This is a genomic window from Pseudomonas sp. RIT-PI-AD, from assembly GCF_025642785.1.
In the GTDB taxonomy this organism is placed as follows: Bacteria; Pseudomonadota; Gammaproteobacteria; order Pseudomonadales; family Pseudomonadaceae; genus Pseudomonas_T.
Genome location: NZ_JANZKU010000018.1, coordinates 1 through 107216, shown reverse-complemented (window position 1 = coordinate 107216; position 107216 = coordinate 1). Strand labels below are relative to the sequence as shown.

General features: G+C 67.5%; 99 protein-coding genes, 2 tRNA genes and 4 pseudogenes. 46 read left to right on the top strand and 59 right to left on the bottom strand.

Going from position 1 to position 107216, the window contains the following annotated elements; translation table 11 throughout:
• The first annotated feature begins 462 nt into the window (after positions 1-462).
• Positions 463-2013 carry a malate dehydrogenase (quinone) gene (gene mqo, locus OGL92_RS16015; RefSeq protein ID WP_263145272.1) on the top strand — a complete coding sequence of 517 codons (1551 nt, stop codon included), beginning with the start codon at positions 463-465 and terminating at the stop codon, positions 2011-2013.
• Between the two features lie 63 nt (positions 2014-2076).
• Here the strand turns inward: mqo and OGL92_RS16010 are convergent, their stop codons facing one another.
• On the bottom strand, positions 2077-2364 hold the full coding sequence (locus OGL92_RS16010) for a PA4642 family protein (protein ID WP_263145263.1): 288 nt from the start codon (positions 2362-2364) through the stop codon (positions 2077-2079).
• 59 nt (positions 2365-2423) lie between these two features.
• Positions 2424-2909, bottom strand: coding sequence for a hypothetical protein (locus OGL92_RS16005; RefSeq protein ID WP_263145261.1), 486 nt, complete (start codon positions 2907-2909; stop codon positions 2424-2426).
• Between the two features lie 116 nt (positions 2910-3025).
• Here OGL92_RS16005 and dauA point away from each other — a divergent pair, with 116 nt between their 5' ends.
• Positions 3026-4756, top strand: a complete 1731-nt coding sequence (dauA, locus tag OGL92_RS16000; protein WP_263145258.1) for a C4-dicarboxylic acid transporter DauA — start codon at positions 3026-3028, stop codon at positions 4754-4756.
• Positions 4757-4984: 228 nt separating this feature from the next.
• Here dauA and OGL92_RS15995 read toward each other — a convergent pair whose 3' ends face one another.
• Complete coding sequence (locus tag OGL92_RS15995; RefSeq protein WP_263145255.1) at positions 4985-5542, bottom strand: hypoxanthine-guanine phosphoribosyltransferase; 558 nt, start codon at positions 5540-5542, stop codon at positions 4985-4987.
• A 269-nt stretch (positions 5543-5811) separates the two neighbouring features.
• On the opposite strand from OGL92_RS15995, the gene upp reads away from it, so the two are divergent.
• Both upp and OGL92_RS15985 read left to right on the top strand, forming a co-directional pair.
• Positions 5812-6450 (top strand): uracil phosphoribosyltransferase, encoded by a 639-nt coding sequence (gene upp / locus OGL92_RS15990; RefSeq protein ID WP_263145253.1) that lies wholly within the window; start codon positions 5812-5814, stop codon positions 6448-6450.
• 140 nt (positions 6451-6590) lie between these two features.
• Positions 6591-7862, top strand: a complete 1272-nt coding sequence (locus OGL92_RS15985) for a uracil-xanthine permease family protein (RefSeq protein WP_263145250.1) — start codon at positions 6591-6593, stop codon at positions 7860-7862.
• A gap of 1 nt (position 7863) precedes the next feature.
• On the opposite strand, the gene OGL92_RS15980 is transcribed toward OGL92_RS15985, so the two are convergent.
• On the bottom strand, positions 7864-8802 hold the full coding sequence (locus tag OGL92_RS15980) for a MerR family transcriptional regulator (RefSeq protein WP_263145248.1): 939 nt from the start codon (positions 8800-8802) through the stop codon (positions 7864-7866).
• Positions 8803-9044: 242 nt separating this feature from the next.
• Here OGL92_RS15980 and folM point away from each other — a divergent pair, with 242 nt between their 5' ends.
• The 5 genes from folM to OGL92_RS15955 all read left to right on the top strand — a co-directional run bounded on the left by folM (position 9045) and on the right by OGL92_RS15955 (position 11412).
• Positions 9045-9755, top strand: a complete 711-nt coding sequence (gene folM / locus OGL92_RS15975; protein ID WP_263145243.1) for a dihydromonapterin reductase — start codon at positions 9045-9047, stop codon at positions 9753-9755.
• Positions 9756-9777: 22 nt separating this feature from the next.
• Entirely contained in the window at positions 9778-10338 is a 561-nt protein-coding gene (gene folE / locus OGL92_RS15970; protein ID WP_263145241.1) for a GTP cyclohydrolase I FolE, read from the top strand.
• Complete coding sequence (folX, locus tag OGL92_RS15965) at positions 10338-10709, top strand: dihydroneopterin triphosphate 2'-epimerase (RefSeq protein WP_263145239.1); 372 nt, start codon at positions 10338-10340, stop codon at positions 10707-10709. Before folE ends, folX begins: the two co-directional genes overlap by 1 nt.
• A gap of 74 nt (positions 10710-10783) precedes the next feature.
• Complete coding sequence (locus tag OGL92_RS15960) at positions 10784-11077, top strand: DUF1244 domain-containing protein (RefSeq protein WP_263145236.1); 294 nt, start codon at positions 10784-10786, stop codon at positions 11075-11077.
• Positions 11074-11412 carry a HopJ type III effector protein gene (locus tag OGL92_RS15955; RefSeq protein WP_263145234.1) on the top strand — a complete coding sequence of 113 codons (339 nt, stop codon included), beginning with the start codon at positions 11074-11076 and terminating at the stop codon, positions 11410-11412. The genes OGL92_RS15960 and OGL92_RS15955 overlap by 4 nt, the downstream gene beginning before the upstream one ends.
• 1 nt (position 11413) lies before the next feature.
• Here the strand turns inward: OGL92_RS15955 and OGL92_RS15950 are convergent, their stop codons facing one another.
• Complete coding sequence (locus OGL92_RS15950) at positions 11414-11629, bottom strand: hypothetical protein (protein WP_263145232.1); 216 nt, start codon at positions 11627-11629, stop codon at positions 11414-11416.
• An 81-nt stretch (positions 11630-11710) separates the two neighbouring features.
• Positions 11711-12562 (bottom strand): formyltetrahydrofolate deformylase, encoded by an 852-nt coding sequence (gene purU, locus OGL92_RS15945; protein WP_263145229.1) that lies wholly within the window; start codon positions 12560-12562, stop codon positions 11711-11713.
• A 298-nt stretch (positions 12563-12860) separates the two neighbouring features.
• On the opposite strand from purU, the gene mvaT reads away from it, so the two are divergent.
• Complete coding sequence (mvaT, locus tag OGL92_RS15940) at positions 12861-13241, top strand: histone-like nucleoid-structuring protein MvaT (RefSeq protein WP_263145226.1); 381 nt, start codon at positions 12861-12863, stop codon at positions 13239-13241.
• A 150-nt stretch (positions 13242-13391) separates the two neighbouring features.
• Here mvaT and sbcB read toward each other — a convergent pair whose 3' ends face one another.
• Positions 13392-14822 carry an exodeoxyribonuclease I gene (sbcB, locus tag OGL92_RS15935; RefSeq protein WP_263145225.1) on the bottom strand — a complete coding sequence of 477 codons (1431 nt, stop codon included), beginning with the start codon at positions 14820-14822 and terminating at the stop codon, positions 13392-13394.
• A 156-nt stretch (positions 14823-14978) separates the two neighbouring features.
• On the opposite strand from sbcB, the gene OGL92_RS15930 reads away from it, so the two are divergent.
• The 7 genes from OGL92_RS15930 (at position 14979) to OGL92_RS15900 (ending at position 22799) form a co-directional block, all read left to right on the top strand.
• A complete protein-coding gene (locus OGL92_RS15930) occupies positions 14979-15782 on the top strand; it encodes a hypothetical protein (protein WP_263145224.1) in 804 nt (267 codons plus the stop codon).
• 81 nt (positions 15783-15863) lie between these two features.
• On the top strand, positions 15864-16601 hold the full coding sequence (locus OGL92_RS15925) for an RDD family protein (protein WP_263145222.1): 738 nt from the start codon (positions 15864-15866) through the stop codon (positions 16599-16601).
• The gene (locus OGL92_RS15920) at positions 16598-17578 is read left to right on the top strand and encodes a stage II sporulation protein M (protein WP_263145220.1); all 981 of its coding nucleotides are present in this window, start codon (positions 16598-16600) and stop codon (positions 17576-17578) included. The genes OGL92_RS15925 and OGL92_RS15920 overlap by 4 nt, the downstream gene beginning before the upstream one ends.
• Positions 17565-19142 (top strand): DUF4129 domain-containing protein, encoded by a 1578-nt coding sequence (locus tag OGL92_RS15915; protein WP_263145218.1) that lies wholly within the window; start codon positions 17565-17567, stop codon positions 19140-19142. The genes OGL92_RS15920 and OGL92_RS15915 overlap by 14 nt, the downstream gene beginning before the upstream one ends.
• Positions 19139-20419, top strand: coding sequence for a DUF4350 domain-containing protein (locus OGL92_RS15910; protein ID WP_263145217.1), 1281 nt, complete (start codon positions 19139-19141; stop codon positions 20417-20419). The genes OGL92_RS15915 and OGL92_RS15910 overlap by 4 nt, the downstream gene beginning before the upstream one ends.
• A 65-nt stretch (positions 20420-20484) precedes the next feature.
• The gene (locus OGL92_RS15905) at positions 20485-21474 is read left to right on the top strand and encodes a MoxR family ATPase (RefSeq protein ID WP_263145271.1); all 990 of its coding nucleotides are present in this window, start codon (positions 20485-20487) and stop codon (positions 21472-21474) included.
• On the top strand, positions 21471-22799 hold the full coding sequence (locus OGL92_RS15900; RefSeq protein WP_263145214.1) for a DUF58 domain-containing protein: 1329 nt from the start codon (positions 21471-21473) through the stop codon (positions 22797-22799). The genes OGL92_RS15905 and OGL92_RS15900 overlap by 4 nt, the downstream gene beginning before the upstream one ends.
• A 125-nt stretch (positions 22800-22924) precedes the next feature.
• On the opposite strand, the gene OGL92_RS15895 is transcribed toward OGL92_RS15900, so the two are convergent.
• Genes OGL92_RS15895 through OGL92_RS15885 form a run of 3 tightly spaced genes read right to left on the bottom strand, consistent with a single transcriptional unit; the run spans position 22925 to position 24182 of the window.
• Positions 22925-23284 (bottom strand): PilZ domain-containing protein, encoded by a 360-nt coding sequence (locus tag OGL92_RS15895; RefSeq protein WP_263145211.1) that lies wholly within the window; start codon positions 23282-23284, stop codon positions 22925-22927.
• 60 nt (positions 23285-23344) lie between these two features.
• On the bottom strand, positions 23345-23767 hold the full coding sequence (locus OGL92_RS15890) for a DUF4124 domain-containing protein (RefSeq protein ID WP_263145210.1): 423 nt from the start codon (positions 23765-23767) through the stop codon (positions 23345-23347).
• A gap of 40 nt (positions 23768-23807) precedes the next feature.
• Positions 23808-24182, bottom strand: coding sequence for a tetratricopeptide repeat protein (locus OGL92_RS15885; RefSeq protein WP_263145208.1), 375 nt, complete (start codon positions 24180-24182; stop codon positions 23808-23810).
• A gap of 192 nt (positions 24183-24374) precedes the next feature.
• Between OGL92_RS15885 and pyk the strand changes: the two genes are divergently transcribed.
• Positions 24375-25826, top strand: coding sequence for a pyruvate kinase (pyk, locus tag OGL92_RS15880; RefSeq protein ID WP_263145204.1), 1452 nt, complete (start codon positions 24375-24377; stop codon positions 25824-25826).
• A gap of 68 nt (positions 25827-25894) precedes the next feature.
• On the opposite strand, the gene OGL92_RS15875 is transcribed toward pyk, so the two are convergent.
• The gene (locus tag OGL92_RS15875) at positions 25895-26836 is read right to left on the bottom strand and encodes an iron-sulfur-binding ferredoxin reductase (RefSeq protein ID WP_263145201.1); all 942 of its coding nucleotides are present in this window, start codon (positions 26834-26836) and stop codon (positions 25895-25897) included.
• Between the two features lie 131 nt (positions 26837-26967).
• Positions 26968-28086, bottom strand: a complete 1119-nt coding sequence (locus OGL92_RS15870; RefSeq protein ID WP_263145200.1) for a GGDEF domain-containing protein — start codon at positions 28084-28086, stop codon at positions 26968-26970.
• A gap of 241 nt (positions 28087-28327) precedes the next feature.
• Here OGL92_RS15870 and OGL92_RS15865 point away from each other — a divergent pair, with 241 nt between their 5' ends.
• Entirely contained in the window at positions 28328-29851 is a 1524-nt protein-coding gene (locus OGL92_RS15865; protein ID WP_263145199.1) for a fumarate hydratase, read from the top strand.
• Between the two features lie 58 nt (positions 29852-29909).
• Here the strand turns inward: OGL92_RS15865 and OGL92_RS15860 are convergent, their stop codons facing one another.
• The 3 genes from OGL92_RS15860 to OGL92_RS15850 all read right to left on the bottom strand — a co-directional run bounded on the left by OGL92_RS15860 (position 29910) and on the right by OGL92_RS15850 (position 33662).
• Entirely contained in the window at positions 29910-30809 is a 900-nt protein-coding gene (locus OGL92_RS15860; protein ID WP_263145196.1) for an NAD(P)-dependent oxidoreductase, read from the bottom strand.
• A gap of 32 nt (positions 30810-30841) precedes the next feature.
• A complete protein-coding gene (locus OGL92_RS15855) occupies positions 30842-32146 on the bottom strand; it encodes an MFS transporter (RefSeq protein WP_263145194.1) in 1305 nt (434 codons plus the stop codon).
• Positions 32147-32225: 79 nt separating this feature from the next.
• Positions 32226-33662, bottom strand: a complete 1437-nt coding sequence (locus OGL92_RS15850) for an aldehyde dehydrogenase (protein WP_263145192.1) — start codon at positions 33660-33662, stop codon at positions 32226-32228.
• Positions 33663-33833: 171 nt separating this feature from the next.
• Between OGL92_RS15850 and OGL92_RS15845 the strand changes: the two genes are divergently transcribed.
• Positions 33834-34508, top strand: coding sequence for a GntR family transcriptional regulator (locus OGL92_RS15845; RefSeq protein WP_263145189.1), 675 nt, complete (start codon positions 33834-33836; stop codon positions 34506-34508).
• Between the two features lie 14 nt (positions 34509-34522).
• Here OGL92_RS15845 and OGL92_RS15840 read toward each other — a convergent pair whose 3' ends face one another.
• The 9 genes from OGL92_RS15840 to OGL92_RS15800 all read right to left on the bottom strand — a co-directional run bounded on the left by OGL92_RS15840 (position 34523) and on the right by OGL92_RS15800 (position 42214).
• Positions 34523-35836, bottom strand: coding sequence for an Nramp family divalent metal transporter (locus OGL92_RS15840; RefSeq protein WP_263145186.1), 1314 nt, complete (start codon positions 35834-35836; stop codon positions 34523-34525).
• Between the two features lie 74 nt (positions 35837-35910).
• The gene (locus OGL92_RS15835; RefSeq protein WP_263145184.1) at positions 35911-36216 is read right to left on the bottom strand and encodes a ribbon-helix-helix domain-containing protein; all 306 of its coding nucleotides are present in this window, start codon (positions 36214-36216) and stop codon (positions 35911-35913) included.
• A gap of 55 nt (positions 36217-36271) precedes the next feature.
• Complete coding sequence (locus tag OGL92_RS15830; protein ID WP_263145268.1) at positions 36272-36856, bottom strand: DJ-1/PfpI family protein; 585 nt, start codon at positions 36854-36856, stop codon at positions 36272-36274.
• An 85-nt stretch (positions 36857-36941) separates the two neighbouring features.
• Positions 36942-38096 carry a phosphatidylserine/phosphatidylglycerophosphate/cardiolipin synthase family protein gene (locus tag OGL92_RS15825; RefSeq protein ID WP_263145181.1) on the bottom strand — a complete coding sequence of 385 codons (1155 nt, stop codon included), beginning with the start codon at positions 38094-38096 and terminating at the stop codon, positions 36942-36944.
• Between the two features lie 7 nt (positions 38097-38103).
• Positions 38104-38682 (bottom strand): YceI family protein, encoded by a 579-nt coding sequence (locus OGL92_RS15820; RefSeq protein ID WP_263145179.1) that lies wholly within the window; start codon positions 38680-38682, stop codon positions 38104-38106.
• A gap of 74 nt (positions 38683-38756) precedes the next feature.
• On the bottom strand, positions 38757-39098 hold the full coding sequence (locus OGL92_RS15815) for an amidase (protein ID WP_263145177.1): 342 nt from the start codon (positions 39096-39098) through the stop codon (positions 38757-38759).
• Entirely contained in the window at positions 39095-40210 is a 1116-nt protein-coding gene (locus OGL92_RS15810) for a serine hydrolase (protein WP_263145174.1), read from the bottom strand. The genes OGL92_RS15815 and OGL92_RS15810 overlap by 4 nt, the downstream gene beginning before the upstream one ends.
• Positions 40211-40414: 204 nt before the next feature.
• The gene (locus tag OGL92_RS15805; RefSeq protein ID WP_263145173.1) at positions 40415-41200 is read right to left on the bottom strand and encodes an MBL fold metallo-hydrolase; all 786 of its coding nucleotides are present in this window, start codon (positions 41198-41200) and stop codon (positions 40415-40417) included.
• Between the two features lie 129 nt (positions 41201-41329).
• Positions 41330-42214: an acyl-CoA dehydrogenase family protein gene (locus OGL92_RS15800; protein ID WP_263145169.1), complete on the bottom strand. Its 885-nt coding sequence runs from the start codon at positions 42212-42214 to the stop codon at positions 41330-41332.
• A gap of 146 nt (positions 42215-42360) precedes the next feature.
• Here OGL92_RS15800 and olsB point away from each other — a divergent pair, with 146 nt between their 5' ends.
• Positions 42361-43131, top strand: coding sequence for an L-ornithine N(alpha)-acyltransferase (gene olsB, locus OGL92_RS15795; RefSeq protein ID WP_263145167.1), 771 nt, complete (start codon positions 42361-42363; stop codon positions 43129-43131).
• A gap of 2 nt (positions 43132-43133) precedes the next feature.
• Entirely contained in the window at positions 43134-43889 is a 756-nt protein-coding gene (locus OGL92_RS15790; protein ID WP_276584002.1) for a lysophospholipid acyltransferase family protein, read from the top strand.
• A 36-nt stretch (positions 43890-43925) separates the two neighbouring features.
• Here OGL92_RS15790 and OGL92_RS15785 read toward each other — a convergent pair whose 3' ends face one another.
• Entirely contained in the window at positions 43926-44783 is an 858-nt protein-coding gene (locus OGL92_RS15785; RefSeq protein WP_263145164.1) for a universal stress protein, read from the bottom strand.
• 175 nt (positions 44784-44958) lie between these two features.
• Between OGL92_RS15785 and OGL92_RS15780 the strand changes: the two genes are divergently transcribed.
• The 4 genes from OGL92_RS15780 (at position 44959) to rlmF (ending at position 51597) form a co-directional block, all read left to right on the top strand.
• Positions 44959-47790: a valine--tRNA ligase gene (locus tag OGL92_RS15780; RefSeq protein ID WP_263145163.1), complete on the top strand. Its 2832-nt coding sequence runs from the start codon at positions 44959-44961 to the stop codon at positions 47788-47790.
• A 538-nt stretch (positions 47791-48328) separates the two neighbouring features.
• Positions 48329-48625 (top strand): winged helix-turn-helix domain-containing protein, encoded by a 297-nt coding sequence (locus OGL92_RS15775; RefSeq protein ID WP_263145160.1) that lies wholly within the window; start codon positions 48329-48331, stop codon positions 48623-48625.
• Between the two features lie 34 nt (positions 48626-48659).
• Positions 48660-50492 (top strand): SLC13 family permease, encoded by a 1833-nt coding sequence (locus OGL92_RS15770; protein WP_263145158.1) that lies wholly within the window; start codon positions 48660-48662, stop codon positions 50490-50492.
• Positions 50493-50562: 70 nt separating this feature from the next.
• Positions 50563-51597, top strand: coding sequence for a 23S rRNA (adenine(1618)-N(6))-methyltransferase RlmF (rlmF, locus tag OGL92_RS15765; RefSeq protein WP_263145155.1), 1035 nt, complete (start codon positions 50563-50565; stop codon positions 51595-51597).
• A 144-nt stretch (positions 51598-51741) separates the two neighbouring features.
• Here the strand turns inward: rlmF and ada are convergent, their stop codons facing one another.
• Positions 51742-52827: a bifunctional DNA-binding transcriptional regulator/O6-methylguanine-DNA methyltransferase Ada gene (ada, locus tag OGL92_RS15760; RefSeq protein ID WP_263145152.1), complete on the bottom strand. Its 1086-nt coding sequence runs from the start codon at positions 52825-52827 to the stop codon at positions 51742-51744.
• Positions 52828-52865: 38 nt separating this feature from the next.
• Positions 52866-53552 (bottom strand): DNA-3-methyladenine glycosylase 2 family protein, encoded by a 687-nt coding sequence (locus OGL92_RS15755; protein ID WP_263145150.1) that lies wholly within the window; start codon positions 53550-53552, stop codon positions 52866-52868.
• A 647-nt stretch (positions 53553-54199) separates the two neighbouring features.
• On the opposite strand from OGL92_RS15755, the gene OGL92_RS15750 reads away from it, so the two are divergent.
• Positions 54200-55051 (top strand): DMT family transporter, encoded by an 852-nt coding sequence (locus OGL92_RS15750; RefSeq protein ID WP_263145147.1) that lies wholly within the window; start codon positions 54200-54202, stop codon positions 55049-55051.
• A 163-nt stretch (positions 55052-55214) separates the two neighbouring features.
• Here the strand turns inward: OGL92_RS15750 and OGL92_RS15745 are convergent, their stop codons facing one another.
• The 8 genes and pseudogenes from OGL92_RS15745 to sbcD form a co-directional block, all read right to left on the bottom strand.
• Positions 55215-55820, bottom strand: a complete 606-nt coding sequence (locus tag OGL92_RS15745) for a hypothetical protein (protein ID WP_263145144.1) — start codon at positions 55818-55820, stop codon at positions 55215-55217.
• An 8-nt stretch (positions 55821-55828) separates the two neighbouring features.
• Positions 55829-56725 carry an NAD synthetase gene (locus OGL92_RS15740; protein WP_263145142.1) on the bottom strand — a complete coding sequence of 299 codons (897 nt, stop codon included), beginning with the start codon at positions 56723-56725 and terminating at the stop codon, positions 55829-55831.
• 144 nt (positions 56726-56869) lie between these two features.
• The gene (locus tag OGL92_RS22225) at positions 56870-57070 is read right to left on the bottom strand and encodes a hypothetical protein (protein WP_346659501.1); all 201 of its coding nucleotides are present in this window, start codon (positions 57068-57070) and stop codon (positions 56870-56872) included.
• A gap of 77 nt (positions 57071-57147) precedes the next feature.
• Positions 57148-57579 (bottom strand): annotated as a pseudogene (locus OGL92_RS22220) (transposase); the annotation flags it as partial.
• A 143-nt stretch (positions 57580-57722) separates the two neighbouring features.
• A complete protein-coding gene (locus tag OGL92_RS15730) occupies positions 57723-61154 on the bottom strand; it encodes an AAA family ATPase (protein WP_263145138.1) in 3432 nt (1143 codons plus the stop codon).
• 84 nt (positions 61155-61238) lie between these two features.
• Positions 61239-62408 carry a zinc-dependent alcohol dehydrogenase gene (locus OGL92_RS15725; protein WP_263145136.1) on the bottom strand — a complete coding sequence of 390 codons (1170 nt, stop codon included), beginning with the start codon at positions 62406-62408 and terminating at the stop codon, positions 61239-61241.
• On the bottom strand, positions 62405-63229 hold the full coding sequence (locus OGL92_RS15720) for a cyclase/dehydrase (protein ID WP_263145133.1): 825 nt from the start codon (positions 63227-63229) through the stop codon (positions 62405-62407). Before OGL92_RS15720 ends, OGL92_RS15725 begins: the two co-directional genes overlap by 4 nt.
• Positions 63230-63323: 94 nt before the next feature.
• Entirely contained in the window at positions 63324-64532 is a 1209-nt protein-coding gene (gene sbcD, locus OGL92_RS15715) for an exonuclease subunit SbcD (RefSeq protein ID WP_263145131.1), read from the bottom strand.
• Between the two features lie 127 nt (positions 64533-64659).
• Here sbcD and OGL92_RS15710 point away from each other — a divergent pair, with 127 nt between their 5' ends.
• The 3 genes from OGL92_RS15710 (at position 64660) to OGL92_RS15700 (ending at position 67452) form a co-directional block, all read left to right on the top strand.
• Positions 64660-65991, top strand: a complete 1332-nt coding sequence (locus OGL92_RS15710; protein ID WP_263145129.1) for a TAXI family TRAP transporter solute-binding subunit — start codon at positions 64660-64662, stop codon at positions 65989-65991.
• A 125-nt stretch (positions 65992-66116) separates the two neighbouring features.
• On the top strand, positions 66117-67124 hold the full coding sequence (gene yejK / locus OGL92_RS15705) for a nucleoid-associated protein YejK (protein WP_263145127.1): 1008 nt from the start codon (positions 66117-66119) through the stop codon (positions 67122-67124).
• Position 67125: 1 nt separating this feature from the next.
• Positions 67126-67452 (top strand): glutaredoxin family protein, encoded by a 327-nt coding sequence (locus tag OGL92_RS15700; RefSeq protein ID WP_263145125.1) that lies wholly within the window; start codon positions 67126-67128, stop codon positions 67450-67452.
• An 18-nt stretch (positions 67453-67470) separates the two neighbouring features.
• Here OGL92_RS15700 and OGL92_RS15695 read toward each other — a convergent pair whose 3' ends face one another.
• Both OGL92_RS15695 and OGL92_RS15690 read right to left on the bottom strand, forming a co-directional pair.
• Positions 67471-68406: a glutathione S-transferase family protein gene (locus OGL92_RS15695; RefSeq protein ID WP_263145122.1), complete on the bottom strand. Its 936-nt coding sequence runs from the start codon at positions 68404-68406 to the stop codon at positions 67471-67473.
• A 64-nt stretch (positions 68407-68470) separates the two neighbouring features.
• Positions 68471-68734, bottom strand: coding sequence for a GIY-YIG nuclease family protein (locus OGL92_RS15690; RefSeq protein WP_263145266.1), 264 nt, complete (start codon positions 68732-68734; stop codon positions 68471-68473).
• Positions 68735-69101: 367 nt separating this feature from the next.
• Between OGL92_RS15690 and OGL92_RS15685 the strand changes: the two genes are divergently transcribed.
• Genes OGL92_RS15685 through phrB form a run of 3 tightly spaced genes read left to right on the top strand, consistent with a single transcriptional unit; the run spans position 69102 to position 72428 of the window.
• Entirely contained in the window at positions 69102-70067 is a 966-nt protein-coding gene (locus tag OGL92_RS15685; RefSeq protein WP_263145119.1) for a DUF523 and DUF1722 domain-containing protein, read from the top strand.
• 2 nt (positions 70068-70069) lie between these two features.
• The gene (locus OGL92_RS15680; protein WP_263145117.1) at positions 70070-71014 is read left to right on the top strand and encodes a MerR family transcriptional regulator; all 945 of its coding nucleotides are present in this window, start codon (positions 70070-70072) and stop codon (positions 71012-71014) included.
• A gap of 1 nt (position 71015) precedes the next feature.
• The gene (gene phrB, locus OGL92_RS15675; protein ID WP_263145114.1) at positions 71016-72428 is read left to right on the top strand and encodes a deoxyribodipyrimidine photo-lyase; all 1413 of its coding nucleotides are present in this window, start codon (positions 71016-71018) and stop codon (positions 72426-72428) included.
• A 56-nt stretch (positions 72429-72484) separates the two neighbouring features.
• On the opposite strand, the gene OGL92_RS15670 is transcribed toward phrB, so the two are convergent.
• The 6 genes from OGL92_RS15670 to hemA all read right to left on the bottom strand — a co-directional run bounded on the left by OGL92_RS15670 (position 72485) and on the right by hemA (position 77849).
• Positions 72485-73006: an acyloxyacyl hydrolase gene (locus OGL92_RS15670; RefSeq protein WP_263145112.1), complete on the bottom strand. Its 522-nt coding sequence runs from the start codon at positions 73004-73006 to the stop codon at positions 72485-72487.
• A gap of 87 nt (positions 73007-73093) precedes the next feature.
• Positions 73094-73897 (bottom strand): glutamate racemase, encoded by an 804-nt coding sequence (murI, locus tag OGL92_RS15665; protein ID WP_263145110.1) that lies wholly within the window; start codon positions 73895-73897, stop codon positions 73094-73096.
• Positions 73887-74642: a molybdopterin-synthase adenylyltransferase MoeB gene (locus OGL92_RS15660; RefSeq protein WP_263145108.1), complete on the bottom strand. Its 756-nt coding sequence runs from the start codon at positions 74640-74642 to the stop codon at positions 73887-73889. The genes murI and OGL92_RS15660 overlap by 11 nt, the downstream gene beginning before the upstream one ends.
• A gap of 24 nt (positions 74643-74666) precedes the next feature.
• Positions 74667-75494, bottom strand: a complete 828-nt coding sequence (prmC, locus tag OGL92_RS15655; RefSeq protein WP_263145105.1) for a peptide chain release factor N(5)-glutamine methyltransferase — start codon at positions 75492-75494, stop codon at positions 74667-74669.
• A 1-nt stretch (position 75495) separates the two neighbouring features.
• The gene (gene prfA / locus OGL92_RS15650) at positions 75496-76578 is read right to left on the bottom strand and encodes a peptide chain release factor 1 (RefSeq protein WP_263145104.1); all 1083 of its coding nucleotides are present in this window, start codon (positions 76576-76578) and stop codon (positions 75496-75498) included.
• Positions 76575-77849, bottom strand: coding sequence for a glutamyl-tRNA reductase (gene hemA / locus OGL92_RS15645; RefSeq protein ID WP_263145103.1), 1275 nt, complete (start codon positions 77847-77849; stop codon positions 76575-76577). The genes prfA and hemA overlap by 4 nt, the downstream gene beginning before the upstream one ends.
• A 225-nt stretch (positions 77850-78074) precedes the next feature.
• Here hemA and OGL92_RS15640 point away from each other — a divergent pair, with 225 nt between their 5' ends.
• The 8 genes from OGL92_RS15640 to ychF all read left to right on the top strand — a co-directional run bounded on the left by OGL92_RS15640 (position 78075) and on the right by ychF (position 84952).
• Complete coding sequence (locus tag OGL92_RS15640) at positions 78075-79805, top strand: tetratricopeptide repeat protein (protein WP_263145101.1); 1731 nt, start codon at positions 78075-78077, stop codon at positions 79803-79805.
• Positions 79806-79808: 3 nt separating this feature from the next.
• Entirely contained in the window at positions 79809-80438 is a 630-nt protein-coding gene (lolB, locus tag OGL92_RS15635) for a lipoprotein insertase outer membrane protein LolB (protein WP_263145098.1), read from the top strand.
• On the top strand, positions 80435-81307 hold the full coding sequence (gene ispE, locus OGL92_RS15630) for a 4-(cytidine 5'-diphospho)-2-C-methyl-D-erythritol kinase (RefSeq protein ID WP_263145096.1): 873 nt from the start codon (positions 80435-80437) through the stop codon (positions 81305-81307). The genes lolB and ispE overlap by 4 nt, the downstream gene beginning before the upstream one ends.
• A gap of 33 nt (positions 81308-81340) precedes the next feature.
• Positions 81341-81415 (top strand) — tRNA-Gln (locus tag OGL92_RS15625).
• A 94-nt stretch (positions 81416-81509) separates the two neighbouring features.
• On the top strand, positions 81510-82451 hold the full coding sequence (locus OGL92_RS15620; RefSeq protein ID WP_263145092.1) for a ribose-phosphate pyrophosphokinase: 942 nt from the start codon (positions 81510-81512) through the stop codon (positions 82449-82451).
• Between the two features lie 123 nt (positions 82452-82574).
• Positions 82575-83192, top strand: coding sequence for a 50S ribosomal protein L25/general stress protein Ctc (locus tag OGL92_RS15615; RefSeq protein ID WP_263145089.1), 618 nt, complete (start codon positions 82575-82577; stop codon positions 83190-83192).
• Between the two features lie 33 nt (positions 83193-83225).
• Positions 83226-83810, top strand: coding sequence for an aminoacyl-tRNA hydrolase (pth, locus tag OGL92_RS15610; protein ID WP_263145087.1), 585 nt, complete (start codon positions 83226-83228; stop codon positions 83808-83810).
• A gap of 41 nt (positions 83811-83851) precedes the next feature.
• Positions 83852-84952 (top strand): redox-regulated ATPase YchF, encoded by a 1101-nt coding sequence (gene ychF, locus OGL92_RS15605; RefSeq protein WP_263145085.1) that lies wholly within the window; start codon positions 83852-83854, stop codon positions 84950-84952.
• A 34-nt stretch (positions 84953-84986) separates the two neighbouring features.
• Here ychF and OGL92_RS15600 read toward each other — a convergent pair whose 3' ends face one another.
• The gene (locus OGL92_RS15600; RefSeq protein WP_263145082.1) at positions 84987-86111 is read right to left on the bottom strand and encodes a helix-turn-helix domain-containing protein; all 1125 of its coding nucleotides are present in this window, start codon (positions 86109-86111) and stop codon (positions 84987-84989) included.
• A 34-nt stretch (positions 86112-86145) separates the two neighbouring features.
• Between OGL92_RS15600 and OGL92_RS15595 the strand changes: the two genes are divergently transcribed.
• Complete coding sequence (locus tag OGL92_RS15595; protein ID WP_263145079.1) at positions 86146-87159, top strand: aliphatic sulfonate ABC transporter substrate-binding protein; 1014 nt, start codon at positions 86146-86148, stop codon at positions 87157-87159.
• 61 nt (positions 87160-87220) lie between these two features.
• Complete coding sequence (locus OGL92_RS15590) at positions 87221-88339, top strand: aryl-sulfate sulfotransferase (protein WP_263145077.1); 1119 nt, start codon at positions 87221-87223, stop codon at positions 88337-88339.
• A gap of 424 nt (positions 88340-88763) precedes the next feature.
• Here OGL92_RS15590 and OGL92_RS15585 read toward each other — a convergent pair whose 3' ends face one another.
• The 5 genes from OGL92_RS15585 to OGL92_RS15565 form a co-directional block, all read right to left on the bottom strand.
• On the bottom strand, positions 88764-89672 hold the full coding sequence (locus OGL92_RS15585; RefSeq protein ID WP_263145075.1) for an alpha/beta hydrolase-fold protein: 909 nt from the start codon (positions 89670-89672) through the stop codon (positions 88764-88766).
• A complete protein-coding gene (locus tag OGL92_RS15580; protein WP_263145072.1) occupies positions 89672-91903 on the bottom strand; it encodes a TonB-dependent siderophore receptor in 2232 nt (743 codons plus the stop codon). Before OGL92_RS15580 ends, OGL92_RS15585 begins: the two co-directional genes overlap by 1 nt.
• A 96-nt stretch (positions 91904-91999) precedes the next feature.
• Entirely contained in the window at positions 92000-93343 is a 1344-nt protein-coding gene (locus OGL92_RS15575) for a sensor histidine kinase (RefSeq protein ID WP_263145071.1), read from the bottom strand.
• Positions 93343-94074 carry a response regulator transcription factor gene (locus OGL92_RS15570; protein ID WP_263145070.1) on the bottom strand — a complete coding sequence of 244 codons (732 nt, stop codon included), beginning with the start codon at positions 94072-94074 and terminating at the stop codon, positions 93343-93345. Before OGL92_RS15570 ends, OGL92_RS15575 begins: the two co-directional genes overlap by 1 nt.
• A 109-nt stretch (positions 94075-94183) precedes the next feature.
• Complete coding sequence (locus OGL92_RS15565; RefSeq protein ID WP_263145069.1) at positions 94184-95245, bottom strand: hypothetical protein; 1062 nt, start codon at positions 95243-95245, stop codon at positions 94184-94186.
• Positions 95246-95411: 166 nt separating this feature from the next.
• Between OGL92_RS15565 and OGL92_RS15560 the strand changes: the two genes are divergently transcribed.
• A tRNA-Met gene (locus OGL92_RS15560) sits at positions 95412-95488 on the top strand.
• 83 nt (positions 95489-95571) lie between these two features.
• Here the strand turns inward: OGL92_RS15560 and OGL92_RS15555 are convergent.
• The 3 genes and pseudogenes from OGL92_RS15555 to OGL92_RS15545 all read right to left on the bottom strand — a co-directional run.
• Complete coding sequence (locus OGL92_RS15555; protein ID WP_263145068.1) at positions 95572-96168, bottom strand: Fic family protein; 597 nt, start codon at positions 96166-96168, stop codon at positions 95572-95574.
• Positions 96168-96338, bottom strand: coding sequence for a YhfG family protein (locus tag OGL92_RS15550; protein ID WP_156152798.1), 171 nt, complete (start codon positions 96336-96338; stop codon positions 96168-96170). The genes OGL92_RS15555 and OGL92_RS15550 overlap by 1 nt, the downstream gene beginning before the upstream one ends.
• A gap of 31 nt (positions 96339-96369) precedes the next feature.
• A pseudogene (locus OGL92_RS15545) lies at positions 96370-96633 on the bottom strand (tyrosine-type recombinase/integrase); the annotation flags it as partial.
• Between the two features lie 415 nt (positions 96634-97048).
• On the opposite strand from OGL92_RS15545, the gene OGL92_RS15540 reads away from it, so the two are divergent.
• Positions 97049-97261 carry a hypothetical protein gene (locus tag OGL92_RS15540; RefSeq protein ID WP_263145063.1) on the top strand — a complete coding sequence of 71 codons (213 nt, stop codon included), beginning with the start codon at positions 97049-97051 and terminating at the stop codon, positions 97259-97261.
• Between the two features lie 52 nt (positions 97262-97313).
• The gene (locus OGL92_RS15535; protein WP_263145061.1) at positions 97314-101657 is read left to right on the top strand and encodes a DEAD/DEAH box helicase; all 4344 of its coding nucleotides are present in this window, start codon (positions 97314-97316) and stop codon (positions 101655-101657) included.
• 477 nt (positions 101658-102134) lie between these two features.
• Here the strand turns inward: OGL92_RS15535 and OGL92_RS15530 are convergent, their stop codons facing one another.
• From OGL92_RS15530 to OGL92_RS15500, 7 genes and pseudogenes are all read right to left on the bottom strand, one after another.
• Entirely contained in the window at positions 102135-102674 is a 540-nt protein-coding gene (locus OGL92_RS15530) for a hypothetical protein (RefSeq protein WP_263145058.1), read from the bottom strand.
• 5 nt (positions 102675-102679) lie between these two features.
• Positions 102680-103279: a hypothetical protein gene (locus OGL92_RS15525; RefSeq protein WP_263145056.1), complete on the bottom strand. Its 600-nt coding sequence runs from the start codon at positions 103277-103279 to the stop codon at positions 102680-102682.
• Positions 103263-104504: a pesticin C-terminus-like muramidase gene (locus OGL92_RS15520; protein ID WP_263145054.1), complete on the bottom strand. Its 1242-nt coding sequence runs from the start codon at positions 104502-104504 to the stop codon at positions 103263-103265. The genes OGL92_RS15525 and OGL92_RS15520 overlap by 17 nt, the downstream gene beginning before the upstream one ends.
• Positions 104504-104914, bottom strand: a complete 411-nt coding sequence (locus OGL92_RS15515) for a hypothetical protein (RefSeq protein WP_263145053.1) — start codon at positions 104912-104914, stop codon at positions 104504-104506. Before OGL92_RS15515 ends, OGL92_RS15520 begins: the two co-directional genes overlap by 1 nt.
• The gene (locus OGL92_RS15510; protein WP_263145051.1) at positions 104898-105497 is read right to left on the bottom strand and encodes a DUF4123 domain-containing protein; all 600 of its coding nucleotides are present in this window, start codon (positions 105495-105497) and stop codon (positions 104898-104900) included. Before OGL92_RS15510 ends, OGL92_RS15515 begins: the two co-directional genes overlap by 17 nt.
• A pseudogene (locus OGL92_RS15505) lies at positions 105494-105838 on the bottom strand (PAAR domain-containing protein); the annotation flags it as partial. The gene OGL92_RS15510 and the pseudogene OGL92_RS15505, both read right to left, overlap by 4 nt.
• A gap of 10 nt (positions 105839-105848) precedes the next feature.
• Positions 105849-107216, bottom strand: a pseudogene (locus tag OGL92_RS15500) (hypothetical protein); the annotation flags it as partial.

Below are 107216 nucleotides of genomic sequence, written 5' to 3'. Positions count from 1 at the left end.
CTGCCCCGTGCAGCGTTTTGCCGCGATCGGTGGCAGCGGCCCTTCCGGACCAGACGATTCTTTTCGAGGTTCACGTTTCCAAAAGAACGTGAGATGACGGTTTTTCACTACTTCACAAGAGTGTGGCGAGCAATGAAGAATTCTGCGTCTGCAACGAGCACCCCGACCGCTATTCCACCCAGTCGATACGCCGTGGCCGGCATATGACGGCCGATCCGCTCCGTATCTGACCGCGCAACATGGATACCCCCGGACCGGGTGAACCCGAGGCGAGCCCGCTTGCCTACGGGTTCGCCGTCCAGGTATCCGGGCGAGTGTCTCTGCCCTCGCCGGCATGCGAAGAATCAGAACGGCGGACCCGGCCTGCGTGCTTCCGGGAACCCCACCCTTTCCCGCGCCCCTCGCCGGAGCCATCGACGTGTACGCACGATCGGGTCCGCCTGCCATCCAATCTTGGTGCAGCTGTTTTTTGGAGAAGCGTTAATGGCGCAAAACGATAACGAAGCCGTGGACGTGGTGCTGGTGGGAGCCGGCATCATGAGCGCGACCCTGGCCGTCCTGCTCAAGGAGCTCGACCCGACGATCCGCCTGGAAGTGGTCGAGCTCATGGGCTCGGGTGCCGCGGAGAGCTCCAACCCCTGGAACAACGCCGGTACCGGCCATGCCGGCCTCTGCGAGCTGAACTACACACCCGCCGCGGCGGACGGTTCGATCGACATCAAGAAGGCCGTGCACATCAACAGCCAGTTCGAGGTCTCGAAGCAGTTCTGGTCCTACTTGGTGCGCAAAGGCACCTTCGGCTCGCCGAAGTCCTTCATCAGCCCGGTGCCGCACCTGAGCTTCGTGCAGGGCCGCAAAGGCGTCGACTACCTGAAGAACCGGTTTGCCGCCCTCAGCCGTCACCACGCCTTCGCGGACATGGAGTACACCGAAGACAAGGCCAGGATGACCGAATGGATGCCGCTGATGATGCCCGGCCGCCCGGCCGACGAAGTCATCGCGGCGACTCGCGTGGCCGGCGGCACCGACGTCAACTTCGGCGCCCTGACCACCCAGTTGCTCGCCCACCTGGGCAGCCAGCCGGGTGCCGAGGTGCGCTACAACCAGAAGGTGACCGGCCTGGAACGCCAGGGCCAGGGCTGGCGCGTCGAGATCAAGGACAGCCGCAGCGGCGCGGCACGGCAGGTCGATGCGCGTTTCGTCTTCCTCGGGGCCGGGGGCGGCGCGCTGCCGCTGCTGCAGATGTCCGGCATTCCCGAAGGCAAAGGCTTCGGCGGCTTCCCGGTGAGCGGCCAGTGGCTGCGCTGCGATAACCAGGACGTGGTGCGCCAACACGAGGCCAAGGTCTACAGCCAGGCCGCCGTGGGCTCGCCGCCGATGTCCGTGCCTCACCTGGACACCCGCGTGGTGGATGGCAAGAAATCGCTGCTGTTCGGGCCCTACGCCGGCTTCACCACCAAGTTCCTCAAGCACGGCTCCTTCCTCGACCTGCCGCTGTCGATCCGCGCCGGCAACATCGGCCCGATGCTGGCGGTGGCGCGCGACAACATGGACCTGACCCGCTACCTGATCAGCGAAGTCCGGCAGACCATGGAGCAGCGTCTGGATTCGCTGCGGCGCTTCTATCCCCAGGCGAAGCCCGAGGACTGGCGCCTGGAGATCGCCGGGCAACGCGTGCAGATCATCAAGAAGGACGCGAAGAAAGGCGGCGTGCTGCAATTCGGCACCGAACTGGTGGCGGCCGGCGACGGCAGCATCGCCGCCCTGCTCGGCGCTTCCCCGGGCGCCTCGGTCACGGTCTCGATCATGCTCGACCTGATCGAGCGCTGCTTCCCCGAGCAGGCGCGCTCCGCGCAATGGACCGGCAAGCTCCAGGAAATCTTCCCGGCCCGGGAAAAGGTCCTGGAAACCGACGCGGCGCTGTATCGCGACGTCAGCCAGCACTCCAACGAGTGCCTGCAACTGGTGCCGCAACCCGCACGGGCCGAACCGGGGGTTACCCCTCTCCCCTGATCGCCACGCCATGAAAAAACCGCCCTCGAGGCGGTTTTTTCATGGCTGCGATTGTCGTCCGGCTCAGCCGCGGGCGGCCTTCACCGCGTCGATGTAGGGCTGGGCGTTGCGCTGCGCCTGGATCGAGGCGATGAAGTCCTCTCCCTTGTCGTTCTTCGCATCGAGGTCGTATCCGGCCTCCCGGAAGAAACCGAGGAACCGCACGAAATCGTCGATGCGCAGGCCCCGGTAGGCCTTGGTCAGCTTGTGCAGGGACGGCGGCGTATCGTCCGCCGGCTCCACTCCGAGGAACAGCTTGACCGCCTCGTCGGACATCTCGTCGCCGATCACCTGTTGCTTGTCTTTACGCATCGTTCTTCTCTCTGCGGCGTTGCACGGACCGGCAGTCTACCCGCCGCGCGCGGCTCCGCTCAACGCACCCGCACCGCCCCGCTGTGCAGGTCGGCCCAGACATGGCCATTGGCATAGCTGAGGAACTGGCAGTAAACCGGCCCGTTGCGCAGCAGGTCCAGCAGCACGCCATACTGCGCCAGAGGGTAGGCGAGGCTCAGGGTACGGGTTTTCTCATCATAGGCCGGCCGCTTCAGGCTCTTGCCTTCGCCGTCGAAACTGATCAAGACCTCGAACTGCCCGGTACCCTTGCCCGCCGGCTTGCCCTTGAGGCGCAACAGGGTCGGGGTGGTGATGGGAATGGGTTGCTGGCTGGATTGCCGTTGATTGCCGATCACCACCGCATACTCGACGATCTGGATCAGTTGCTGCTGCTCGGGCTGGCCCTGGCGCAACCCCGCATCGTCCGGCGGCAGGAACTGTCCATGGGGAATGGGGGTTTCCGCCGCCGCCAGGGGCAGCGCGCAGGCAAGGGCGAAGAAAAAAGCGCAGGAACGGCTGGACATCGTCGACTCCGAAGCGGGCAAGGGCGCACTCTAGCACGGGGCCCGCACCGATCCGGACCGGCACGTCCGAATCCCCTGGCCCCACCTCTACTCCCGGTGTTCTTCGAGAGGTCATCATGTCATCCGCTATGCCCCCGCTGTTTTCCGCCCTGCGCCAGAGCCTGCGCGCCGGTTACTCGCTCAAGTCCCTGCGCGGCGACCTCGCCGCCGGCCTGACGGTCGGGGTGATCGCCATCCCGCTGGCGATGGCGCTAGCCATCGCGGTCGGCGTCGCGCCCCAGCACGGTCTCTACACGGTGCTGGTGGCCGCGCCGCTGATCGCCCTGTTCGGCGGCTCGCGCTTCAACGTCTCCGGCCCCACCGCCGCGTTCGTGGTGATCCTCCTGCCGATCACCCAGCAGCACGGAATCGGCGGCCTGTTGCTGTGTACCCTGCTCGCCGGCCTGATCCTGATCGGCATGGGCCTGGCGCGCATCGGCCGGCTGATCCAGTTCATTCCCTACCCGGTGATCCTCGGCTTCACCGCGGGCATCGGGATCGTCATCGCCACCCTGCAGATCAAGGACCTGCTCGGTCTGCAACCCGTGGGACAGGCGCACCATTACCTGGAGCAGCTCGGCAGCCTGATACGCGCCCTGCCCGGGGCTCACCTGGGCGACGGGCTGGTCGCCCTCGCCAGCCTGGCGGTGCTGATCCTCTGGCCGCGTTGGGTGCCGAAGGTCCCCGGCCACCTGATCGCCCTCTTGGTCGGCACCTTGCTGGGTCTGGGCCTGGAAAGCCTGGGCCTGCCGGTGGTGACCCTCGGCGAGCGTTTCAGCTACGAACTGGACGGCATCGTCCATCCAGGCATTCCGCCGTTCCTGCCGGACTTCGCCTGGCCCTGGCAACTGACCGGCGCGGACGGCCAGCCGCTGACGCTGTCCTTCGAGCTGATCCGCCAACTGATCGGCCCGGCGTTCGCGATCGCCATGCTCGGCGCCATCGAATCGCTGCTCTGCGCGGTGGTCGCCGATGGTATGACCGGCACCCGCCACGACCCGAACGCCGAGCTGCTCGGCCAGGGCATCGGCAATCTGGTGGGCCCGCTGTTCGGCGGCATCACCGCCACTGCGGCCATCGCCCGCAGCGCGGCGAACGTGCGTGCCGGGGCCTTCTCGCCCCTGGCGGCGATCGTCCACGCGGGGGTGGTGCTGCTGGCGGTCCTGCTGCTGGCGCCGATCTTCAGCTACCTGCCGATGGCCGCGATGGCCTCGCTGCTGGTGATGGTGGCGTGGAACATGAGCGAGGCCCCGCACGTACTGCACACCTTGAAGATCGCCCCGCGCAACGATGTGCTGGTGCTGCTGGTGTGCCTGGTGCTGACGGTCCTGTTCGACATGGTGCTGGCGGTGGGCGTCGGCTTGCTGCTGGCCGCCGGCCTGTTCATCAAGCGCATGAGCGACCTCACGGACACCGCGCCGCTGCCGCGGGACTTCCAGCGCCTGCTCGGCGAGCTGCCGCCCCAGGCCATGGCCTACGCCATCCGCGGCCCGCTGTTCTTCGGCGCGGCGGAGAAAGCCCTGGACGTGCTGCGCCGCTACAACCCGGAGGTGAAGGTGATGATCGTCGAGATGAGCGCGGTGCCGCTGCTCGACATGACCGCCCTGGCGGCCCTGGAAAGCCTGCTGCGCGACTACCGGCGCCAGGGTGTCGGGCTGATCCTGGTCGGTACCCACCCGCGGGTGCGCCTGAAGCTGCGCCGGGCCGGCGTGCACCTGCACGAGGGCCGCCTGGCCTACGTGCGCAACCTGGAGCAGGCCCGCGAGAAGACCCAGCGCTGGCTGGCGAGCGAAGCGGCCAGCGCCTAGGCCAGGGGGAACGTCGTCGGCGAGGCAGAAACCGCTGAGACCGTCGCCCGCCGGCGGCGAACGAGCCTGCCAAAGCCGCGTCGAGGCGCGGCCCCGTTCAGGCGAACGCCCGTGCAGGAACGACTGGGGCATTCGCACGGGATCATTGGGTGGAGCGGATCCTCTACCGAGCGTTGGCCCGGCATTAGGCGTCCGCCGGGTCAGACGCGAGAGCGCGGGGCGCCGGCCTCAGAGGCCTTTCACCGCGAAGATGCCGGCGGCGTTGCGCCAGTAGCCCTTGTAGTCCATGCCGTAGCCGAAGATATAGCGATCGATGCACGACAGGCCCACGTAATCGGCCTTGAGACCCGGACGGGCCTTGCGGTCGTGGACCTTGTCGATGAGCACGGCGATGTGCACGGCGGAAGCGCCGGCGTGTTTGCAGAAATCGCTGATGGCCCCGAGGGTATGACCCTCGTCGAGGATGTCGTCGATGATCAGCACGTCGCGGTCGATGAAGGAGATTTCCGGCTTGGCCTTCCAGAACAGCTCGCCGCCGCTGGTTTCGTTGCGGTACCGGGTGGCGTGCAGGTAGGACAGTTCGAGGGGGAAGTTGAGCTTCGGCAGCAGCTTGCCGGCGAAGATCAGGCCGCCGTTCATCACGCAGAACACCACGGGGTCGCGGTCGGCCAGCTCGCCATTGATGGCCTCGGCGACCTGGGCGATGGCCGCTTCGACCTGGGCATCGGTGTACAGGCAATCGGCTTCGGCCATGACTTGGCGGATGTGCGCGAGATCGGCGGACATGGAAATTCCTCTATCGGTGGCTGGGCCGCCGCGCGCGAAGCTGAACGGGGCGTCAAGATAAAAGTCGGCAAAGGTACTCATCCGGCCCGCCGCGGGCAAGCCCCGGGCGATCGACGTCCAGTGGCATGGCGACGCAGCCGGGGCCTGGCAGCTTTTCCTGCCGCCAGGCTGTCGAAACGCCCGCACGAATTGCAGCCGGATGCAGCATTTGGCATGGCCAATGCTTTACTCTAACGCAATTTTTTTGCCAGCCCGTCGGAGAACTTTCCATGCCCGTCCGTGAGATCCGCCACCCGCTGATCCGCCATAAAATCGGCCTGATGCGCCGCGCCGATATCAGCACGAAGAACTTTCGCGAACTGGCCCAGGAAGTCGGCGCCCTGCTCACCTACGAGGCGACCAACGACCTGCCCCTGGAAAGCTATGAGCTGCAAGGCTGGTGCGGGCCGGTGAGCGTCGAGAAGATTTCCGGCAAGAAGATCACGGTGGTGCCGATCCTGCGCGCCGGCATCGGCATGCTCGACGGCGTGCTCAGCCTGATCCCCGGCGCCAAGGTCAGCGCCGTGGGTGTCGCGCGCAACGAGGAAACCCTCAAGGCCCACACCTACCTGGAAAAGCTGGTGCCGGAAATCGACGAGCGCCTGGCGATGATCATCGACCCGATGCTGGCCACCGGCAGTTCGATGGTCGCCACCATCGACCTGTTGAAAAAGGCCGGTTGCCGAGAGATCCGCGCCATGGTGCTGGTGGCAGCGCCCGAAGGGATCAAGGCGGTGGCGGATGCCCACCCGGACGTGATCATCTATACCGCCTCCATCGACGAACGCCTCAACGAGAACGGCTACATCATCCCCGGCCTCGGCGACGCCGGGGACAAGATCTTCGGCACCAAGCAGAAGGAAAACTGAGCACTGGCGCGGCCGCGCCAGTGCCAGGCTCGCTCGCCGCATCCATACACGCGGGTCCGCAGCGCGGGCCGCGTCCGAGAGGGCTCCGCGCCGCCAGGCACCGGGGCCGCCACGGAAACACTCACTCAAGGGATCACTCGATGCAGCAGTACGACGACCCGCTCTGGCGCCAGATCATCGCTGGCGCGCAAATGCTTTTCGTGGCCTTCGGCGCGCTGGTGCTGATGCCCCTGATCACCGGCATGGACCCTAACGTGGCGCTGTTCACCGCCGGCCTGGGGACCCTGCTGTTCCAACTGGTCACCGCGCGCCAGGTACCGGTGTTCCTCGCCTCCAGCTTCGCCTTCATCGCCCCGATCATCGCCGCCAAGGGCGAGTTCGGCCTGCCGGCGACCCTCGGCGGGGTGGTCGCGGCGGGTTTCGTCTACACCTTTCTCGGCCTCGCGGTGAAGATCAAGGGCACCGGATTCATCGATCGGCTGCTGCCGCCGGTGGTGATCGCCCCGGTGATCATCTCCATCGGCCTGGGCCTCTCGCCGGTGGCGGCGAACATGGCGATGGGCAAAGCCGGCGACGGTAGCACCCAGTTGATCCCCTACGACACCGCCATGCTGATCTCGATGCCGGCGCTGCTCACCACGCTGATCGTCGCGGTGTTCGGCAAGGGCATCTTCCGCCTGGTGCCGATCCTCGCCGGGGTCGCGGTGGGCTACGGGCTGTCCTTCGCCTTCGGCATCGTCGACACCCGCGCCATCGCCGCCGCGCCCTGGCTGGCGATGCCGCATTTCGTCGCGCCGGAATTCCACTGGGGCGCCATCCTGTTCATGGTGCCGGTGGCCCTAGCCCCCGCCATCGAACACATCGGCGGGGTGATCGCCGTGGGCGGCGTCACCGGCCAGAACTACCTGAAGAATCCCGGCCTGCACCGCACCCTGCTGGGCGACGGTCTCGCCACCACCTCGGCCGGCCTGTTCGGCGGGCCGCCCAACACCACCTACGCGGAAGTCACCGGCGCGGTGATGCTGACCCGCAACTTCAACCCGAAAGTCATGACCTGGGCCGCCGGCTTCGCCATCACCCTGGCCTTCATCGGCAAGTTCGGCGCGAGCCTGCAAAGCATCCCGGTCCCGGTGATGGGCGGCATCCTCTGCCTGCTGTTCGGCTCCATCGCGGTGGTCGGGCTGAACACTCTGATCCGCCACCAGGTGGATCTGTCCCTGGCACGCAACCTGGTGATCGTCTCGGTGACCCTGGTGTTCGGCATCGGCGGCATCGTCATCGGCAACGGCGACATCGGCCTGAAGGGCATTTCCCTGTGCGGGATCATCGCCATCGCCCTCAACCTGCTGCTGCCGGGCAACGACAGCTGGCGCACCAAGGCGCTGGAGGAAGACCCGCCGCCGACGCCCTGAATCAGGTGTCCAGGTGGCCGGCGAGGAATTGCAGCAGACGGCGCTGCATCAACCCACCCTCGCTGCCCAGGACCGCGACGGCGCTGCCGTCCAGGCTGCCCGCCGCCAGGTCGGCCGCTTCGCCGGCCAGCGCCAGGGGACGGTCCAGGCTCAGCGCCAAGCGCGAAAGCTGGCGGACGAACGCCGCGGTCGGCGGATGGTTGGAGAACACCACCACGGCCTCGGGGCGCTGTTTCTCGCAGACCAGCGTCAGCTCCGCCAGGGGCTGGCCGAAGCTCGGCGGGAGGATATCCAGCGACGTCCCGGCGAGCAGCAACCCGGCGACCTGCAATTCCAGCTCCCGGCACTGACCGGGCCACCCCACCAGCAGCACCCGACGCTCCCCATGGCCGCGGCCCAGTTGCAGACGCTGCAAGGTACGCGCCCGCAGGAAACCGTCGAGGAACAGCCATTCGCTGGTGCGACCGAAACGCTCCCGGTGCGTCAGCGCCTCCTGCCAGACCGGCATGAAGATGTCCTGGAACACCACCTGCGGCGTGTAACTGGCGAATGCCTGTCCATAGAGCCGTTCCAGGCGCAGGTCGTCGAACTCCGCCAGGGCCGCGCGGATGCGGGCCTGCCATTCGCCCCGATCCTCGACCCCGGCGGGCTGCAGCGCCTCCGCCGACGGCCTGGCGCGGCGGGCCAGGAGCGTGCCGACCTTGCTCACCGCCACGCCCCGCTCGATCCAGTCCATGATGCTGCGCACCGCCTCGATATCCGCGAGGGAGTACAGGCGATGCCCGCTGTCGGTGCGGGTTGGCTGAATCAGCCCGTAGCGACGCTCCCAGGCGCGCAGGGTGACCGGGTTGACGCCGGTGAGGCGGGACACTTCACGGATGGGAAACAACTCATCCTGTTCCAGCCCCGGGGCGCGGGCTGTCGCGGCAGATTCGTTCATGGCGAGGGTCATCGGTTGGCGAGGCCGGCAGTGTAACCCAGACCCGGAATCCGGCCGCCAGGCCCGTCGCCGACGCCGACGAACCCCGGCGGGATCGCTCCGGTGGCGGGTTTCGCGAAGCCCCGGGGCCCGGGTTGCGCCCCTATCCCCACCCTAACCCCATGTTTCGCGTGGTTGTACAAAGCCCGACGCTGCGATAACGTCCCCCGGCTCACCCGTACACTCGGTTCCGACGAGACCTCATGAACGCCGCCCTGGCTCCCATCCTGATCACCGGCGCAGGCCGGCGTATCGGCCTGCATTGCGCCGAACGACTGCTGGACGACGGTCACCCGTTGATCCTCAGTTATCGCCGGGACAATCCGGAGCTGGCGCGCCTGCGCGAGCGCGGCGCCCTCACGCTGAAGGCTGAGCTGGCGGACGAACGCGGCATCCTGGCGTTCATCGAGGCCGTCAAAGCCCACACCGGACGGTTGCGCGCCATCGTGCACAACGCCTCCGAATGGCGCGCCGAGCGCAGCGGCCACGAAGCCGAGGACTTCCAGCGCATGGTCGGCGTGCACATGCTCGCGCCCTACCTGATCAACCTGCACTGCGCCGACCTGCTCCGCGCTTCGCAACCCGCGGACATCGTGCACATCGGCGACGACGTGGCGCGCAAAGGCAGCGCCCGGCATATCGCCTACTGCGCCAGCAAAGCCGGCCTGGACAGCCTGACCCTGTCTTTCGCCGCGCGTTACGCGCCGCGCATCAAAGTCAACGGCATCGCGCCGGCCCTGATCCTGTTCAACCCGGACGACGACGCCACCTACCGCGAGAAGACCCTGGCCAAATCCGCCCTGGGTTTCGAACCGGGAGCGCAGGTGATCTACCAAAGCCTGCGCTATCTGCTGGACAATCCCTACGTCACCGGCACCACTCTTACTGTGAATGGCGGTCGTCACCTCAAGTGAGGGCGGCCGCGAGGACTCTTCGATGAACCCAGAACTGCCCGAACACTATCGCGAAATCCTTCTCGGCCTCGGCGAGGACCCGCAGCGCGAAGGCCTGCTGGACACGCCCAAGCGGGCCGCCAAGGCGATGCAGTACCTGTGCAACGGCTATGGGAAAAGCCTGGAAGAGGTGGTGAACGGCGCGCTGTTCGCTTCCGACAACGACGAAATGGTGATCGTCAAGGACATCGAGCTGTACTCGCTCTGCGAACACCACTTGCTGCCCTTCATCGGCAAGGCGCATGTCGCCTACATGCCCACCGGGCGGGTGCTCGGCCTGTCGAAGGTGGCGCGGATCGTCGACATGTACGCGCGCCGCCTGCAGATCCAGGAGAACCTCACCCGGCAGATCGCCGAAGCCGTGGCCAGCGTGACCCAGGCCGCCGGCGTCGCGGTGGTGATCGAGGCGCAGCACATGTGCATGATGATGCGCGGCGTGGAGAAGCAGAACTCGCAGATGGTCACCTCGGTGATGCTCGGGGTGTTCCGCGAGTCGAGCACCACCCGCCAGGAGTTCCTGCAACTGATCAACAGGAGCAAGTGATGCCGCGACTCGAACCGGGCATGGCGCGTATCCGCGTCAAGGACCTGCGCCTGCGCACCTTCATCGGCATCAAGGAAGAGGAAATCCTCAACAAGCAGGACGTGCTGATCAACCTGACGATCCTCTACCCGGCCGAGGATGCCGTGCGCGACAACGATATCGGCCATGCCTTGAACTACCGCACCATCACCAAGGCGATCATCCGGCACGTGGAGGAAAACCGCTTCGCCTTGCTGGAGCGGCTGACCCAGGAAATCCTCGACCTGATCATGCAGAACCCCAGCGTCCGCTACGCCCAGGTGGAAGTGGACAAGCCGCACGCGCTGCGCTTCGCCGAATCCGTCTCCATCACCCTCGCCGGCCACCGCTGACTTCCCCGCTCCGGCGGCGCCTGTCGCCGCCGCGGTGGGCGCGACCATCCGTTCCTTTCTTCCGAGGACTCGCCATGACCGAACAACAACGCCTGGAGCTCGAAGCCGCGGCCTTCCGCCGTCTGGTGCAGCACCTGCGCGAACGCACCGACGTGCAGAACATCGACTTGATGAACCTCGCCGGCTTCTGCCGCAACTGCCTGTCGAAATGGTACAAGGCGGCGGCCGACGAGCAGGGCCTGGCGCTGGATATGGAGCAGGCGCGGGAGATCGTCTACGGCATGCCCTACGCGGAATGGAAGGCACGCCACCAGGCCGAGGCGACGCCCGAGCAGCAAGCCGCCTTCGAGCAGGGCAAGCATCCATGAGCGCGTTGTCGACCTTTCGCCAGTCGCTGCGCGGCGCCGAGCCGCTGTTCGCCGATACCCTGGCGTTCATCGCCGAACACTATCGGTACCGGCCCAGCGCCTTCCGCAATGGCGAGGTGGACAACCCGGCCGGCCAGAACGAAGGCTCCTGCAAGGTGCTGGGCCTGGCGTTGCTGGAAGGCTTCGAGCTGGAAGAAGCCCTGCTGGCGTTCGGCGAGCACTATCGCCAGGTGCTGAAGGATCCCCGGGGCGGCGACCACGCCAATATCCGCGCCCTGATGGCCCATGGGCTGGCCGGTCTGCGCTTCGAGCAGGCGCCGCTGAGCAGGCGCTGAATCAATCGATGGGAGCCGCCGACGGCGGGTTGGGTTTCTCCTCGGGGGCACCTTTTTTCCCGTCGTCCGCGGGATGCAGGGCATCCCACAAGCGACGGGCCTCGGGGAATTCGGTGCCGTAGCTCTCGTCCATCTCGTCCAGGTCGTACCGGCTGACGCAGCCCTCGCCGATCACTGTGGGCGGAGTGGACGTGCCGGGTTGCTGCGGGTCTTTCATGGGCCCTCCGAACGCCCGCCTGGCCATGGTGCCAGACGGCGATGGAGCGTGGAACACGCGAGGCGAAAGGGGCCGGATGCGTCAGTCGAAGACCACGGTCTTGTTGTCGTGCACCAGCACCCGGTCTTCCAAGTGATAGCGCAGGCCCCGCGCCAGCGCCATCTTTTCCACATCCTTGCCCAGGCGCACCATGTCCTCGACACTGTCGCGATGGGTCACCCGCACCACGTCCTGCTCGATGATCGGACCGGCGTCCAGTTCCTCGGTCACGTAGTGGCAGGTCGCGCCGATCAGCTTGACGCCGCGCAGCGATGCCTGGTGATAGGGCTTAGCGCCGATGAAGGACGGCAGGAAGCTATGGTGGATGTTGATCACCCGATGGGCATAGCGGCGGCATAGCTCGGGCGGCAGGATCTGCATGTAGCGCGCCAGCACCACCACGTCGGCCCGGTGCTCCTCCACCAGCCGGGAAACCTGGTCGAAGGCCGGTTGCTTGTCCCGGGGATCGACCGGCACATGGAAATAAGGAATGCCGTGCCACTCGACCATGCTGCGCAGGACGTCGTGGTTGGCGATCACGCAGGGAATCTCGCAGTCCAGTTCGTCGCTCTGCCAGCGGTGCAGCAGGTCGGCGAGGCAATGGGACTCGCGACTGGCCATCAATACCACACGCTTCTTCACCGCCGAGTCGGTGACCCGCCACTCCATGGAGAACTCGCGGGCGATGGGCGCGAACGCCTGGCGGAAGTCGTCCAGTTCGAACGGCAGGGAATCCGCGCGTATTTCATGGCGCATGAAGAACCAGCCGCTCTGGGTATCCGAATGGTGACTGGCTTCGGTGATCCAGCCGTTATAGGTGGCCAGAAAATTACTGACCTTGGCGACGATACCGACCCGGTCGGGGCAGGCGATCACCAGCCGAAAAGTACGCATGGGGAAACTCCAGAACTTCGCGAAAGGCGCCATTCTAGCGAGCACGGAAAAAAACTTCAGTAATCCGTAGGGCTCCGGGGCGGCTATCAAGTCGTTCGTTCCCCCCCTTCTTTCCGCGGTTTTCCCACGAACGCAAAGTGCGCCGGGCGAAATCGGGCGGGGAAAAGTGGGCGTCCGATGCATACATCGAATTGATTAATTCACACAAAACTTTTCCCACATATTTACTTGGTTAAAACGCCTGACTATTATTGCCGACACGAGCAACGTTCCTCCTCGAGTCATAAGGTAAGCCGTCATGTCGCTGATTAATGAATACCGCACTACCGAAGAGCAGATCAAAGAACTGCAAGAGCGTCTGAAGGCCCTGTCCCAAGACGAGAAACTCAAGAAAGAACTCGAATTCGAAGGTAAATTGCGCACCCTGATGGGCGAATATCAGAAATCCCTTCGCGATATCGTTGCCCTGCTCGATCCGGAAGCCAAGTCTTCCAAGGCGCCGCGCAATACCAAGACCACCGCCACCGTCAGCAAACGTGCGCGCAAGGTCAAGCAATACAAGAACCCGCACACCGGCGAAGTCATCGAAACCAAAGGTGGCAACCACAAGACCTTGAAAGAATGGAAGGCCAAGTGGGGCGGTGACGACGTTGAAGGCTGGGCCACGCTGCTGGGCTAAGCGTTCCGTTTCAGTAAAACGCCAGCATTAGCTGGCGTTTTTTATTGCCGTACGCATTTGTGAAAATCCGCGAAGCCCGTTTCAGAACGAATGTGGCGTTAATGGTATTCGCGCATCTGCGGGCGCGATTCCGAATCTTCCGCGCACGCCCTATAACCCATGGCGCATACGCAAATGCTCCGCGTATTCCCGCCACGCCAACAGCACCAACTTTCCGGCATCGTCCGCATCGCCCAGGCGAATCTCCAGCTCGCGGGTAAAGTCCGCCAGGGTATTCGGCGCCCCCCATTCGGTCGCACTCAAGCGATCCCGGCAGAACGACCGCCAGCGTGCCGCATCCCGTTCGCTCAAAGTTCCGGGAAAGTTTCTCGCCCGATAACGGAAAAGCAATTCGGGGAGACGGGGATCGTCGAACGGCCAGCTTTCATTGGCCAACTGCAGGGGCTCCGCCTGGCGCACTCTTTCGCATAAACGCCTATCCCGATCACCGAAAAAGCCTTCATATAGTTGCTGCTCCGGGTCCTGGTTGGCGGAAAACTCGTCCGGCCCATAGATGACCTGAAGTTTGTCGTGCCAATGGGCTCGCTCGGCACGGACCCGGGACGCACGTTCCAGAAGTAACGGCATATCCAGATTCAAGCGTTGGCGATCTTCCTCGCGGATGACCTTGAGCGGTGCCACCACCGGGCAACGATTGATGTGCAGGAGCTTCAGGGGTACCGGCAACTCCCCCTCGGCCAAATCGGCACGGCGCACGTAGAGCAATCGCCGCAGGGTCTGCGCATCGGGCTCCAGGAAAGCCTCCGGCGCCGCGGCAAGGTCCAGCACCACCAGGGCATTGCGGTTACGTGGATGCCAGGCCAGCGGCAAGGCCACGGAAAGGAACCCCCGCTCCGCCGCGAAGCGCCCGGAAACGTGTACCAGGGGCTGCAACAACTGGATCTGTTCCTGGACGCTCGACTTGAGGCGCAGGCGATAGAGAAACTCGTAGAGCTTCGGCTGGCGCTCGCGGATCAGCCGCGCCAGGGCGATGGTGGCGCGCACATCGGACAGGGCATCGTGGGCATGGGTGTGTTCGATGCCATTGGCCGCGGTCAGGCGGTCGAGCCGCAGGGTGACCCGGCCCTCCTCTTCGGGCCAGACGATCCCTTCCGGGCGCAACGCATAGGCGGTGCGCACTAGGTCGATCAGGTCCCAGCGGCTGTTGCCGCCCTGCCATTCGCGCCCATAAGGATCATGGAAGTTGCGGTAGAGCGCGTGACGCGTCACTTCGTCGTCGAAACGCAGGCTGTTGTAGCCGGCGCCGCAGGTGCCCGGAAGAGCCAGTTCGGCATGGATGCGGGCGACGAACTCCGCTTCGTCGAGGCCTTTCTCGCGCAGGGTGGCGGGTCGGATGCCGGTGATCAGGCAGGCCGCCGGGTGCGGCAGGATATCCTCGGACAGACGGCAATACAGGTTCAGCGGTTCGCCGATCGGGTTGAGCGCTTCGTCGGTGCGGATACCGGCCACCTGCAGCGGGCGGTCGCGGCGAGGGTCGATACCGGTGGTTTCGTAGTCGTACCAGAAGATGCTGGAAGTCACGCACGATCCTTAAAGAAAGTCGTCGACGGCGCAAGCGGGCGCCGAAAGTTTGATGGTCCGCACAGTGTCGGACTTCGAGGCGTGGTGGCACCTTGCCGTGCCTGCCGGGTGTCCATAGCATGGCCGCTTTTCCACTTTCCGGACAAGGAAGCGAGCATGAACGAGACCCTTGCGCAAAACCCCTACTCCGTTCCGTCCAGCGAGCTTCAGGATCTGCCGAGCCCCAGCCAGGTCCCGACCATCGAGGAGGCCCTGAGCCGCGGTTACGACTTCCGCATCGGCGCGCTGATCGGCGAATCCTGGCGACGCGTCAAGGGCACCAAGGGCATCATCTTCGGCGGTTTCATCGTCATGTACGTGGTGGCGTTCATCCTGATGAACCTGCTGTCCACCGTGCTGGTCTTCACCGGCGTGGCCGGGCTGGCGGCGATGCAGGCGCTGACCCAAGGCGCAGGCCTCGGCATGGGCGTGGTGGCGATGGGCTTCGGCTTCATGCTGATGATGACCCTGGGCATGGCGCTCTGCTACCCGTTCTTCGCCGGCATCTTCATGGTCGGCATCCGCCGCGCCGCGGACCAGCCGGTGAGCTTCAACGAAATCTTCAGCCATTTCCGCCGCAGCGTACCGGTGATCGTCACCGCCTTGCTGGTGACGCTGCTGAGCAGCATCGGCTACATGCTCTTCGTGATTCCCGGCCTTTATTTGAGCATCGCCTACATCCTGGCCATTCCGCTGGTGGTGGAACGCGGCCTGAGCCCCTGGCAAGCCATGGAAGCCTCGCGCAAAGCCATCGGCCAGCATTGGTTCAAGGTGTTTGGCCTGCTCCTGGTCCTGACGCTGCTGATGTCCCTCAGCAGCCTTCCGCTGGGGATCGGCCTAATCTGGACCCTGCCACTCACCACCATCGCCCTGGGCGTGCTCTATCGCACCGTCTTCGGCGTGCTGCCGGCGCCCCGCTGACCGCGCACCGGGCCGCCGCGGCCCGGTTGCTACTCCGCCCGGTGCTCGCTAGCATCGGGCTTTCCTTCATACAGTCCGCCGATGCCTCCTAGCCCCTCGCCCGCCCGTTCCGCGCCGTCCGTTCCGCGCGCCGGCCTCCTGGACACCCGCTACCAGGTGGAAACCCCGGAAGGCATCGACCTGCTCCTGCGCCCCGCCAGCCTGCTGCCCCGCTGCCTGGCCTATGGCGTCGACCTGGCCATCCGCGGCCTGATCATGCTGGTGATGTTCCTCCTGCTGATCTGGCTCGGCCGCTTCGGCATGGGCCTGGGGCTGATCCTGACGTTCCTGCTGACCTGGTGGTACATGGTGGCGTTCGAAGTGCTCAATCAGGGTCGCTCGCCCGGCAAGCAGTTGCTCGGCCTCAAGGTGGTGCACGACGACGGCACCCCGGTGGGCTGGTCGGCCTCGCTGGTGCGCAACCTGTTGCGCTGCATCGACATGCTGCCGTTCGGCTATACCTTCGGCATTCTCAGCAGCCTCTGGCACCCCGCCTTCAAGCGCCTCGGCGACCTGGCCGCCGGCACCCTGGTGGTGTACCGGGAAGATAAACCCGCGGTCCGTCCGCCTTTGCCGGAAGCGCAGCCGCTGCGCGCGCCCTTCGCCCTGAGCCTCGACGAGCAACGCGCGATCCTCGGTTTCGCCGAACGCCAGGGCACGTTGTCGGCGGCACGCCGCGCCGAGGTGGCCGCCATACTCGCCGAGCCCCTGGGCGTCGCGACGGAACAGGCCGAGGCGCAGCTCAACGGCATCGCCCGCGGCCTGCTGGGGCAACCATGAAGCAAAGCCTGTTCGAAGCCCGCCACCAGGCCGCCTGGAAGACCTTCGCAACCCGCCTGGAAGCCCTGGAGCGCGGCAAGGTCGAGGCGCAGGACTGCGCGCGGTTCGCCGCGGACTACCGCCAGCTCTGCCAGCAACTGGCCCTCGCCGAGGCGCGCGGCTACAGCAGCCACCTGGTCGATCACCTGCAACGCCTGGCGCTGCGCGCGCACCAGCAGTTCTACCGCCACCGCAGCCACCTGGGCGCCAGCCTGCTGGGCTTTCTCCTCGGCGGCTTTCCACGGCTGGTGCGCGCCCACTGGCGCAGCGTCGCCTGCGCGAGCCTGCTGTTCTACGGCAGCCTGGTGCTCATGGGCGGGTTGGTCTATGCCTTTCCCGACCTGGTCTACAGTGTGCTGCCGCCCGACCAGGTGGCTTCCATGGAATCGATGTACGACCCGGACGCCCGGCGCATCGGGCCGATGAGCGAACGCGACTCCGGCGACGACTGGATGATGTTCGGCCACTACATCATGAACAACATCGGTATCGCCTTTCAGACCTTCGCCGGTGGCCTGGTCTTCGGCCTCGGCAGCCTGTTCTTTCTGCTGTTCAACGGCCTCACCATCGGCGCGGTCGCCGGCCACCTGACCCAGGTCGGCTACAGCGAAACCTTCTGGTCCTTCGTCGTCGGCCACGGTGCCTTCGAACTCACCGCGATCACCTTCGCCGGCGCCGCCGGCCTGCGCCTCGGCGGCGCGTTGCTGGCGCCCGGGCGCCTGCCGCGCGGCGAGGCCCTGCGCCGGGCGGCGGCGGAAAGCGTCAAGCTGGTGTCCGGGGTGATCCTGATGCTGCTGATCGCGGCCTTCATCGAGGCCTACTGGTCGTCCATGACCTTCATCGGCCCGCACATCAAATACGCCGTGGGAGCCGCGCTCTGGCTGGCGGTGGCGGCCTATTTCCTGCTGGTCGGACGGTCTCGCCATGCGCCTGACTGACGCCAGCGTGGCCATCCGCCCGCGCAGCGCCTGGGAAGCCATGGACCTCGGCGTGCTGCTGGCGCGCCGTCACGCCGGCCTGTTGATGGGCAGTTGGGCGTTGCTGACCCTGCCGGTCTTCGTCCTCCTCAGCGCGCTGTTCTGGACCGAGCCGAGCTGGGCGATGTTCCTGTTCTGGCTGCTCAAGCCGGCCTTCGACCGGCTGCCGCTGTACATCCTCTCCCATGCCCTGTTCGACGATACGCCGAGCCTGAAAAGCGCGCTCAAGGCCCTGCCGCGCCTGCTCAAGCCGCAATTGCTGGCCAGCCTGACCTGGCGCCGGCTGAGCCTGACCCGCAGCTTCGACCTGCCGGTATTGCAGCTCGAAGGGCTCGCCGGGCAGGCGCGCGGCCGTCGCCTGGCGGTACTGGGCCTGAGCGGCACGCGGGCTGCCAGTTGGCTGACGATCATCGGCGCGCACCTGGAATGGGCGCTCTGGTTCGGCCTGATCACCCTGCTCTACCTGCTGCTGCCGCAACAGCTGAAGATCGACATGGACTGGCAGAAACTGATCGACGTCGCCCAGGGCGACTGGCTCTGGCTGGAGCATCTGTCCAACAGCCTCTACGCCCTGCTGCTGATCGTCTGGGAACCGGTCTACGTGGCCTGTGGCTTCACCCTCTACCTGAACCGCCGCACCGAACTGGAAGCCTGGGACATCGAACTGGTGTTCCGCCGCCTGCGCCAGCGCCTGACCGGCATCGCCTACGCCGTACTGCTCGGTTGCGCGGCGCTGCTGGCCATGCACCCGGGCCAGCGGGCGATGGCCGAGGAACATGCGCAGAGCTGCCCGTTGCCGAGCCTCGACGCGAGCGCCCCCCAGGCCGCCAGGCTGACCCGCCAGGCCCTGACCAGCCAGGCCGCTCAGGGCGCCATCGCGCAGATCCTCGATGCGCCGCCGTTCCAGCATCGCGAAACCGTCACCCGCTGGCATTTCGGCGACGAGCCGGCGGAAAGCGCGGACGCGCCACCCGGCATGCTGGCTCGTTTCTTCCAATGGCTGGCCGGCCTCGGCGAGCTCAGCAAAGGTCTCGCCAACCTCGCCGTGGCGCTGAAGGTGCTGCTGTGGGCCCTGCTGATCGGCGCGCTGGCGCTGCTGCTCTGGCGTTATCGGGAGTGGTGGTTCGCCTTCGCCCGCCGGGTGCGGCCGCCGCGCCGCACGCCACGGGAGGCGCCGGGCCTGCTGTTCGGCCTGGAGGTGGCGCCGGAAAGCCTGCCCGACGACGTCGCCGCCGAGGTGGAGCGCCTGTGGGGCAGCCAACCGCGGGAAGCCCTCGGCCTGTTGTACCGCGCGCTGTTGAGCCGCCTGCTGCACGAGTTCCACCTGCCCCTGAAGAGCGCCCACACCGAAGGCGAGGTGCTCGCGCTGCAACAGGGCTTGCAACGGCCCGAACTGGATGCCTTCGCCCGCCTGCTCACCCAGCACTGGCAGGCCCTCGCCTACGGTCATCGCATGCCGCCCGAGTCCCTCAGGGAGCGGCTTTGCGCCGACTGGCGCCGCCTCGACGGGCAGGCCCCGGCATGACCCGTCGATTCGCATTCGCCTCGGGCGCGCTGGTGGTCCTGCTCCTGGGGCTCCTGGCGGCCTACGTACTGGGCCAGTTGCAGCCTTACCAGAAGGTCCTCGAACACGGCCCGGCCCCCGAGGTGGCGGCCAATCCCTACCTGGCGGCCGAACATTTCCTGCGCCAGCGCAACCTGAAGGTCCGCCACGCCGACGGGCTCGACGTCCTGGACGGCCTGCCCAGCCCCGGGCAGACCCTGTTGCTGCTCGGCGATCGCAGCCGCATGACCCCGCGCCAGGCCGATCGGTTGCTGGACTGGGCGGCCAAGGGCGGGCACCTGTTGTTCGTCGCGGAACGCCTCTACGACGAGAAACGCCACGCCAGCGGCGACCTGCTGGCGGATCGCCTGGGCATCCAGCAGTACCTCAGCGAGGACCTGGACGAGGATCAGGCGTCGACGAACGCCTCCGATGACCCGGCGGACGACGAACCGGCGGAGCAGGACGCGCAGCAGGCTGACGCACCCGACGCGGATGCCGAGGCGCCCACGGCCGAAACGGCGGACGAATCGAACGAGCCGGCGGACGACTTTCCCGAGCTGACCCAGCTTTACCTGGAAAACGAGGAGCACCCGGCGTATTTCTCCTTCGATACCGACTTCCACCTCTACGACAGCGAGAACCGCGCCCACGCCTGGGCCAACAGCGCGACCGCCACCCACATGCTTCAGCTCTACCAGGGCGACGGGCTGGTCACCGTGGTGAGCGACCCCTGGCTATGGCAGAACGACGGCATCGCCGACTACGACAACGCCTGGCTGCTCTGGTACCTCACCCAGGACACCGACGTCACCCTGCTGTACCGGGCCGACCGCGACGACCTAGCCAGCCTGCTGGCGCGGTACTTCCCGCAGGGGCTGGTCGCCCTGGCGCTGTTGCTGGCCGCGGCGCTGTGGCATGTCGGCGTGCGCCAGGGCCCGTTGCAGCGGCCGCCCGCCCCGGCCCGCCGGCAACTGGAAGAACACCTGCGGGCGAGCGCCGACTTCCTGCTCCGTCGCAGCGGTCAGCACAGCCTGCTGAGCGGGCTGCAACGCGACATCCAGCGCCGCGCGCGACGTCGCCATCCCGGTTTCGAACGCCTGCCGGTCGCCGAGCAATGGCAGGTCCTCGGCCGCATGACGCGCCTGCCGACCAAGGCCATCAGCCAAGCCATGCGCCCCCTGCCGCGGCAACCCCTGTCCGCCGCCGAATTCACCCGCCAGGTCGCCCACCTGCAAAGCCTCAGGAATGCCCTATGAGCGAAGACACGCCCGATTACGCCAACAGCGCCCCCGTGACCGACGCAACGCCGAGCGCGCCACCGATGCCCGCCGCGCCACCGCCCGCCGCGGCCTCGCAACGGCAGCGCGCCAGCCAGCTGGCCCAGGCCCTGCGCCAGGAATTGCAGAAAGCCGTGATCGGCCAGGCCACGGTGATCGACGACGTGCTCACCGCGCTGATCGCCGGCGGCCACGTGCTGGTGGAAGGCGTGCCCGGCCTCGGCAAGACCCTGCTGATCCGCGCCCTGGCGCGCTGCTTCGGCGGCGATTTCGCGCGCATCCAGTTCACCCCGGACCTGATGCCCAGCGACATCACCGGCCATGCCGTCTACGACCTGCAGACCGAGCAGTTCAAGCTGCGCAAGGGCCCGGTGTTCACCCACCTGTTGCTGGCCGACGAAATCAACCGCGCGCCGGCCAAGACCCAGGCGGCGCTGCTGGAAGCGATGCAGGAGCGCCAGGTCACCCTGGAAGGCCGCGCCCTGGCGATCCCGCAACCCTTCCTGGTGCTGGCCACCCAGAATCCCATCGAGCAGGAGGGCACCTACCCCCTGCCGGAGGCGGAACTCGACCGCTTCATGCTCAAGCTGCGCATGGATTACCCGCAGGCCCAGGAAGAACTGACGCTGGTGCGCCAGGTGACCCGCTCGGCCCGGGCCGACATGCTCGAGGTGGCGCCGCTGCGCACCCTGCTGCAGGCCAAGGACGTGCTGGCCCTGCAGAAGATCGCCAGCGAACTGCCCCTCGACGATCAGGTGCTGGACTACGCCGTGCGCTTGGCGCGCGCCACCCGGACCTGGCCGGGCCTGGCACTGGGGGCGGGGCCGCGTGCCTCCATCGCGCTGGTGCGCGGCGGACGTGCCCGGGCCTTGCTGCGCGGCGGCGATTTCGTGCTGCCGGACGACGTCAAGGGCTGCGCATTGGCGGTGCTGCGCCACCGTGTGCGGCTATCGCCCGAACTGGATATCGAGGGCCTGTCGGTGGATCAGGTAGTGCAACAGTTGCTCGACCAGGTGCCGGCGCCGCGCCTATGAAGCCTTCGCGTGCGCTGCTGATCGCACTGGCCGTTCTGTTCGGGCTGGCGCTGCCCCTGGGCACGCTGGCGGCGCTCGCCCGACCGCTCCCGCTGCTGACCCAACTGTGGTGGGCGGTGCTGCTGGCCCTGGCCTTGCTCGCCCTGCTGGATGCGCTCTGGCTGCGGCGCCTGGCGACGCCCCAGGTCGAGCGCCACCTGCCGGGCAACCTGGCGCTGGGCCGCTGGACCGAAGTGCGCCTGACCCTCCAGCACGCCTACGGCAAACACCGGGATCTGCTGGTGTTCGATCAGGTTCCGGCGGACATGGAATTCGAACACCTGCCGCAGCGGCTGGCGCTTCGCCCCGGCGAAACCACCGGCTTCGGCTATCGCGTGCGGCCGCTGCGCCGCGGTCATTTCGTCTTCAGCCGTTGCGAGCTCGAACTGCCGTCCCTGCTGGGTCTGTGGCGCGCCCGGCGCTTCGTCGAGCGCAGCGATGCGACCCGGGTGTTCCCGGATTTCGCCCGTCTTTACGGCGGCCAGTTGATGGCGGTGGAGGACTGGCTGAGCCAGAACGGCATTCGCCAGCGGCCACGCCGTGGCCTGGGCCTGGAATTCCACCAGTTGCGCGACTTCCGCGACGGCGACAGCCTGCGGCAGATCGATTGGAAAGCCACCGCGCGCAAACGGACGCCGATCGCCCGCGAATACCAGGACGAACGCAATCAGCAGATCGTCTTCCTGCTGGACTGCGGCCGGCGCATGCGCAGCCACGATGGCGAGCTCGCGCATTTCGACCATGCCCTCAACGCCTGCCTGTTGCTCGGCTACGTGGCCCTGCGCCAGGGCGACGCCGTCGGCGTGTCGACCTTCGCCAGCGAGCGCGACCGCTTCCTCGCCCCGGCCAAGGGTTCGGCCCAGCTCGGCGTGTTGCTCAACGCGCTGTACGACGTGGAAAGCACCCGCTTGCCGGCGGATTTCGCCACCGCCATCCAGCAGGTGCTGGTGCGCCAGCGCCGGCGCGCCCTGGTGGTGCTGGTGACCAACCTGCGCGACGAAGACGACGACGAACTACTCGGCGCGGTGCGGCGCCTCGCCAGGCAGCATCGGGTGCTGGTCGCCAGCCTGCGCGAAGAGGTGCTCGACGAGGTGCGTCAGCAACCGGTGCAGGGGTACGAACAGGCCCTGCGGTACTGCGGTGCGGTGGACTACCTGAACGCCCGCGCCGGCCTGCAGGACCGCCTGGCCGCCCATGGCGTTCCGGTGCTGGACGCCCGTCCCCGCGAACTGGGTCCAGAGCTGGTGGGCCGTTACCTGGCCTGGAAAAAAGCCGGGGTGATCTGACCGCTCGGCCAAGCGCCGCCCCCGACGCCCACCGTGGCCGGGGGCGCCTCATCCGACAGGGAGGTTCTCGCTTCGACGCCCGGCGAAGGGAAGCCGGGCGGCCCGGGTGCTCTCAACGGCCGCCGTCAGGCGGAAGCGGCCAGGGCACGAAAGCTGAAATAGTGGCGCAACACCTCGATCATCTCGATGTATTCCGCCGGCGGCGTCACCAGCGCGAATCCGGAATCGTAATGCCCGGGTGTTACGTCTTCCTGGCACCACTGGCAATTGGCGAAGAAATCCACGTGATGCACCTGGGCGTCCTGCCCGGGAATCTTCAGGCGCATGTCGAAACGCGCCCCGACCAGCATCGGCAATTGGCTGATCAGCATCATGCCGTCCAGCGACAGGTTGCCGATGTAGCCCATGGGCTTGTCGGTGACGCGATTGAAGACTTTCAGGTAATAGGGCAACTGATGGCGATCGATTCGACGTTGCATGGGCATAATGGCAAATCGCTATGAATGGCCATTCAGTATGGCCGCACTACTGCCTCTCACCAACCGCTAACTGCAATGGCTGGCGACCTGTTCGCTGAGCGTTCGACGGGCGGCGTCGATTTCCGCACTGCTGTAGTAATGGGCTTCGCCCTTGCTGTCACGGCTGAAGTACCGCCGATCGCCCCCGATGCTCGCCAACTGATTGCGCAACTGGCGGCAACTTTGCTCGCGTTTCGCCAAGCGCTGGGCGGTGTCCGCGGAAGCCTGCGCCTGCTCCTGACGGCGCGCCTCCTGAAGCCGTTCGAGGCGTTCCTCGCGGGCGCGGGTCGCGGCGTCCCGCTCCACCACCTGGGGCTTGACCTCGACCTGGGTGGCGCCGCGTTCGGGCCGTTCGCCGAAATGCACGCCGCCCTGGGCATCGGTCCACCGGTAGATATCCGCGGCGGCCAGCGCCGGCAGCCACAACGCGCACAACAGCAGATGACGCATCTTTCTCTCCGCAAGAGAATCCGGGCCTCCGCCGCGTCCGTCAGAGCGGCGCGGGGCGGGCGATGGCGGACGATGAACCGCGCAAGTGGCCGAGTTGTTCGAGGGTGTCCAGGCGAGCCCTGGCGCGGTAAGCATACTCGCTGCCGGGATAACGGGCGATGATGAAATCATAGGTCTGGCCGGCGTCCACGTAGAGCTTCTGGCGCTCCAGGCACTGCCCGCGCAACAGCGAGATTTCCGGTTTCACCGCAGGGCGCGACCGGCTCATCCGCTCGGCCAGGGACAGATCCAGCATGGCCTGTTCGCAGTTGCCGCGGTTGTAGGCGCGATAGGCGTTGTTCAAGTGATTATCGAGGGACCAGCGGGTGCAGCCGCCGGTGGCGAGCACCAGCAGCAGGACGATCAACGGACGCATGGACGTTCCTCCATACCGGGGAAAGGAGATGCCAGTGTATCGACCGCGCGGGCGAAAGCTGCAATGCATCCGCCGCCCGGCATCGACTCGCCGGGCGCGGGCGCGCGGGGCCGCCAGGTAGTGCAAGCGAACGATGACTACAGGGACGCGGCATAGTAGCCTCCGGGTCTGCTTGGAACCTGGAGCTTTCGCATGACCTTCCGTCGCACCAAAATCGTCGCCACCCTCGGCCCGGCGAGCAACTCGCCTGAAGTCCTCGAACAACTGATCCTCGCCGGGATCGACGTCGCCCGCCTGAACTTCTCCCACGGCACGCCGGACGAGCACAAGGCCCGGGCCCAACTGGTGCGCGACCTGGCCGCGAAGCACGGGCGCTACGTCGCCCTGCTCGGCGATCTGCAAGGTCCGAAGATCCGCATCGCCAAGTTCCTCGACAAACGCATCGAACTCAAGGAAGGCGATCGCTTCCGCTTCTCCGTCACCCACCCGCGCGACGCCGGCACCCAGGAGGTGGTCGGCATCGACTATCCGGACCTGATCAAGGACTGCGGCGTCGGCGACGAACTGCTGCTGGACGACGGCCGCGTGGTGATGCGCGTGGAAGCCAGCACCGCCGACGAGCTGCACTGCGAAGTGCTGATCGGCGGGCCGCTGTCCGACAACAAGGGCATCAACCGTCGTGGCGGCGGCCTGACCGCCCCGGCGCTGACCGCCAAGGACAAGGCCGACATCAAGCTCGCCGCCGAGATGGAACTGGACTACCTCGCGGTGTCCTTCCCGCGCGACGCCGCCGACATGGACCTGGCCCGCCGCCTGCGCGACGAGGCCGGCGGCACCGCCTGGCTGGTGGCGAAGATCGAGCGCGCCGAAGCGGTGGCCGACGACGAGGCCCTGGACGGCCTGATCCGCGCCAGCGACGCGGTGATGGTGGCGCGCGGCGACCTCGGCGTGGAAATCGGCGACGCCGAGCTGGTCGGCATCCAGAAGAAAATCATTCTGCACGCGCGGCGCTACAACAAAGCGGTGATCACCGCCACGCAGATGATGGAGTCGATGATCTCCAGCCCGATGCCGACCCGCGCGGAGGTCTCCGACGTGGCCAACGCCGTGCTGGACTACACCGACGCGGTGATGCTTTCGGCGGAAAGCGCCGCCGGCGCCCACCCGGTGGAAGCGGTCAAGGCCATGGCGCGGATCTGCCTGGGCGCGGAAAAGCAGCCCACCAGCCAGAAATCCAGCCACCGCCTGGGGCACACCTTCACCCGCTGCGACGAAAGCATCGCCCTGGCGGCGATGTTCACCGCCAACCACTTCCCCGGTGTGAAGGCGATCATCGCCCTTACCGAGAGTGGCTTCACTCCGTTGATCATGTCGCGTATCCGTTCCGCGGTGCCGATCTACGCGTTCTGCCCGAGCCGCGAGACCCAGGCGCGGGTGGCGATGTTCCGTGGCGTCTACACGGTGCCTTTCGACCCGGCGGCGGCGCGCAGCGAAAGCGTCAGCCAGGCGGCGGTGGACGAACTGCTCAAGCGCGGTTACGTGCAGCAGGGCGATTGGGTGATCCTCACCAAGGGCGACAGCTACCACACCATCGGCGGCACCAACAGCATGAAGCTGCTGCACGTGGGCGAGGCCCTGGTCTGACCCCACGCCTGCCGGAAAAAAGGCCGCTCCCTCGAGCGGCTTTTTTTCGCCCGCACTTGACCGCAGCCTCAGGGGGCATGGGGAAGAAATGCCTCGGCGAGCAGGTTGGAACGCGGCAGGCCGGCCAGGTAAAGCTGCCGGGCGACACCCTCGATCCGCTCGGGATGGCCGCAAAGTAAGGCGAGGGTTCGCCGGGGAACGAGGCGGAATTCGGCCAGGACCGCCGGCAGGTCCGCCGCGCACGGCAGCTCGACGCTGAGCTGCGGATGGCGCGCGGCCAGGGCTCGCAAGGGCTCGGCGAGGTAGTGGCCGGCGGGCTCGCGGGCCAGGTGGATCAGCCGGATCGGGCCGCTGTGGGCCTGTCGCAGCGCTTCGCGCAGCAGGCTCCACAACGGCGCCAGGCCGGTGCCCGAGGCCAGCAGCAGCAAGGGCCGCTCCTGCCAGTCCGGCTCGTAGCGCAGCGCGCCGCCGCCCAGGGCGCCGAGCCGCAGCCCGTCGCCCGGCAACAGATGCCGTGCCCGCGCGCAGAAGGCCCCGGCGGCGCGGCAATCCAGGTGAAACTCCAGCCAGGGGTCTTCGCCGGGCAGGCTGGCCAGGGAATAGGGCCGCGCCACGCCCTGGTCGCTCCACAGCAGCAGGTGCTGCCCGGCGACGTAGCGCAGCGGCCGTTCCGGGCGCAAACGCAGGCGCAGGATGTCCGGGGCCAGCCAGTCGGCCGCCGCCACCTCGGCCGGCATGCCATCGCGCCGCGGGTCGAACGCCTCCACTCGCAGGTCCGCCACCACCCGGCACTGGCAGGCCAACCGCCAGCCCTGGGCGCGTCGCAGCGGGTCGAGCGCCTCGGGACGCGCGTCCGCCGGCTCGCCCTCCAGGCATCGCACCAGGCATGCCTGGCAGCTGCCGGCCCGGCAACTGAAGGGGATGCGGCAACCGGCTTGGTTCAGCGCGTCCAGCAGGTCGCTGCCCGCGGCCACCTGCCAGCAGCGATCACCGACGCGAAGTTCGGGCATGGCACGGGCGAGCGTCGGAGGGGAAAGGCGTCATCGGCGGAACTGGACCGGAAAAGGAAGAGCCGAGGGAACGGGTACACGCGGGATTCTAGGGGAAAACGCGTTCGGCGGGAGATGGCGAAGACCGCCCACTAGCCTTCCCAGGTGGCCTCGCAGCGGTTGCGCCCGCTGCGCTTGGCGCGGTACAGCGCCTGGTCGGCGCGTTGCAGGGCTTCATCGAGGTCGTCGCCCGGCTCCAGCAGGGTCATGCCGGCCGACAGGCTCAGGTTGTCCACCCGCATGCCCACCGGCTGGGACTGGGCGAAGGTGTCGCGCAGGCGTTCGCAGCAGCTGGCCAGGCGGTCGGCGTCGCACTCCGGCAGCAACAGGACGAACTCCTCACCGCCGTAGCGGGCCAACACGTCGCCGTCGCGCAGGCAGGCACGCGCCACCGCCGCGAAGGTCTGCAATACCCGATCGCCGGTGGCGTGACCGTGGACGTCGTTGATCCGCTTGAAGTGATCGAGGTCGATCAGCGCGAGCCCGTGCCGGCAGCCCGGCGCCAGGCTTTCCAGGGCGAGCCCGGCGAGGCGCAGGAAATGCCGGCGGTTGAACAACCCGGTGAGTTCGTCGGTGGCCACCAGGTCTTCCAGTTGGCGCATCATACCGCGCAGGGTGTCCTGGTGCGCCTGCAAGGCGAAGCGCCGCTGGCGCATGCGTTGGCGCATGTTCTGCAGGTATTTGGCGAACAGCCCCAGCCAGACCAACAGCGCCGCCAGCACGCAGACCTGCAGCAGCGCCAGCCCCGGATCGGCCAGGCGCATGCGATAGGCTTCCCAGAGGTTGAGCCCGGTGAAGATGAAGAAGGCATAGGTGGCGCAGCGGGCGAATCCGCGGGGCTGCAACTGGAACACCCCGAACAGCATGATCAGCGCGTAGAACACCAACAGGGTGCCGCGGGCGCTGTCCAGGTGCGACAACAGGTAAGTGAGCCAGCTGAGGGCCACCAGCATCTGCGCTTCCGCCAGGCTGGGATCGCGGAAACGCCGGTTCTGGCCACTGCAGAACAGCGCCAGGAAGCCCAACTGGCTGAGGATCACCAGGCCGGTGCCGGCCAGTGAGGTCGCCAGCGAACCCCGATAGAGTCCGCAAAAGATCGCCACCCAGGTCAGCGCCAGGACCAGGGCATAGGTGGCGCAGGCCATGGCGAAGCGCTTCAACAGCAGCTTCTTCAAGGCGCTCGACGTGATTCGCGGGCTTCCTGTGCTCATGGGGCTCCATCCCGTACTGGCACCTCGCCGCCACTCTACCTAGGTGCCGGACAAATGCCTAGGTCCTGTTCGTCCGGTTGCGCGGCGTCCGGGGCCACGGCGCGAAGCCATCGCCCATGCCGGCGCGAGTGCGTCGCGACAGCCCGGCGCGCTATACTGCCCCGCTTTTTTTTCATCGAAAGCGCGCCGGTTCGTGATCCGGCGTTTTCCAGAGGTTCCCGTTCGAAGAGGAGCGCGCCCCATGACCGTGATCAAGCAAGATGACCTGATCCAGAGCGTCGCCGACGCCCTGCAGTTCATCTCCTACTACCATCCCGTCGATTTCATCCAGGCGATGCACGCGGCCTACCTGCGCGAAGAATCGCCCGCCGCGCGCGACGCCATGGCGCAGATCCTGATCAACTCGCGCATGTGCGCCACCGGCCACCGGCCGATCTGCCAGGACACCGGTATCGTCACCGTGTTCGTCCGCGTCGGCATGGACGTGCGCTGGGACGGCGCCACCCTGAGCCTCGACGACATGATCAACGAAGGCGTGCGTCGCGCCTACAACCTGCCGGAGAACGTGCTGCGCGCCTCGATCCTGGCCGACCCCGCCGGCGCCCGCAAGAACACCAAGGACAACACCCCGGCGGTGATCCACTACTCCATCGTTCCCGGCAACACCGTGGAAGTGGACGTGGCGGCCAAGGGTGGCGGCTCCGAGAACAAATCGAAGATGGCCATGCTCAACCCGTCCGACTCGATCGTCGACTGGGTGCTGAAGACCGTGCCGACCATGGGCGCCGGCTGGTGCCCGCCGGGCATGCTCGGGATCGGCATCGGTGGCACCGCCGAGAAGGCCGCGGTGATGGCCAAGGAAGTCCTGATGGACCCCATCGACATCCACGAGCTCAAGGCCCGCGGCCCCTCGAACCGTATCGAGGAAATGCGCCTGGAGCTGTTCGACAAGGTCAACCGGTTGGGCATCGGCGCCCAGGGCCTGGGCGGCCTGACCACCGTGCTCGACGTGAAGATCATGGACTACCCGACCCACGCCGCCTCGCTGCCGGTGTGCATGATCCCCAACTGCGCCGCCACCCGCCACGCCCACTTCGTGCTCGACGGCAGCGGCCCGGCCAGCCTGGAGGCGCCGCCGCTGGACGCCTACCCGGAAATCGTCTGGGAGGCCGGTCCGTCGGCCCGCCGCGTCGACCTGAACAGCGTGACCCCGGAAGACGTGCTGAGCTGGAAGCCGGGCGAGACCCTGCTGCTCAACGGCAAGATGCTCACCGGCCGCGACGCCGCGCACAAGCGCATGGTGGACATGCTGAACAAAGGCGAGACCCTGCCGGTGGATCTCAAGGGCCGCTTCATCTATTACGTCGGCCCGGTCGACCCGGTGGGCGACGAGGTGGTCGGCCCGGCCGGCCCGACCACGGCGACGCGGATGGACAAGTTCACCCGGCAGATCCTCGAGCAGACCGGCCTGCTGGGCATGATCGGCAAGTCCGAGCGCGGCCCCGTCGCCATCGAAGCGATCAAGGACAACAAGGCCGTGTACCTGATGGCCGTCGGCGGCGCCGCCTACCTGGTGGCCCAGGCGATCAAGGGTTCCAAGGTGCTGGCCTTCCCGGAACTGGGCATGGAGGCCATCTACGAGTTCGACGTGAAGGACATGCCGGTGACGGTGGCGGTGGATGCCCAGGGCGAGTCGGTGCACATCACCGGCCCGGCGATCTGGAACCGCAAGATCGCCGAAAGCCTGGCGGTGGAAGTGCAGTAAGCCTTTCGCGCTCAAGGAAAAGCCCGGCCATGCCGGGCTTTTTCATTTCAGGGGGCGTTCAGCCGGCGGCCTGCGGCACCGTCGGCTTGCCCCAGTCCGCCCACAGCTTGGCGACGGCGGCGTAGTCGTCGCGCCCGTAACCGGCGCGGGCGGCCATCTCGTACACGCTGTGGGAGCCCTGGATGGCGAACAGCGGCACCCCGAGGGACTGCGCCAGTTCCAGCGCCAGCACCGAATCCTTGCGCGCCGCGTCCAACGGCATGCCGCCGGCATAGTTGCCCTCGAGGATGCGCTCCGCGTAGCGATGGGTCAGGGGCCGCTGGATGCCCATCTGCGCGTCGCAGAGCATGGCGATCAGTTGGTCGCAGGCGACCCCGGCGGCGGTGGCCATGGCGCCCGCCTCCGCTACCACCACCATCACCGCGTGGGCCACGGCGTTGTTGATCACCTTGGCCGCCGCACCCGCCCCCAGCTCGCCGAACCGGATCTGCCTCGGTGCGATCGCATCCAGCACCGCCTGGGCCGCGTCCAGCGCCCGCGGCGAACCGCCGACGGCCAGCGCGGCGGTGCCCGCCGCCATCTGCCCGACGCCCGCCAGCACCGACGCGTCCACCAGCTCGACGCCCTGAGGGGCGAGGAGGGCCTCCAGCGCCTGGATGTCCGAGGGGTTGACCGTGCTGGTTTCCACCAGCACCGCGCCCCTCGCCAGGTGCGGGACGATCCGCTGCACCACCGCGCGGGAAATCGCCGGGCTCGGCAGCGAAAGCACCACGACGTCCACGCCCGCCAGGTCGTCCGGCGCCTCGATGGCGACCGCGTCGAAGTGCTCGCGGGCCCGCGCCAGCGCCTGGCGGTCGAGGTCGGAAACCTTCACCGGGAAATGCCGGGCGATGCGCTCGGCGATCAGGTACCCCATGTTGCCCAGGCCATAGACGGCCACGGTTCGTTGACCGCTCATGTCGTTCTCCATTGCAAGTGAAAATATCCGGGTCACACGCCCTTGCGCACCTTCAGCGACAGCACCAGGACCAGCCCGATCAGCGAGCACGCGGTCAGGCCCAGCAGACCGCCCTGGATCGAGCCGGTCTGCTCCTTGATGACGCCGAAGGCCGCCGGCGCGGCGAAACCGCCGAGGTTGCCGAGGGAGTTGATCAGGGCGATGCCGGCCGCCAGCACCTTCGGCTCCAGGGATACCGCGGTCATCGACCAGAACACCGAGTTGCAGGACTTGTAGCCCACCGCCGCCAGGGTGAGGGCGAACAGCGCGAACCAGGGACTGCCGAGGGTGGCCAGGGCCATGCCCGCCGCCATCAGCGCCATGGAGCCGGCGACCAACGCCCTGCGATGGCCCTTGTCATCCGTCAGCTTGGCCAGGACGTACATGGCGGCCACCGCGAACAGCCAGGGCACCGCCGACAGCAGGCCGACCTGGAAATTGTCGATGCCGTCGATCTGCCGAAGGATGCCCGGCAGCCAGAACGTCACGGTGTAGCCGGTCATCACCGAGATGAAGTAGATCGCGCAGAGCTTGATCACCGTGGGTTGCAGCAGCAGTTGCAGTTGCGTCAGGTGCCGCGCCTCGGTCTGGCGGACGGCCTCGTCGCGCGCCACGGCGTCCCCCAGCGCGCGCTTCTCCTCCAGGCTGAGCCAGCGCGCGTCGTCGATTCTCGACACCAGCCAGATGATGCTCAGCAGGCCCACCAGCATGGAGACGCCGCCCTCGATCAGGAACATCCAGCGCCAGCCGGCGATGCCCAGCCAGCCGTGCATTTCCAGCAGGGCGCCGCTGATCGGTCCGGTGACGATGTAGGCCAGCGCCGAGGCGCTGAGGAAGATCGCCACCGCGCGGCCGCGGTGGGCGTCCGGCAGCCACACGCTGTAGTAGAAGATCACCCCGGGAAAGAACCCGGCCTCCATGGCACCGAGGAGAAAGCGCAGGACATAGAAACTGGTTTCCCCGCCGGTGAACGCCATGGCCAGGGTCACCGCGCCCCAGGTGATCATGATGCGGGTCAGCCAGATTCGCGCGCCGAGGCGCTTGAGGTAGAGGTTGCTGGGCACCTCGAACAGCGCGTAGCCGACGAAGAACAGCCCGGCGCCGAGGCCGAATGCCGCCGCGCCGATGCCCAGGTCGGCCTTCAGGGCGTCCTGGACGAAGCCCAGGTTGGTGCGGTCGATCTGGTTGATCAGCAGCATCAGCACGGTCAGCGGCACCATGCGCCGGTAGAACTTGCGTACCGCGGACTTGACCACCGAATCCTCTTCGGCGGTCGCGGGGATGGAAAGCGCTGTCATGGGTCGATCCTCTTCTTGTTATTGGATGTGGAACCGCGCTCATCGGAACGCTGGCGCTGGCAGGCGCGGGTGGGGTCCTCTACTTCGCGACCGACAGGGGCTGGGCGTGCAGCCCGACGTACAGGCTCTTGACCTGGGCATAGAGACGCAGGCCGTCGATGCCCTTCTCGCGGCCGATGCCGCTGCTCTTGAAGCCGCCGAACGGCGTGCTGGTGACCGATTGCTTGTAGGTGTTGATCCACACCGAGCCCGCCTCCAGGGCACGACCGATGCGCCAGGCGCGCTTGAAGTTTTCCGTCCAGATACCGCAGGCCAGGCCGAACACCGTGCCGTTCGCCTGCTCGATGAGGTCCGCCTCGTCGCGGAACGGCAACGCGACCAGCACCGGGCCGAAGGCCTCTTCCTGGCAGGACAGCGCCTGCGGGCCGAGGCCGTCGATCACCGTCGGCAGGTAGTAGGCGCCCGAGGCGTATTCGGCGCCCTCCGGTGCCTGGCCGCCGCAGCGCACGCGACCGCCCTCGGCACGGGCGCGCTCGACGAAGGCCGCCACCCGCTCGCGGTGGTGGAAGGAGGCCAGCGGGCCCATCTCCACGCCGCTGGCGTCCGGCGCCGCGACCCGCAGCGTGCGCGCCCGCGCCAGCACCTGGTCGAGCACTTCGTCGTACACGCTCTGCTCGATGAACAGCCGCGACCCGGCCACGCAGGATTGCCCGGCGGAACCGAAAATGCCGGCCACCACGGCGGCCACCGCATGCTCGCGGTCGGCGTCGGCGAACACCACGTGGGGCGATTTACCGCCCAGCTCCAGGGCCACCGGCACCAGGCGCTCGCCGGCCACCCGGCCGATCGAGCGGCCGGACTGGGTGCCGCCGGTGAACGAGATCATCCGCACCCCCGGATGCGCCACCAACGCGGCGCCGACCTGCGCGCCACGGCCCTGGACCACCTGCAGCAAGTCCTCCGGCAGGCCGGCGGCGCGGGCGATGCGCAGCAGCTCCGGGGCCAGCAGCGGGGCGTCCTCGGACGGCTTGAGGATCACCGCGTTGCCCGCGGCCAGGGCCGGCGCGACCTTGGTGGCATCGTTCATCACCGGCGAGTTCCAGGGGGTGATCGCCGCCACCACGCCGAAGGGTTCGAGCACGGTGAACGACAGGTAATCGCCGCGCGCCGGCGTCACATCGGTTTCCAGGGTCTCGCACACCGAGGCGTAGTAGAGGAAGGTGCCCACCGCCGAATCGACCATGCCGCGGCATTCGCCGAGGGGCTTGCCGTTGTCGCGCATCTGCAAGCGTGCGAGGAACTCCTTTTCCGCCGCCAGCCCGTCGGCGATGGCGCGCAGGACCGCGGCGCGCTTGTGCGGCAACAGCGCCTTCCAGCCCGAACGGTGGAACGCCTGCCAGCCACGCGCGACAATCGCGTCCAGTTCCTCGACCGCCGTCACCCGCACACGGCCCACTTCGCTGCCATTTGCCGGATCGATGCTGATGAGTTCTTCTTGCTGCATGCCGGTAGCCATCGGCGGCCTCCTTTTTGTTCTGATTGGCCGCAGTCTGGACGGGCTTTTTCCCTGTAACAACCAGCACGTTGTCGCCAAGATTGGCGATAAAACTATTGATAATCCGCCAATTGCGGCCCTCGACGACGAACCGTCGAAGGGTCCGGCGGCGACGGTGGAGCGAGGGCCCAGGTGAGCAAGAACCGTTCTGACGCGAGCGAAGTCGTCCTGCCGGAACAGGTGGTCGCGGTGATCGAGGCCATCGAGACGGACATCATCCGCAGCCGCATCCTGCCGCGGACCCGGCTGATCGAGGACCATCTGATGGAGGACTACGCCGCCAAGCGCCACGTGGTCCGCGCCGCCCTGACCGAGTTGCAGCGCCTGGGCGTGGTGGTGAAGCCGCCGCACCTCGGGGCGCAGATCCGCCGGTTCGACGCCCAGGGCGTCGAAGACCTCTACCGGATGCGCAGCGTGCTGCACCGCGCCGCCGTGGCGATGATGCCGCTGCCGGTGCCCGCGGCGCGCCTGGACGAGGTGGCGGCGGCCATGCGCGCGCATGCCGAAGCCGCGGCGTCCGGGGAACTGATCGCCATCCACCGCACCAACATGGCCTTTCACCGCGCCTTCTACGGTTTGTGCGACAACCCCTACCTGGCGGAATCGATCCGCCTGCACGACTGGCTCAGCTTCCCCGTGCGCGCCTATGGCGCCGCCGACGCGGGCGCGCTGGAGCAGGCCTGCCGGGAGCACGCCGAGATGGTGGAAGCGCTGCGCCGCGGCGAGCGCGCGCTACTGGAGCGGTTGTCCGAAGCGCACATGGACCGCGCCCGGCGGATCTACCTCGACAAGTTCCTCAGCCACTGAGGCCGGGCCGGCGCTCAGGTCATCCAGAAATACAGCAGGCCGAGGTTGGCCAGGGAGATCAGGCCGAACAGGAACCAGGCCAGCCCGCGCACCAGCGGGCCGTTGACGAAGGCGCCCATGAGCCGGCGGTCGCTGCTGAAGCGGATCAGCGGCCAGAGGGCGAACGGCAGTTGCAGGCTGAGCACCACCTGGCTGAGCACCAGCAGGCTGCCCACGGCGCCGTCGCCGAGCCAGATCACCCCGGCCAGCGCCGGGACCAACGCCAGGCCACGGGTGATCAGGCGGCGCTGCCAGCAGGGGATCTTCGCCTGGAGGAAGCCCTCCATCACCACCTGCCCGGCGAGGGTGCCGGTGAAGGTCGAGCTCTGCCCGGCGGCCAGCAGCGCGATGCCGAACAACAGGCTGGCCAGGGTGCCGCCCACCAGCGGATCGAGCAGGTGGTAGGCGTCCTGGATTTCCACCGCGCCGTCGCCTTTGCCGTGGAAGGCGGCGGCCGCCAGGATCATGATCGCCGCGTTGATCAGCAGCGCCAGGGACAGCGATGCCAGGGTATCGACCCGCGAGAAACGCACCGCGCTGCGCTTGCTGGCCAGGTCGCTGCCGGTGAGCCGCGTCTGCACCACCGAGGAATGCAGGTAGAGGTTGTGCGGCATCACCGTGGCGCCGAGGATGCCGATCGCCAGGTACAGCGGCTCCTGGCCGCCGAGGACGCTCCACGACGGCCAGAGGCCGGCGGCGACCTCCGGCCAATGGGGCTTGACCAGCACCAGCTCGACGAAGAAACACCCGCCGATGGTGGCGATCAACCCCAGCACGATGGCTTCCAGGCGTCGGAAATTGGCGCCCTGCAAGGCCAGCACGATCAGCGTGTCGAAGGCGGTGAGCACCACCCCGACGGTGATCGAGACGCCCAGCAGCAGGTGGAAGGCCAGCGCCGCGCCGAGCACTTCGGCAAGGTCGGTGGCGAGGATCGACAGTTCCGCCAGCAGCCATTGCGCGCGGGCCACGCCCGGCCGATAGCGCTCCCGGGACAGTTGCGCCAGGTCGCGCCCGCTGGCGATGCCCAGGCGCGAACAGAGGTTCTGCAACAGCATGCCGCTGAGGCTGGCGAGCACCACCATGAACAGCAGCGCGTAGCCGAAGCGCGAGCCGGCCTCGATGGCGGTGGCCCAGTTGCCCGGATCCATGTAGCCCACGGACACCAGCAGCCCCGGGCCCATGTACAGCAGCAGCTTGCGCCCCAGGGAGGCATTCGGCGGGATCGCGACGCTGTCGCTGACGGCCGAGGGGCAGAAGGGGGCGGTGGCGGTGGTCGGCAGCTTGTACATCGTGATCGCTTGGCGGGCGGCGGGACGGCCAGCTTAAACGCCGCGCGACGGGAAAGTCTCGCGCCGGGCGTCGCTCAGCCCCGGGCGCGGCCCACCAGGCTCAGTTCCGCCACACCGCCACGGCGCTGGGCCAGGTAGCGGGTGCAGCTCACCCGCAGGAAGGAGGCGAAATTCACCACCTCGCCGCGGTAGTCCATCACCTCGTCGTACAGCTTGGCGATCAACTGGTTGGTGCTCATGCCGTCCACCTCGGCGATTTCCGCGAGGATGTCCCAGAACTGGTTCTCCAGGCGCAGGGTGGTAACCTCCCCGCGAATCCGCAGGGAGCGCGAGCGGGACTCGTAGAGGATCGGGTCGGCCTTGACGTACAACTCGCACATGGCAGCGGCTCCGGCGTGGCGGGAGACGGCGCCCCGCAGGGCGCCACGGGGTGCATCAGGGTTCGATGCGGGTGCCCAGCAGGCCGAGGAAGGCCGCCAGCCAGGCGGGGTGCGCCGGCCAGGCCGGGGCGCTGACCAGGTTGCCCTGGACGTGGGCCTGGTCCACCGGGATTTCCACGTATTCGCCGCCGGCCAGGCGGACCTCCGGCGCGCAGGCCGGATAGGCGCTGCAGGCGCGTCCGCCGAGCACCCCGGCGGCGGCCAGCAGTTGCGCACCGTGGCAGACCGCGGCGATGGGCTTGCCGGCGGCGTCGAAGGCTCGCACCAGCGCCAGCACCCGTGCATCCAGGCGCAGGTACTCGGGCGCCCGCCCACCGGGGATCACCAGGGCGTCGTAGGCGTCGGCGCGCACGTCGGCGAACGCGAAGTTCAGGGCGAACAGGTGCCCTGGCTTCTCGCTGTAGGTCTGGTCGCCCTCGAAGTCATGGATCGCGGTGCGCACCTTGTCACCGGCGCCCTTGTCCGGGCAGACGGCATGGACGGTATGCCCGACCATGGTCAGCGCCTGGAACGGCACCATGGTTTCGTAATCCTCGACGTAATCGCCGACGAGCATGAGGATGTTTTTCGCAGCCATCAGGGTTCTCCTGGGAAAGTCACTCGCGGAGTATCCACCCGCGGACGCCGGCGCGGGTAACAGCCTGCTACTACAGCGCCGGCGGCGGTCAGCGACGGCGGTCCAGCAGGTTGACCGCCATGCGGTCCAGCCAGCCCCACAGGCGCTGGTAGAAGCGCTTGAGCAGCGGCCGCGCGCGCCAGTCGTCGAGGGAAATCTCCCGGCTCAGGGCGAAATCCCCGGCCAGGCTGGCGGCCACCTCCGCGGTCAGCGCGGGGTCCACCGCCTCCAGGTTGGCCTCCAGGTTGAAGCGCAGGTTCCAGTGATCGAAATTGCACGAGCCGAGGCTCACCCAGTCGTCCGCCAGCACCATCTTCAAATGCAGGAATCGCGGCTGGTATTCGAAGATTCGCACGCCGGCCTTCAGCAGCCGCGGGTAATAGCGCTGGCCGGCGAAGCGCACCGGCGGATGGTCGGTGCGCCGGCCGGTCAGCAGCAGGCGCACGTCGACGCCGCGTCGCGCGGCCTTGATCAACGCCCGGCGGACCTTCCAGCTGGGCAGGAAATAGGGCGTCGCCAGCCAGACCCGCTGGCGCGCGCGATGCAGGCTGCGCATCAGCGACTGAACGATGTCGCGGTGCTGCCGGGCATCCGCGTAGGCCACCCGCCCAAGCCCTTGCCCCGCCGGCGGACAGGGCGGCAGGTGTTCGAGCCCCGGCGCCTCCCCGGGTTTCCACGGGTGCCGGCCGAGGCTGGCCAGCCATTGCACGTTGAACAGCACCTGCCAGTGCCCGACCAGCGGCCCGCGGATCTCCACCATGACCTCGTGCCAGGGGCTGGCATCGGCGCCGGGCAGCCAGAACTCGTCGGTGGCGCCGGCGCCGCCGACGAAGGCCACCGTTTCGTCCACCACCAGCAACTTGCGGTGATCGCGGTACAGGTTGTTCAGGCCGCGCCGCCAGCGCAGCGGGTTGTAGGCCTGCAACTGCACGCCGGCGGCGGCCAGGCGCGCGCGCAGGGTCATGCCCAGGCGCAGGCTGCCGAAGCCGTCGAACAGGCAGCGCACCTTGACCCCGCGCTCGGCGGCGGCGCACAGCGCCTCGACCAGCCGCTCGCCGCATTGCCCGGCCTCCACCAGGTAGAGCTCCAGGGCGATCTGCCGCTGCGCGCGGTCGATCGCCGCGAGCATCGCCGGGAAAAAGCGCGGGCCGTCCACCAGCAGGCTGAAGCGGTTGCCGTCCCTCCACGGGAAGATGGTGCCCACGGACCGCTCAGCGCTCGCCGAAGATCAGCACGGCGCCGACCGGCACCGAGGGGCTGAGCAGGTCGAGGCCGGCGCCGGCGCGCAGCCGCTCCAACCCCGCCGCCAGGCCGAAATCCGGTGCCTGCAGCACCAGCGGCGCCAGGGTCACCACTTGGAAGCGATGGTCATCCAGGCGGGTGGCCAGCAGGTCGGCCTGGTAGTGCCGGGTCTTGCCGTGCAGGGTCAGGCTCAGCGGCAGGCGCAATTCGAGTTGCGCGCCGGGCGCCAGGTTGGTGATCGGGCCGAGATCCAGCCGCGCGGCGACCCGCGCCTCGGGGAAATGCGCCACCTCGAACAGCCACTGGCGCAGGCGCTGGTCGCGCAGCGGCACCCCGGTGCTCACCGAATCCAGCTCGATGCGCAGGAGCGCCTGCCCGGCGTCGTCGATGGTGCCGTGCAGGGTGAGGAAGCGGTGGACTTCGGACAGCGTGCCCTGCTTGCTGGAAATGAAGGAAATGCGCGAGGACTCGTTGTCCAGGTACCAGCCCGCCTGGGCTTGCCAGGCGGCGCCGAGAAGCAGGAGGAACACAGCATAGGGGCGGAACATCGGGAAGCCTTCGGACAGTCGAACAGGGCGGAACGATAACCGTCCGGACCGCCCTTGCCCACCCTTCCCGGCCGTCACTCCGGCAAGGCGTCCGCCTCCGGCAGCAGCCGGCAGCCCTGGCGCGGGCTCACCCAGGCGGCGCTCTGGGTGCTGCCCAGGCCGCGCGCGGTCACCCGCTTGCGCGCGGGATCGTCGTGGAAGCCGCTGAGGGGCACGTACTGCCTGACGTAGGCGGCGCAGTAATCGGCCGGGTTGTCCATCACGTAGCGACAGGAGCAGTACTCCTTGGCGCTGTAGGCGCCGACGATGGCGGGGAAAGCCGCCAGGTCCACGCGGTTGCGCCAGGCCAGCCCGGACAGCAGCACCAGGCCGAGCAGCACCAGGACCCCGAGGATGCGCAGCAGGCGGCGGCTCATGGGCGCACCTGCGGGGCGAAGGCGGCCAGGGCGCGCTTGAGCAGTTCGTCGTGGCGATAGGCGTCGTCGCGGTCGTCGGCATAACGCACGATCACCAGCCCGGCGCTTGGCATGACGTACAGCGCCTGGCCCCAGTGGCCGAGGGCGGCGAAGGTGTCCTCCGGCGCGTCCGGCCAGGGCTTGGCCGCCCCTTTCAGCACCGCGTTGAGCCACCAGTGCCCGCCCGGCACCGCCTCGCCCGGCCGCCCGCGGTAGCCGGCGAAAGGCTTGCGGTTGAACGCCAGCCAGTCCTTCGGCAGCAACCGGCGCTCGCCCCAGCGGCCGTCGCGCTGCATCAGCAGGCCGACCCGCGCCAGGTCGCGGGCGCTCAGGTAGGCGTAGGAGGAACCGACCAGGGTGCCGGCGGCATCGGTCTCCCAGACCGCCGACGTGATGCCGAGGGGGTCGAACAGCGCGGTCCAGGGGTAGTCCGGGTAGGCCTTGGCGCCAACCATGCCCTTCAGCGCGGCGGCCAGCACGGCGCTGTCGCCGCTGGAATAGCGGAAGCGCTTGCCCGGCACCGCGTCCAGCGGCCGCGCCGCGGCGAACCCGGCCATGTCCGCCCGGCCGCGGGTATAGAGCATCGCCACCACCGAGGATTTCAGCGGCGCGTACTCGTAGTCCTCGGACCAGGCCATGCCGGAGGCCCAGTGCAGCAGGTCTTCCAGGCGCACGTTGGGACGCTTGGCGAAGGCCGGATAGTAGCGGGCGACGGGATCGTCCAGCTTGAAGCGCTTTTCCCCGTAGGCCACCCCGAGCAGGGTGGCGAGCAGGCTCTTGCTGATCGACCAGGTGAGGTGCGGCGTGCTCGCCGTGGTCGGCGCCGCGTAACGCTCGTAGACCAGCACGCCATCGCGCACCACCAGCAACGCGTCGGTGCGCACGCCGCGGCGGGAAAGGTCGTCGCGGGCGGGAAAGGCATAGGCCTCGAAGGCTTCGAGCGCGGCGCCGGGCGGCTCGGCCGCGCGGCTCCAGTCGACGCCGGGCCAGGTTTCCGCCTGGGCCGGAAGGAAGGAAACGCCCAGGCAGAAACCGGCGAGCCGGCAGCACTGGCGCAGGAAGGAAACGGGCATCGAACGGCCTCTGCTTGTCGTGTGGGCGCAACGAAACCTGTCGGCGCGCGGCGATGCCAGGGCGAAACCGCTGCGGGCCGCGCGTTCGCCCCCGGGACGAATCGCCGCTCCGGGAGGACCCCGCCCGGGCATCGCGCGCCGACGTTTTTCGCAGAGAACCTAACACGCGGCAGGCGACAGGCAAACGCTCGGTCGCCGCGGGCCTCAGCGCGGCAACTGGTAGTCCTGCGGGCCCATCAGGTCGAGGCCGCACTCGAGGTTTTCGATCCAGTAGAGGAAGGCGCTGATCATTTCCTGGCCGACGAAGGGCCGCCCGTGCTGCGGCACGATCATCTCCACGTCCATCTGGCGCACCATCGCCGCCCACAGCCGGCAGATCTTGTTGCTCGCCATGTAGCGCTTGTGGAAGCCCTCCATGTGCGGCAGGTGGGCGGCGAAATCCGCCACCGGCGTGGCGTCTTCCACCAGGGAGGCGCCCATGTCGCCGGAGAACAGGATCTTGCTCAGCGGATCGTAGATCTGGAAATTGCCCACCGAGTGCAGGAAGTGCGCCGGCACCGCCTTGAGCTGGCACTTCCCGAGGGGAATCGACTGGCCACGGTCGGGCAACGCGATGATCCGGTCATAGGTGGAGATACCGTGGCTGATCGCCAGGTAGTTGGCCGTGAGGTGCGGCAGGAAGCGCGCCCACAGCTTGGAGCAGATCACCTTGGCGCGGGTGTGCAGCAGCCATTTGTCCAGGGAGGCGATGATGTCCGGGTCCTGGTGCGAGGCGAAGATGTAGGTCAGGTCCTGCACGCTGATGAACTTGGACAGCTCCAGCGACAGCGGGGTGTAGGTGAGGTCGCCACCCGGGTCGAGCAGCAGTTGCTCGTCGTGGTCGATGATCAGGAACTGGTTGGACTGCACCCCGTCGCCACTGACAAGGTCGTCGAACATCAGGCATTGATGGGCGCCGTTGTCGAACAGCACGATGGGCTCGCGTCGCATGGATTTCTCTCCGGAAATGCGCGAGGACCATACCGGGCGTGGCGCTATGCCGCACTGACCTGGATCAAGCCGCGGACCTCCCGCGCCGCCCGGCCGCCGCGCCCGTCGCGACGTCGCGAGACCGGCGGCTCAGCCCAGGCCCAGCGCCTCGCGGGCCTTTTCCAGGCGCCGCTCGCGGGCGGTGGCGGCGATCCCGAGCAGGCCGCGGTCGCGCTGCCACAGCGCCGGCCAGGGCGCCGGCGTGGCGGCGAAGGCGGCGTCCAGGTCGGCGTGCAGCGCCTGGAACTGCGCGAACAGACCGGCCAGCAGCATGTGGCCGCCCGCCGCCGACGGGCACTGCCGCGCCCCTTCCGCGCAGCCGCCGAGCAGCGCGATCAGGCGCAGGCGCAAGGGTTCCGGCCAGCCGGCGTCGAGGCCGACGCCGTAGAGCCAGGCGACCAGGGCGGCGAGCACGTAGAGGTCCTCCAGGGTGCGGAACGGCTTGGCGTAGTCGCTCCAGCCATCGCCCGCCAGGCGTTCGCAATGAGCCCCCTCCAGATACAGCCGGGCGTGGCCGATGTCCGGCATCAGCGGCAGCGCCGGCAGGGCTTCGAGGCGCACCCCGGGGGAGCCGTTGCGCACCACGCAGAGCGCCAGCCGCGGCGCCTCGCCGGGAGCGTCCTCCCGCGCCGCCACCAGCAGCCAGTCGGCGGCGTCGGCGGCGCTGACGAAATCCTTGCGGCCGTTCAGGCTCAAGCCCTCCAGGCGGGTCTCCAGGTCCGCCGGGCGCAGGCTGCGCCGCTCGGTCACGCAGAAGGCGCCCAGGCTCGCCGGGGCCGAAGGCCACAGGGCGCGCAACGCGGCCTGGTAGCCGGCGAGGAAGGCCAGCCCCGGGGTCGCCGCCAGGCGTCCGCCGAGCAGCGCCAGGCGCAGCGGCGTGGCGTCGCCGGCCCGCGCGCGCAGGGCCGCGTACCAGTCGTCCAGGCGGACGGGGGCGAGGCGTTGGAGCGGGCCGAGCGAAGCCTGCCAGGGCATGGTGGGGTTCCTCCTCAAGGGGCGGTCACTGTCACACAAGCATCACCGCCGCGTCACCGGGCTGACACCGGCGCGGCCTAGGCTGAGCTTGCACAACGAGCACGACTGACTGCAACCGGGAACGCGCCGGCCAACGGAGGCCCTCCATGACCCAGATCGCCCTCACTCACGACGCCGTCGTCCGCCTGGAAAAACGCCCGCGCCGCCTGCGCGCCGAACGCCTGGAGGGCGTCGCCGCCCTGCGCGAGGCCCAGGCCCTGCGCTTCCGGGTGTTTAGCCGGGAGTTCGCCGCCACCCTCAAGGGCGCCGAGTTCGGCCTCGACATGGATGACTACGACCCCCATTGCGAACACATCGGCGTGCGCGACCTGGGCAGCGGGCAACTGGTGGCCACCACGCGCCTGCTCGACCACCGCGCCGCCGCCGACCTCGGGCGCTTCTACAGCGAGGAAGAATTCAGCCTGCACGGCCTCGCCGGCCTGCAAGGCCCGGTGCTGGAGATCGGCCGCACCTGCGTCGACCTCGACTACCGCAACGGCGCCACCATCGCGGTGCTCTGGGGCGAACTGGCGGAGGTGCTCAACCAGGGCGGCTACCGCTACCTGATGGGCTGCGCGAGCATCCCCATGCAGGACGGCGGCATCCAGGCGCGGGCAGTGATGCAACGCCTGCGCGACGGCTACCTGTGCACCGAGCACCTGCGCGCCGAGCCGAAGAACCCGCTGCCGGCATTGAACCTGCCGGACAACCTCAGCGCCGAGCTGCCGCCGTTGCTCAAGGCCTACATGCGCCTGGGCGCGAAGGTCTGCGGCGAACCCTGCTGGGACCCGGACTTCCAGGTCGCCGACGTGTTCATCCTGCTCAAGCGCGACGAGCTGTGCCCGCGCTATGCCCGCCACTTCAAGGCCGCCGTGTGAAGCTGCGCCGCCCGGCACGCCTCGCCCGGCTGTGCGCCGTGCTGCTGCTGGGCATCGGCCTGGCCGCAGTGGCCGGTCTCCTGGAGCGCCTTACCCGCGACCCGCGGCTGCGCCCGCGCCTGACCCGCTGGTTCCTCGCCCGCCTCGCGCGCGCCCTGCCCATGCGGGTGCGGGTCCACGGGCAGGTGCCCCGGGAGCCGATGCTGTGGGTCGCCAACCACGTGTCCTGGACCGACATCCCGCTGCTCGGCGCCCTGGCGCCGCTGGCCTTCCTGTCCAAGGCCGAGGTGCGCGCCTGGCCGCTGGCCGGCTGGCTGGCGCAACAGGCCGGCACCCTGTTCATCCGCCGCGGCGCGGGCGAAGGCGCCCTGCTCGGCCCGCGCCTGGCCCAGCACCTGCGCCAGGACCGCGCGCTGCTGATCTTCCCGGAAGGCACCACCACCGACGGCAACGGCCTGCGCACCTTCCACGGACGCTTGCTGGCCTGCGCTCTCGAGGCGCAACGAGCGCTGCAACCGGTGGCGATCCGCTACCGCCGCGGGGACGGAGCGGACCCCCTCGCGCCCTTCGTCGGCGACGACGACCTGGTCAGCCATTTGCTGCGCCTGTTCGAAGCGGACGTCGGCGAGGTAGACATCCACCTGCTGGCGCCGATTCCCAGCCAGGGCCTGTCGCGCAACGAACTGGCGGCGCGCGCCCAGGCGGCCATCGCCGAGGCCCTCGGCCTCAGCGCGCCCGCCCTGCGCAAAGCGGCCTGACGGCCAGGGCCGACACCCGGCGGAAAAGCCGCCGCCTCAGGCCTGCGGCGGCACGCAGAGGATGTCGCCGGCGCCTTCCTTGAGCAGCGCCGTGGCCAGGCCGCCGAGCATGGCTTTCTTCAGGCTCAACTGGCCGTGGGTGCCGATCACCAGCAACTGCGGGCGCAACTCCGCCTGGGTGCGCCGCACCACCTCCAGCGGGGCGCCTTCGCTCACCCGCAGGCGCTCTTCGGGGAAGTTCGCCTCTTGCTCGGCGAGGAAGGTCCGCAGCGCCCGCGCGGCGCGCCGCTCGGTCTCGGCGACGTGTTCGCGCATCTGCGCCTGATCGATCCCGGCGTAGAGCATGAAGCCCTTGGCGAAGGGCTCGAAGGCATACAGCACCCAGCTCCGGTAGCGTTCCAGCAATCCCAGGTCGCGGCTGCGACGCAGCGCGGCGGCCGAGGTCGGCGACAGGTCGAGGGCCAGCAGCAGGCCGCGGTAGTCCTCCTCGGCCGGCCCGCTCACCCGCAGCACCGGCAGGCGCGCGCGGCGCAGCACCCGTTCGCCGGTGGTGCCGACGAACGCCTCGCGGGCGGCGCTGGGCCGATGGCGGCCGAGCAGCACCAGGTCGACGCCCAGCTCCAGGCTCATCTCGCCGATGCAGCGCTCGGCGTCGCCGGCGCATACCAGCACCCGCGGACGGCGGCCGCACAAGGTTTCGAGGCGGTCGACCCGCGCCAGCAGCAGTTCGGTGATCTGCGCCACCTGATGCTCCAGCACGCTCTCCGGATAGTCTTCGTCCACCACGTGCAGCAACGTCCAGTCGCAGCCGAAGTCGCGTACCAGGCGTACCGCACGCAGGATGGCGTGCTCCGAGCGCGCGGACAGGTCGGTGGCGACCAGCAGACTGTTCATCGGCGGCTCCTCCGCATGAAAAAACCGGCATTCCAGCGCAACGCGCCGCCTCGGCCCTTGATGCATGTCAATCCGCCGGGCCGCGCCGGCGGACGCGCCGCGATTCCCGCCCGGCGCGCCATCCCGCTATACTCGGCGGCTTTCCCGATCAGCCGCGAGTAAGGGTCCCGCCCCCATGGACAAGACCTATCAGCCCCACGCCATCGAGACGTCCTGGTATCAGAACTGGGAGTCCCGTGGTTATTTCGCCCCGCAAGGCGCCGGCGAGCCCTACACCATCATGATCCCGCCGCCGAACGTCACCGGCAGCCTGCACATGGGCCACGGCTTCAACAACGCGATCATGGATGCGCTGATCCGTTTCCGCCGCATGCAGGGCCGCAATACCCTGTGGCAGCCGGGCACCGACCACGCCGGGATCGCCACGCAGATGCTGGTGGAGCGCCAGATCGGCGCCCAGGGCCTGTCGCGCCACGACCTCGGCCGCGAGAAATTCCTCGACAAGGTGTGGCAGTGGAAGGCCGAGTCCGGCGGCAACATCAGCCGGCAGATCCGTCGCCTGGGTTCCTCGGTGGACTGGTCGCGCGAGCGCTTCACCATGGACGCCGGTCTCTCCGAGGCGGTCAAGGAAGCCTTCGTGCGCCTGCACGAGGACGGCCTGATCTATCGCGGCAAGCGCCTGGTCAACTGGGACACCAAGCTGCACACGGCGATCTCCGACCTGGAAGTGGAAAGCCACGACGACAAGGGCCACCTCTGGCACCTGCGCTATCCGCTGGCGGACGGCGCCAGGACCGCCGAGGGCGCCGACCACCTGGTGGTCGCCACCACCCGCCCGGAAACCATGCTCGGCGACGCCGCGGTGGCGGTGAACCCCCATGACGAGCGCTACCAGGCGCTGATCGGCACCTTCGTCGAACTGCCGCTGCTCGGCCGGCGCATCCCGATCGTCGCCGACGACTACTGCGACCCCGAGTTCGGCACCGGCTGCGTGAAGATCACCCCGGCCCACGACTTCAACGACTACGAAGTCGGCAAGCGCCACGGCCTGCCGCTGATCAACATCTTCGACAAGAACGCCGCGGTGCTGGCCACCGCCCAGGTGTTCCGCCTCGACGGCAGCGTCGATACCGACTTCGACGGCAGCCTGCCGGCCGAATACGCCGGCCTGGATCGCTTCGAGGCGCGCAAACGCATCGTCGCCGCCTTCGAGACCCAGGGCCTGCTGGAGAAGATCGAGGACCACGCGCTGAAGGTGCCCAAGGGCGACCGCTCCGGCACCGTCATCGAGCCCTGGTTGACCGACCAGTGGTACGTTTCCACCAAGCCCCTGGCCGAGAAGGCCATCGCCGTGGTGGAAAGCGGTGAGATCCAGTTCGTGCCCAAGCAGTACGAGAACATGTACTTCAGCTGGATGCGCGACATCCAGGACTGGTGCATCAGCCGCCAGCTCTGGTGGGGCCACCGGATTCCCGCCTGGTACGACGAGGCCGGCCAGGTCTACGTCGGCCGCGACGAGGCCGAGGTGCGCGCCAAGCACGGCCTGGGCGACGCGCGCCTGCGCCAGGACGACGACGTCCTCGACACCTGGTTCAGCTCCGGCCTGTGGACCTTCTCGACCCTCGGCTGGCCCGAGCAGACCGAGGCGCTCAAGACCTTCCACCCCACCGACGTGCTGGTCACCGGCTTCGACATCATCTTCTTCTGGGTCGCCCGGATGATCATGCTGTCGACCCACCTGACCGGGCAGATTCCGTTCAAGACCGTGTACGTCCACGGCCTGGTGCGCGACGGCCAGGGGCAGAAGATGTCCAAGTCCAAGGGCAACGTGCTCGACCCGCTGGACATCATCGACGGGATCGGGCTGGACGCGTTGTTGGAAAAACGCACCAGCGGCCTGATGCAGCCGAAGATGGCCGAGAAGATCGCCAAGCAGACCCGCGCCGAGTTCCCCGAGGGCATCGCCAGCTACGGCACCGACGCATTGCGCTTCACCTATTGCTCGCTGGCCTCCACCGGCCGCGACATCAAGTTCGACATGGGCCGCGTCGAAGGCTACCGCAACTTCTGCAACAAGCTGTGGAACGCCGCCAACTTCGTCATCGAGAACACCGATGGCCAGGACACCGGCGTGCATGACGAGACGGTGGAGCTGTCCTCCGTCGACCGCTGGATCATCTCCCACCTGCAGCGCGCCGAACGCGAAGTCACCCGCCAACTCGACGCCTTCCGCTTCGACCTGGCCGCGCAGGCGCTCTACGAATTCGTCTGGGACGAGTACTGCGCCTGGTACCTGGAACTGGTCAAGCCGGTGCTGTGGGACGAGAACGCGCCCATCGAGCGCCAGCGCGGCACCCGCCGCACGCTGATCCGCGTGCTGGAAGTGATCCTGCGCCTGGCCCACCCGTTCATGCCCTTCATCACCGAGGAAATCTGGCAGCGCATCAAGGCCCAGGCCGGCAAGCAGGGCGACACCCTGATGCTGCAACCCTGGCCGGTGGCCGATGAGGCGAGGATCGACGCCGCCGCCGAAGGCGACATCGAGTGGGTCAAGACGCTGATGCTCGGCGTGCGGCAGATCCGTGGCGAGATGAACATCTCCATGGCCAAGCGCATCGACATCATCGTCGCCAACGCCTCGGACACCGACCTGCGCCGGCTGAACGACAACGCGCCGCTGCTGAACAAGCTGGCCAAGCTGGAGTCGGTGCGCGTGCTGGGCGCCGGCGAGGAAGCGCCGATGTCCGCCACCGCCCTGGTCGGCGACATGCAGGTGCTGGTGCCGATGGCCGGGCTGATCGACAAGGCCGCCGAGCTGGCGCGCCTGGACAAGGAAATCCAGCGCCTGGACGGCGAAGTCAAGCGCGTCGGCGGCAAGCTCGGCAACCAGGGCTTCGTCGCCAAGGCGCCGCCCGAGGTGATCGACAAGGAACGCGCCAAGCTCGCCGAGGCCGAACAGGCCCTGGCGCGACTCGCCGAACAGCGCGGCAAGATCGCCAACCTGTAACGCCAAAAGCCCGGGCCCGCCCGGGCTTTTTCATGGCGCCCCCACGCCGGCGGCGTGGTGGATGAAAAAAGCGTCATCCACCCTACGGGACGAACAGTCCGCGGTCGCGGTTCTCGCCCCCCGTAGGGTGGATCACGCTCCACCGATCCACCGGATGGCCCCCCGCGGCATTTCTCGCCAGGTCGTGCTTTTCCGAATGACGCTCCCGCGATCACCTTCGGCGTCGGCGGGTGGTGGATGAAAAAAGCGTCATCCACCCTACGGGACGAGCAACCCTCGATCGCGGTTCTCGCCCCCCGTAGGGTGGATCACGCTTCACCGATCCACCGCTCCCTTCACCTACACCTCCTTGCACGCCATCCTCCTCCGGCAGGCTGGCACAGGGGGCACTACACCCGGTCGCCCGGGGCTGGCAGGATAGGCGCGCGTCGCCGCCCCGCTGGGGCGCGGCGTGATCCACCCGTTCTTCGCCAGCCGCCATTGCACCCTGCGCCGCCGGGCGGCACGTCTCTACCCTTGAGCGCCACGGATACCCGCCATGCAGACCAGCAAGACCCGCACCAGCTTCTACCGCCGCCTCTACGTCGCCTGGCTGATCGACAGCGGCGCGGCCACCAGCGTGCCGGCGCTGATGAGCGCCACCGGCATGCCCCGACGCACCGCCCAGGACACCCTCGCCGCCCTCGCCGAGCTGGACATCGACTGCGTCTTCGAACAGGACGCCGGCGAGCGCAACAACGCCGGCCACTACCGCATCCGCGACTGGGGGCCGATCGATCGCCAGTGGATCGCCACGCATTTGCCGCACATCAAGCACACCCTCGGCTATCCGTGACAGGCTGCGAGCGACGCCTTACCGAGGGGACGGGATGAATCCGCAATTGATCTGGGTGCTGACCCTGCTGGCCGTCGCCGTGGCGCTGTTCGTCGCCAACCGGCCGCGGATGGACGTGGTGGCGCTGCTGGTGATGGTGATCCTGCCGCTGTCGGGAGTGATCGACGTGCAGGACGCCCTGGCCGGCTTCAGCGATCCCAGCGTGGTGCTGATCGCCGCGCTCTTCGTTATCGGCGAGGGCCTGGTGCGCACCGGCGTGGCCCTGCGCCTCGGCGAATGGCTGGCACGCCGCGCCGGCAGCAGCGAGACGCGCTTGCTGGTACTGCTGATGCTGGCCGCCGCCGGGCTCGGCTCGGTGATGAGCTCCACCGGGGTGGTGGCGATCTTCATTCCGGTGGTGCTCAGCGTCGCCTCGCGCCTGCGCATTTCGCCGCGCCGGCTGATGATGCCGCTGTCGGTCGCCGGGCTGATCAGCGGCATGCTCACCCTGGTGGCCACGGCGCCGAACCTGGTGGTGCACAGCGAGCTGCGCCGCGCCGGCTACGAAGGCCTGGGGTTCTTCGCCGTCACCCCGTTCGGCCTGGCGGTGCTGGCCCTGGGCGTTGGCTACATGCTGCTCACCCGCCGCTGGCTCGGCGGCACCAGCCCCAAGGACGACGCGCGCCAGGCGCGGCGCACCTTGCTCGACCTGGTCCGCGACTATCACCTGGCCGGCCGCGAACGGCGCCTGCGGGTGAGCGCCGACTCGCCGCTGCTCGGCCGGCCGTTGCAGGAGCTGCACCTGCGTACCCTGCATGGCGCCAACGTGGTGGGCATCGAGCGGCAATACCGCTTCGGCCGCGAAGTGCTCAGCCCCAGCGCCAGCACCGAGATCAAGGCAGGCGACGTGCTGCTGCTCGACCTCTTCGCGCCCCTCGAAGACCTCCACGCCCTGTGCCGGCAGCTCGGCCTGGAGCCGCTGCGCCTGCGCGGCAGCTACTTCACCGACCAGTCGCGGGAGGTGGGCATGGCCGAAGTGACCCTGCCGCCGGAGTCCACGCTGATCGGCAAGACCCTGCTGGAGCTGGCCTTCCGCAGCCAGTACGGGCTCAACGTGATCGGCCTGCGCCGGGAGCGCGAGCCCCTCACCGGGGCGCTGGTGGAGGAACGCCTGCGCTTCGCCGACACCCTGCTGGTGATAGGCCCGTGGAAGGCGATTCGCCAGTTGCAGACCCAGCAACGGGATTTCCTCGTGCTGAGCCTGCCGGCCGAAGTGGACGAGGTGGCGCCGGCCGCCAGCCGCGCGCCCTTCGCCCTGCTGGCCCTGGCGCTGATGGTGCTGCTGATGATCGGCGGCTGGGTGCCCAACGTGCTCGCCGCGCTGATCGGCTGCCTGGTGATGGGCGCCTTCCGCTGCATCGACATGGACAGCGCCTACCGCTCGATCCACTGGCAGAGCCTGATCCTGATCGTCGGCATGCTGCCGTTCGCCCTGGCCCTGGAGAAGACCGGCGGCATCGAGCTGGCGGTGGCCGGGCTGGTCGGCCTGCTCGGCGACGCCGGCCCCTATGCGATCCTCGCCAGCCTGTTCGCCCTCACCGCGCTGATCGGCCTGTTCATCTCCAACACCGCCACCGCGGTGTTGATGGCGCCGGTGGCCATCGCCACCGCGCAGCAGCTCGGCGCCTCGCCCTACCCCTTCGCGATCACCGTGGCCCTGGCCGCCTCGGCAGCTTTCATGACGCCGATTTCCTCGCCGGTGAACACTCTGGTGCTGGGCCCGGGCCAGTACCGCTTCGGCGACTTCGTGAAGATCGGCGTGCCCTTCACCCTGCTGGTGATGCTGATCAGCGTGCTGATGGTGCCCTGGCTGTTCCCGCTGTACTGAGGCGCGGCCGCTGCCGCCGGGCGCGCGGCTGTGGGAGAATGCCGGCCCGCCCCACTCGACCGATCCCGCTATGTCCAGACCCCGCGGCGGCGCCCCGCGCCCCACGCCTCCCGCCGAACGCCCGGCCACGCTGCACCCGCGCAACCGCCACCAGGGCCGCTACGACTTCCCCGCGCTGATCGCCGAAAGCCCGGCGCTGGCCGCCCACGTGATCCTCAACCCCTATGGCAAGCCGAGCATCGACTTCGCCGATCCCGAGGCGGTGAAGGTGTTCAACCGCGCCCTGCTCAAGCGCTTCTACGGCATCGCCCACTGGGACATTCCGCCCGGCTACCTGTGCCCGCCGATTCCCGGCCGCGCCGACTACCTGCACGGCCTGGCCGACCTGCTCGCCGAGGATCGCCAGGCGGGCGCCACCGCGGCCGGGCACCCGGCGCGGTCCCTCGAGGCGACGATCCCCCGCGGCCCGGCGGTGCGCGTGCTGGACATCGGCGTCGGCGCCAATTGCATCTACCCGCTGATCGGCCATTGCGAATACGGCTGGCGCTTCGTCGGCGCCGACATCGACCCGCAGGCGCTGGACTCGGCGCGGGCGATCGTCGCCGGCAACCCCGGGCTCGACGGGGCCATCGAGCTGCGCAGGCAAGCCGAACCGCGGCACCTGTTCAAGGGCCTGCTGGAGACCGGCGAGCGTTTCGACCTGAGCCTGTGCAACCCGCCGTTCCACGCCTCCCTCGACGAAGCCACCCGCGGCAGCCAGCGCAAGTGGCGCAACCTCGGCAAGCTCGATCCGCGGCGCAGGCTGCCGCTGCTCAATTTCGGCGGCCAGGGCGCCGAACTCTGGTGCGTCGGCGGCGAAGCCGGGTTCCTGCAACGGATGATCGACGAAAGCGTCGCCTACCCGACCCAGGTGCTCTGGTTCAGCAGCCTGGTGTCCAAGGCCGGCAATCTGCCGGGGGTGCTGGCCCGGCTGCGCGCCGCCAAGGCCCGTGAAGTGCGCACCCTGGACATGGCCCAGGGGCAGAAGCAGAGCCGCTTCGTCGCCTGGACCTTCCTCGACGCCGAGCAGCGCCACGCCTGGCACGCAGCGCGCCAGGCGCTGTAAGCCAGGAGACGGGATCGGTCAGGGCGCACGGATCGAAGCCCCCTGGGGCCCTTCGTCCGGCGTAAGCCCCTTCGCCGGGATGCCAGCCCTTCCGCCCGCCGCTTTCGGGGAACTCCATGCGGGCGATCACGCCGGCCGCGCCTGTCAGGACGGCGGCGTTTCTCGTTCCAGCAGGCGGCGCTTGCGTTCCACCCCCCAGCGGTAGCCGGACAACTGGCCATCGCTGCGCACCACCCGGTGACAGGGAATGGCCACCGCCAGGCGGTTGGCCCCGCAGGCACGGGCCACGGCCCGCACCGCGCGGGGCGCGCCGATCCGGGCGGCGATGTCCGCGTAGCTCGCCGTGCTGCCCAACGGAATCTCGCGCAGCGCCTGCCACACCCGCTGCTGGAAGGCGGTGCCGCGCACGTCCAGCGGCAGGTCCAGGCCCAGCGCCGGCGCCTCGATGAAGCCGACCACCAGCGCCACCAGCCTCTCGAACGGCGCGTCGCCGCCGACCAGTTCGGCGCGGGGAAAGGCATCCTGCAGTTGCCGCAGCAACGCGTCCGGGTCGTCGCCCAGCAGGATCGCGCACACCCCCCGCGCGCTCTGCGCCACCAGGATCGAACCCAGGGAGCACTCGCCCAGGGCGAAGCGGATCGCGGTGTTGCTGCCGCCCGCGCGGTAGTCGCTGGGGGTCATCCCCAGCAGCGCGTCGCTGGCGGCGTAGAAGCGCCCGTTGGAATTGAATCCGGCGGCGTAGAGGGTTTCCGTCACCGAGGCGCCCTTTTCCAGCCCCGCCCGCACCGCGCGCCTGCGCCGGGCGTCGGCGTAGGCCTTCGGGGTCAGGCCGGTGATCGCCTTGAAGATCCGGTGGAAATGGTAGGGGCTCACGCCAGCCGCGGCGGCCAGTTCGGCCAAGCTCGGCGGCTGCTCCGCCGCGTCGATGCGCCGACAAGCCTCGGCCACCCACTGCGCGCGTCGCGCCGCCACCTGGCCGCGGTCGGCCGCCGCGCGCCGGCTCGGCCGGTAACCGGCCGCCTCGGCCTGCTCGGCGCTGTCGAAGAACTCCACGTTCTCCGGGCGCGGCAAGCGCGCCGAGGCGCTGGGCCGGCAGTACACGCCGGTGGTCCGCACGGCGTAGACGAAACGGCCGTCGGCCGCCGGGTCGCGCGCCAGCACGGCGTGCCAGCGCGGATCGGCCTGGACGGCGGCGGCATCGCCTGGAATCGGGGATCTGGATGAGCGCATGGCTGCTCCGCAAGGGTGGAAGGGCATCGGAGGCCAGGTTAGGCCGGGCCGTCCGGCGCCGCACTCCGCCTGTTGCGCTCGAATTCCGTGGGGGTCGCCGGGACCCGCCAGAGGTACCAGGCGGCAACGGTGCGATGGGGTCGCCAGGCGGCGCCGATCTCGATCATCCGCTTGCGCGTGGGTTGCCGCTCCAGGCCTTTCAGCCGGCGATAGCCCTCGCGCACGCCGAAGTCGTCGGCGGGCAGCACATCCATGCGTTCCAGGCTGTAGATCAGCAGCATTTCCACGGTCCAGCGGCCGACGCCGCGCAGGGGCAGCAGGCGTTCGATGAGCGTTTCGTCGTCCAGGGTCGCGGCGACCTCGCCGCTGGGGATGATCCCGCTCAGGCGGGCCTCGGCGATGCCCAACAAGGCCAGTGCCTTGTTCGCGGAGAACCCGCACCCGCGCAACCCCTCGGCGCCGAGGGCCAGCAGTTGGGCGGGAGCGGGAAAACCGCCGCCGGGCGTCGAGGCCAGCAGGCGCCCGAGCATGGCATCGCCGGCGCGGGCGTGCAGTTGCTGGTAGGCGATCGCCCGCGCCAGGGCCTCGTAGGGTTCGCGGGACGGCTTGGGCGCATGGGCGCAGGGGCCGACCGTGCGCACCAGCCAGGCCCAGTCCGGGTCCAGGTCGGCGAGGAACGCGCTGGCCTGGCGGTAATCCGCCTCGCCGCCCATCCGGGCGGTCATCGGCCGCTCCCGTGGCCGGGTGTCTTCGCACCCAGGCGCGGCGCGCCGGGGTGAGGCAGGTACGGGGTCGACCGGGAAGGCATCGAGCGGGAACGCGGGTCGGTCATCGGAGGAGTCCGGGCGGCGGGGACGACATGCAAGGGAGGGTCGGGGCCGGCCCTCCGTTCGATGCAGCCTAAAGCAAGACGCCGCTCCCGGCACCCCGTTCCTTGCGGCGAAGCGCACCGGCGGCGCGGCGTACGCCGGAGGAAGCCCGGGTACCTGTCCATGGCGGCCGCCATGCCCCTGGACGACGAGCCGGGGCGCCGGCTTGTCGGGCCGCTTTCCGATGGGGTAGGGTTAGGCCCTGGCCCGGAACCCCCGGCCCGCTTTCCCGGTAACCCTCCATGCCTCGATCCGCAGCGCTTTCCGCTTCCGCATCCACGCCCGCCACGGCCGTGATCGCGAACGTCGCTGCGCGCATCGACGCCCTTGCAGGCGCCCTCGCAGGTACCCATGCAGGTGCTCTCGCCTGCGCCCTTTCCCCACCCCCGCCTGTCGATCCGCCGGCCGCTCCGCGCGGCTGACCCGATCCCCTCCGGTCTTTCCAGGCGACGCCCCCGCGGCCGTCGTTGCCGGAGCCCCGTCCTTTCGACAGGTACCTTCCCATGTCCTTTAGCAAACTCGCGTCCGCCCACGGGACGACCCTGCTGTTCGTGCTGCTCTGGAGCAGCGGGGCGATCTTCGCCAAATGGGGGCTCGACCACGCGTCGGCCTTCGCCTTCCTCCTGCTGCGCCTGGCCCTTGCCCTGGTCGCGCTGCTGATCATCCGCCGTTCGCCGCGGCGCTGGCTGCCCGAGCCGGGCACCCGCTGGCGGGTCGCGCTGACCGGCCTGTCGCTGGTCGGCGGCTACCAGATCGGTTACCTGCTGGCCCTGGACCACGGCATCACCCCGGGGGTGCTCGCCACCCTGCTGGGCGTGCAGCCGATCCTCACCCTGCTGCTGTTCGAGCGCCGCTATTCCTGGCGCCGTGGCCTGGGCTTGGCGCTGGCCCTGGGCGGCCTGACCCTGGTGGTGTGGCAGAGCATCGGCCTGGCGCGGTTTTCCCTGGCCGGCATGCTCTGGGCCCTGCTCGCCCTGCTGGCCATGACCTTCGGCGCGATCCTGCAGAAAGGCCTGAGCCAGCCGCCGCTGCGGGTGCTGCCGCTGCAGTACGCGGTGAGCCTGCTGCTCTGCGCGGCCTTCGCGCCCTTCCAGCCGCTGCACGCCGAGGCGAGCCTGGGCTTCATCCTGCCGCTGCTGTGGCTGGCCCTGGTGATCTCGGTGGCGGCGACCCTGCTGCTGTACCGGCTGATCCAGGCCGGCAGCCTGGTCAACGTCACCAGCCTGTTCTATCTGGTGCCCGGCGTGACCGCCCTGCTGGACTATCTGCTGCTCGGCAATCCGCTGTCAGGCCTGAGCCTGCTGGGCATGGCGGCGATCCTCGGCGGCCTGGCGCTGGTCTTCCGCACCGGCTGACGCGCCGCCGTGGCGCCCTGCCGTTGGCTTCGAGCGCCTGGGCGTGGCTGGGTTGGGTCGTCCCAGGGCCACCCGCGAAAAGTGCTGCACTCGGCGCTGCGGGCCGGCTGGGAAGACTGGTTTTTGCGCCGCGTGGACCAGCCGGCCGCGCCCTTCGCGCTCCCTAAAAAGGCCCCCAGGCCTTTGCGACCAAGGCGGCGAAGGACAGCACGAGCAGCCCACCGATTATCCAACGATCCCGCGGATGCCCGCCTGGAGGCGTGCGCTCGACCAGGTTGTTCAGGAACGCCGGCGGTTGCGGCCGGTGGACAGTACCTGGATTGGCAAGCGCCTGACGCTCGTGGCGGCGGAACGCGAACAATGCGCGCGCCTCTTGGTAGCGCCGCGAATGGAGCATCGCCAGCGCCAGCAGCGGCATCGCCAGCGCCGAGAGCTCCCACAGCCCGACGCCGCCCGGGACATCGAACAGGGCGCGCCCGATCAGCACCGTCGACGACGCCATGAAGCATGCCAGCAGCAGGGCCACCAGCGGCCAGAGAAACAGCCGGAAACCGCGTACCATGAGCACTTTGCACACCACGATCACCTGTCCTAGGGCGAGGGGAATCAAGACGTCCGCCGCGCCGTAGCCGCTCCCCGGCACCAGCCATCCGCGCAGGAAGCGGCCCACCAGCACGCAACTCCCCGCCAGGCTGAACAGCGTCAGCAACAGGGAACAGAAGAACAGCGGAAAATAACGCATCAATAGCGTAGCGAGCGGAATTTCCAAATGGTTTCTCACTGTTCTACCGCCAAACCAATTAATAACTTAACAGACCCGGCATAGGTACTCCCCGCCACTGACAGGCTAGCCGCAACAGCATCAACGATGAGGGATCGAGTAGTTGCCCTTAGTTGGGGAGCAGAATAAGCTCTAGGCAACTGATTCATAGTTTGTCTCATTTTCAAAGTTTGCAAACTCATATTAGGGTGTTGAATTTTCAACATTTCCCTTGTCAGCTTGTAACGCTCATGCTTATTGAGACCGTCTAAAATAGATCGCCAGCCCCTCCCCGTACTATGCTTCAATATTATAAGTTGCCGCCCCAACGAAGCATAACTGCCAGCAGCAGATGCTAATGACAAAGAATCCAAACATAACATAGTATTGGTATACCAATCCTCGCTATCTAACCAGGTATTGAATCCTGAGTCTCCTATCGCCTCCTGGTAAGTTCTAAGCCCACCGGCTAAGCATTGAGCTGTACTGGCCGCAGCACTAGCCATTCCTAAATACATTAAAGCTGTGCTTGTTCCCATTGTGAATGGCGTGCCTACACCGCCAGCTATCATAGCCAGCCATGATACAACGGCACCAGTACAAGAAAGAGACATACTTATTGCCTCCTTTATGACTCTTGACTCTCGAGCACTATTTGAAATTTCCGCCACTACCTGAGATACAGGAGCAGAAACACTCACTTCACGTATGATAATATTTTTTGGCGCCCGACTGCAGATAGAACGAAACTCACGCAATCTATATACCTGGTAATCGGAGTCAATATAAATCACCCCAGAACCAATCAGCTCAGGATCTTTATCTATAGCAGAAAACAAAGGCTCCATGCGGAAACGAGCATCTATTTTCTGACGCTGAAACTGAGCATTTAGAGATGTCTCAAAACCCAGCATACATCAATCCCCAGAATATTAACGATAATAATCATACATCAATGCTCGATACCAAATAGTGAGCCAATTCAAAAACAGCAATAACATTTAACCTTCTTCTAGGCTTAAGGATGGCCTGAAGTAGCCATGTATTTCTAGCCGATTTCAGTCCCGCCGTTTTGAAAGCTGTGAGCAGCAACTGCGCTTACTCAGCTTCTTATATGTGCTGCGGCGAGCGGCGATTTGCCAGATGACATCATGTCCTTCATGTTCAGGGCGTTTCTCGACGCCGCGGCAACCTGCATCGGCACCGACCACGTTTTCCTTCCCATGCAGCAGCCTGTCAACCTGAGTGATGTCCGCCACGTTCGCCGCTGTGCCCACACGGTGTGCACTAGGCCCGACTCATCATCAACACCGATGTGCGCCTTCATACCGAAGTAGTACTGGTTACCCTTCTTGGTCTGGTGCATCTCTGGATCGCGCTTGCCGTCCTGGTTCTTGGTCGAACTGGATGCATGGATCAGTGTGGCGTCGACGATGGTGCCCTGGCGCAGCAACAGCCCCTTGTCACTCAGGTAGCCGTTTACACGCCTAGAATCCGACCGCCAGCCCATGCCTCTCCAGCAGCCGACGGAAGTTGAGAATGGCGTTTCGCCCGGCATGCGCTCCAGGCTCAGTCCGGCAAACTGGCGCAGGATGGTCGTCTCGTATAACGCTTCTTCCATCGCCGGATCGCTGTAGCCAAACCAGTTCTGCATCAAGTGCGCCCGCAGCATCGCCATCAACGGATACGACGGACGACCGCTTTCACCCTTGGGGTAGTGCGGCTTGATCAGTGCAATCGAACCCTTCCACGGCACGACCTGATCCATCTCGATCAGGAACAACTCCTTGCGGGTCTGCTTGCGCTTGCCGGCATATTCGGCGTCGGCGAAGGTCATTTGCTTCATCGGCAAACTCGATGGGTAGAATCCGGATATTTTGCCAAAATCAGAAAGTCTTCTTCAGGGTTTCCTTAGGTTTCACAGACCCGATAGCGGCTATCCAGCGCGCTGTAGCCCATGCCCACCGACTTGTGCACCCTGAGTTGCACCGGGATGCGCTCCTTCAGCGCCTCCACGTGGCTGATGATGCCGATGGTCTTGCCGCTGGCGTTGAGGGCGTCCAGGGCGTCCAGGGCGATTTCCAGGGTCTCGCCGTCGAGGGTGCCGAAGCCTTCGTCGAGAAACAGCGAGTCGATGCTGGTCTTGTGGCTGACCAGGTCGGACAGCGCCAGGGCCAGGGCCAGGCTGACCAGGAAGCTTTCGCCGCCGGACAGGGTACGGGTGTCGCGGGCGACGTCGCCCTGCCAGGTGTCGATGACTTCCAACTCCAGTTCGCCGGCGTTGCGCCGCGCCAGCTGGTAGCGCCCGTGCAGGCGCTCCAGGCGCCGGTTGGCCAGGTGGATCAGGTGATCCAGGGTCAGCCCCTGGGCGAACTTGCGGTACTTGGCGCCGTCCGCCGAGCCGATCAGGCCGTTGAGTTGCGACCAGCGCTCGTGCTCGCCCTGCCGCTCGACGAGGGCGGCGAACAGCGCCTGCTGGTTCTGCCGCCGCGCATCGTCGCCCTGGAGCTGCGCGCGGATCTCGCCCTGGCGCTGGGTCAGGGTCCGGGCCTGGGCGTTCAACCCTTGCAGGCGTTCGTCCAGTTGCTCGGCGGACAAGGGGGTCGGCGGCGCGGCGGCGAGCGCGGCCAGGGCCTGATCGGCCGCGGTGCGCAACGCCTGGGCATCGCCGAGGGTGCGCTGCAGGGCGTCCTTGCGGGTTTGCAGCGCCAGGCGCTCGGGTTCGTCCAGGCAGGCGGCGAGGAAGGCCGCTGCGTCGGCGAAGGGGCTGGCGGCCAAGGCGTCTTGCCAGACCTGCGCGGCCGCCTGGGCTTCGCCGTGCTGGCGTTCCAGGGTCCGTTGCAGGGAGCGCTGTTCCCCCTGCAATTGCGCATCACGCCGCTCGGCCGCGAGCAGTTGTGCTTCGGCGCCGGCCAGGGCCTGCGCGGGCGCCTCGGTATCCGTGGCCGCGCCAGGGGACGCGGGGCGGCCCGCCTCGGCCCAGCGCCCATGCCAGCGTTCGGCCTGCTGGCGCGCGGTCTCCGCCTCGGTGTCCAGCCGCACCTGGCGCTCGGCCAGGGACTGCAAACGGTCCCGGGCCCGTTGCCAGGCCTCGGCGTCCGCTTCGCGCTGGCGCAACCAGCTCTCGCCCTCGTCGGGCAGGGCGTAGCCGAGTTCCGCCAGTTCGCCGGCGAGGGCCTCCTCGATCCGCTGCTGCTGGGCCTGGGCCGCCTGCACCTGGCGGGCGAGCTCGTCCAGCCCGGCTTGGGCCAGCGCCTGGGCATTCTCGGCCTGGACCTGGGCGCGCAGTGCCTCGGCCTCGGCGGTGGTGGCGGCCTGCAGCGTGGCGCGCGCCGCTTCCAGACTCCGCTTATGGGCGTCGAGGGCTTCCAGGGTGGCCTGCGCCGTCGCCAGCGCCTCGGCATGCCGCGCGCGGTACGCGGCGAGCGCGTCGTCGTCGGCGAGGGACAGGTCGAGCGCCCGGGTTTCCCGCTGCCAGGCCTGGTCGAGCTCCGCGCTCTGCTGGCGCCCTTCGTCGAGCTGGGCGGCCAGCTGCCGGACCTGCTCGTCCAGGCGCTCCGCCTCGCCCTTCAACTCCTGGCCGCGCTCGCCCAGGGTCTCGCGTTCGGCCTTGGCCGCCTCCAGCTCGCGCCGCGTCGCGGAGACGTCCAGCGCCGCGTAGGCGGCGATCGCCGGATGGTCCTGGGCGCCGCACAGGGGGCAGGCCTCGCCGGGCCGGAGTTGCGCGCGATAGTGTTCCAGGGCCTGGATGCGCTGCTCCTGTTCGAGCAGCTTTTCCTTGTCGCGGACTTGCTGCTGCACCGCCCGATAGCGCTCGCGCAGGGTCGCCAGTTCGGTGTTCTTCGCCGCCTGCTGGCGTTGCCGCTCGGCCAGGGCCGCTTCGCGCCGGGCGAGCGTCGTCTCCAGCTCGCGGCGGCGCTCGCCGAGTTGCTGCAGGCGCTCCAGGGCTTGCCCACGGCCGTGCAGGTCCTGCCAGTCGGCGCGCCAGTCCGCTTCGCTGCGCTCGCCCAGGGTGTGCCGCCAGTCCCGTTGCAGTTCGGCCTCGGCATGCCGTGCCGGCTCCAGCGCGGTACGCGCACCGTCCAGGGCGCGCTGGCGGGCGGCGAGCGCCTCGCCGGCGGCGTGCAGGGCATGGGCGGCGTCGCGCTGGCGGGCCTGGAGGCCGGCGATCGTCGCCGTCCCGGCATCGCGGGCGGCGAAACGGTTGCGCCAACCGCTGAGGCGTTCCAGCAGCAGCGCCTGCTGGGGCTGATCGGCGAGCTGGCTGTGCAAGGCCTGGCGCTGCCGGTCCAGGTCCCGCGCCGCAGCCTGTGCGGCTTCCGCGAGGCGACCCGCGGCCGCTTGCGCGCGCCCCAGGCTGGCGCGGGCGGTTTCGCCGACCCGCTCGCGCTCGCCGAGCAGCTCGTGGAGCCTCCGCTGGGTCGCCGCCCCTTCCCGTTCGGCGGCCTGCCACGCGCGATGCAGCGGTTGCAGGCGCGCCGCCGGCGCGCTGGCGGCGAGCCGTTGCAGGTCATCGGCGGCCTCGGCCAGTGCCTGCCCGGCCAAGCGTTCGTCCTCCGCCGCGGCGCGCTGGCGCGCCTCGCCGGCGGCCAGGTCGGCGCGCCACTGGCGCTGCGCCGTGGCCTCCGCCAGTTGTTCGCGCAGCGCCGTCTCTTCTCGCTCCAGGCGTTCGCGTTCCTCGAGCAGGGCCGCGCGTTGTTCGTCGCCAAGCAGCTCCACCCCTTCGGCGCGGGCGCGCAACTGGTCCAGCGCTTCGCGCACCTCGCGGGCGCGCTCGAACACGCGCTGGGAGATCCGCCCGTAGATGTCGGTGCCGGTCAGTTGCTCCAGCAGCTCGGCGCGGCTGCGCGCATCGGCCTCGAGGAACGCGGCGAAACCGCCCTGGGCCAGCAGCATGGAGCGGGTGAAACGGGCGAAGTCGAGCCCGGTCAGGCGCTCCACTTCCCGCGGCTTGTCGCCGAGGCGGTCGCAGATGATCCGCCCGTCCAGGTGGGCCAGCTCGGCCTTGGCCGGTTGCAGCGCGCCGTCGGCCTTGTCGCGGGCGCGACGCTGGCTCCAGAAGGCGCGATACCCCTGGCCGCGCACCTCGAACTCGACTTCCGCCAGGCAGTCGGCGCAATGCCGGGTCATCAGTTCGTTGCTGGTGGCGGAGAGCACGTTCATCCGCGGCGTACGGTGGTAGAGCGCCAGGCAGATGGCGTCGAGCAGGGTGGTCTTGCCCGCCCCGGTGGGTCCGGTGATGGCGAACAGGCCGTTGTCGCGAAAGGGCTCGGCGGTGAAGTCGATCTTCCATTCGCCCTTGAGCGAATTGAGGTTCTTCAGGCGCAGGGAGAGGATTTTCATGGGCCACGGGCTGCGGGGAAAGGCGCCTATCCTAGCCCAAGCCGGTGGACGCCGGGGCCGCCGCGCGCGACGGCCCGGCGGGCTTCAGGGGGTGAACACCGCGCGCAGGCAGCCCTCGGATTTCTCCTTGAACAACCGGTAGCCTTCCGGGGCCTGCTCGAGGCTCATCGGGTGGGTGAGCAGGTAGGCGGGGTCCAGCTCGCCCTTGCGGATGTGCTCGAACAGCCGCTCGGCATAGCGCTGCCCGGGTTGCTGGCCGGAGCGCAGGGTCAGCGCCTTGTTGACGATGGCGCCCATCGGGAACTTGTCCAGCAGCCCGCCGTAGACGCCGATCACCGACACCGTGCCGCCCTTGCGGCAGGCGCGGATGGCCTGGCGCAGCACGTTGCCGCGCTCGGTGTGCAGGCGCAGCATCTGCTTAGTCTTGTCGTAGGCGTAGTCCAGCTCGGTGCCGTGGGCCTCCATGCCCACGCAGTCGATGCAGCGGTCCGGGCCGCGCCCGCCGGTGAGCTCCAGCAGCGCCTCGTGCACGTTGGTGGTCTCGTAGTTCAGCGGGATCGCCCCGGCCTTGCGCTCGGCCAGTTCCAGGCGCTCGGGGAAGCGGTCGATGCCGATCACCCGTTCCGCGCCGAGCAGGTAGGCGCTGCGGATCGCCATCTGGCCCACCCCGCCGCAGCCCCATACCGCCACGGTGTCGCCCGGCTGGATATCGGCGATGTCGGCGGCGTAGTAGCCGGTCGGCGCGGCATCGGAGACGAACACCGCCTGCTGGTCGCTGACCCCGTCGGGCACCTTGAACAGGTTGACGTCGGCATAGGGCACGCGCACGTAGGTGGCGTGGCTGCCGGCGTAGCCGCCGAAGGCGTGGCTGTAGCCGATGATTCCGCAGCACGGCTGGCCGTAGGCGAGGTCGGTGGCTTGCGGGTTCGGGTTGGAGTTGTCGCAGCAGGAGAAGTCGCTGCGCTTGCAGTGCTCGCAGTCGCCGCAGCCGATGATGGAAATGCTGATCACCCGGTCGCCCTTGGCGAAACCGGTGATCGCCGAGCCGGTCTCCACCACCTCGCCGAGGAACTCGTGGCCGATGATGTCGCCCGGCTTCATCGCCGGCACGTAGCCGCCCAGCAGGTGCAGGTCGGAGCCGCAGACCGAGGACATGATCACCCGCAGGATCACGTCGCGCGGGTTGACGATGCTCGGGTCCGGCACGGTGTCCACTTGCAGCCGGTTGGGGGCTTGCCAGGTCAGGGCTCTCATCGTGCGCCCTCCCCGACGAAGGCCGAATCCGGCCGCTCCCGGTTCAGGCCGGGTGCGTCGTCCGGGTCCTCGTCCTGGGGCTGTCGCGCGCGCAGGTCGGCCGAGGGCACTTCGCCGGTTTCCAGGAACTGCTTGAGCCGGCGCAGCTCGCGCAGCAGCGCGTGGCCGGAAACCCGGCCCAGCAGCGCGGCCGCGGCATAGCCGGCGCGGCCGGCCGGCGGTTCGCAGGCGAGCACCGCCTTGATCTCGGTGCCGCGTCCATGGGGCGCATCGCCGAAGGTCAGGGTGCAGCGGTGCGGCAGCCAGCGGGTTTCCTCGGTGACCCACACCAGGCGTTCGTCCTGGCGGCTGTCCTCCAATCGGCTGATCACCTGGAAGGTCTTGCCCAGCGGAGCGCCGAAGGTCCAGCGCAGGCGCCCGTCCTCGAGGGTCTCGATCGCCTCCACGCCGGCCAGGACCGGGGCCAGCCGGGCGGGCTCGGCGAGGCAGGCATAGACCTCGCTGCGCGGCTTGGCGATGGTCACGCTGCGGCTCAGCGCTTCGATGTTGCTCCAGCCGTATTGCTGCTGAAGGCGACTTTCCCAGGGTGTCGGGTTGAGGGCGCGTTTCACCCGGCACCGGCCGCTGGCGCCGCGCCAGGCGAGCAGCGCGCCGAGGCCGGCCTGCACCAGGCCGGCGGCGCCGCCGTCGCGCAGGCCGTTGAACAGCAGGGCGCTGCCGCCGAGCAACGAAAGGGTACGTTCGGCACTGCCCAGATCGGGCCCGTGCAACTGTTCCTGGGCCACGCGGGTGGCGGACAGGGGCTCATCGAATTCGGACATCGGGTTCTCCTTGCGAACGGGGTCTCAAGGAGCTGACTGGCGCGCGGGAAGGGCCGTTCAGCTTAAAAAACGTACAACCGACGAACGCGACGCCTCAGTCGGGCAATTCGCTGAGGACCTGCCGGTAGAGCTGCTGCAACGCCTGGCGCTGGGGCTCGTCCAGCGCCTCGCCGGCCAGGCGCTGGGCGAACACCTCCTGCGGGCCGAGTTCCTCCAGGGTCACCGCCTGGGGCGCCAGGGCGGCCTTGTCGCGGCCGCGCTCGCGGCGGATGCGCAGCACTTCCACCGGCAGCCCTTCGTGCAGCGTGGCCAGGGGTGTGGCCAGGTCCGCCAGGTAGTCGTCGCCGACCACCGTCACGTCCAGCCACACCGGCCGCTCCGGGCTGCCGTCGGCGGCCGCCGCGCGCAGCGCCGGGCCGAGCTCCGCCAGGTTGCCGCGCAGGCTCCGCATGGGCTGGAAACAGGGTACCGGCAGCGGCGTCACAGCGCGCAGCCCATTGGCGTCCAGCTCGACCAACAACACTTCCTTGGCCTGCCGCGCCTCGTCGAAGCCGAGGGGGATCGGCGAGCCGCTGTAGCGGATGTGCTCCAGCCCGCCGACCTTCTGCGGCCGGTGGATATGGCCGAGGGCGATGTAGGCCGCCGGCGGGAAGGCGTTGGTGGGGAAGGCTTCCAGCGCGCCCACGTAGATTTCCCGCACCGATTCGCTGGCGCTGGCGCCGACGGTGGTCAGGTGGCCGCTGGCGACGATGGGCAGCGCCCCGCCCAGGGCCTCGCGGCGCGCCTCGGCCAGGGCATGCAGCGCTTGGTAATGGCCCTGGATCGCCTGTTGCAGGGACAGTTGCTTATCGGCGGCGCTGTCGCCGGCGCGGCTCCTCAGCAGGTCGCGCGGGCGCACGAAGGGGATGCCGCAGAGCAGCGCGCCGGGCTGCCCGTCGCGCCGATGCAGCACCAGCAACTGGTCGTCCAGGCAGTCGCCGACCGCCGGGATCACCCGGGCATTGAGCCGGGCGAACAACGTCTTGCTCTCGCCGAGGGTCGCCGCCGAATCGTGGTTGCCGCCGAGGATCACCAGCTCGGCGCCGGTGTCGCGCAACTCGACGATGAAGTGGTTGTACAGCTCGCGCGCATAGCTCGGCGGCGAGCCGGTATCGAACAGGTCGCCGACCACCAGCAGCGCGTCCACCGCGTGCTCGCGCACCTGCCCGATCAGCCAGGCGAGGAAGGCACGGTGCTCGGCGAGGCGGGTCTTGCCCATGAAATGCTGGCCGAGGTGCCAGTCGGAAGTGTGCAGCACACGCATGAAGGAGTCCTCGAATGTCGGCGACGGCCGGCGAATCGGTCGAACGCTCGGGCGATGGGCCGGGTCGGATCACTTGGGGGCGATCTACCAGCCCGATCCTTTTGGCCTTGGAACGAGCGGAGCCAGCATGAAGATGCTCAACGACGTGAAGATGTTCGTAAAAGCCCACCTGTGGCTGATCCCGATACTGGTGATACTGGTCGGGGTGTTCTTCTGGGCGTTGGCGCCCGCGCCGCCGTCGCACCTGACGATGGCCACCGGCGGCGAGGGCGGAGGCTACCACGACTTCGGCAAGCGCTTGCAGGAGCGGCTGAAACGCGAGGACATCGACCTGCAACTGGTGCCCACCAGCGGCTCCCTGGACAACCTCAAGCGCCTGCTCGACGGCCAGGTGGAAATCGCGCTGGTGCAGAGCGGCACCGAGCAGATTCTCAACGACGGCGACCGCGGCCGCCTGCACGGCCTGGGCGCCATGTACCGCGAACCGCTGTGGCTGTTTCAGCGCAGCGGCCTGGGCATCGACCGGCTGTCCGACCTGGCCGGCAAGCGCGTCGCCATCGGCGTCGACGGAACCGGTACCCAGGCGGTGGTGAACAGCCTGCTGGAAGCCAACCAGATGCAGAACGATGCCGCCTGGCAGGCCATCGGTGGCCGCGACGCGGCGGATGCGCTGGTGCGCGGCGACGTGGACGCGGCCTTCTTCGTCGCCCCGCCGCAGAACGCGCTGATCCGCGACCTGGCGGCCAGCGATCAGCTGCAACTGGTGAGCTTCCGCCGCGCCGCCGCCTATGAGGCGCGCTTCCCATTCCTCTCTTCGGTGAATATCCCGGAAGGCTTGCTCAACCTGGCCACCAACAGCCCGGACCAGGATGTCATCACCCTATCGCCGATGGCGACCCTGGTGGCCAATGGCAACCTGCACCCGGCGCTGACGCCGATGATCCTGGAGGCCGCCCGCGACGTGCTCAAGGAAGGCAACATGCTGGACGAGGCCAACACTTTTCCCAAGGCCGACCCCATCACCTTCACCCTGACCAAGGAAGCCGACAACTACTACCGCAACGGCCCGCCCTACCTGCAGCGCTACCTGCCGTTCAAGATCGCCTCGCTGGTGGATCGCTACATCGTCCTGCTGATTCCCTTCATCGCGATCCTGCTGCCGCTGTTCAAGTCGCTGTCGCCGCTCTACGAATGGCGGGTCCGCTCGCGCATCTACAAGTGGTACCGCTACCTGCACGAGATCGACGACAAGATTCACGCCGGGATGATCCGCAGCGCGCTGGAGGACGAAATCCTCGCCTTGCAGGCGGTGCAGGACGAGCTCAGCCAGGTGGAAGTGCCGCTCTCCTACTCCCACGAGCTGTACGAGTTGCACCTGCACGTGCGCTACGAGATGACCCGACTTCGCGGCATGCAGCAGGAAATGGACGCCCACCCGGACACCCCGCCGGTGATCTGAGGCCAGGCCGCCGTTGCGCCCGGCGTCGACCCGCGTTCCGCGGGAGGCGCCGCGGCGCTTGACCCTCTTCCCCATGGCTCGGGTTAAACTGGCCGGCCGATGACCGCCCTGCCGAAGAGACCACCATGCCGATCCGCCACTGTATCGTCCACCTGATCGACAAGAAGCCCGACGGCTCGCCCGCGGTGCTGCACGCCCGGGACAGCGAACTGGGCGAATCCCAGGCCATGGAAAACCTCCTGGCCGACCTCAACCAGAGCTACAACGCCAAGCAGGGCAAGGCCTGGGGCCTGTTCCACGAGGAGTCCGGCGCCTATCCATTCAGCGGCTGGCTGAAGCAGTACCTGGACGCCGAGCAGGACTTCACCGCCTTCAGCCGCCAGGCCGTCGAGCATTTGCAGAAGCTGATGGAGGAATCCAACCTCTCCACCGGCGGCCACGTGCTCTTCGCCCACTACCAGCAGGGCATGACCGACTACCTGGCGATCGCCCTGCTGCACCATAGCGAAGGGGTGACGGTGACCGACGCGCTGGACGTGGCGCCGGCCAAGCACCTCGACCTGGGCCAGTTGCACCTGGCGGCGCGGGTCAACCTGTCCGAGTGGCGCAACAACAAGCAGTCCAAGCAGTACATCTCCTTCATCCGCGGCAAGAACGGCAAGAAGGTCTCGGATTATTTCCGCGACTTCATCGGTTGCCAGGAAGGCGTGGACGCGCCGAGCGAGACCCGCACCCTGCTCAAGGCCTTCAGCGATTTCGTCGAGAGCGAAGACCTGCCCGAGGAGCAGGCCCGGGAGAAGACCAATACGCTGGTCGGCTATGCCACCAGCCAGGCCAGGATGGGCGAGCCGATCACCCTGGACGAACTGTCCGGGCTGATCGACGAGGACCGGCCGAAGGCCTTCTACGACCACATCCGCAACAAGGATTACGGCCTGTCCCCGGAAATCCCGCCGGACAAGCGCACCCTTAGCCAATTCCAGCGTTTCACCGGCCGCGCCGAAGGCCTGTCGATCAGCTTCGAGTCGCACCTGCTGGGCTCGAAGATCGAATACGACGAGGCGCGGGACATGCTGATCATCCGCCAGGTGCCGACCCAGCTGCGCGACCAGCTCAAGCGCCGCAAGGACTGAGATGAAGAAGATCCTGCTGGTCCTGGCGGCGCTGGTGATCTGGCAGCACTGGGGTCGCGTCGAGCCGCTGCTGGGCCTGGGGCCGGCACCGGCGGTGGCACGCCACGGCCAGGTGATCCTTTACGGCACCGCCTGGTGCGGCTACTGCGCCAAGACCCGCGCGTTCCTCGCCGAGCGCGGGATTCCCTACCTCGACCTGGACATCGAGGCCTCCGCCGAGGCCCGCCGTGGCTACGAAGCGCTGGGCGGCAACGGCGTGCCCCTGGTGGACGTCAAGGGCACCCTGGTCAGGGGCTACAACCCCGACGCCATCCTCGCCGCCTACTGACCGGGCGCCGGCCGGGCCTCAGCGCGCCTCCAGGCGGAAGCCCAGCACCGGGAAATGCACGTGGACCACCCCGGCCCTGGGGTCCTCGCGACGCAGGATCAGGTCCTCGTGACCGGCATACAGCAACTCGCCTTCCACCGGATCGACCCCGTAGTCGGTCGCGGCGATCGCCACCCGCTGGCCGATTCTCACACCTTCTGGCTCGCGACCCGGTTCGTCCGGCAAGGCCGCCGGCTGCGCGGCGTGGGCGATCTCCAGGGCCTCGGCGGCACCCAGCTCGCTCGGCGCGCCATGCCCGAAGCCGAGCACCCGGCCCAGCCAGGCCGCCACCGCCGGGTAATCGTCCACCAGCGGCGCGGTGACCGGCGTGCCCTTGAGGAACCACAGGCAGTGGGCCAGTGAGAAATCGGCGATGCTCGGCTCGCCGAACAGGAAGTCGCCCGCGCCCTGGGCCAGTTGCCGCTCCAGCCGGGTCATCAGAGTCGGCCAGTCGCGGCGCGCCACTTCCGCCGGCAGGCGCGTGGCGCTGCCGCCGCTGAACAGCGCGGCGCGGTCGGCGATGAAGGCCTCGACGGCCGCCGGCGGCAGCCGGGCGAAACGCAGCGCCGCCGATTCGGGCTGGAACACCAGGCTCACCGCGTACTGGAAGATCGTACTGTCGACCCACTGGGCGAAACTCGCCACGGCGAAGGCGCGGTCCCGGGGGAACAGGCTCGGCGTGGCCTTTTCCGCTTCCAGCCGGCGGGCGATCAGCGCGGTGTCGCAATAGACGTCGGCGCCCACCTGCAACACCGGGGTCTTGCGGTAGCCGCCGGTGAGGGCGACCAGGTCCGGCTTGGGCATCATCGCGGGGATGGTCACCGAGCGCCAGGAGAGCTGCTTGAAGCCCAGCAACAGCCGGGCTTTCTCGGCGAAGGGCGAGGTCGGGTAGTGGTGCAGGATCAACTCGTGCATGACGGCTCCGCGAAAACGGGAAGGGACCGGCAGCTTACCCCTCGCCGGAGCGGCGCACACCGGCTCACGCGGATGGCGTGTCATCCACGCGCTGGATGATGGGGCTGGGGCCCAGCAGGCGCTCCTTGGCGCGCTTGGGCAGGCGCTTGATCGCCCGCTCCCGGCGCAGGGCCGCGCCCTTGTCGGCGCAGGCCTCGACGTGCACCAGGGCGACCGCCGGGCTGGAGTGGAAGAAACGCGCGCCCTTGCCGCTGCAGTGCTGGCCGAAGCGTCGCCGCGGGTCGTCGCTGATCCCGCAGTAGAGCGCACCGTTGGCCGCGCGCACCAGGTAGACGAACCAGGGCTTGGGCGCTGGCGCCGAGGGCCCGGCGTCGCGCGCGCCGTCGCCGGCGGCCGGTCTCTCCGCGCCGCCATCGTCTGGCGCCTCCCGGCCACGGCCCAGGCATGCTGCTTCGTCCATCACCCTCGCCTCGCCTCCGCCCGCGCTGAATGTGCGGCGAGCTTAGGCACTCCGCCGCCGCGCGACAACCATCGACGGGCTGGAGGAAAAGCCGCCAGCGAGCCCTGGCGCTCCCCGTAACGGCGCCAATTCCTATACAAAAATATTGACCCGTACAGCTTTACACCTATCATGCATAAGACTTGTACAGCTTTTGAGACCTGTACAAGCCACGCTCGCCACTCGGGTATCCGCCATGTCCGCCACCGAACCCCTCGCCAAGCCCCGCATCGGTATCAGTGCCTGCCTGCTGGGCGCCGAAGTGCGCTACAACGGCGGACACAAGCGATCGTCGCTGTGCAACGACAGCCTGGGCCGCTACCTGGAATTCGTGCCGCTCTGCCCGGAGGTTGCGATCGGCCTGGGCACGCCACGGGAGCCGATCCGCCTGGTCGGCGATCCCCGGGCGCCCCGCGCGGTCGGCAGCCGGCACCCGCAGCATGACGTCACCGAGGCCCTCGCCGCCTACGGCGAACGCATGGCGGGCGAACTGGACGACCTTTGCGGCTACATCTTCATGCAGCGCTCGCCGTCCTGCGGAGTCGAGCGGGTCAAGGTCTACCAGGACAACGGCTACCCGGCCGAAGGCGGCGCCAGCGGCATCTTCGCCCAGGCCTTCCGCGCGCGCCACCCCGAGCTCCCGGTGGAAGAGGATGGCCGCCTCAACGACCCGGTGCTGCGGGAGAACTTCCTCACCCGGGTGTTCGCCTACGCCGACTGGCGGCGCCTCTGCGGCGCCGGCCTGAGCCGCCAGGCGATCCTCGATTTCCACGCCCGCCACAAGTACCTGCTGATGGCCAACGATCCCCTGGCCTACAAACGCCTCGGCCACCTCCTCGGCGACATCGGCCGCCACGACCCGGCGGAATTCGGCCCGGCGTACTTCCGTCGGTTGATGGACGCCCTGCGCCATTGCGCCACCCGCGGCACCCACAGCAACGTGTTGCAGCACCTGAGCGGCTACCTGAAACGCGCGCTCGGCGCCGACGACCGCCGCGAGATGCAGGCGCTGATCGATCAGTACCGCGAGGGCATCGTGCCGCTGGTGGTGCCGCTGACCCTGCTCAAGCACCACTTCCGCCAGCATCCCCATGCCTACGTGGCGCGTCAGGTCTACCTGCAGCCGCACCCCGAAGCCCTGTCCCTGCGCAACGCGATCTGACCATGAGCGAACCCCTGGAACCCGCCGCCGACGAACTCCGCCACGCGCTCGCCGAGGGCTGGCTGCCGATCCGCGAGGTGGCCCGGCGCACCGGCGTCAACCCGGTGACCCTGCGCGCCTGGGAGCGCCGCTACGGCCTGATCGTGCCGCAGCGCACGCCCAAGGGCCATCGGCTGTATGGCGAGGCGCAGGTCGCCCGCATCCAGGCCATCCTCGCCTGGCTCAACCGCGGCGTGGCGGTCGGCCAGGTCAGGGACCTGCTGGATACCCACGATCAGCCCCGCGAGGCGCCCGTCGGCCTGTGGGAGACGCAGCGGCACACCCTGGTGGAGGCCATCGAAGCCCTGGCCGAGCGCCGCCTCGACGAGGCAATCAACCGCGCCATGGCGCTGTATCCGGCGGTCACCCTGTGCGAGCGCCTGCTGCTTCCGTTGCTGGAGGACCTCGAGCGGCGCTGGCAGGCGCGCTTCGGTGCCCAGGCGCAGCGGGTGTTCTTCCACGGCTGGCTGCGCAGCAAACTGGGCGCGCGGCTGTATCACCACAACCAGCAGCAGGGCGGCCGTCCGCTGTTGCTGGCGAACCTCTCGGAGCGGCCGCTGGAGCCCGGCCTGTGGCTGAGCGCCTGGCTGCTGTCCTGCGCCGGGTGCCCGGTGCGGGTATTCGACTGGCCGCTGCCCACCGCCGAGCTGATCTTCGCGGTGGAGCGCATCGCCCCGCGGGCGCTGCTGCTCTACTCCAGCCAGGCGCTGGACGGACCGCGTCTGCAGCGGCAATTGACCAAGCTCAGTGCCAGCCTGGGCATTCCACTGGTCCTGGCCGGGCCGGTGGCGCACATCCATGGCGCGCGCCTGGCCGATGTCGCCGGCCTGGCGCTGGCGATCGATCCGCCGGCCGCCCTGCGCCACCTGCAGGACGCCGGCCTGCTCGACAACACCGCGGAGCCTTGAGATGACGCAACTGGTCTGGCTGCGCAGCGACCTGCGGGTCGCCGACAACCCGGCACTCTGCGCCGCCATGGGCGCGGGCCCGACCCTCGCCCTGTTCCTGGTCACGCCCGGCCAATGGCGCGCGCACGACGAAGCGCCGGCCAAGGTGGACTTCCGCCTGCGCACCCTGGCCGCGTTGGCCGGGGATCTGGCCGCCCTCGGCGTGCCGCTGCTGGTGCGCATCCTGGATACCTGGGCGGAGGTGCCGGCGACCCTCGCCGCGCTGTGCCGCGAACGGCAGGTGCGCGCGGTGCAGGTCAACGACGAATACGGGGCGGACGAACGGCGGCGCGACCAGGCCGTGGACGCGGCGCTGGCCGACGAGGGCGTGGCCTTCCAGCGCCACCTCGACCAGACCTTCTTCCCACCGGGCAGTGTGCTGACCCGTGGCGGCGGCTACTTCCAGGTGTTCGGCCAGTTCCGCAAGGTGTGCCGGCAGCGCTTGCACAGCGCCCTGCCGGCCTGCCTGGCGACGCCCGAGGCGCAGGCGCCGTTGCCCCTGGCCGGCGAGACGCCGCCGATCGCCCTCCCCGGCTTCGAGGTTTCGCCCGCCATCCAGGCGCTGTGGCCGGCCGGCGAAGGGGTGGCCCGGGAGCGCCTGCGCTCGTTCGTCGAGGAGGACCTCGGCGACTATCACCTGCACCGCGACCTGCCCGCCCGCGCCGGCACCAGCGGGCTGTCCGCCTACCTCGCGGTGGGCGCGCTCTCGCCGCGGCAATGCCTGCACGGGGCGCTGTCGGCCAACCAAGGCGAGTTCGACAGCGGTCGCCCCGGCGCGGTGACCTGGATCGACGAGTTGCTCTGGCGCGAATTCTATCGGCACGTGCTGGCGGGGTACCCGCGGGTCTCGATGCACCGTGCGTTCCGCCGCGAGACCGAGGCACTGCCCTGGCGCCAGGCGCCGGACGAATTGCTCGCCTGGCAACGCGGGCTGACCGGTTTTCCGCTGATCGATGCGGCGATGCGGCAACTGCTGGCCACCGGCTGGATGCATAACCGGTTGCGCATGGTGGCGGCGATGTTCCTCAGCAAGAACCTGCTGATCGATTGGCGCGAGGGCGAGCGTTTCTTCATGGCCCACCTGATCGACGGCGACCTCGCCTCGAACAATGGCGGCTGGCAGTGGAGCGCTTCCACCGGCACCGATTCGGTCCCCTATTTCCGCCTGTTCAATCCCCTGAGCCAGTCGCGGCGCTTCGACCCCCAGGGGCGCTTCATCCGGCAGTGGTTGCCGGAATTGGCCGGCTGTCGCGACATCCACCAACCCAGCGTGGAAGACCGGCGCATCGCCGGCTATCCGCCGCCGCTGGTCGACCTCGGCGAGAGTCGGGCGCGGGCGCTGGCGGCTTTCCGCGACCTGCCGCGCCCCGGCTGACCAGCGCGCGGACATAAAAAAGCCGGGCAAGCCCGGCTTTTTCATGCACCCGTCGATCAGATCGAGTGGCTGTAGAACAGCGCGTAGGACTCGATGCCGTCGTTGGGCTCTTTGATCCCGGCGTTGGAGTAGTGGGTGGCACGCAGGCCGACCCGCTGGGTGTCGCCGAACTTCAGGCCGAACCCGATGCGGTCTTCGAAGTTGAAGGAGGAACCCAGGTTCTTGTCGCCGACACGGGTGGCGGAGAACGCCGACACGCCGATACCGGCCTCGATGAACGGCTTGACGTTGTCACCGGCGAATTCGTAGACGAACACCGGGGCGAACGACAGGGAGTGCTCGCCACCCGCTTGCTCGCCGCCTTCCCAATAGGTGTACCCCAGGTCCCAGTAGCCGGTCACATGACCGACGGAGGACTGCAACCAGCTCTGATCCCAGTCGAAACCGACACCCAGGCGATAGGTCATGTCGCCCTGCCCGGTCACGCCCACGGCCCCGCTCAACTCCGCCGCCTGGGCGGTGAGCACGCTGCCCGAAGCGATCAACGCTGCCACGGCCAAAGAGATGAGTTTTTTCATCGTAAGCATCCTTTATGTATGTTTTTTCTTACATCTGGCTAAAACCTGCCAACACAGACACACGATACGTGAAAGTGTTCAGGTTAGTTAATACCCTCGATCGTCGAAGGGTTCCAACTCAAGGGTTTCCGCCCACAATCGTTGCAGTACGTTCCGTAGAGCGGGGAGATCGCCGCTACTCCACATGCGTGTCGGGCGTGCCGGCCCCTCGGCCTGCAGATCGCGCTCGGCGAGCAGCGCGGCGAGGCGCCGGGCCACCGCGGCCCCGGTGTCCACCAGGCTGATGTCCGCCGGGATCAGCGCCCGCAACAGGGGCTTGAGGAACGGGTAGTGGGTGCAGCCGAGGATCAGCGTATCGCAGCCCTCGGCCAGCAGCGGCCGCACGTAACCGTCCAGCAACGCGCGGGTGACGGGGCCGTCCAGGTCGCCGCGCTCCACCTGCTCCACCAGCCCCGGGCAGGGTTGGGTGACCACTCGCACATCGTGGGCGAAACGATCCAGCAAGGCGGCGAAACGCGCGCTCTGCAGCGTGCCGGTGGTGGCCAGCACCCCGACCACGCCGCTGCGGGTAGCGGCCGCGGCGGGCTTGACCGCCGGCTCCATGCCGACGATCGGCCAGTCCGGATAGCGCGCGCGCAGGTCCGCCACCGCCGCCATGGTCGCCGTGTTGCAGGCCAGCACCAGCGCCTTGGCGCCGCGTTCGCGGAGGAATTCGGCTACGCGCCGACAGCGCGCGCGGATGAACTCCGGGCTCTTCTCGCCGTAGGGAATGTGGCCGCAGTCGCCGACGTAGAACAGGCTTTCCCGCGGCAGCGCCCGGCGGATCTCCGCCAGCACCGAGAGCCCGCCGACCCCCGAGTCGAAGACGCCGATCGGCGCTTCACTGGGCATGGGGGCCACAGACCGGGCAGGCGGGATCGCGGCGGACCTTCAATTCGCGGAAGCGGCTGGCGAAGGCATCCACCAACAGCAGGCGACCGACCAGGGGGTCGCCGAAGCCGGCCAGCAGCTTCAGGGCTTCCAGGGCTTGCAGGCTGCCGACCAGCCCCACCAAGGGACCGGCCACGCCGGCCTCGCTGCAGGTGAGCGCGTCTTCGCCGCCCTGGCCGTACAGGCAATGGTAGCAGGGGCTGTCAGCGCGGCGCGGGTCGAACACCGACACCTGGCCTTCGAGGCGGATCGCCGCCCCGCTGACCAGCGGCACCCGGGCGGCCACGCAGGCGGCGTTGACCGCCTCGCGGGTGGCGAAGTTGTCCGAGCAATCCAGCACCAGGTCCACGGCGGCCACCGCTGCGGCGAGGGCATGGCCCTCCAGCGCGCGACGATGGAGGGTCAGGCGCAGCGCCGGCGCCAGGGCGCCCAGGCGGGCGGCGGCGGACTCCACCTTGGCCTGGCCGAGCGCGGACATGTCGTGGAGCACCTGGCGTTGCAGGTTGCTCAGGTCGACCTGGTCGAAGTCGGCCAGGTGCAGTTCGCCGACGCCGGCGGCGGCCAGGTACAACGCCACCGGCGAGCCGAGCCCGCCGAGGCCGACGATCAGCGCGCGAGCGGCCTTGAGCCGCAGTTGGCCCTGGATGTCGATCTGCGGCAGGAGGATCTGCCGGCTGTAGCGCAGCAGTTCGTCGTCAGCGAGCATCGCGCGGGCGCCCACTCGACCGGCTCATGGCCATTGGCCGAGGCTGATGCGTTCGTGGCCGCCCAGGTCGCGGCGGCTCTGCACGCCGGCGAAGCCCCTCGCGGACAGCAGCTCGCGCACCGCGGCGGCCTGGTCGTAGCCGTGTTCGATGAGCAGCCAGCCGCCGGCGTCCAGGTGCTCCGGCGCGGCCTCGACGATCCGGCGGATGTCGTCCAGCCCATCGGGGCCGGCCACCAGGGCGCTGAGGGGTTCGAAACGCACGTCGCCCTCGCCCAAGTGGCGGTCGCCGGCGGCGAGGTAGGGAGGATTGCTGACGATCAGCGCGAAACGTTCGCCCTCCAGGGCGGAGAACCAATGGCTTTCGCGGAAGGCGGCGTTGTCCAGGCGCAGGCGCTGGCGATTGCGCTCGGCCAGGGCCACGGCGTCGGCCACCCGGTCGACCCCCAGCAGGCTCCAAGCCGGTCGCTCGCTGGCCAGGGCCAAGGCGATGGCGCCGCTGCCGCTGCCCAGGTCGAGCACCCGCGCGGCGCCGGCGGGCAGGCACTCCAGGGCGGCTTCCACCAGCAACTCGGTATCCGCCCGCGGAATCAGGGTATGCGGCGCGACCTCCAGGTCGAGGCTCCAGAAGCCTTGGCGGCCGAGGATATAGGCCACCGGTTCGCCGCCGCGGCGGCGCTCCAGGGCGGCGGCGAACGCGGTCGCCACTTCGCGGGTGGCGATGCGCTCCGGCCAGGTGTGCAGGTAGCTGCGCGGCTTGCCCAGCGCGGCCGCGAGCAGCAGCTCGGCGTCCAGGCGGGCGGTCGGAGAGTCCGGCAGGTGGGCGTTCGACAGCAGAGAACCCAGGGTCGACATGTCAGTCTCCCAACGCGGCCAGTTGATCGGCCTGGAATTCCAGCAGCAGCGGTTCGATCACCTGCTCCACCGCGCCGCCGATCACCTCGTTGAGGGAATACAGGGTCAGGTTGATCCGATGGTCGGTGACCCGGCCCTGGGGAAAGTTGTAGGTGCGGATGCGCTCGGAGCGGTCCCCCGAGCCCACCAGCAGCTTGCGGGTGTCGGAGATTTCCTTGTGCGCGGCGGCGTCCTGCTGGTCTTGCAGCTTGGCCGCCAGCCAGGCCATGGCCTTGGCGCGGTTCTTGTGTTGCGAGCGCTCCTCCTGGCACTCCACCACGATGCCGGTGGGCAGGTGGGTGATGCGGATCGCCGAGTCGGTCTTGTTCACGTGCTGGCCGCCGGCGCCCGAGGAACGGTAGGTGTCGACCCGCAGGTCGGCCGGGTTGATCTCGATGGCGGCCTGTTCGTCCGGCTCCGGCAGCACCGCCACGGTGCAGGCGGAGGTGTGGATACGGCCTTGGGACTCGGTTTCCGGCACCCGTTGCACACGGTGCGCGCCGGACTCGAACTTCAGCTTGGCGTAGACGTTGTCGCCCTCCACCCGGGCGATGACTTCCTTGTAGCCGCCGTGCTCGCCGAGGCTTTCGGAAAGGATTTCCACCCGCCAGCCCTGGCGTTCGGCGTAGCGCGAGTACATGCGGAACAGGTCGCCGGAAAAGATCGCCGCCTCGTCGCCGCCGGTGCCGGCGCGCACTTCGAGGAACACGTTGCGGCCGTCGTTGGGGTCCCTCGGCAGCAGCATGCGTTGCAGCCGGGCTTCCAGGCCGGCCAGCCGTTCGCGGGCATCGGCGACTTCTTCCTCGGCCATTTCGCGCAGGTCCGGGTCGCTGTCCTTGAGCAGCGCCTGGGCGCCCTCGAGGTCGGCCTGCACCTTGCGGAACTCGCGGAACGCCCGGGCCACCGGCTCGACGTCGGCGTATTCCTTGGAATAGGCGCGAAACCGGCCCTGGTCGGCGATCACTTCGGCGTCGCCGAGCAAGGCGGTGAGCTCTTCGTAGCGTTCCTGCAGGGTGTCCAGCTTATCGATCAGCGAGGCTTTCATGGCTTGTCCGGCGGCGAACCCTCGTCGAGGGCGAACAGCTCCTGGGCCACGGCCAGCGCTTCGAAACGCCCGGCCGCGGAAATTTTCTTCAGCTTCACGCTCGGCGCGTGAAGCAATTTGTTGGTCAGGCCACGCGCCAGTTGCGCCAGTACGTCCTCGGCGGCCGCGCCGTTGGCCAGCAGCCGCTGGGCCCGCGCCAGCTCCTCGTCGCGCAGGCGCTCGGCCTGCTGCCGGTAGGACTTGAGCACATCCACCGCCGCCAGCTCGCGCAGGCGCAGCATGAATTCGTCGGCGCCGACGCTGACCAGCTCTTCCGCCGCCTGGGCGGCGCCCTGCCGGCTCTTGAGGTTTTCCGCGACCACCTCGTGCAGGTCGTCGACGGTGTAGAGGTAAACGTCGTCCAGCGCGCCGACTTCCGGCTCGATGTCGCGCGGCACGGCGATATCGACCATGAACATCGGCTTGTGCTTGCGCAGCTTCAGGGCCCGCTCCACCGCGCCCTTGCCGAGGATCGGCAACTGGCTGGCGGTGGAGCTGATGACGATGTCGCTGTGGGCCAGTTCCTGGGGGATGTCGGCCAGCAGCACCGCATGGGCGCCGAACTGCTCGGCCAGCAGGCTGGCGCGTTCGAGGGTCCGGTTGGCCACCACGATGCGCTTGATGCCCTGCTCGTGGAGATGCCGGGCCACCAGGGTGATGGTCTCGCCCGCGCCGATCAGCAGCGCCTGGCTGCGGTGCAGGTCGGCGAAGATCTGCTTGGCCAGGCTCACCGCGGCGAAGGCCACCGACACCGGGTTCTCGCCGATGGCGGTATCGGTGCGCACGCTCTTGGCGGTGCTGAAGGTGGCCTGGAACAGTCGGCCCAGCAGCGGCCCCACGGTGCCGGCCTCGCGGGCGACGGCATAGGCCGACTTCATCTGGCCGAGGATCTGCGGTTCGCCGAGGACCATGGAGTCCAGACCCGAGGCGACCCGCATCATGTGGCGCACGGCCGCGTCCTCGCTGTGCACGTAGGCACAGGCGCGCAGCTCGTCGTGATCGAGGTGGTGATAATCGGCTAGCCAGCGCAGCACGTCGTCGGCGGCCAGCTCGTCCTGCTCCAGGTACAGCTCGCTTCGGTTGCAGGTGGAGAGGATCGCGGCCTCGCGGCTGGGCGTCAGCCGGCACACCTGCTGCAACGCCTCGACCAATTGCTCGGGGGTAAATGCCACGCGCTCGCGAACGTCCACCGAAGCGGTCTTGTGGTTGATACCGAGAGCGAGAAAGGCCATTCAGGATCGCTGGGTAGACGGGAAACGCGCAATTGTCCTACGTCGCCCGGTGGAGAACAACCACTTGCCTTTGTTGTCCCGATAGACAACTCACCGACACGCCGCGCCCGCCGAACGGCATCCGCCACCCCGGAGAAGGCCCGAAGCCCTGCGGTCTGCCCTTTCTCCAACGGCTTGTGTCATGATGATCCCCACCGCAGGTTAGTCATCTTCTCCCCCTTAAATATGAATAAATCCCTCGCGTTGCTGACCGCCTTCCTCTTTCTCGGCGGCTGTCAGAACCTGTCCACGACGCCTTCGGAAGGCACCCCGCCGACCGCAGAAGTCAGCCCGGCCCCGGCCGCACCGAAACCGCAGGTATATGGCTCGTTCAGCCGCGAGACCCTGTACGAGCTGCTCGCCGCCGAACTCGCGGGGCAGCGCAACCGCTTCGACATCGCCCTCGACAACTACCTCAGGCAGGCCCACGAGACCCAGGACCCGGCGGTGGCCGAGCGGGCCTTCCGCATCGCCGAGTACCTCGGCGCCGACGATGCGGCCCTGGAGACCGCGCTGATCTGGGCGAAGACCGACGCCGGCAACCTCGACGCCCAGCGCGCCGCCGCAGTGCAGCTCGCCCGCGCCGGTCGCTACGACGAGTCCATGCAATACATGGAAAAAGCCCTGCAGGGCCAGGGCGCCACCCATTTCGACTTCCTCGCCCTGTCCGCCGCCGAGACCGATCCCGACACCCGTGCCGGGCTGCTGCAGGGGTTCGACCGTCTGCTGAAGAAGTACCCCGACAACAGCCAGTTGCTGTTCGGCAAAGCCGTGCTGCTGCAACAGGATGGCCGCGCCGAGGAAGCCCTGGACCTGCTGGAAAGCCAGCCGGCCGGAAGCAAGGACGTCGCCCCGCTGCTGCTGCGCACTCGCCTGCTGCAAGGCCTGGGGCGCACCCGGGAAGCCTTGCCCTTGCTGCAGAAGGGCATCAAGCAGCACCCGGACGACAAACGCCTGCGCCTCACCTACGCGCGCCTGCTGATCGAAGAGAATCGCCTGGACGAAGCCAAGTCGGAGTTTTCCGGCCTGGTGCAGCAGTTCCCCGACGACGACGACCTGCGCTTCTCGCTCGCCCTCGTCTGCCTCGAAGGCGAGGCCTGGGACGAGGCGGAAGTCTATCTGCAACAGTTGGTGGAGCGCGGCAGCCACCTCGACGCCGCCCACTACAACCTCGGCCGCGCCTACGAGGAACAGCACGACAACGAAAGCGCACTGATCGAGTACGGCCTGGTCGGCGCGGGCAACGACTACCTGCCGGCGCAGATGCGCATCACCGAGCTGCTGCTCGCCGCCAATCGCGCCGACGAAGCCCGCGGTCGCCTGGCCAAGGCCCGCGACAGCCAGCCGGATTACGCCATCCAGCTGTACCTGATCGAGGCCGAAAGCTTCGCCAACCAACAACGCAACGACCGCGCCTGGGACGTCCTGCAACAGGCGCTGAAGCAGTATCCCGACGATCTCAACCTGCTGTACACCCGCGCCATGCTGGCGGAAAAACGCGGCGACCTGGCACAGATGGAAAAGGACCTGCGCTTCGTCCTGCAACGCGAGCCGGACAACGCCATGGCGCTCAACGCCCTCGGCTACACCCTGGCCGACCGCACCACCCGCTACGCCGAAGCCAAGGCCCTGGTGGAGCAGGCGTACCGGCTGAAACCGGACGATCCGGCGATCCTCGACAGCCTGGGCTGGGTGAATTACCGCATGGGCAACTTCGCCGAGGCGGAACGCCTGCTGCGCATCGCCCTCGAACGCTTTCCCGACCACGAGGTGGCCGCCCACCTCGGCGAAGCTCTCTGGGCCCAGGGCAAGCAACGCGATGCCCGCGACGTGTGGGCCGAGGCCCTGGAAAAACAACCCGACAGCAGCGCCTTGCGCAGCACGATCAAACGCCTGACCGGTTCCGAGAAACCCTGATCCATGCATTCGTTCAAGACCCTACGCAGTTTCGCCGTTGTCCTTTCCCTCGCCGTGCTGGCCGGTTGCGCCGGCTTCGGCAGCCACGAAGCCCTGGAGGGCCAGGGCGATCCCGTGCACTGGAAAGCGCACAAAGCGCAGGTCGGCCGCATCGACGGCTGGCAGATCAACGGCAAGGTGGGCATTCGCGCCCCGCGAGACTCCGGTAGCGGCACGCTGTTCTGGCTGCAGCGCCAGGAGTACTACGACATCCGCCTGTCCGGTCCCCTTGGCCGCGGCGCGGCGCGTCTGACTGGCCGCCCAGGCGAGGTGTCCCTGGAGGTCGCCAACCAGGGTCGCTACCAGGCCGCCTCGCCCGAAGCGCTGCTGGAGGAACAGCTCGGCTGGCGCCTGCCGGTTTCCCACCTGCAATGGTGGGTGCGCGGCCTGCCCGCGCCGGATAGCAAGAGTCGCCTGACCCTCGATGCGGACAGCCATCTGGCGCGCTTGGAACAGGATGGCTGGCAGGTCGAGTACCTCGCCTACACCGAGCAGGACGGCTACAGCCTGCCGGAGCGCATCAAGCTGCACGGCCATGAGCTGGACGTCACCCTGGTGATCAAGGAATGGCAGCCGCGCCAGCTCGGCCAATGAGCGCCACGCCCTCCCCGCTGGCCGCTGCGCAACTGATCCTGCCGGCGCCAGCGAAACTCAACCTGATGCTGCACATCCTCGGTCGCCGCGCCGACGGTTATCACGAATTGCAGACCCTGTTCCAGTTCCTCGACTACGGCGACGAACTGGGCTTTTCGCCCCGCGCGGATGGCGAAATCCGCCTGCACGGCGGTCTGCCCGGTGTGCCCGACGAGGCCAACCTGATCGTTCGCGCGGCGCGTGCCTTGCAGACCGATGCGAACTGCACGCAGGGCGCAGACATCTGGCTGGACAAGCGGCTGCCCATGGGCGGCGGCATCGGCGGCGGCAGCTCGGACGCCGCCACCACGCTGCTCGGCCTGACCCGCCTGTGGAAGCTGGAGCACGATGAAAATCGCCTGGCGACGCTGGGCTTGCGCCTCGGCGCGGATGTCCCGGTGTTCATCCGCGGACGGGCCGCCTTCGCCGAGGGCGTGGGCGAGAAACTGCTCCCGGTGCAGCTCGACGAGCCCTGGTTTCTCGTGGTCGCGCCGCAAGTGTCTGTCAGTACAGCGGAAATTTTCCAGGACCCGGAGTTGACACGGGACACGCCCGCCATTACAGTGCGCACCGTTCTCGAGCGAGGCGGTCGTAACGACTGCCAGCTGGTAGTCGAGAAGCGTTACCCTGAAGTTCGTAACGCTTTGATCTTGCTAAACAAATTTGTTTCGGCTAGATTAACCGGCACTGGAGGTTGCGTGTTTGGGAGCTTCCCAAACCGAGGCGAAGCTGATAAAGTCGCCGCCCAACTTCCAGCCTACCTGCCAAGTTTCGTGGCTAAAGGCAGCAACGTTTCGATGTTGCAGCGGAAGCTGAAGAGCTTGTCCTGAGAACGAATGCCAGGCATTCGATTGCAACACCACAGGGGCGTCGCCAAGCGGTAAGGCAGCAGGTTTTGATCCTGCCATGCGTTGGTTCGAATCCAGCCGCCCCTGCCATACACTACGAAGCTGTTCAAGACCGTCGTATACACGGCGATTTTGAACAGCTTTTTAATTCATCGGGTCCACCCTCAGCCGGCAGGTACTGCGCGTGTCCAAGATGATGGTCTTCACGGGGAATGCTAACCCCGATCTGGCGCGTCGCGTCGTACGTCAGCTGCACATCCCACTCGGCGATGCCTCGGTCGGAAAATTCTCCGACGGCGAGATCAGCGCCGAGATCAACGAAAACGTCCGCGGTAAAGACGTCTTCCTGATCCAGCCGACCTGTGCGCCGACCAACGACAACCTGATGGAACTGGTGGTGATGGCCGATGCCTTCCGCCGCTCCTCGGCATCGCGCATCACCGCCGTGATCCCCTACTTCGGCTACGCCCGCCAGGACCGCCGTCCGCGCTCCGCCCGCGTGGCGATCAGCGCCAAAGTGGTCGCCGACATGCTCACCGTGGTCGGGATCAACCGCGTGCTCACGGTCGACCTACACGCCGACCAGATCCAGGGCTTCTTCGACATCCCGGTGGACAACATCTACGGCTCCCCGGTCCTGGTCGACGACATCGAAGACCAGCGTTTCGAGAACCTGATGATCGTGTCCCCGGACATCGGCGGCGTGGTACGCGCCCGTGCGGTCGCCAAGTCCCTCGGGGTCGATCTGGCGATCATCGACAAACGCCGGCCCAAGGCCAACCAGTCCGAAGTGATGCACATCATCGGCGACGTCGAAGGCCGCACCTGCGTGCTGGTCGACGACATGGTCGACACCGCCGGCACCCTCGGGCACGCCGCCAAGGCGCTGAAGGAACACGGCGCCGCCAAGGTCATCGCCTACTGCACCCACCCGGTGCTGTCCGGCCGGGCCATCGAAAACATCGAAAGCTCCGTGCTGGACGAACTGGTGGTGACCAACACCATCCCGTTGTCCGCCGCGGCGCAGGCCTGTGCGCGTATCCGCCAACTGGATATCGCCCCGGTCGTGGCTGAAGCGGTGCGCCGCATCAGCAATGAGGAATCGATCAGCGCCATGTTCCGCTGAGGCCAACGCCTCGGGAAATGACGCCGAACGTCAAGTGCCCCGCCCCGTGCGGGGCTTTTTGCCCAACCGCCCGGGCGCTGGTCGCAAGCGCTACGGGCGTTTTGGTTATTTTGGAGAAACGAAATGTCGAATGAATTTGCCCTGAATGCCCAAGTGCGTTCCGACCTGGGGAAAGGTGCGAGCCGCCGCCTGCGTCGTAACGCCAGCCTGGTGCCGGCGGTGATCTACGGTGGCGACAAAGCCCCGCAGTCCATCAGCCTGCTCGCCAAGGAAGTCGCCAAGCTGCTGGAAAACGAAGCCGCTTTCAGCCACGTCCTCAACCTGAGCGTCGATGGCGCCAGCGAAACCGTGCTGATCAAGGCGCTGCAACGCCACCCGGCCAAAGGCTTCGTCCTGCATGCCGACTTCCAGCGCGTCGTCGCCGGCCAGAAGCTGCAAGCCCACGTTCCGCTGCATTTCATCAACGAAGCCACCTCGGTCGGCGTCAAGAAAGGCGGCGGCGAAGTCTCCCACACCATTTCCGAAGTCGAAGTGACGTGCCTGCCGAAGGACCTGCCGGAATTCATCGAAGTGGACCTGGCCAACCTCGAACTGGGTCAGAGCATCCACCTGTCCGACCTGAAACTGCCGAAAGGCGTCGAACTGGTCGCATTGGCCCACGGCAGCGACCTGCCGGTAGCCAACATCCACCAGCCGCGCGTCCAGCCTGAAGAAAGCGAAGGCGAAGGCGCTGCCGAGTAACACTCGCCTCGCCTAAAAGGAAGGGCCCCTGTCGTGACTGCCGTACAACTGATCGTTGGCCTGGGTAACCCGGGCCCGGAATACGACCAGACCCGGCATAACGCGGGGGCCCTTTTCGTTGAGCGCCTGGCGGCCAGCCAGGGCGCGAACCTGAGCGTCGACCGCAAGTACTTCGGCCTGGTCGGGAAGTTCTCCCACCAGGGCAAGGACGTGCGCCTGCTGATCCCCACCACCTACATGAATCGCAGCGGCCAGGCCGTCGCGGCGCTGGCGAGTTTTTTCCGCATCGCCCCCGACGCCATCCTGGTGGCCCACGACGAACTGGACATGCCGCCTGGCGTCGCCAAGCTGAAACAGGGTGGCGGGCACGGCGGGCACAACGGGTTGCGCGACATCATCGCCCAGCTCGGCAATCAGAACGGCTTCCACCGCCTGCGCCTGGGTATCGGCCATCCGGGCCACAGCAGCCAGGTCACCGGCTACGTGCTGGGCCGCGCGCCGCGCAGCGAGCAGGACCTGCTCGATACCAGCATCGACTTCGCCCTGGCGGTATTGCCGGAGATGCTCGCCGGCGACTGGACCAAAGCAATGCAGAAGTTGCACAGCCAGAAGGCCTGAACGCCCTTCTCCACCGACATCATCTCCGCGAGGGAAACACCATGGGATTCAACTGCGGCATCGTCGGCCTGCCCAACGTCGGCAAGTCCACCTTGTTCAACGCCCTCACCAAATCCGGCATCGCGGCGGAGAACTTCCCGTTCTGCACCATCGAACCCAACAGCGGCATCGTGCCCATGCCCGACCCGCGCCTGGATGCCCTCTCGGAGATCGTCAAGCCGCAGCGAGTGGTGCCCACCACCATGGAGTTCGTCGACATCGCCGGCCTGGTGGAAGGCGCGTCCAAGGGCGAAGGCCTGGGTAACAAGTTCCTCGCCAACATCCGCGAGACTGACGCCATCGCCCACGTGGTGCGCTGCTTCCAGGACGACAACGTGATCCACGTGGCCAACTCCGTGGATCCCAAGCGGGACATCGAGATCATCGAGCTGGAATTGATCTTCGCCGACCTCGACAGCGTCGAGAAGCAATTGCAGAAAGTCACCCGCAACGCCAAGGGCGGCGACAAGGACGCAGTCGCCCAGAAAGCCCTGCTGGAAAAATTGATCCCGCACTTCAGCGAAGGCAAGCCGGCGCGCACCCTGATGAAGAGCCTCGGCGACGAGGAGAAACAACTGGTCCGCGGCTTCCACCTGCTGACCAGCAAGCCGGTGATGTACATCGCCAACGTCGCCGAGGACGGTTTCGAGAACAATCCGCTGCTGGACACCGTGCGCGCCATCGCCGACGCCGAGGGCGCCCTCGTGGTACCGGTGTGCAACAAGATCGAGGCGGAAATCGCCGAGCTGGAAGACGGTGAGGAAAAGGACATGTTCCTCGAATCCCTGGGCCTGGAAGAGCCTGGCCTGAACCGGGTGATCCGCGCCGGTTACGAGTTGCTCAACCTGCAGACCTACTTCACCGCCGGGGTCAAGGAAGTCCGCGCCTGGACGGTACGGATCGGCGCCACCGCGCCCCAGGCCGCCGCCGTGATCCACACCGACTTCGAGAAAGGCTTCATCCGCGCCGAAGTGGTCGCCTACGACGACTTCATCCAGTACAAGGGCGAAAACGGCGCCAAGGAAGCCGGCAAGTGGCGCCTGGAAGGCAAGGACTACATCGTCAAGGATGGCGACGTGATGCACTTCCGCTTCAACGTCTGATCCACGGCTCGATCCCGTGCTGAGGCCGCCGGCTTCAGTACGCGAGCTGGTCCAAGGCGAACGCCGGTCCGCCGTCATGGCGATACCCGGCCTGCCCCGAGCGCTCCCGCTGTCCTGAGCGGGCCTGGGTACGGTAGCCCAGCGGGCTGGTGCCCAGTTGCCGCTGGAAGCTGCGGCGCATGCGTTCCTCATGACCGAAACCGACGGTCTCGGCGATGCGCTTGATCGGCTCCCGGGTCGTCTCCAGTAAACGGCAGGCCGCCTCCAGGCGCAGAGTCTCCACGGTTTGCGCCGGCGTCCCGCCGGTCGCGGCGACATAGGCGCGGGCGAAATGGCGTGGGCTCATGCCGAGCCGCTCCGCCAGGCGCTCCACCCGCAGGTCGGCATCGAGGTTCTCGGCGATCCAGGCGTGCAGGCGCACCAGGCGCAGGTCACGATCGGTGCGCAGGGCATCGCTCTGGGCCTTGAGCGCCGCGCTGAGCTGGGGCTGTTTCGCCGAACGTTGCAGGAACACCGTGAAGTAGCGCGCCAGTGCCAGCGCGGCATGAGGGCCGAGGTCCTCCTCTAGCAACGCCAGCCCCAGGTCGATGCCGGCCGCCGCGCCGCCACAGGTCCAGAGGCCGTCGTCGTGTAGGAACAGCGCGTACCGTTCCACCTGCAGCCCGGGGTACTCCCGCTGCAACGCCTCGGCGAACTTCCAGTGGGTCACCACCCGCCGCCCTTCCAGCAGGCCGGCTTCGGCCAGGGCGAAGGCCCCCGAGCCCACCGAACACAAGCGACGAGCGCTGGGGCCCCTGCGTTGCAGCCAGGCGATGGCGCGCCGGTCCGTCAATACACACGATATCCCCGGGCCACCGCTGACGATCAGGGTGTCAGGCCCGGTCTCGTGCTCCACGTCCTCGAACGCGCGGGTGCACACCGAAATCCCCGAAACGGTCTCGATCTCGCCGCCCCCGGGTGAAACCAGCACGACCCGGTAGGGCGGCGAGCCGGCCCATTCCCCGCCCAGCACCCGGGGCACGGCGGCGAACACTTCCAGGGGGCCCGCGGCGTTCAGCAGCAACGAGCCGGGAAACACCAGGACCCACACGCAGCGTGGGCCCTCGGCGGCAGGAAACGAGGGGTGTTCGACATAGTGGCGCACGGGCGACGTCGACATACTGAGGCCAATTCGTGATTCGAGAGCCTCGATGATGCCCACAAAGCCCACCCTGACCAAGCGCCTTCGGCACGCGGCGACCGCGTTGCTCTGCGCGCTGTTCCTCGCCGGCCAGGCCAAGAGCGCGCCATCGCCGCTGGATAACCGCTCGCCGGATGCCCTGGCGAACGCGGTCCTGCGGGTGGGCGACCAGAGCGGCCTGACCCAGGCGTTGCTGGCGGCGGCCGGCGAGGAGCGTGACCTGCCCTACCGGCTCGCCTGGCATCCCTTCCCGACCGGACCCGCGTTGCTGGAGGCGCTCAACGCCAGCGCCATCGACCTGGGCGTGGTGGGCAACGCGCCGCCGGTGTTCGCCCAGGCGGGCGGGTTCGATGTGCGCATCGTGGCGGCGGCCGAAGGGGCGCAGAACAACAATGCCTTGTTGGTCCCGGCCGACTCGCCCATCCGCGCGTCCGGCGAATTGAAGGGCCAGCGCATCGCCGTGGCCAAGGGCTCCAGTGCGCATTACCTGTTGCTCGCCGCCCTAGCCGAAGCGGGGTTGCGGCCCACCGACGTCGAGGTGGCCTACGTCAGCCCGGTGGATGCGCAGAACGCCTTCGCCAGCGGGCGGCTGGACGCCTGGACGGTCTGGCATCCCTTCGTGGGCCAGGCCACCTCGCGGGGCGCCAGGATTCTGCTGGACGGGAGCCACTGGCCGGAAACCGGCCTCAACTTCACCCTGGCCAGCCTGGCCGCCCTCGGGGACCCACGCCAGGCCGAGCTGATCGGCGACTTCATTGGCCGCCTGGCCCGCGCCCAGGCCTGGGCTACCGCCAACCCCGGCCCCTGGGCCGAGCGCCTGGCGCAAGCCACTCGCCTGCCGCTGCCGTTGGTGCAGGGCATGCTCGAACGCCAGCACCTGCGCTTCGTGCCCCTCGACGGGCGTATCGCCGCGCTGCAGCAGCGGCTGGCCGATGCCTTCGCCCAGGCGCGCCTGATTCCTCGTCCGCTACGCGTCACCGACGTCTTCGACGAGCGCTACAACGCCCTGTTGCCCGCCACGCCCTGACGCCCACTCGCCCATCCGTCATGCCGGTCCTCGGCAGGACGGCGTTCACCCTGGAGAAAGCATGCCCACACTCGATTCCATCACCCTGAGGCGCCGCGCCACCGGCCTGATCGCGGTCGACGCCGAGCGCTCGGCCGGCGGCTACACCCTGTTCGCGCCGCAAACCGCCGGCGGCAAGGTGTTCCTCATCGACCTCCACGGCGAGGAGGTGCACCGCTGGACCCTGCCTCAGCGCCCCGGCCGCGACGCGGTGCTGCTGGCCAACGGCAACCTCGGCTACAACGGCAATCACCCGGACTCGCCCGAGCTGTTCCCTGGCTGGTCGGTGTGGCACGGCGGGGCTTTTTCCGAGGTGACGCCGTCGGGAGAGGTGGTCTGGCAGCACACCGACCTCGCCCATCACCACGATGCGCAGTGGCTCGCCAACGGCAACCTGCTCTACACCACCGTCGCGCCGCTTCCCGCGGCTATCGCCCGGCGCGTGCGCGGCGGCATCCCCGGCAGCGAGGCACCCGGCGGCGTGATCTACGCCGATGTGGTCAAGGAAGTGGATCGGGCCGGCAAGGCGCTGTGGGAGTGGCGCAGCTGGGAACACCTGGCGCCGGAGGACTACCCCCTGCACGACGGCTTCGAGCGCGCCCATTGGCCGATGGCCAACGCGGTGACGCCAGCGCGCGAGGGCAAGGTGATCCTCAGCCTGCGCAGCGTGTCCTCGGTGATCGCCGTGGCGCGTGCCAGTGGCCGCGTGCTGTGGCGCCTGGGCCACGACCTGGTGGCCCAGCAGCACTGCCCGAGCGAACTGGAGAACGGCCGCGTGCTGGTCTTCGACAACGGCATCTCACGGCCGCACGTGTCGATGCCGTATTCGCGGGTGCTCGAAATAGATCCCATCGCCCAGCGCATCGAGTGGCAGTACGCGGACACCCCGGGCTATGCCTTCTTCACGCCGTTCATGGGCGGCGCGCAGCGCCTGCACAACGGCAATACGCTGATCACCGAGGCCAACTTCGGCCGCTTGTTCGAGGTGACCCGCACCGGGGAGGTGGTCTGGGAATACGTCAACCCCCACTTCGCGGCCTACCCCGACGCCGCGTCGCGCGCTTACCTGCCGGGTGAGAACAACGCCCTATTCCGCGCGCATCGCTACCAGGCGGAGGAGATTCCTTGGCTGCGAGATTGAGTCGGCGACACCAGCAGGCAGGGCGGGAGATGAACATCGGCGGCAACGGGGGGCGTGGATCGGATGGAACCCCGGCAGGCCTGGAAACGCCCGGCGCTCACGGGTGCCGGACCCGGTGGGTGCTTCACGCCTCGATGACCCGTCGCGCGGGGCTCGCGCCGCTTCACTTGCGTCGGACATCGCGGAACGCGCCACGCCCAATGGGATTGGTGATGCCGGGCGAAAACGCGGCTCGACGCACCTGGACGGCGTGTCTCACAGCAACGATGTTCGCCTCGCCTGGCACCGCTCAGGGCGTTCGTGCAGGGCCAGGATCGAGTCGGAGCGCTGCCGGTCCCCGCACGCCAACGTGGCGGGCAGCAGCGACCGAGCCGGGGGCGGCGCTTTGCAGCGCTCGACAGGCATTCCGCGGAATGCCCCGCCGTCACTGCGCAGGCACCCCTTGGCTGAGCCACTCCAGGGTATGGCGCAAGGACGCCGCCAGCATGGGGCCGTGCCCCAGGCCTGGGAAGGTCTCGTAGCGGGCCTCCAGCCCGTCGAGCTGGCGCAGGCTTTCCAGCAGCCGCTTCGCCGCGGCGTCACGGACGACACCGGGCTCGGCGGCCGCGGTCGGGCTCGCGGGCTCGAGGTCGCCGCGCATGAGCAGTAGCTGCGGCCGGCTTCCGCGCAGTCGCAGCTCCATGCCGGGGCGATCGGCAGCGATGGCGCCGTTGCCCCACCACAGCGACGGACTGGCGGCGGCATAGACCTGGAAGGTCTCTGGCCGGGTCATCAAGGCATGCAGCACCAGCAGGCCCCCGTAGGAATGGCCCCACAGCAGTTGCCGGCTCGACTCCCGCTTCAGCCGTTGGTCGATCAGTGGCCTTAGTCGCTGGGTCAGGAAATCGAGGAAGGCATCCGCGCCGCCACTGGGCGCCGCCGTCAGCGGGTCGCGTTGCTCCGCGGCGCCGCCGATCCTCGGCGTGTAGTCGAAGGTGCGCGCGCTGCGCTCGATGCGCAGCGGCGTGGCGTAGCCCACCGCGACCAGTACCGGCGGCGCGGGCCGCTGCGCCAGGCGATTCAACAGGTCGGTGTCCAGGGCGCTCATCGCCGCGTTGCCGTCCAACAGGTAGGCGACCGGCGTGGCGGCGTCCAAGGAAGCGGGTTGCCCGATCCAGACCCGGTAATGCCGCGCGCCGTCCGCGGAGTCCATCTCCAGCGTGCCGAACCGATAAGCGCTGGCTTCGCGCAGCACCGGCGCGTCCATGGGCTGGTCCGCCACCGGCCTGGCGACGGCCGGCGCGCCCTGCGCGAGCAGGGCCAGGCTCAGGAGAATGCCGAGGGCTCGCGGCATCAGAAGGACGCCGTGAGGCTGGTGTAGAGCGTGCGCCCGGACTGGTTGTAGGTCGCCGCGCCCGCACCTTCGATGTTGTTCACCCCTTGGGCGTTGCCCTCTCGCCACAGGCGCTTGTCGAACAGGTTATCCACGCCGGCGGTCAGGCTGAGGTTCTTGTTCAGGGAGTAGGTTCCGCTCATCCCGGCGATGGCATAGGGGGACAGCTGGTTGTTGGACGAGCCGGTGACGCGGTTGCCGTGGTAGTCGTATTTCTTCGGCGTCTGCTTGCCGTACCAGGCCACGTTCAGTTGCAGCGACAGGTCGTCGCGGGCCTGCCAGTCGAGCATCGAATTCAGGGTGTACTTCGGCGTGACCGAGAGCACGTCGCCGGTTTCCTTGTTCTTCGATTGCAGCATGTAGGTGAAGTTGTTGGTCCAGCTCAGCCGCTCGGCCAGGGGCAACGCGAGGTTGCCTTCGAGCCCTTCCACCAGGGCCTTGGGCACGTTCTCCCATTGGAAGATGCTGGCATTGGCGGTGCTGCCGGTGCCGCCGCTGGCTCGACCCACCGGGCTCAGGCCGGACTCGACCTTGTTCTTGTAGTCGTTGCGGAAGTAGGTGAGGCCGGCCACCAGGCCGCCGTCGCGGTACTCCAGCCCCAGCTCCTTGTTGACGCTGGTCTCGGCGTCCAGGTCGGCATTGCCCTGCAGGTAGCAACTGCTGGTTTGCCCGTAGCAGCCCTGGCCGTTGCTATACAGCAGGTAGTTGGGGTTCAGTTGGTAGAGGTTGGGCGCCTTGTAGGCGCGGGCGATGCCCGCCTTGAGGGTGAGCGTCTCGCTGAGCACCTGCGACAGGTTCAGCGACGGGCTCCAGTTGTCGCCGACGACGTCGTGGTGATCCAGGCGCAGGCCCGGGGTCAGTCGTGTCCCGGGACGCAGCTCGATGTTGTCCTCGGCGAACAGCGAAGCGATGCGCGCCGACGCGGTGCTGCTGCGATCGCTGCTGGGCAACCCGGCCACGCTGCCGCCGGCAGTGGTGGTCTGCACGTTGGAACTGGGGTCGTCGAGGCGCTGCTCGACCCATTCGCCGCCCAGGGTCAGGACCTGTTCGAGGCCGGTGTGCAGCGGCAGGTTGACCTCGCCATGGGCGGTCAGGTCGCGCAGTACGCTGGTGTTGAAGTCGGTGCTGGAGAAGATTCCCTCGGTGCCGCCCGCCAGGCCTTCGTTCACCCGGCTGTTGCGGGTTTTCTCGTATTGCAGGTAGGCCAGCGAGGTGCCGAAATCCCAGTCGCCGCGATGGGTCAGGGCGTAGGTCTCGCGATACAGGATATTGGTCTCGTGGCCCAGCAGGCTTTTCACGTTGGCGTTGCTGTTGGTGTTCTGCGTATCGCCGGTGTAGATGTTGCCCTGGCGGCTGTAGCCGGCTTCCAGGTCCAGGGTCTGCTCGGGCGACAGCGCCCAGCGCAGCAAGCCGTTGACGTTCTTGTTGCGTACCCCCTCGCGCCCCGCGGGCAGCGTGCCGACCTGGTTGCCGGTGCGCATGGATTCGTGGCCGCTGTTGATGTCGGCGTCGTCCGCCTCGCTCTTGGCGACGTTGCCGTAGACCCGGTAACTCAGGGCGTCGGTCAGCGGGCCGTTGAGGCCGAAGTTCATCCGCTCGGTCTCGCCTTCCTCGCTGTGCTGAGCGAACGAATGGTAGAGCGTGGCCGAGCCATGGGTTTCCGGGCTGGGTTGCTTGGTGATGATGTTCACCACGCCACCGGCCGCGCCGTTGCCGTAACGCGCGGCGGCCGGCCCGCGAATGACTTCGATGCGCTCCACCTGGTCCGCCGGCACCCAGTTGCTGTCGCCACGGCTGTCGCGCTCGCCGCGCCAGCCATAGCGCACCGAGTTACGGCTGGCGACGGGTTTGCCGTCGACCAGGATCAGGGTGTTCTCCGGCCCCATGCCGCGTATGTCGATCTGCCGGTTGTTGCCCCGCTGGCCGCTGCTGGAGTTGCCGGTCAGATTGACCCCGGGCATGGTGCGGATGATTTCCGACAGATCGTTGGCCGGCGGACGTTTCTTGATGTCCTCGGCGCTGATGATGGAAACGCCCGGCGCCTGCTTGATCTCTTCCTCGGCGGTCCCGAGCACCGTCTGCGATTCCAGTTCGATGGAAGCGGGCGTCGCGATCTCCGCGGCGGAACTGCCGATTGGCAACAGGCTGCAGATGCTCAGGGCGAGCAGGGAAAAAGGCGGCAAGCGATGCATGATGCGATCTCCGAAACGTGAGCCACCGGTGGCGGTAGGCCAGCAAAGAGCGCATATGATAATTAGATGCAATTGCGAGTAAAGCGCATTAACTTTCTAAACATTCGCCGCCGGCAGGCGCAGGTTCATCCGCAGTCCTCGCTCTCCCCGGCTGGCCCAGAGTTGCCCACCCTGGAGCTCGATGGCCCGCCGGGCGATGCTCAGGCCCAGGCCGAAGCCCGTCCCCGGCGCCCCGTCGAGACGCAGGAAGGGCTCGAAGATGCGCTCGAGATCGGCCTCGGCGACACCGGGCCCCGAGTCCTCCACGGTAAGCAGCCAGTCGTCGCCCACCCGCTCGCCAGACAGACGAATGATCCCCTGCTCGGGCGAGTGCCGGATCGCGTTGCGCAGAACGTTCTCCAGCGCCTGGGCGAAGCTGTCGAGGTGGACATGGACTTCGCAATCGCTACCCAGCTCGCAGATCAGCGCCTCCAGCGGCCAGCCGCTCTCGAAATGCGCGTCCTGAGCCAAGGCTTCCCAGACCGAGGCCACCACCAGGTTCTCGGCGAGCAACCGCGGTTTTTCGGCATCCAGCCAGGCCAGGTTCAGCGAGTCGTCCACCAGGCGCTGCATCTCCTCGATCTCGCGGCCCAGCCGACGCTCGAGGTCCTGTTGCGACAGGCCGCTCTCGCTGGCGATCTTCAGGCGCGCCAGGGGCGTGCGGATTTCATGGGACAGGGTGCGTAGCAATTGCCGCTGCTGATGGAGGCTCTGCCGCAGCCGTTCGGCCATGTGCTCGTAGGCGCGCGCCAGCTCGCCCAGCTCGTCGCGACGACGGGCGACCGAGCCGCCGGCCAGGGGCGCCAGATCGCCTGCGCGCAAGGCGTCGGCGCGGTCGCGCAGCTCGGTCAAGGGCACCACCAGGTGGCGATAGAGGGCCAGGCCGAGCCCCAGGGCGAGCAGCACCGGAACAACGCCGTGGGTGAACAGATGGGTCCAGGGGGTCAGGCCCGGCGGCAAGAGACGTTCGGGCAGTTGCAGGACCAGTCGACCGTTCTGCGGGTGCTCTGGGAAAGCGATGCTGACGTAAGGCAGCTCGTCCTCGAGCCTTTTGCTCATCGGCCAGCTCAATTTGCGCATGAAGGTCAGGTGGCCGATGTCTTCGGCGCTCAGGGGCTGCGTGCCCAGGCTGCGCAAGTGCTCATCGAGCACGCCGACCCAGGTGTGTTCGCGACGCTGCAACGCCTGGCGCCAGCGTTCCACGGCCTCGGCGTCCCGCGTCGCGGCCACGTGCTCGGCCTCGGCGGCATAACCTGCCAGGACGCTGCGGTCGGCTTCGTCCAGGAAGTAAGTGCTGCGCTCGACCTGCATGCCCCAGCCCCATACCAGCCAGACCAGCACCAGGCAAAAACACACCTGGAGCAGCGCCAGCTTCCACAGCAACGGATGCCGGCGGTGCATCAGGCTGCCCCGCTGCAGACCAACACGTAGCCTTGGTTGCGCACGGCCTCGATCTGCAACTCATTGGCCTGGATCGCGGCCAGCTTGCGGCGCAGGTTGCAGACATGGACGTCCAGGCCGCGGTCCAGTCGGGTATAGGCACGGTGCAGCACCTGCTGATAAAGGAAGGCCTTGGTCAGGGGTTCGCCCGCATGCTCATGGAGGGTGGTCAGCAACCGGAACTCTGACCCCGTCAGCCCGGCCTTGCGCCCGTTGAACACGACATCGCGGGCGAGCGGATCGAAGGTCAGCGCCAACTCGACCGTCTTGGGACGCGCCGGGTTCGCGCCGCGATCGAGCGCCACGCGGCGCAGCAGCGCGTCCATCCGCGCATCGAGTTCGGCGAGGCTGAAGGGTTTGGGCAGGTAGTCGTCGGCCCCTTGGCTGAAGCCGGTGATGCGATCCTGCTCCGCGCCCAGCGCCGACATCAATATCACCGGCGTCCCCCGCTCGCGGCGCAGGTGCGCCAGTACGTCCAGGCCGTTCTCACCGGGCAGCATGATGTCCAGCAGCACGAGATCCAGCGGATGCTGCAGCGCCATGCTCAAGCCCCGGTCGCCCCGCGAAGTGCTCTGCACCTCGAACCCGCGGCGACTCAGGTGGGCACGCAAATGCGCGCCCAGCTCCAGGTCGTCCTCGACGATCAGGATGCGGGCGGGCGAGACAGGGTCGGTTGAATGATAGGGGTTCACGATTACGCAAGATTCTCATCCGACCGACGTTTGCGCAATCGCTTCGCCGTCGCGGAGCTTCACCGTGGCAGGCGTCCCGGGGCGGATCCGACCCGCAAACCGGCCGGGCTCAGGGCGCCAGAAAGAGCGCGGCACGGCCCTCTAAGGAGGTGAAGACACAGGCGACGTCATGGGCGCAGCCCGGCACCCGTTGGACTCGTCGGCGTTTATCCGGCGCGATTCGTTCGCGGTCATAGGCCGCATAGGCGAGCCCGCGTTGCAGGCGGAACGAGCCCTGGGCAAAGGCAGCGCAAGCGCGATCCAGCACCTTGCCATGCGCCGCTGGCGCCTCGCCCTGATCCAGGGCGCCCTCCAGGTAAGCGATATCCGCACTCGCGTACACCTCGCGCGGCGCGCGTCCCGGAGCCGCCAATGCCGAGGGCAAGCCACTCAGCCCGTATTTCCACCGATCGAAGCCAGGGCACGCCGCGGCAGGCGCCCAGACGTAGGCACACCCGCCGGGGCGGTCGGTCTCGTCCTGGCAGCTAAGCCAGTCGACCGGCTGGCCCTGTCGCACCGGTCGCGGTCGTACGTCGTCGAAATAAAGCCAGCTCCCCGGATCGGCGACCACGTAGCGCACCTGGAGGCCCCCAGGGGGAGGCGCGGCGAAGCCGATATAGTGCTGGAGCATCTGCCCGCCGGCGGAAAACCCCGCCAGGGTGACCTGCCGCACGCTCGGCCAGCGCTGCTTCAAGGTCTTCAACAAGGTATCCAGCGCCGAAAACGCGCCCGGCCCGCCGTTCTCCGCCCTCCCGCCTTCCATCCAGGATGCGCAGGACCAAAGCGCATCGCCCGCCTGCACTGCCGGAAGACCCACCGACCGGCAATGCGACGAAGCCTCCACGGCCACCTGAAACAGCGGCGCGACGATCAGCGTCTGGTCGACGCGGCCGGCGAGCACCGCCGCGCGATACGCTGCCGCGAACGTCCGACCCGCGTCCCGCCCGTGGCCGTGGAGCACGACCAGCGCCCTCCGCGGAGCCTCGCCGCCCTGCCCCTCCACTCGCGAACTGAAAAAATGCAGCTGACCGCTCGGCTGCAAGGGAGCGGACAGATAGGCCGGTTTCGGGAAAGCGGAGCTGTCCGCGCTGCAAACCATAGGCAAGCCGTACGGCGCGGCCAGCAGCATCAAGAGGACAAACCGGAACCGCGACATCCTCTCCCCTCACCGGAAGCGCCCGCTCTCAAAGCCGGCCCGAAGGCCCGGAATCGCGATCGGCATTTCCACGCTAAGCGCTTGATGCGGAACCGATAACGCTTGACAGCCGACAGCGGGATCAGAATAATGCGCGCCACTTGGCTACGTAGCTCAGCTGGTTAGAGCATAGCATTCATAATGCTGGGGTCCGGGGTTCAAGTCCCTGCGTAGCCACCAAACAAAACAAGGGTTTAGCGAAAGCTAAGCCCTTTTTTGTTTCTAGGGTGCCTCTAAATTGCCCCTTTCTTGTCCCGCCCACATCAGGCGATGGGTTCACCGATGCAGCGCTCGAAAATGGCGGTCATTGCGCGATAGTCGCAAACCACTGAATCGATGTTTGCCTGAATCCACTCAGCCTCACCTACGCTCCACCAGTCGACCTGATAGCCCGCGTTAATGATCAGGTGCTCGAACAGGATGCGCTGAGCCCGGCCATTTCCCTCCCGAAACGGGTGGATGATGTTCAGATCTCCGTACAGCTCTGCAGCGGCCACCACCAGATCTGGACGAGCCATTGCTTCGAACCACCTAGCTGAGGCTACTCGCTTGAACAGCTTGGTGGATTCCGCCTTGATGCGGGTCACGTTGCAGAAATGCGTTCCCCCCTTCGAGATATCGGCAGTGCGCAACTCACCCGCCCAGTCGTAGACGTCACCGAACAGATGCCGGTGTATACGCTGCAGGTAGGCGAGATCGTAGGGAGGGAGATCGAAGTCCAGCTGACTAGCTGCGATTTCTGAGAGGTTGCGCTCAGCTTCATGGAGAGCGCTATCGCCAATCAGGCCAAGACGATTACGTAGAACGACGGTGCCTGGGTAGCAGTAAGGATCCTGACCGACGCCGTACTTGTCGAGCATCAGGCCTGACTAGACCGCGCAGCGTTCAAAGCAGCCTCACGGGTCGGGAGCTTACGCTCGGCATCGGCCTGGGTCGTGTTAAACCCCTCGAGACGTAGGCTGGCCGCATAGTTCGACCGGCGGGCCTTAGCGCAATAAGCCTTCTTGGCTTGCAGAGATACACCTGTCATGGGGTTTCCTCTTTCGTTTCGCCAGCGGCCATTATACCGGATGCACGCCGCTATCAGGTTGTCCCTCATTCTGGCTCAGTAACCCAAGCGGTGAAAGGGTCAAGGCGGTGGCGAAGTGATCCGGCGCGAGATGCGAATAGCGCATGGTCATCTTGATATCGCCATGACCCAGGATGCTGCAAGGTGAGGATGTTGTCGCCCTGCATCATGTAGTGGCTGGCGAAGTGTGACGCAGGATATGTGTCAGTTGCCCAGGCGTGTGCAATCCGGTGCGCTCATAAGTCTTGCGGAAAGCACCGGCATCCTGCTCACGTTTCCCTATCAGAAAGCCTCTGCTTGCCGTTGAGAATCTTCAGCGACGGCCCCGCCCTTATAAATGAAACAAGTGATCCGCCGACCGAGCGTTGACCTTGGCAAGACTCACGATCGAGTCCTGGCCCCTGGGTCGAAAGGTCCATTGGCCTCGAGCGGTATCATTCCTCGAAACTCGTCGTCCCCTTCGCCCTCATGTGCCTTCAAGCGCCACCACCTTCTTGGCGTCCGGTCCGAACCTGGGCGCGGCGATGCCGTGTTGGGTTTATGCTGGCGGCCCTGACGGGGTGTCCGCCTTCGCGCAGGCGGTCTGGCGTCATGAGTGCCGCGAACCGCCGCGCGTCTCCCGCGGTCACAGCGTTAGCCGATTTCCTGCCCATGCCGTATCGAGGGGAACGATGAGAGACGATTTTGCTGGCATCCGTGCCGAACGTGACGATTCACCCGAATATGGCCATGCCCGCCACAGCGCGCCGGCTCGGCGCAACGGCAGCCTGAGCCTGCAGGTCGCACTGGGCGTCTGGCTCGGCGGCGTGGCGCTGGGCCTCACTTGGTTTGCCGTGCACCTGCTGGCGCTGAAGACCGGGCTGCTCGCCGGCCTCGGCCTCTGATCCACCGCCCGGCGGGCTTGTGGTCGGCCCGGGGCGCCGCCATATTCGTCCGATGAACGCCCCTTCCCGCTCCGACTTTCCCGACGCCCTTTTCCATCCCGCGGTGACGGCCTGGTTCGCCTCGGCCTTCGCCGCGCCGACGCCCGCGCAGGTGGCGGCCTGGCCGCAGATCAAGGCGGGCCGTCCAACCCTGGTGGCGGCACCCACCGGCTCCGGTAAGACCCTCACGGCCTTCCTCGCCGCCCTCGACGACTTGGTGCGCGAGGGCCTGGACCGGGGTGGCGAGTTGCCGGACGAAACCTGGGTGGTCTATGTCTCGCCGCTCAAGGCCCTGTCCAACGACATCCGTTTGAACCTGGAGACCCCTCTGACCGGGATTGCCGCCGAGCTGCAACGCCTGGGCCTGCCGGAGGTGGAGATCCGCACCGCGGTGCGCACCGGCGACACGCCGCAAAAGGAGCGCGCGGCGATGCGCAAGCGGCCGCCGCACATCCTGGTCACTACCCCCGAATCCCTCTACGTGCTGCTGGGCTCGGCGTCGGGTCGCGAAATGCTCGCCTCGGTGCGCAGCCTGATCGTCGACGAGATTCACGCCATCGCCGGCGGCAAGCGCGGCAGCCACCTGGCTTTGAGCCTGGAACGCCTGGAAGCGCTGTGCCCCCGGCCACCGATTCGCATCGGCCTATCGGCCACGCAAAAACCCATCGAGGCGGTGGCGCGCTTCTTGGTGGGGCATACGCCGCCCGGCTCGGCGGCGGATTGCGCGATCGTCGACATCGGCCATGCGCGGGCCCGCGACCTGGCCCTGGAAGTACCACCGGTGCCGCTTGAAGCGGTGATGGCCAACGATGTCTGGGAGCAGGTCTACGACCGTCTCGCCGAACTGGCCGGCGCCCACCGCACCACCCTGGTGTTCGTCAATACCCGGCGCATGGCCGAGCGCGCCGCGCGCCACTTGTCCGAGCGCCTGGGCAGCGGCGCGGTGGCCGCGCATCACGGCAGCCTGGCCCGCGAGCAGCGCCTGGACGCCGAGCAGCGCCTCAAGCGCGGCGAGCTGCGGGTGCTGATCGCCACGGCGTCCTTGGAGCTGGGCATCGACATCGGCGACGTCGAGTTGGTCTGCCAACTGGGCTCGCCGCGCTCCATCGCCGCCTTTCTGCAACGGGTTGGACGCTCCGGACACCAAGTGAATGGCACCCCCAAGGGTCGCCTGTTCCCCTCCTCGCGGGACGACCTGATCGAGTGCGCCGCGCTGCTGGACTGCGTGCGCCGTGGCGAACTGGACACCCTGGTGATCCCGCAGGCGCCGCTGGACGTGCTGGCCCAGCAGATCGTCGCCGAAGTGGCCTGCCGCGAGTGGGACGAGGACGCGCTGTTCGACTGCCTGCGCCGCGCGCAACCCTACGCCGCGCTGAGCCGCGCCGATTACACGGCGGTGCTGCGCATGCTCGCCGAGGGCTACACCACCCGCCACGGCCCGCGCGGCGCCTACCTGCACCGCGACGCGGTGAGCCGAACCCTGCGCGGTCGCCGCGGCGGGCGCCTGACCGCCCTGAGCAGCGGCGGCACCATCCCCGAGAGCGGCGACTACAGCGTGTTGCTGGAACCCCAGGGCCACGGCATCGGCACGGTGAATGAGGACTTCGCCGTGGAAAGCCTGGCCGGCGACATCTTCCAACTGGGCAATACGTCCTACCGCATCCTGCGCATCGAGCCCGGCCGCGTGCGCGTGGAAGACGCCCAGGGGCAGCCGCCGAACATTCCCTTCTGGCTCGGCGAGGCACCGGGGCGCAGCGACGAGCTCTCCGCCGGAGTCGCCCGCCTGCGCGCGGAAATCGAGGCCCGCCTGGCCGCTGCGCCGGCCACGCAGCCTCTCGATGCCGCCTTTGCCTGGCTGGCCGAGACCCTCGGCCTCGGCGAGGCCGCCGCGCGGCAGATCGTCGAATACCTGGCGCGCGCCCGGGCCACCCTCGGCGCCCTGCCGACCCGCGATCGCCTGGTCATGGAGCGCTTCTTCGACGAGTCCGGCGGCACCCAACTGATCATCCACTCGCCCTACGGCAGCCGGGTCAACCGCGCCTGGGGCTTGGCGCTGCGCAAGCGCTTCTGCCGCACCTTCAACTTCGAATTGCAGGCGGCGGCCACCGAGAACGCCATCGTGCTGTCGCTGTCCACCAGCCACAGCTTCGCCCTCGACGAGGTCTGGCGTTACCTGCGCGCCGACAGCGCCGAGCACATGCTGATCCAGGCGCTGCTGGACGCACCGCTGTTCGGCGTGCGCTGGCGCTGGAACGCCACCACCGCCCTGGCGCTGCCGCGCATGGCCGGCGGGCGCAAGGTGGCGCCCCAGTTGCAGCGAATGAAGAGCGAGGACCTGCTGGCCACGGTGTTCCCCGACCAGGTCGCCTGCCTGGAGAACATCGTCGGCGAGCGGGAGGTGCCGGATCATCCGCTGGTCAAGCAGACCCTCGACGACTGCCTCCACGAAGCCATGGACAGCGAGGCCTGGCTGGCCCTGCTGCGGCGCATGGAGCGCGGCGAAGTGGAACTGCTGGCCCGCGACCTGCCGGCACCCTCGCCGCTGGCGGCGGAGGTGCTGGGCGCGCGCCCCTATGCCTTCCTCGACGACGCGCCCCTGGAGGAACGCCGCACCCAGGCGGTCCTGGCGCGGCGCTGGAGCGACCCGGAATCCACCGACGACCTCGGCGCCCTGGATGCCGAGGCCATCGCCGCGGTCGCCCTGGAAGCCTGGCCCCTGGTCCGCGACCGCGACGAAATGCACGAGGCGCTGATGGGCCTCGGCTGTATCCACCAGCACGAGGCCGAGGCCCATGCCGGCTGGCCGGACTGGCTGGCGGCGCTGGCCAAGGCCGGCCGGGCGACGCGCCTGCAGATCGCCCTGGAGGATGCGCTCTGGCTACCGGTGGAACGCCTGGCGCAGTTCCGGGCGCTCTACCCTAACGCCGAATGCGCGCCGCCGTTGCGCATCCCGGAGGAATACGACGAGCCCTGGAGCGAAGAGGACGCCAGGGTGGAGATCCTCCGCGCCCGGCTCACCGGCTTCGGCCCGCTGAGCCTGGGCGCGATCGCGCGGCCGCTGGCCCTGCCCGCCTCCCAGTGCGCCCAGGCCCTGGTGCACTTGGAAACCCAGGGCTACGTGCTGCGCGGACGCTTCAATCCGGGCGCGCGCGAGGAGGAATGGTGCGAGCGGCACCTGCTGGCGCGTATCCACCGCTACACGGTGAAACGCCTGCGCCGGGAGATCGAGCCGGTGGAGCGCGCCGACTTCATGCGCTTCCTGTTCGACTGGCAACGGGTTTCCGCCAACCATCGCGCCCGCTCGATGGATGCGCTGCCGTCGGTGCTCGAACAACTGGAAGGCTTCCAGGCCGCGGCCGGCGCCTGGGAAAACGAACTGCTGCCGGCGCGGATCGAGGGCTACGGGCGGACCTGGCTGGACGACCTGTGCCGCTCCGGCCGGCTGGTGTGGATTCGCCAGCCGGGCCGCAGCCGCGCCCCCGGCGGCCCGGTGCGCGGCACGCCGGTGATGCTGTTGCCGCGCCGCGAGCTGGCGACCTGGAACGCCTTGACCGCGGACAGCGAGCCGCCGGAAGTGTCGCCGCGGGCGCAACGGGTGGTCGACGCCCTGACCCGGCAGGGCGCGCTGTTCTTCGACGAGTTGATGGGCGAAGCGAACCTGCTGCGCACCGAACTGGAGAACGCCCTCGGCGAGTTGGTCGCCCTCGGCCTGGTCAACGCCGACAGCTTCGCCGGCTTGCGCGCACTCCTCGCGCCAGCCGACAAGCGCGGCCGCAGCGCGCGCCGAAGCCGCGGTGGCGCCTTCATCGGCGGCATGCAGGACGCCGGGCGCTGGGCCCTGCTGCGTCGTCCCCCCGCGACGCAGTCGCAAGCCGGCCCAGCACGGCGCAAGACCTTCGACCCCGCGACCCTGGAGCACGTCGCCCGGGTCTTGCTGCGTCGCTATGGGGTGGTGTTCTGGCACCTGCTGGAGCGCGAGGCGGACTGGCTGCCGCCCTGGCGCGACCTGCTGCACTTCTACCATCGTCTGGAAGCACGCGGCGAAATCCGCGGCGGACGTTTCGTCAACGGCCTGTCCGGCGAGCAATTCGCCTTGCCCGAAGCCCTCGGCCCCCTGCGCGAAGTACGCCGACGCGCCCCGGACGGCAGCCTGGTGGCGATCTCCGCCGCCGATCCGCTGAACCTGGTGGGCACCCTACTGCCCGGCCAACGTATCCCCGCCATCGCCGGCAACCGCTTGGTCTATCGGGACGGCGTCCCGGTGGCCGCCACCCTGGCCGGCAAACCCGGCCTGCTGGTGGACCTGGACGGCACCAGCGCAGCGCAAGTCATGCAAGCGCTGGTTCGGCAGCCTTGAGATGCGGGCTGGGTGTGGTCGGCGCCTTTGGCGCTGTGCCTGTGTCCGCTACCTGCCCGTTACCGCCGTCGCCTCGTGCGGCGCCCACTCGGGTTGCGTGTGATTACCCCAAGGTCTCGTGCATCGGCGATAGAGGCCTGCAAAAACAATGAGCCTGTACCCTCTCGATGAACGTTTCCTGCTCCACCTGGGGAAGCTGTTCGAGTTGATGCGCATTGAACTGAATCAGGGGAAGTGCGGGAGTATGTGAGTCCTGAGTTCAGGGCTGCGCATGCCTGATAGGGTATCCAGCCAAGACGATTCCACCCCCAGGCCAAACTCAACAGGGCGTATACCGTCTCAAACGTACCTCGGTGATGCCGCTGAATAGACGCCGAGCGTATGCCGTGACGCTTCAGCACATCGGCAAATTGAGGGCGGCGGCTGCTGTCGATCAGCGCGAAGCAGCCCAAGAATGAGCGTTGTACGATGAGCGATTTAGAACGGTTCCAATGCCTTATAGGGCGGCTTGTTCATACCTTCCGGTAGCACGGTATTTTCTTTTGGCCTGACGACGTAATCCACCCAATCTCGCGCGGCGTGGATCACGCTATCGGAACAATCCTCTCGGCAGGCCTGGAACAGGTAGTCCTGCATTTCGGAAATGAACAGTGGATCACGCTGCTGATATTCGGCCAGGGCCGTATAGGCTGAAAGCGTTATCGCGAAATTTACATTTTCAATGCCTGATTCCAGTGTTTTATCGAAGCTGTCGCGTGCAATGCGATCCAACTCTTGGGCGGAAAGGGATTTACCTGAACGCATGTCTCGCGCTTCTTTCTGCAACTTATCCAGGCTCCAGCGCAGGTAAGCGATATGCTCATCTCGGGTTGACTCGTCCATGATGGCAGGACAGTGAGGAGCGCTTTGCTCGCCATTTTCCACTTCTAAGTTTTGCTTTTTTGCTGCATTAGCTACACTAAATCCCGTAGCAGAAACCAAAGAAATGCTCAGAAATAAAAAAACAAGCTTGAACAATGTTCTCATTCCTTGACCCGCCTCAAGATTTGAATTACGGAAACAAAGTCATCATCCTCTGATTTTTTTGACTGAGAACTGTAAGCAGTAGAATAAATCAATGTATTCCAGTCCAACATATAAAAATCATAGCTAGCACGTTCATCAGAATATGTCATCACGAAATGATAAGCCGGCTTATTTAAGTATTTACTCAGGTATTTGTTGCTTTTAACCATATCTATCTTTAGACGCTCAGTATCTAACATTCCATCCATTACCAGAGGAGCTTCAGTTAGTTCTGATTCGCAAATATACTCCCACCCAGGACGATTGCAGTATCGTTTTAAAAAAGGAGGATATAAAGTAATCTTGTATTCATCACGCATGGGCCAATCAAAACCAACTGGCCCAACATAACTAAACTTTACCCTTTGATTAAGATAAAAAATCTCAGGCCCAAGCAGATCAGAGCTCACATTTTCAACCGAGGGATCTGAGCTAATTACTTCAAACATTCCATCTAACGGTCTTACTGGAAATTTTTCATAGGGAAATGCCTTCATTGGAATCATCGCCATGATCGATAAATTAAACAAACCAAAAACTTTAATTACCTTCAACATAAGAGCCCTCTAAATAGCCACGCTCGCCATTTATTCGTGATGCATCGACCCCAGGATAATTATCCACTGTTAACGTGGCAGCCGCCTCAGCCGTCTTGCCTTTAGCTATATAAAGCATAAAACTTTGATCCGCGTTAGAGTTGAGACTTCCTGTATTGTACTGCCTGGACAGCAAAATTGTTCGCTCAGCCTCACTAAGATCTTCAAATCTTTTCGTATATCCATTATTTTTAGAAAAATTATTAAATGTATTCTTAACAGATTTAGTTTTTTCCTTCTGCATCTCTGAATCAATCAAATCCACTTCATCCTGAGTCAACGTCAGTGGGTGCTCTCTCAAGTAGCGGCAGGCGGCGGAACGCTTTAGCCCCATATAGGGATCAAGTTTATCTAGCAGCTCCTGTGTAGCGCCAGCCTCCCTCAAGCGTTTAAAATATGCGCTTTTTTCTTGCTGCCCCAGATCCACCCCTGTACCGACCGTAACGCCCGACTTACTCTCTCCAGCAAGCTCCTCAGTGCCCCTAACTCGCTTGGTGTCGGCAGTGATCACTCCGTCTTTCACTGTTACCCCCTTGGGCCACCAAGGCACATAGGCGGACGTGGCCTGTCCCCCTTCGAAATCCGCGAGCTTTTCGTAGTTGATGGTGGTCCCCGTGTCGTTATTGATGGCCTCCTGCGCCGTCTTGCTCAAGCGCTGTGTTATCGGTGGAGAACTACCCGCACAGTTTCTCTTTTTGAAGGTCCCAGGGCAGGGCTTCACCACTCCGTCGACAAAATGTCCGGTGCCGCAATTGAGTTCGATCTGTTTGAGAATTTCATCGAACTCTTCGGACGGTAGGGATTTCCTTAGCTCATCATTCTTTAATTTGGCATATGCGGTATCGGTCTTGGCTTTTGCCTCTGCCGCGCGGGCCGCGGCGGCCTTGGCCTCTTCCAGCTCGGCACGACTTTCCTCCAGTTTGCGCTGCGCGCCCTCCACGCTGGCCCTGGCGGTATCTGCCCGGCTTTGGGCAGATGAAGAGGGATGTCTACGGGCACTGGTTTCCGCGGCCTTCGCTTTATCCTCGGCTTTTTGCGCAGCCTTCACGTCCGCGTCATAAGCCTTCTGCGCATTGGCTTGCGCCTTATTCGCGGCCGCGGCTACTTGGTCGTTGCCAGCCTTTTCTCTTTCAGCCGCTTGTATGGAGACCGAATCAGTAGCCGGCGCAGGGATACCGCTACTCATCATGTGCGTCCTTTCGGGGTTTCTGTATTAGACGCGCTCATGGAATCCTGAGCGCCGCCCACAATGAAAGCGATCCATTCCAGTGCCTGCCGTCGACCTGTCCGCTCACTGAGGAAATGATTGCGCAAGCCCTGGATGAATTCATGCCGTGCCCCCAGGTTCACTGCGCGCAGGACTTGAAAAGCGTAATTAATGACCAAGGACTTTTCCAAGACATCATGGGCCAGGCAATCGTCATGGCAGGCCTCGACCCAGGCCGTCAGCGTGGCATCGTCCAGGATGGGGAAACCCGGCACCAGACGTGCCTGTGCTTGCCGCCATTCATGGCGAACCAGACGAACGAAGGCCTCTCGCTGCTCGGCGTTATAAGCGGCGCACAGCGCCGCATATTGCTCACGGGTGATTTTCATGGGTCATCGCCAAATTCTCGAGCCAAGGATGACGTCGAAGTCTTAACGTTCGAGATCCCAATGCCCCCAACAAGGCCCGACTGGATATGAATTCGAGCATTTCGCCAGTGCGCGGCTCCGTACAACATATTCGAGTGATCAAATCGCCCACGAACTCTCCGTGCTGCCCCAGGTTCAACTGCGGAATCACTCGGCAAAAAACCCGCGGATCATAGAATCGCCAGAAGACTTCGCTGCCATCGGGCAGGGTGACCAGGGTGAATTTCTTGAAATGCCGGCGCAGCGCGTCCAGCTCCATATCGCTTTGGAACAGCCAACCCCAGTGGTTACGCCACCCCTGTCCGCGGTGATTGAACCAGAACGCCGCCAACGCGCCATCCAGAGGAAACTCCGCGCAATAAGGGGCGTATCGGCCGAGACGAGCCTCCAACACGCCGCTGAACAGACACTGTGCACGGATGCCATGTTTCCTCAACTCATCGGAAAACCGGGGGTGGCGGCTGGCATCCACCAAGGCATAAATAGAACCCGCCTCCTTGGGCATCAGCGTGGCCAGTCGTGCCGAGTAGTCGAACACGCTCATTCGTGCAATGTCTTGACGAATGGGATCCCCTCTTCGCCCGCACTTTTCAGGCACTCGCCCTGCCGATTCAGGCCGATCCACACGCTGTTGCAGCCCACTGCGATGGCGCCCTGGCAGGCGACGCGATCCCCCACGCGCGCGGCGGGACGACCGCCGATGAGTACGGTCGGTTCGCCTTCGACGATGGGTTCCTCGCCCTTGTTGTGCTTCACCAGATCGCCCACTCGAGCGGCGAGCAGGCCACCGATCAGCACACTGGGCTCGCCTTGCAAAATGGCGCCCTCGGCCTGGTTATGGAGCGCGGCGTCTCCGACGCGGGCTGCGGGTTGTCCCATGTGGTTCTCTCCCTGATCAGCGGTTCACGGTGCCATTGATGCCGACGATGGGCATGCTCGCCGGGTCGACGCCGCCCATCGAACCGCCTCCCAGGCCGGCGCTGCCGCCGGCCGCCATGCCCAACAGCGAACCGGCGACTCCGGCGCCCTTGCCGCCGATGCCGGCGGCGGAGGCCAGTTCTGCCAGCTTGCCCAAGGTGGAGAAGGCGTTGCCGCCCTCCAGGCCTTGCATCAGGGTGTCGAGCGGATTGGCCCCGCCCTTGGACGCGACGAACGAACTCGCCAGCGGCGATCCACTGGCGGCCCCGCCCTCGGCCGAGGCGTCGGCAGCGGCGCCGGACGGTTCGCCTTTGGCGGCGGGCGCACCCGGCGCCTGCTGGCTGGCGCCGCAGTTGATCTGCACCATCGCCGCGTCGGCATTGATCGCCTGGGCGCCCTGGATTTCGATGTGGGTGCCGGACAGGTAGATACCGCCATCGGCTCGCAAGACGATCTTGGCGGCGCCGCAGGCGATCTCCAGGTGTTCGCCGGCTTGCTGCAGCGAGACACCGCCCACTTTCAACTCATGGCGCGACCCGATATCGGCGCTGTAGTCACTGCCCACCTTGAGCGTCTTGCGCTGACCGACCTGGGTGGATTGCTGCATGCCCACCACGGTGTTCATCAACATCCCGACGTTGAGGCTGTAGCCCACGCCGATGTTGCTCATGCGCGCGAGACCGATGTTTTCCAGGTTGGCCATGCCAATGGTTTCGGTCTTGAGCTTGCCGACCTTCACCGACCAGTTGCTGCCGATCTTGTCGGTTTCGTTCTTGTCGATGGTCTTGGTACGGCTTTTGTGGACGGTGATCTTTTCGCTGCCGTCGACGCTTTCCTGGCGGGAACCGTGGATCGCGATGGTTTCGTTGGCATCGACCGTCTCATCGCGATTACGGTGAATCTTGAGGGTCTCGTTACCGTCCACCGTTTCCGTACGGTTCTGGTGGATCAGGATGGTTTCGTTGCCATCGACGGTTTCGCTGCGGTTGCCGTGCACCGTGATGGTTTCGTGGCGGTCCACGGTCTCGGTGCGGTCGCGCTTGACCTGGGTAGTCTCGTCGCGGTCGATGGTCTTGCTGCGGTCGTTGCCCACCCAGTGGGTCTCGTCGTGCTCGACCTCGATGTCCTGGTTCTTCTCGGCGTGAATCCACAACTGCTCCTCGCCCTTCTTGTCCTCGAAGCGCAGAGCGTTGGCGTTGTCGTAGCCGCCGCCCATGCTGGAGCGGGTCAGGAAGCCCGACTGGGTGGCGTTGGCCGGCAGGCCCCAGGGCGGCATCTGGAAGGCGTTGTAGACCCGGCTGGTGATGATCGGTCGGTCCGGGTCGCCGTTGAGGTGATCCACCAG

Coding starts and splice junctions, on each gene's coding strand:
- OGL92_RS16010 (WP_263145263.1), bottom strand. CDS start 2,364: ATGCGTAAAGACAAGCAACAGGTGATCGGCGACGAGATGTCCGACGAG.
- OGL92_RS16005 (WP_263145261.1), bottom strand. CDS start 2,909: ATGTCCAGCCGTTCCTGCGCTTTTTTCTTCGCCCTTGCCTGCGCGCTG.
- dauA (WP_263145258.1), top strand. CDS start 3,026: ATGTCATCCGCTATGCCCCCGCTGTTTTCCGCCCTGCGCCAGAGCCTG.
- OGL92_RS15995 (WP_263145255.1), bottom strand. CDS start 5,542: ATGTCCGCCGATCTCGCGCACATCCGCCAAGTCATGGCCGAAGCCGAT.
- upp (WP_263145253.1), top strand. CDS start 5,812: ATGCCCGTCCGTGAGATCCGCCACCCGCTGATCCGCCATAAAATCGGC.
- OGL92_RS15985 (WP_263145250.1), top strand. CDS start 6,591: ATGCAGCAGTACGACGACCCGCTCTGGCGCCAGATCATCGCTGGCGCG.
- OGL92_RS15980 (WP_263145248.1), bottom strand. CDS start 8,802: ATGAACGAATCTGCCGCGACAGCCCGCGCCCCGGGGCTGGAACAGGAT.
- folM (WP_263145243.1), top strand. CDS start 9,045: ATGAACGCCGCCCTGGCTCCCATCCTGATCACCGGCGCAGGCCGGCGT.
- folE (WP_263145241.1), top strand. CDS start 9,778: ATGAACCCAGAACTGCCCGAACACTATCGCGAAATCCTTCTCGGCCTC.
- folX (WP_263145239.1), top strand. CDS start 10,338: ATGCCGCGACTCGAACCGGGCATGGCGCGTATCCGCGTCAAGGACCTG.
- OGL92_RS15960 (WP_263145236.1), top strand. CDS start 10,784: ATGACCGAACAACAACGCCTGGAGCTCGAAGCCGCGGCCTTCCGCCGT.
- OGL92_RS15955 (WP_263145234.1), top strand. CDS start 11,074: ATGAGCGCGTTGTCGACCTTTCGCCAGTCGCTGCGCGGCGCCGAGCCG.
- OGL92_RS15950 (WP_263145232.1), bottom strand. CDS start 11,629: ATGAAAGACCCGCAGCAACCCGGCACGTCCACTCCGCCCACAGTGATC.
- purU (WP_263145229.1), bottom strand. CDS start 12,562: ATGCGTACTTTTCGGCTGGTGATCGCCTGCCCCGACCGGGTCGGTATC.
- mvaT (WP_263145226.1), top strand. CDS start 12,861: ATGTCGCTGATTAATGAATACCGCACTACCGAAGAGCAGATCAAAGAA.
- OGL92_RS15930 (WP_263145224.1), top strand. CDS start 14,979: ATGAACGAGACCCTTGCGCAAAACCCCTACTCCGTTCCGTCCAGCGAG.
- OGL92_RS15925 (WP_263145222.1), top strand. CDS start 15,864: ATGCCTCCTAGCCCCTCGCCCGCCCGTTCCGCGCCGTCCGTTCCGCGC.
- OGL92_RS15920 (WP_263145220.1), top strand. CDS start 16,598: ATGAAGCAAAGCCTGTTCGAAGCCCGCCACCAGGCCGCCTGGAAGACC.
- OGL92_RS15915 (WP_263145218.1), top strand. CDS start 17,565: ATGCGCCTGACTGACGCCAGCGTGGCCATCCGCCCGCGCAGCGCCTGG.
- OGL92_RS15910 (WP_263145217.1), top strand. CDS start 19,139: ATGACCCGTCGATTCGCATTCGCCTCGGGCGCGCTGGTGGTCCTGCTC.
- OGL92_RS15905 (WP_263145271.1), top strand. CDS start 20,485: ATGCCCGCCGCGCCACCGCCCGCCGCGGCCTCGCAACGGCAGCGCGCC.
- OGL92_RS15900 (WP_263145214.1), top strand. CDS start 21,471: ATGAAGCCTTCGCGTGCGCTGCTGATCGCACTGGCCGTTCTGTTCGGG.
- OGL92_RS15895 (WP_263145211.1), bottom strand. CDS start 23,284: ATGCCCATGCAACGTCGAATCGATCGCCATCAGTTGCCCTATTACCTG.
- OGL92_RS15890 (WP_263145210.1), bottom strand. CDS start 23,767: ATGCGTCATCTGCTGTTGTGCGCGTTGTGGCTGCCGGCGCTGGCCGCC.
- OGL92_RS15885 (WP_263145208.1), bottom strand. CDS start 24,182: ATGCGTCCGTTGATCGTCCTGCTGCTGGTGCTCGCCACCGGCGGCTGC.
- pyk (WP_263145204.1), top strand. CDS start 24,375: ATGACCTTCCGTCGCACCAAAATCGTCGCCACCCTCGGCCCGGCGAGC.
- OGL92_RS15875 (WP_263145201.1), bottom strand. CDS start 26,836: ATGCCCGAACTTCGCGTCGGTGATCGCTGCTGGCAGGTGGCCGCGGGC.
- OGL92_RS15870 (WP_263145200.1), bottom strand. CDS start 28,086: ATGAGCACAGGAAGCCCGCGAATCACGTCGAGCGCCTTGAAGAAGCTG.
- OGL92_RS15865 (WP_263145199.1), top strand. CDS start 28,328: ATGACCGTGATCAAGCAAGATGACCTGATCCAGAGCGTCGCCGACGCC.
- OGL92_RS15860 (WP_263145196.1), bottom strand. CDS start 30,809: ATGAGCGGTCAACGAACCGTGGCCGTCTATGGCCTGGGCAACATGGGG.
- OGL92_RS15855 (WP_263145194.1), bottom strand. CDS start 32,146: ATGACAGCGCTTTCCATCCCCGCGACCGCCGAAGAGGATTCGGTGGTC.
- OGL92_RS15850 (WP_263145192.1), bottom strand. CDS start 33,662: ATGGCTACCGGCATGCAGCAAGAAGAACTCATCAGCATCGATCCGGCA.
- OGL92_RS15840 (WP_263145186.1), bottom strand. CDS start 35,836: ATGTACAAGCTGCCGACCACCGCCACCGCCCCCTTCTGCCCCTCGGCC.
- OGL92_RS15835 (WP_263145184.1), bottom strand. CDS start 36,216: ATGTGCGAGTTGTACGTCAAGGCCGACCCGATCCTCTACGAGTCCCGC.
- OGL92_RS15820 (WP_263145179.1), bottom strand. CDS start 38,682: ATGTTCCGCCCCTATGCTGTGTTCCTCCTGCTTCTCGGCGCCGCCTGG.
- OGL92_RS15815 (WP_263145177.1), bottom strand. CDS start 39,098: ATGAGCCGCCGCCTGCTGCGCATCCTCGGGGTCCTGGTGCTGCTCGGC.
- OGL92_RS15810 (WP_263145174.1), bottom strand. CDS start 40,210: ATGCCCGTTTCCTTCCTGCGCCAGTGCTGCCGGCTCGCCGGTTTCTGC.
- OGL92_RS15805 (WP_263145173.1), bottom strand. CDS start 41,200: ATGCGACGCGAGCCCATCGTGCTGTTCGACAACGGCGCCCATCAATGC.
- OGL92_RS15800 (WP_263145169.1), bottom strand. CDS start 42,214: ATGCCCTGGCAGGCTTCGCTCGGCCCGCTCCAACGCCTCGCCCCCGTC.
- olsB (WP_263145167.1), top strand. CDS start 42,361: ATGACCCAGATCGCCCTCACTCACGACGCCGTCGTCCGCCTGGAAAAA.
- OGL92_RS15785 (WP_263145164.1), bottom strand. CDS start 44,783: ATGAACAGTCTGCTGGTCGCCACCGACCTGTCCGCGCGCTCGGAGCAC.
- OGL92_RS15780 (WP_263145163.1), top strand. CDS start 44,959: ATGGACAAGACCTATCAGCCCCACGCCATCGAGACGTCCTGGTATCAG.
- OGL92_RS15775 (WP_263145160.1), top strand. CDS start 48,329: ATGCAGACCAGCAAGACCCGCACCAGCTTCTACCGCCGCCTCTACGTC.
- OGL92_RS15770 (WP_263145158.1), top strand. CDS start 48,660: ATGAATCCGCAATTGATCTGGGTGCTGACCCTGCTGGCCGTCGCCGTG.
- rlmF (WP_263145155.1), top strand. CDS start 50,563: ATGTCCAGACCCCGCGGCGGCGCCCCGCGCCCCACGCCTCCCGCCGAA.
- ada (WP_263145152.1), bottom strand. CDS start 52,827: ATGCGCTCATCCAGATCCCCGATTCCAGGCGATGCCGCCGCCGTCCAG.
- OGL92_RS15755 (WP_263145150.1), bottom strand. CDS start 53,552: ATGACCGCCCGGATGGGCGGCGAGGCGGATTACCGCCAGGCCAGCGCG.
- OGL92_RS15750 (WP_263145147.1), top strand. CDS start 54,200: ATGTCCTTTAGCAAACTCGCGTCCGCCCACGGGACGACCCTGCTGTTC.
- OGL92_RS15740 (WP_263145142.1), bottom strand. CDS start 56,725: ATGCTGGGTTTTGAGACATCTCTAAATGCTCAGTTTCAGCGTCAGAAA.
- OGL92_RS15730 (WP_263145138.1), bottom strand. CDS start 61,154: ATGAAAATCCTCTCCCTGCGCCTGAAGAACCTCAATTCGCTCAAGGGC.
- OGL92_RS15725 (WP_263145136.1), bottom strand. CDS start 62,408: ATGAGAGCCCTGACCTGGCAAGCCCCCAACCGGCTGCAAGTGGACACC.
- OGL92_RS15720 (WP_263145133.1), bottom strand. CDS start 63,229: ATGTCCGAATTCGATGAGCCCCTGTCCGCCACCCGCGTGGCCCAGGAA.
- sbcD (WP_263145131.1), bottom strand. CDS start 64,532: ATGCGTGTGCTGCACACTTCCGACTGGCACCTCGGCCAGCATTTCATG.
- OGL92_RS15710 (WP_263145129.1), top strand. CDS start 64,660: ATGAAGATGCTCAACGACGTGAAGATGTTCGTAAAAGCCCACCTGTGG.
- yejK (WP_263145127.1), top strand. CDS start 66,117: ATGCCGATCCGCCACTGTATCGTCCACCTGATCGACAAGAAGCCCGAC.
- OGL92_RS15700 (WP_263145125.1), top strand. CDS start 67,126: ATGAAGAAGATCCTGCTGGTCCTGGCGGCGCTGGTGATCTGGCAGCAC.
- OGL92_RS15695 (WP_263145122.1), bottom strand. CDS start 68,406: ATGCACGAGTTGATCCTGCACCACTACCCGACCTCGCCCTTCGCCGAG.
- OGL92_RS15685 (WP_263145119.1), top strand. CDS start 69,102: ATGTCCGCCACCGAACCCCTCGCCAAGCCCCGCATCGGTATCAGTGCC.
- OGL92_RS15680 (WP_263145117.1), top strand. CDS start 70,070: ATGAGCGAACCCCTGGAACCCGCCGCCGACGAACTCCGCCACGCGCTC.
- phrB (WP_263145114.1), top strand. CDS start 71,016: ATGACGCAACTGGTCTGGCTGCGCAGCGACCTGCGGGTCGCCGACAAC.
- OGL92_RS15670 (WP_263145112.1), bottom strand. CDS start 73,006: ATGAAAAAACTCATCTCTTTGGCCGTGGCAGCGTTGATCGCTTCGGGC.
- murI (WP_263145110.1), bottom strand. CDS start 73,897: ATGCCCAGTGAAGCGCCGATCGGCGTCTTCGACTCGGGGGTCGGCGGG.
- OGL92_RS15660 (WP_263145108.1), bottom strand. CDS start 74,642: ATGCTCGCTGACGACGAACTGCTGCGCTACAGCCGGCAGATCCTCCTG.
- prmC (WP_263145105.1), bottom strand. CDS start 75,494: ATGTCGACCCTGGGTTCTCTGCTGTCGAACGCCCACCTGCCGGACTCT.
- prfA (WP_263145104.1), bottom strand. CDS start 76,578: ATGAAAGCCTCGCTGATCGATAAGCTGGACACCCTGCAGGAACGCTAC.
- hemA (WP_263145103.1), bottom strand. CDS start 77,849: ATGGCCTTTCTCGCTCTCGGTATCAACCACAAGACCGCTTCGGTGGAC.
- OGL92_RS15640 (WP_263145101.1), top strand. CDS start 78,075: ATGAATAAATCCCTCGCGTTGCTGACCGCCTTCCTCTTTCTCGGCGGC.
- lolB (WP_263145098.1), top strand. CDS start 79,809: ATGCATTCGTTCAAGACCCTACGCAGTTTCGCCGTTGTCCTTTCCCTC.
- ispE (WP_263145096.1), top strand. CDS start 80,435: ATGAGCGCCACGCCCTCCCCGCTGGCCGCTGCGCAACTGATCCTGCCG.
- OGL92_RS15615 (WP_263145089.1), top strand. CDS start 82,575: ATGTCGAATGAATTTGCCCTGAATGCCCAAGTGCGTTCCGACCTGGGG.
- ychF (WP_263145085.1), top strand. CDS start 83,852: ATGGGATTCAACTGCGGCATCGTCGGCCTGCCCAACGTCGGCAAGTCC.
- OGL92_RS15600 (WP_263145082.1), bottom strand. CDS start 86,111: ATGTCGACGTCGCCCGTGCGCCACTATGTCGAACACCCCTCGTTTCCT.
- OGL92_RS15595 (WP_263145079.1), top strand. CDS start 86,146: ATGCCCACAAAGCCCACCCTGACCAAGCGCCTTCGGCACGCGGCGACC.
- OGL92_RS15590 (WP_263145077.1), top strand. CDS start 87,221: ATGCCCACACTCGATTCCATCACCCTGAGGCGCCGCGCCACCGGCCTG.
- OGL92_RS15585 (WP_263145075.1), bottom strand. CDS start 89,672: ATGCCGCGAGCCCTCGGCATTCTCCTGAGCCTGGCCCTGCTCGCGCAG.
- OGL92_RS15580 (WP_263145072.1), bottom strand. CDS start 91,903: ATGCATCGCTTGCCGCCTTTTTCCCTGCTCGCCCTGAGCATCTGCAGC.
- OGL92_RS15575 (WP_263145071.1), bottom strand. CDS start 93,343: ATGCACCGCCGGCATCCGTTGCTGTGGAAGCTGGCGCTGCTCCAGGTG.
- OGL92_RS15555 (WP_263145068.1), bottom strand. CDS start 96,168: ATGCTCGACAAGTACGGCGTCGGTCAGGATCCTTACTGCTACCCAGGC.
- OGL92_RS15550 (WP_156152798.1), bottom strand. CDS start 96,338: ATGACAGGTGTATCTCTGCAAGCCAAGAAGGCTTATTGCGCTAAGGCC.
- OGL92_RS15540 (WP_263145063.1), top strand. CDS start 97,049: ATGAGAGACGATTTTGCTGGCATCCGTGCCGAACGTGACGATTCACCC.
- OGL92_RS15535 (WP_263145061.1), top strand. CDS start 97,314: ATGAACGCCCCTTCCCGCTCCGACTTTCCCGACGCCCTTTTCCATCCC.
- OGL92_RS15525 (WP_263145056.1), bottom strand. CDS start 103,279: ATGTTGAAGGTAATTAAAGTTTTTGGTTTGTTTAATTTATCGATCATG.
- OGL92_RS15520 (WP_263145054.1), bottom strand. CDS start 104,504: ATGAGTAGCGGTATCCCTGCGCCGGCTACTGATTCGGTCTCCATACAA.
- OGL92_RS15515 (WP_263145053.1), bottom strand. CDS start 104,914: ATGAAAATCACCCGTGAGCAATATGCGGCGCTGTGCGCCGCTTATAAC.
- OGL92_RS15510 (WP_263145051.1), bottom strand. CDS start 105,497: ATGAGCGTGTTCGACTACTCGGCACGACTGGCCACGCTGATGCCCAAG.